This window comes from Rhizobium aethiopicum (genome assembly GCF_900094625.1).
Taxonomy (GTDB): Bacteria; Pseudomonadota; Alphaproteobacteria; order Rhizobiales; family Rhizobiaceae; genus Rhizobium; species Rhizobium aethiopicum.
Map to the genome: position 1 here is coordinate 225,266 of NZ_FMAJ01000005.1, position 112,628 is coordinate 337,893.

A 112,628-nucleotide genomic window follows, 5' to 3' on the forward strand; every position below is an offset into this window, starting at 1 on the left:
CGGAAAATGCGCCGCCGCGCCCATCCGCCCGCGCGGCCAGTTCGTCCGAAGGCGGAAGAAAGATCGGAAGATGCGTCCAGTGAAGATAATCGTCCGAGACCGCATGCCCCCAGTGCATGTTGTTCCACCGAAGACTGTGGGGATAGTGCTGGTAGAACAGGTGCGCCCTGCCGCCGAATCGTCCGAACCCGTTGGGATCGTTCATCCAGCCGAAAGGCGGGCGGAAGTGATAGCCGCCGGCAACCTCGGGCGCGGCATTCGAAGGCTTGACATGCAGCAGCCGGACGCCTTCTTCGAGAACGCCAGGCTGACGGAAGGCATAGAGGACCGAGACGTCTGTTGTCACGGGGTCGTAGGAGAAGGCGGCTTCTCCGCCGCTTGCCAGCGTCAGCAGCCGGAACTCGAATTCATGGGGATTTGACGTTTCGACAGCACCGGCCGGACCGCCGTCGACATGTGCGGTCAGCCTTCCCGGCGCGCCGCCATGAGAAGCCTTTATCCAGGCATGGATCGTGGTTCCCGCTGGCAGGATGGCGCTGATCGTCTCCAGCCCGCCGTCATCGGACGGAGACATCGCTTGACTTGTCATCAATTCAACCTTTCACGGCAGAGCCGATAAAGGAGCTCACGAACCAGCGCTGGAATGCAAGGTAGAGCCCCAGGATCGGGATCATCATCAAAACGGAGGCGGCCATCGCACGATCCCAATAGATGCTGTCCTGCCCGAAAAAGGTCGCGATGGCGACGGCGATCGGCCGGGCATAATCCGTCTGCGTCACGAGGATCGGCCAGAGATACTGGTTCCAGGTCTCGATGCCCATCAGGATCGATACGGTGGCAAGCGCCGGCAGGCTGAGCGGCAGGAAAATGGAGCGATACGCTCGGAAAAACGATGCGCCATCCATCTCGGCAGCTTCCAGCAGCTCCTTCGGCAGCTGCGTGAAGAACTGGTAGAACAGGAAGATGTAGAGAGGGCTCGCGACCCAGGGCACGATCTGCACCGCGAAGGTGTCGGACATTCCCGCCCTGGAAACCATGATCACGAGGGGCATGATGATGCTTTCCTGCGGGATCACATAAAGCGCGATCACGACCGACAGGATGACCGCGCGGCCCCGCAGCGATCCCCAGGCCAGGACGAAGCCGGCCATCGAATTCACGATCAGTCCGCAACAGACCGTGGTGATCAGAATGATCAGCGAGTTGATGAGGTAACGGCCGAAGGCGAGTTCGCCTGAGAGGTGGCCGACCTCCGCATAGTTTGAAAGCGTTGGATTCGAAACCCAGAAGGCGCGGAAGCTGCCCATGTCGGCCAGGATCTGGAACCGGTCGTCCTTGAGGCTCGCCACAAGGAGGAGCAGCAACGGGGAGACGATCACAAGGGCGATGACGAAGATGGAGACCGTCTGGACAATGCGCAGAACCCTTGTGGCGGAGCGAGGCCGCGCCGCGCGGGCCTGCGGGATCGAGAGAGCGATATCAGACATCGAAGCGCCTCAGGAGCTGGCGCTGGATCAGCGCGATGATGAGAACGATCACGAACAGGATGACGGAGACGGCGGAGGCATAACCCATCTTCTGCTCCTCGAAGCCGGCCCGGACCATGTAATGCACCACCGTCTCGGTGCTGCTCTTCGGTCCGCCCTGCGTGAGAATGGCGACCTGGGTATAGAGCTTGAACGCCTGGATGGTGGTGATCACGAGGACGAATACATGGGTCGGCCGCAGGCCGGGCATGGTGACGTGCCAGAAGCGCCGGAAAGCGTTCGCGCCGTCAATCTTGGCGGCATCGTAGAGTTCGTCCGGGATGCCCTGAAGGCCGGCGAGGTAGACGATCATCTGGAAGCCATAGGCCTGCCATGCCGAGAGCAGAACGAGCGAGAACATCGCCCATTCGGGATCGCCGAGCCAATCGATCGGCTGGATTGCACCGCCGGAGACAAAGCCGAGGATCTGGTTGAACGGTCCCGTCGGATATTGGAACAGGGTGCCATCAGATGACGCAGACAACGACCATCGACGTGATCGCCGGCAGGAAGAACATGCCGCGCAGCAGATTGCGGAAAGGCAGCTTCTGATGCAGCAGCAGGGCGGTTGCGAAAGCGAGGCCGCACTGGGCTGGGATGATCCAGAAGGTGAAGCGCGAGACGTTCCAGAGGGCGGTCCAGAAAAGGTCGTCCTGGAAGATGCGGATGAAATTGTTGAACCAGACGAACCGGACCGGCGTCGGCCGCGGCACCAGAGGCTGGTTGGTCATTGCCGTCCAGAAGGACAGCAGAAACGGCACGATCAGAAAGACGGTCAACAGGATCACGGCCGGCGCGAGCATGGCCGCTTCCTGCATCAGCCGTCCCTTGTCAGGCCGGCGCGTCTTTCCGATTGACGTCGACGATGTCGATTGTTGCATGACCATGCAGTTCCTCCTCTCCAAGCCTGCCGCTCCCGCCCTGCGATGTCTGGCGAAGACCTCGCAGGGCAGCGATAGCGGTTATTGTTCGTCGCCGAACGGCGGGTATCCGTCGTTGTCCTCGATATCCTGGTCGATCTTCTCGGCGGCGGATGTCAGCGCCTCCTTGGGATCGCCGCCATTGAACACCTCGTCGACCGCTTGCATGAAGGCGGAGGTGATGGTGGGATAGGCTGGATGCGGCGGACGGCCGACGGCTGTCTTCGATGCCTGTTCGAAGGCAATCGCCATTGGACCGCCATCGGCATAGAGCGGAGATTCGGCAGCGAAGCTCTTCAAGCCGGGATAGCCGGACTGGCTTGCGACGTAGGTCCGGAACTCCTTGTCCTTCAGCAGGAAGCTGATGAACTTGGCCGCGATATCAGGATGCTTCGACGTCTTGGTGATCGCCCAGATCCAGGTGCCGTCGGGGCTTGCGCCCTTGGCGCCGAACTTGGGAAGCGGCAGCACCACGATGTTGTCCTTCATGGTCGCTGCGGCTTCGGCATAGACCCAGTGTCCGCCGAGCGCCAGTGCGGCCGGATTGCCTTCGGCGAAGAACTGGTTGGTGCCGGCCGACTGCGGCACGACCCAGCCGTTCTTGACCCATTTCTGCATCATGGCGAGTGCATCGACGCAGGCGTCGCTGTCGAGCGTTCCTTCGGATTTCCAGGCCTTGCGGTCGATCAGGTCGCAGCCTGACGATTGCAGGATCGGCCCATAGGCATAGGTGATCCATTCCGTCTTGATGCCGTAGCCGCGAAAGGTGTCGATCGGCCATTTCACGCCATCGAGCTTCGAAAGCTTCTCAAGATAGGATTCGAATTCCTCCCGCGTCCAGGCATCGTCGACTGATTTCGGGATGCGGGCGCCGATCGCTTCGAGATACTTCTTGTTGCCGTAGAGAACGACTGAGGAATCGGTCAGGCCGATCGCATAGAGATCCTTGTCGATCGGGTATGTGCCCTGCGCGATGTTGGACTCCGTCATGTCGTCGAGGAGATCCTTGTCGATCAGCGGCTTGATGGGCTGAAGATAACCCGACCAGACATAATTGGCGAGGAACGGCGCATCGAGCTCCATGACGTCGGGCAGTTGTTTGGCCATGACAGCCGCGCTGAACTTCTCGTTATAGGCGTCGTGCGGCGCGTAGATGAATTGGACATCTATATCGGGATTTGCGGCCTCGAAGCGCTCGGCCACCTTGCCATAGGCGGCGACAAAACCGGGATCGCCCTGATGCATGACCTGGATCGCGGTCTTTTCGGCCGCATGCGCCCATGTGGTTGTCAGTGCCGACGACAAGATTAGAGACCAAAGTAAACGATTACCCATTTGAATTCCTCCTCAGATGAACGGGTATAGCTCAAATTACACGGATGCCCGCTCCACCATTTGGAACGGCAGTTTCTGCACCCCGACCGGCACCCGGTCTTCGGCAAGCAGGATTTGAGCCGCCTGGCGACCCATGGCGCGGTGCGGCAGCGCCATGGTGGTGAGCGGCGGATCGAGGCGGGACGCTATTTCAACCTGATTATCGAAACTCGCGACCGCGACGTCATCTGGGATGGTCGCCCCGCATCGCCGCAATGCGGCGTAGACCTCCATGGCCACACGATCATTGCCGCATAAAATGGCGTCGGGCGGCCGCGGGCTATTGATGAGATCATGTATATGCAGGGGCACCAGACTATGGGCGCGATCGCTGTAGATTGCCTTGCTGACTGCGGGCAATACGGCAGCCCCTGCCCCGTCGGCGCCGGAATGATCGAGCGCCTGCCGGAATCCGAGTTCCCGCAGTTCGCCGGCGAGCAGGCCCGGGAGGTTGATAAAGGCGATATTGCGGCGGCCCGCGTCAAGCAGGTAGCTGGTAATCTCCATCGCTGCGCCGGTTTCATCCGGCACCAGCGATGTCACCCGGTCATTGGCCTCCCGGCAGTTGATCATGACCCCGACCGAATCGGCAAATTCGCGCGGCAGGTCGACGCTCTTGTGGTACATGGCAGCATAGGCGATGGCGCGCGGGCGAAAACGGCGCATCTCGTCGAGGATCGACGCCACGCTGCGATGGCCGCCGAGCGTCATTGCGAAGACGGCCATGTCGGCGGAGCGCACGGCGCCGTCGAGCCCCCTGATAATCTCGGTTGCGAAAGGTGACGTGATCAGGTCGTCCGCGATGAGGCCGACGAGCGGCATCCAACCCTGCCGCATGCTGCGGGCGGCGAAGTTGGTGACATAGCCGAGTTCTTCGGCGATTTCCTTGATCCGCTGCCGGGTTTTCTCCGACATGCGCGCCGAGCCGCCATGCAGCGCGCCTGATACCGTCTTGACGGAAACGCCTGCGCGGGCGGCTATGTCGCTGAGTGAAGAGGTCATGGGTCTTGCTTGGGTTATCGATTACCCAAAGCTAGCAGTGACCTTTGGAGGAGTCAAGGAAGGCGCCGACAGCAAAAACCCCGCCGGAGCGGGGTGTTTGCTCAGAAAGCCGTTCAGTTGTTATGCGCGGCGCAGGCTTCGTCCATCGGGGTAGCATTGCTCCTGCCGCCCTGCGTCTGGAGATTGTCGGAATTGTTCACCGGATCGGGGCACTTGGTTTTGTCCATTTTCATCGTGCCGCCGGTCGTAGAGCCGGTCGTGGTGGTATCAGTAGCCATCGGCTTTTTGGCTTTCATGTCGCCGCTCGCGCCACCGCCCTGATCGGCCGCATTCTTGTCGATCGTGGCGCCGGCCGGAGCCGGATTGGACTCGGCGAAGGCTGACGTTGCCATGCCGAGTGCGAGAAGCGAGGCTGCTACGAGTTTCATACGCATCCTGATATCCTCCTTGGGATGTTGCGGGGTTGGCCCCTCCACAACCTCGCCAGGACGGCATTGTTCCGGACCTGCTGACGACAAATTTCGCCGCACGCCCGGCACTGATCACGGGTCTGCATGGGAGCAAATATGGACGACGGTCTGGTGCGGGCTATTTCGTGTAAAGTGCCCGCGACCTTTCGAGATGCTTCAGGAGCGCCATCTCCGATCCATCGACGTCGTTGGCTTCGAGACGATCGACGATTTCGTCGTGTTCGGCGAGGGTGAACTTTTCCTTGCCGGTCCAGATCAGCATCTCGGTGTGATATTCCTTCAACCAGGCGAGCATGGCCTCGCTGACGGCAACGTAGATCGGGTTGCCCGAGATCTGGGCGATGCGGGTGTGGAATTCCATATCGGCATCGATGAACTCTTCGGCCCGCCCGAGGGACATGCGCTGGCGCTCGATAATGTTCCTGAGGTCGGCGATGTCACTTGCCGAGGCTCGCTGTGCGGCCTCGCGGGCCATGCCGCGCTCGAAGAAGATGCGGGCGCTCTTCAGATGCTCCAGCGAATCCGCCGATTGCGACAGCATGATCTTGGCGGTGAGATCGACCTGGCGGAAGATCGATTTTGCCGTCAGCCTCAGCACCTTCGCCCGCTCGCCATGCGAGATGCTGACGAGGCCCTTGTTGGCCAGCGACTGCATGGCCTCGCGGATCGCAGGCCGGCCGACGCCGAAGCGTTCCATCAGCGCCCGCTCCGAGGGCATTTCATCGCCGGGCTGAAGCTCGCCCGAGGTGATCATCCGCTCGAGTCGATCAAACACTTCGTCGGAAAGCTTCCGGCGGACGATTTGTTCGATTGGCTGGGTCATGAGATCTCGCTGGCTCAAAATGGTTCCTCCTAACAGTTTTCCGGGCCGAGAACAAAGCTCGCACCAAAAATTTGCACAGCCGAAGATTCCGCTTTTCAAAGATTGGAATACTCATTATACCAGATCACGAGTTGACGCCATGACAATCTAGTGGCGAGAGGAGCAACCGTCCGTCTGATGATGATAACACTAACCTACCGCATCGAAACGCCCGGCAGCGTCGAGGCGATGGCGGACAAGATCGCGAGCGACCAGTCGACCGGAACCTTCGTGCCGGTTCCCGGCGAGACCGAAGAGCTGAAAGCGCGAGTTGCCGCCCGCGTGCTGGCGGTCCGCCCGCTTGAAGAGGCGGCTCATCCGACCTGGCCCGAGGCCGCACCCGGCACGCGGCTCCACCGCGCCGACGTCGACATCGCCTTCCCGCTGGAGGCGATCGGCACGGACCTTTCGGCGCTGATGACTATCGCGATCGGCGGCGTCTATTCGATCAAGGGCATGACCGGCATCCGCATCGTCGACATGAAGCTGCCGGAGGCTTTCAAAACCGCCCATCCCGGCCCGCAATTCGGCATTGCCGGAAGCCGGCAACTGACCGGTGTCGAGAGCCGCCCGATCATCGGCACCATCGTCAAGCCAGCGCTTGGGCTGCGTCCACACGAGACGGCGGAACTCGTCGGTGAGCTAATCCAATCCGGCGTCGATTTCATCAAGGACGACGAAAAGCTGATGAGCCCGACCTATTCGCCGCTCAAGGAGCGCGTCGCCGCGATCATGCCGCGCATTCTCGATCACGAGCAGAAGACCGGCAAGAAGGTCATGTATGCCTTCGGCATCTCGCATGCCGATCCGGACGAGATGATGCGCAACCACGATATCGTCGCGGCCGCCGGCGGCAATTGCGCCGTCGTCAACATCAATTCGATCGGCTTCGGCGGCATGAGCTTCCTGCGCAAGCGCTCCAGTCTGGTGCTGCATGCGCATCGCAACGGCTGGGACGTGCTGACGCGCGATCCGGGCGCTGGCATGGATTTCAAGGTCTATCAGCAATTCTGGCGGCTGCTCGGCGTCGACCAGTTTCAGATCAACGGCATCAGGGTGAAATATTGGGAGCCGGACGACAGCTTCGTCTCTTCCTTCAAGGCCGTCAGCGCGCCGCTGTTCGATGACGCCGATCGGCCGCTTCCGGTCGCCGGCTCCGGCCAATGGGGCGGGCAGGCGCCGGAGACCTATCAGCGCACCGGTCGTACCGTCGATCTTCTCTATCTCTGCGGCGGCGGCATCGTCAGCCACCCCGGCGGCCCGGCGGCCGGCGTTCGCGCCGTGCAGCAGGCCTGGCAGGCGGCGGTCGCCGACATACCGCTTGAGACTTACGCCAAAGATCATCCGGAACTTGCCGCCTCGATCGCAAAATTCAGCGACGGTAAGGGCGCGTGACCGTCATGAGTGACTTTCTCGTCAGCTATTACGGCGATGATTTTACCGGTTCGACAGACGTCATGGAGGCACTGGCCTCGAACGGCGTCGAGACCGCACTCTTCCTCGGCCTTCCGACGCCGGAATTGCTCGCCCGTTTCAAGCATTGCCGCGCGATCGGCATCGCCGGAACGAGCCGCAGCGAAACGCCGGCATGGATGGAGCTGCATCTGGTGCCCGCCTTCGACTGGCTGCGCTCGCTCGGAGCGGCCGTCTGCCATTACAAAGTCTGCTCGACCTTCGATTCCAGCCCCGGCATCGGCAATATCGGCAAGGCGATCGAAATCGGCGGCAAGATCTTCGGGCAAGCGATCGTGCCCGTCATCGTCGGCGCGCCGCAGCTGAAGCGCTACACGGCTTTCGGCAATCTCTTCGCCGCCTATCAGGGCCGAGTCTACCGCATCGACCGCCATCCGGTGATGAGCCGCCATCCCGTTACGCCGATGGACGAGGCGGATCTTGCTGTGCATTTGTCGAAACAGACCTCGCTCCCCGTTCTCCTCGCCGATCTCGTTTCGATCACGGCTGGAGACGCCGATCTGCGCATCGACGCGCTGGCGTCGAGCCCGGAAGGCATCCTGCTCATCGACGTCGATTCCGAGGCGACGCAGGCCGCCGCTGGCCGGCAGCTCCTGCGGGTGGCCGGTCGCTCCGGCAGCTTCGTCGCCGGTTCGTCGGGGATAGAATATGCCCTGCTCGACGCCTGGCGGCGGATCGGCGTCATCGGCGAAAGCAGCACCGAGTTTCCCGATCCGGGCCCTGTCGACCGTCTCGCCGTCGTCTCGGGCAGCGTCTCGCCGACAACCGAGCGGCAGATCCGCGCCGCCGTCGAGAACGGCTTCGAGGCCATTGCGCTGGATCCGCTGGCGCTGGTTTCGGAGACCGGCGAAAGCGCAGTGGGGGCGGCGGTGCAGGTCGGCCTCGGCAAGCTCAGGGAGGGCAGGAGCGTCATTTTCTATACCGCGCTCGGTCCATCCGCCGACCGCGGCGCCGATATCGACAGGCTGCCGGGTGCGCGTCATCGCCTCGGCAATGCGCTCGGCACGATCCTGCGCAGGCTGATCGAAGCGGAGGGGCTTTCGCGCGCGATCGTCGCCGGCGGCGACACCTCAAGCCACGCGCTGCGGCAATTGAAAATCGACGCGCTGACGACGTTGCTGCCGCTTCCCCAGACGCCGGGGTCGCCGCTTTGCCTCGCCCATGGTGACCATCCCGCGACGAACGGCTTGCAGATCGCGCTCAAGGGCGGCCAGGTCGGCACCGACGGCTATTTCACGCAGATCCGCGACGGAAGGAAGAATTGATGGTCGTCTGGGTCGGCACCAGCTTCAAGATGAACAAGACGCTGGAGGAAGCGCTCGCCTTCGCGCCCCGCCTCGCCGATGCGGATCGCGGCCGCGATACCCGCGTGCAGCGCTTCGTCATTCCCTCCTTCACAACGGTGCGGGAGGTCAAGCGCGTGCTTGATGAAACCTCGGTGAAAGTCGGCGCTCAGAACATGCATTGGGAGGATGCCGGCGCCTGGACCGGCGAAGTTTCTCCCGCGATGCTGAAGGATTGCCGGCTCGATCTCGTCGAGCTTGGCCATTCCGAACGACGCGAACATTTCAGCGAGACCGACGAAACCGTGGGCCTCAAGGTCTCGGCTGCGATCCGCCATGGGCTGACACCGCTTATCTGCATCGGCGAAACCTTGCAGGAGCGCCAGGAGGGCCAGGCCGATAGCGTGCTGCGGCGGCAGGTCGAGGCGGCCCTGGCGTCGACACCGAGGCCGGCAAGGCTCCGGTCCTGCTTGCCTACGAGCCCGTCTGGGCAATCGGCGTCAACGGTATTCCGGCGACAGCCGATTACGCCTCCGAGCGGCACGGCAGGATTGCCGAGGTGGCGAAGGCCGTTCTCGGCCGCCCGGTGCCTGTTCTCTACGGCGGCAGCGTCAATCCCGACAATTGCGAGGAACTGATCGCGCAGCCTGATATCGACGGGCTGTTCATCGGCCGCTCCGCCTGGTCCGTCGAAGGCTATCTCGACATCCTCGGCCGCGTCAGCGCGGCTATCGACCGCTTATCTCCATGCCAGACGGCGAGTGAAAGGAAAATGCCATGAAGATCGCAATTGGCGCCGACAGTGCCGGCAAGCCGCTCCTGGATGTCATCGCCGCCCATCTCGCCGGCAAGGCGGACCTCGAAGTTCATGATCTCAGCCAATCCGGCTTCTATGCCGATCTTTCCCACCGCTTGGCGCAAACGATCGTCGATGGCGAACATGAGCGCGGCATCCTCTTCTGCGGCACCGGCATCGGCGTGTGCATTTCCGCGAACAAGGTGCCGGGCATCCGCGCCGCGCTGACCCACGACACCTATTCCGCCGAGCGCGCGGTCAAATCGAACAACGCCCAGATCATTACGATGGGCGCGCGCGTCATCGGCCCGGAGCTGGCGAAGTCGATCGTCGACGCCTGGCTCGCCTCGGAATTCGACCCCGCCGGCCCTTCCGCCGGCAACGTCCAAGCGATCGACCGGCTCGATGCGGAAAAACATGGGTCTTAATTGCGTAATCAGTGATATGGTGATTGACTCATCATACCAGTATATGATCATATCGAGAACTGAAAAGGTGAGGAAAACATGACCAAGATTGCTCTCTTCGGGGCCGGCGGCAAAATGGGATACCGGCTTGCCAAAAACCTCAAAGGCTCGCGCTTCGATGTGCGCCATGTCGAGGTGAGCGACGCCGGCAAGGCCCGTTTGAAGAACGATCTTGGCCTCGATTGCGTGCCGGTCGATGCCGCTCTCGACGGCGCGGACGTCGTCATTCTCGCCGTGCCGGATACGGCGATCGGCAAGGTCGCGGCGGGCATCGTCGACAAGCTTGCGACCGGCACCATGGTGGTGGCGCTCGACGCTGCGGCACCCTTTGCCGGCCACCTGCCGAAGCGTAACGACCTCACCTATTTCGTCACCCATCCCTGCCATCCGCCGATCTTCAACGACGAGACCGACATGCAAGCCAAGAAGGATCATTTCGGCGGCCTCTTCGCCAAGCAGCACATCGTCTCGGCGCTGATGCAGGGCCCGGAAAGCGCTTATGCGCTCGGCGAGGAGATTGCGAAGATCATCTGGGCGCCGGTGATGCGCTCGCACCGCGTCACGGTCGACCAACTCGCCATGCTGGAGCCCGGCCTTTCTGAAACCGTCTGCGCGTCACTGCTCGTCATCATGCGCCAGGCGATGGACGAATGCGTGGCGCGCGGCGTGCCGGAACAGGCGGCCCGCGACTTCCTGCTCGGCCATATGAACGTGCTTGGAGCTGTCATCTTCAAGGAAGTCGACGGCGTGTTCTCGGATGCCTGCAACAAGGCGATCGAGTTCGGCATCCCCGCGCTGATGCGCGACGACTGGAAGAAAGTATTCGAACCGCAGGAGATCGCCGAAAGCATCCGGCGCATCACCTGAACCGGCCCGGGGAGGCAAAGCGCTCCCCCCGTAACCGCTCCGGGGAGAACGGGGCGTCATTCACCATAGGGAGGAAAGAATGAAACTGACGCGCAGACTGACACTTGCAGCTTTTGCCGGCGCACTGGCGCTCGGCACGGCCATGCCGGCTTTTGCAGCCGATCTCATCGCCATCATCACGCCGGCGCATGACAATCCCTTCTTCAAGGCCGAAGCCGTCGGCGCCGAGGCCAAGGCGAAGGAACTCGGCTACGAGACCCTTGTCATGACGCATGACGACGACGCCAACAAGCAGTCGGAAATGATCGATACGGCGATCGGGCGCGGCGCCAAGGCGATCATCCTCGACAATGCCGGCGCGGACGCTTCCGTCGCCGCCGTCAAGAAGGCCAAGGATGCCGGCATCCCCTCCTTCCTGATCGATCGAGAAATCAACGCCACAGGGGTTGCCGTCGCCCAGATCGTCTCGAACAACTATCAGGGCGCGCAGCTCGGGGCGCAGGAATTCGTCAAGCTGATGGGCGAGAAGGGCAATTATGTCGAGCTGGTCGGCAAGGAATCCGACACCAATGCCGGTATCCGATCGCAGGGCTATCATGACGTCATCGACGATTATCCGGAGATGAAACTGGTCGCCAAGCAGTCGGCCAACTGGAGCCAGACGGAAGCCTATTCGAAGATGGAAACCATCCTTCAGGCCAATCCCGATATCAAGGGCGTCATCTCGGGCAACGACACCATGGCCATGGGCGCGATCGCCGCGCTACAGGCCGCCGGCCGCAAGGACGTGATCGTCGTCGGCTTCGACGGCTCCAACGATGTGCGCGACTCCATCAAGTCGGGCGGCATCAAGGCGACCGTCCTGCAGCCGGCTTACGCCCAGGCGCAGCTCGCGGTGGAACAGGCGGACGCTTATATCAAGAACAAGACGACGCCGAAGGAAGAGAAGCAGCTGATGGACTGCGTTCTCATCAACGCCGATAACGCCGACAAACTCGAGACCTTCGCGCTGACGAACTGATCAGCCGCGATTGGCAGAGGGTGCGTGGACCGCGCCCTCTGCAATCTGTTTTGCAAGACGCCGAGGTTCACCGGATGTTGAGAATGAAGGGCGCTCTGCTTGCTGCCGTCGTGGCGGCGGCTTTGCCCGGCTGCAAGATCATCAAGACTCCGACCGCGGAGGAGAAGGCGGCGGCAGCGGCCAAGACCGCCTTTGACCCGAATGCGAAGGTCGAGGCGATCTGGCAGCCTCAGGTCGTTCCCTATTTCGAAAAGCGCGCCGGCGAGCTGAAGGACGTCATGCCGCTCGTGGCCACGAGCCCCGATGCCGCGGGCGAGAAATACGGCAATCCCGGCAAGCAGAGCAGCTCGCCCTGGACCTATGCGGTGAAGATCACCGGCAAGGTCGTCGCAGCCGACACGGCCTCGCGTGCGGCGACACTCGACGTCGACGCGGACGGCGACGGCAAGGCGGACGCGAAAGTGCAGATCGGGCCGGCGCTGCGGGGCACGGCCCTGCGCGACACGCTCGACTTCGTCAATTTCAACGAGTTCAAGAACCAGATCGAATGGGCGCAGTTCGGCAAGGCGTTCAACGAGAAGGCCAATACCGCTTTTCTCTCCGCCGTTCCGCGCGACGGCCTTGTCGGCAAGACGGTAACGGTGATCGGCGCCTTTCCGCTGCCGAAAAGCGGCGAGCTTCCGCTCGTGACGCCTTCGGAATTGAAGGTGGCGTCATGACGGCAGCAGAGATACACGAGGACGATGTCATCCTGCGCCTCGACGACGTGTCGAAGGTCTATTCCGGCATCGTCGCCGTCAAGCGCGCCAATCTGGAGCTGCGCCGCGGCGCGGTGAACGTGCTCGTCGGCGAAAACGGCGCTGGCAAATCGACGCTGATGAAGATCATCGCCGGCGTCGAGCGCCCGACGCTCGGCCGCATCATCCTGGATGGCGAGCCCGTCTCCTTCGACAGCCCGGCCCAGGCGCAAGCGCACGGCATCGGCATGATCTTCCAGGAACTCAATCTCTTCGCCAACATGTCGGTCGCCGAAAACATCTTCGCAAGGCGCGAGATCACTCGCGGCCTGCTCGGCATCGACCACAAGGCGCAGGTCGAGAAGGCCAACGAATTTCTACGCCGTCTCGACGCCGGCATCGAGGCCGATGCGATGGTCGAGGACCTTCCGATCGGCCAGCAGCAGCTCGTGGAGATCGCCAAGGCGATGTCGCTGAATGCCCGCATCCTGATCATGGACGAGCCGACATCGGCGCTCTCGGCGGCCGAAGTCGAGATCCTGTTCAAGGTGATCGCCGAGCTGAAGGCCCAGGGCGTGGCGATCGTCTATATCTCGCACCGGCTGGAAGAGCTGATGCGAATCGGCGATTACATCACCGTGCTGCGCGATGGCCAGGTCACCGGCCATGCCATGGTGCGCGACATCGACACGCGCTGGATCGTCCGCTCGATGATCGGCTCGGATGCCAAGGATTTTGCGAAATCCGTCACCCATTCCGTCGGTGAGGAGGTCTTTCGCGCTGAAAATATCAGCCTTCCCAGGCCGACCGGTGGGCTTGCGGTCAACGATGTCTCGCTGTCGGTCAGGGCGGGCGAGATCCTCGGCATCTACGGCCTGATGGGTGCAGGGCGCAGCGAATTCTTCGAATGTGTGATCGGCCGCCATACGCACTCGACCGGCAAGGTCTTCATCGACGGCAAGGAAGTGCGCGCCCGCGATACGACGCGGCGCATCCGTCGCGGCCTCGCCCTCATTCCGGAAGACCGGCAGCGCGAAGGCCTGGTGCAGGTGCTCTCCATCGCTTCCAACCTGACGCTTGCGAGCCTTTCGCGGTTCACCCGGCTCTTTCATATCGACAGCGGCGCGGAGAAGAACGCCATCCAGGAAGCGATCCGTGATCTCTCGATCAAGGCACCGAACCCGGATTTCGAGGTCACCTCGATGTCCGGCGGCAATCAGCAGAAGGTCGTCATCGGTAAGGCGCTGATGACCAATCCGAAGGTGCTGCTGATGGACGAGCCGAGCCGCGGCATCGATGTCGGCGCCAAGGCCGACGTCTTCCGCACCATGCGCCGGCTGGCGGCAAACGGGCTCGCCATTCTGTTTTCGACTTCCGACCTCGAGGAGGTCATGGCGCTTTCCGACCGCATCGCGGTCTTGAGCAACGGCCAGCTCGTCGCCGTATTCGACAGGGACGAGGCGACGGAAGACGCCATTATCGCGGCTTCGGCCAAGGGACACGGACATCAAGGGAAACTCGCGTCATGATGGCGGCTACCTCCACCACTCTTGCGCCGAAGGGCGCCAACGGCTCCGCGCTTCTGACGCTGATGAAGCTCAGGACCTTTATCGCGCTTTTCGCCGTCATCATCTTCTTTGCGATTTTCGCGCCGAACTTCACATCGACCGCGAACATGATCCTGATGTCGAAGCATGTGGCGTTGAACGCGTTCCTGGCCATGGGCATGACCTTCGTCATCATCACCGGCGGCATCGACCTGTCAGTCGGCTCGATCGTCGGGCTCTGCGGCATGGTCGCCGGCGGGCTAATCCTCTACGGCATCGAACTGCCGATCGGCTACACCATCTATTTCAATCTCTTCGAGATCGTGCTGATCACGCTGTCGATCGGTCTCATCATCGGTCTGATCAACGGCCTGTTGATCACCAAGCTCAACGTCGCGCCCTTCATCGCCACGCTCGGCACGCTCTACGTCGCCCGCGGCCTCGCGCTGCTGTCGTCGGATGGTCAGACCTTTCCGAACCTCGTCGGCCGGCCCGAATATGCCACGACCGGTTTTGATTTCTTCGGCGCGGGACGCATTCTCGGCCTTCCGGTATCGATCTGGATACTGATCGTGCTGGCGCTTGCGGCCGCCTATGTCGCCCGCTCGACGCCGATCGGCCGTCACATTTTCGCTGTCGGCGGCAATGAACGGGCGGCGCGCATGTCCGGCATCCGGGTCAATGTCGTGAAGATCTTCGTCTACATGTTCTCCGGCCTCTGCGCTGCGATCGTCGGCGTCGTCATCTCCTCCGAGCTGATGGCGGCGCATCCGGCGACCGGCGAAAGCTTCGAGCTCAATGCGATTGCCGCGGCCGTTCTCGGCGGCACCTCGATGTCGGGCGGGCGCGGCACAATCGGCGGCACGATCATCGGCGCCTTCGTCATCGGCATCCTCTCCGACGGGCTCGTCATGATGGGCGTCTCCTCTTTCTGGCAGATGGTCATCAAGGGCCTTGTCATCATCATCGCCGTGGTCGTCGACCAGGCGCAGCGCCGCCTGCAGCAGCGCGTAACGCTGATGCAGATGGCAAAGGCAGGTTGAGATGACGGAATTGAAAGGCGCCCTGATCGGCTGCGGCTTCTTCGCCATCAACCAGATGCACGCCTGGAAGAATGTCGAGGGCGCCAAGATCGTTGCGATCTGCGACCGCGATCCGGAACGGCTCGACGTCGTCGGCGACCAGTTCGGCATCGAACGGCGCTACAGCGACGCCGAGGCGATGTTTGCCGATGGCGGCTTCGATTTTGTCGATATTGCCACGACAGTCCAGAGCCATCGCGCATTGGTGGAGATGGCCGCCCGCAACACGGTGCCGGCCATCTGCCAGAAGCCCTTCGCCAAGACGCTGGCGGATGCGAAGGCGATGGTCGAGGCCTGTCGCAATGCAGGCGTTGCCCTGATGGTGCACGAGAATTTTCGCTGGCAGACGCCGATCCAGGCGGTCCGCAAGGCGCTCGAAACAGGCGCGATCGGCACGCCCTTCTGGGGCCGCTTCTCCTTCCGTTCGGGCTACGACGTCTTCTCCGGCCAGCCCTACCTCGCCGAAGGCGAGCGCTTCATCATCGAGGATCTCGGCATCCATACGCTCGATATCGCCCGCTTTATCCTCGGCGACGTCAGCTCGCTTACGGCGCGCACGAAGCGGGTCAACCCCCGGATCAAGGGCGAGGATGTCGCAACCATTCTGCTCGATCATGAAAACGGCGCCACATCTGTGGTCGACGTCAGCTACGCCACCAAGCTCTCGAAGGAGCCGTTCCCCGAGACGCTGATCGAACTCGACGGCTCCGAAGGCACGATCCGGCTGAGCCAGGGCTACGGCCTCGAAATCGCCAATGGCAAAGGCACCACAAGACTGGACGTTTCGCCGAAGCTGCTGCCCTGGGCCTCGCGGCCCTGGCACAACATACAGGAGAGCGTCTATGCGATAGAGCAGCATTGGGTCGATCAGCTCAGGCGCGGCGCGGAGCACTCGACCTCGGGGGCCGACAATCTGAAGACCTTCGCCCTCGTCGAGGCCGCCTATGACAGCGCCGCTCAGGGGACGACGATCGATGTGAGGGCGATGCTGCGATGACGACGGATGCGTTCCAGCTCTACGGCACCCGCGCTCAGGAGAAGCCGCCGGTTCGCCTGACGGCCGGAAAGCTGACGGCCGATCTCGCCGACGGCAACCTTCGCACGATCCGCTATGACGGGATCGAGGTGCTGCGGGCCGTTTCCTACCTCGTTCGCGACCGGGACTGGGGCACTTATAGCCCCGAGATTGCCGATCTCAACATCGAACAAAACGGCGACCGTTTCGAAGTCACCTATCAGTCCCGCTGCGACGGGCCTGGCGAAGCGAAGCTCATCATCGATGTCCATATTGCGGGAGCTCAGGACCGGCTCGACTTCGAGGCCGAAGCCGTCACCGAGACCGGCTTCGAAACCAATCGATGCGGCTTCTGCATCCTGCATCCGATCGTCGGCATCGCCGGTTCGCCGGCGACGGTAGAGCATGTCGACGGCCGCACCGTCGAAACGCGTTTTCCCGATGTAATCGAGCCCTGGCAGCCGTTCAAGGAGATGCGCGCCATCACCCATGAGGTCATGCCCGGGGTTGCGGCGGAATGCCGGATGGAGGGCGATACTTTCGAAATGGAGGACCAGAGGAACTGGTCCGATGCCTCCTACAAGACCTACGTCCGGCCGCTCGCCCTGCCCTGGCCCTATCAAATTCCGGGCAGCCAGCCTGTCCGGCAGAAAACCTCGCTCATCATCAGGGATGCCGGCTCTTCCGAAAAGCGCTCCTCGGTCTTTACGCCGGGCGCGACGATCAGCCTCAAACTGGGAACGCGGACCGGCACAATGCCCGGCGTCGGCGTGATCGTGGCGCCGGAGGAGGCCGATGCGACCCTCGCGGCTGCGTCCCTGCTGTCTAAGATCGCGCCTCGCGAGCTTCTCTTCCATTTCGATCCGGATGCCGGGCACGGCGCCGAAGCGCTGAAGAGTTTTGCCGCGATCGCCGCTGTCCACAACGGCCGCTCAACGCTGGAGATCGCGCTTCCCTGCAAAGCGTCGCCTGCAAGCGAGGCGGCGGAAATCGCGCGGCAGATGCAGATCGCGGGCTTCCGGCCGGATGCGATCCTGCTCTCTCCTTCGGTCGACAGGCAATCGACGCCGCCCGGCAGCAATTGGCCGGACTGCCCTCCCCTCGAAGAGGTTTATGCAGCGGCGCGTGTCGCCTTCCCAGGCATTCGCCTCGGCGGCGGCATGCTGAGCTATTTCACCGAACTCAATCGGAAACGCGTGCCGGCAGGCGATATCGATTTCGTCAGCCACTGCACCAATCCGATCGTGCATGCGGCCGACGATCTCAGCGTCATGCAGACATTGGAAGCGCTGCCCTTCATCACCCGCTCCGTGCGCGCGATTTACGGCGATAAGCCCTATCGCATCGGCCCCTCGACGATCCCGATGCGGCAGAATCCCTATGGCAGCCGCACGATGGACAATCCCTCCGGTGGCCGCATCCCGATGGCTAATCGCGACCCGCGCCATAACGGACGCTTCGCCGAGGCTTTCGCGCTCGGCTACGCAATCCGGGTGCTGGATGCCGGTCTCGAATGCCTGACGCTTTCGGCCCTGAGCGGTCCCTTCGGCCTGATCGCGGGCCCTGATGAGCCGACCGAACAGGGCGGGCGTCGGCCACTCTTCAACGCCGTGCGCACTTTGTCTGGCTTGGCGGGCGCCTCCTGGCAGGAATGCGTCTCGTCTTCGCCCTCCGACGTTCTCGCTTTTATTGCCCTGGATGCCGCAGGCGCTAAGCTGCATATCGTCAATCTGACGGGCGAAGAGCGAAAGGTCGACTGCGGCGCATTGGGCGGACATGTGCTGCTCGCGCCCTTCGCGATAGCGGTCTTGCCGCTGGCGCATTGACCTCCGGCGCGCCAGCCGCATCTATGCAGGTCGGAGCTCGTTCAGGGAGGATCGGCGTGAAGACGAAGAAGCTTATCAATGCAGGCGCGGATGCGGTCGACGAGATGCTGCAGGGCGTACTCGCGGCGCATCCCGAGCACCTCTATGCCGCCGAAGGCATGCCGCGCGCGATCATCGCCAGAAACGGCCCGCGCAAGGGCAAAGTCGGGCTGGTGATCGGCGGCGGCTCGGGACACGAGCCGACCTTTCTCGGCTATGTCGGCAAGGGACTGGCGGATGCGGCTGCGATCGGCAATGTCTTCGCCTCGCCGCCGCCCGATCCTATCATGGCCTGCGCGAGGGCGGTCGACGGCGGCGCCGGCGTGCTGTTCATGTACGGCAATTATGCCGGCGACGTGATGAACTTCGACATGGCTGCCGAAATGCTGGCGCTTGACGAAATCGAGGTCCGCACCGTGCTTACGACCGACGATGTGGCGTCGGCCCCTTCCGATCAGGGGGAGAAGCGGCGCGGCGTGGCCGGCAATGTCTTCATCTTCAAGATCGCTGGTGCTGCCTGCGACCTGCTTTATTCCTTCGACGAAGTCGAGCGCGCCGCCCGCCACGCCAATGCGCGAACCTATACAATGGGGGTTGCGCTCTCGCCCTGTTCGCTGCCCCAGACATTGAAACCGAACTTCCAGATCGGCGAGGACGAGATGGAGATCGGCATGGGCATCCATGGCGAGCCGGGCACGGCCCGCGGTCCGCTGAAGCCTGCCGACGTCGTGACCGACGAATTGATGGACAACATTCTCCGGGAAATGAAGGCAGATCGGGGCGACCGTGTCGCCGTGCTCGTCAATTCGCTCGGTTCCACGCCGATGATGGAGCTCTACATCATGATGCGGCGCGTGAAGGCGCGGCTCGATGATGCCGGGCTCATCATCCATACTTCGCTCGTCGGCAATTACTGCACGTCGCTCGAGATGGCCGGAGCGTCCGTCACGCTCATGCATCTCGACGACGAGCTTCGGCGGTTGATCGACCATCCCTGCGATTGCGCCATGTTCAAGAGGTGATCGATGGCAATCTCCACCAAAGACCTGCAGCGCCTGTTTGTCCTGATCGCCGATGATATTGCGGCGCAACGCGACCATCTTTGCGAACTGGACGGCGTCATCGGCGACGGCGATCACGGCCTTGCCATGGATGCGGGCTGCGAGGCGGCGGCCAAGGCAGTCGGCGCGCTCGACCCCGCGCAGACTGCGCCGACAGCCGCCTTCAACGCGGCGGCAAAAGCATTCCTGAATGCGGTCGGCGCATCGTCCGGCCCGCTCTATGCCACAGCCTTCATGCGCGCCGGCGCCGCCGTCAAGGACAAGTCCGACCTCAGCGACGACGACTTCCTGCGTGCTTTTGCGGCGATGGCGCAGGGCATCCAGGAACGCGGCAAGGCCGAGCCCGGCGAGAAAACCATGGTGGACACCTGGCGGCCCGCGGCCGACGCCGCCCTCGCTCCTGCGTCCGGGACGTCCCTCTCCGAAGCTCTCGACATGGCAGAGCGGGCAGCGCACCAAGGCTCAGAAGCGACCAGGAACATGACGGCGGCCAAGGGGCGGGCATCGCGGCTGGGGGAGCGGGTGATCGGGCATATCGATCCCGGCGCTGCTTCGGCTGCGATCATCATCGCTTCGATCGCAAAATTCGCGCGGCAGCATGATGGTTAGCTCATCATACCAGTTGACATGCTAATCATTACCTGCGACAAGGGGCCCGGCTTTACAAGAGGAGGACGTAATGCTGACCCTTTCCGCGAAATTGAAGACTGCGAGGATCATCGCGATCGCCATGGCGTCTTTCGCCGCCAGGCCGGTTCTCGCCGAAGACATCACCCTCTGGACCCTCAACTTCGACAACAATGCCGCCAACACGGCGCTGAAGAAGGCGGCTTCGGATTTCGAAGCAGCAAATCCCGGAACGCATGTCGAAATCGTCCAGCGCGCCGTCGACGAGCACAAGACGGCGCTGCGCGTCGCTGCCGGCTCCGACAAAGGCCCCGACATTTACTTCAGCTGGGCGGGTCTCGGCCTCGGCGGCGAATATGTGAAGGCCGGCCTCTCGCTGCCGCTCGACAAATATTACGCCGAATACAAGTGGACCGACGAATTGCTGCCGTCGGCAGCGGCTTTCGCCGACCTCTATCCGGGCGGCAAGCACGGCGTTCCCTTCACCTTCAAGGGCGAAGCGGTCTATTACAACAAGAAGCTTTTCGAGCAGGCCGGCATCACCGAAGAGCCGAAGACCTATGACGAGCTTCTCGCCGCGGCCGAGAAGCTGAAGGCCGCCGGCATTCCCGCCTTCACCTTCGGCGGTACTGTCAACTGGCACGTCATGCGCCTGATGGACGTCATTCTCGAGACCAAGTGCGGCGCTGAAAAGCACGATGCGCTGAAGGCGATGACGCTCGACTGGACCAAGGAGCCCTGCGCGGCGGATTCCTTCGCCGAATTCGCCAAGTGGACGAAGGACTATACGCTGCAGCCCTTCATGGGCATCGACAACAAGCAGTCCTACAGCCTCTTTACCGCCGGCCGCGCGGCGATGATGCTCGAAGGCGACTGGCTGGTCAGCCAGATGAACGGCTCGGGCGCCAATCTCGACGATTACGGCATCTTCCCCTTCCCCACCAATACCGAGCGCCTCTACGGCTTCGCCGAGTACAATTACATCAGCACCAAGAGCAAGAATCCCGACATCGCCGCCAAGTTCCTCGACTATTTCCTGTCGACCAAGGTGCAGCAGGACCTGCTCGGCCAGCTGAGCTCGACCTCGGTCAACAAGAACGTCCAATATGCCAACCAGAAGCCGCTCGAAGCGGAGTGGCTTGGCATCTTCCAGAAATACGGCAAGGTCTACATGAACGGCGACCAGGCCTTCCCGCTCGACGTGACGACGGAATATTTCCGCGTCATCAATGACGTTGCCTCCGGCAATATCGAGCCGGCCGAGGCGGCCAAGCAGCTGCAGAGCTTCATCGCCAGCAGAAGCTGATTCCTCCCAGCGCCGGACGATCGCCATGTTGATCGGCCGGCACATTCTTTCGTGAGCTGGCTGCAAAAGCCGCGCCAGGAGGAAAGCATGTCACTTCGACAATCGACCCATGATCCGCGCATGCAAGCGCTCATCCTGCTCGTGCCGGCGCTGGCGATCTATGCGGTCTTCGCGCTCTATCCGATGCTGAACGTCGTGATCCTCAGCTTCCAGAAATGGAACGGGCTCGATCCCAACCGGCAATTCGTCGGCATTGCCAATTATTCGACGATCTTCACAAAGGATCCGGTCTTCTGGGTGGCTTTTCGCAATACGGTGATCTGGACCGTGATGAGCCTGATCTTCCCGCCGATGGTCGGACTGCTCCTGGCGCTCAGCCTCAACCAGAAAATCTTCGGCCGCAACGGCCTGCGCGCCATCTTCTACCTGCCCGTCATCATAGCGCCAATTGCCGTCGCCACCATGTGGAAGTGGATGTACGACCCCTTCTTCGGCCTGTTCAGCCAGCTGCTGACCTCCTGGGGAATGCAGGGTTGGATCAAGGACTGGCTCGGCAATAGGGATATCGCTCTCTATTCCGTCTTCGTCGCCTATCTCTGGCAGACGGTCGGCTTCTCGATGGTGCTGTTCCTGGCGGGCCTGCAGAATGTCTCGCAGACGCTGGTCGAGGCCGCGCGCATAGACGGCGCCGGCCGCTGGGCCGTGTTCAAGCGTGTGACGCTGCCGGCGTTGCGCCCGACGATCACCATCGTACTCGTCCTTTCCACCATCTCGTCGCTGAAAGCCTTTGATATCGTCTACGGCCTGACCGGCGGCGGCCCGGCCCAGTCCACCCAGATGCTGGCGCTCTGGGCCTTCACGCAGGCCATGCAGATCTTCGATTTCGGCCGGGGTGCGGCGATCTCCGTCGTACTGCTGCTGATCACCATGGCCGTCGTCATTCCCTATTTGAGATGGACCCAGAAGCACGAGGAGGTCGAATCGTGACAGCAGTATCGAGCGACCACGCCGCCGTGAACCTGGAAGTCCGGCCGTCGTCGATGAAGCGGGACCCCGTCCTGATTGGTCTCTGGATCGCGCTCGTCCTCGTGGCGCTCGTCTGGGTCGCGCCCTTCGTCTTCATCGTCTTCACCTCGCTGAAGTCGCCGGCTGCAGTGACGAGCACGGGCGCCTTCATGCCGCCGGCCGAGCTCGCCTTAGAAAATTACAGCGCTGCCTGGAGCCGCGGTAATTTCGCCAACTCCTTCCTGAACAGCGTGATCATCACCGTCATCAAGGTGCCGCTCGGCCTCTTCCTGTCGGCCATGGCCGCCTATGCGCTTGCCAAGATCAGGCTGAAGATCACCAAGGCGCTGCTGCTCGTCGTCGTCTTCGGCACGATGATCCCTTTCCAGGTGATGCTGGCGCCGCTCTTCACGCTGGTCAATTCCTTTGGGCTGATCGACACTTATCCCGGCGTCATCCTTCCCTACATCGCCTTCGGCGTCCCTTATCAGGTCTTCATCCTGCATGGCTTCTTCAAGAGCATTCCTAAGGAGCTCTCGGAAGCGGCGCTCATCGACGGCGCAAGCCACTTCACGATCTTCCGCAGGATCTTCATGCCGGTCTGCCTGCCGGTGCTTGCAGCATTGCTCATTCTCGATTTCGTCTCCACCTGGAACGAATTCGCCATGGCGCTGGTGCTGCTGCAGGACCAGCACATGTGGACGCTGCCGCTCGGCCTGATGTCCTTCCAGGGGCAGTTTTCCAGCAATTACGGCCAGCTCAATGCCGCGATCGTCATGACCGTGCTTCCGGCGACGATCGTCTATCTCATGTTCCAGCGCTACTTCGTCTCCGGCCTCACCTCCGGCGCCGTCAAGGGCTGATCGCGAAACCATTTTACGAGGAGAGACAGAATGTCCGAGGCAACAGTCGAAAAATGGGGTGTGTTCGAGGCTTCCTTCGAGGGGCCTGCCGGCGGCAATCCCTATCTCGACGGGGCATTCGATGCCGTCTTCACGCATAAGAGCCGCGAAGTCCGCGTGCCGGGTTTCTATGACGGCAACGGCACCTACCGCATCCGCTTCATGCCCGATAGCGAAGGCGAGTGGTCGTTCAAGACGCGCTCCAGGACTTCGGCACTCGACGGCAGGACCGGCGCACTCACTGCAATCTCGCCTTCATCAGGCAATCACGGCCCGGTGCGGGTGCGCAACAAATTCCACTTCGCCTATGCCGACGGCACTCCGTTCCTCTCCTTCGGAACGACCTGCTATGCCTGGACGCACCAGCCGCTCGAGATGCAGAAGCAGACGCTGGAGACGCTCGAGAAGGCGCGCTTCAACAAGATGCGCATGGGCGTGTTTCCCAAGGATTACCCCTACAACGTCAACGAGCCGCTGCATGCCTGCTTCGAGCGCGCAGCCGACGGGAAAGAGGATTTCGACCGCCCGAACCCGGCTGCTTTCCAGCACTTCGAAAGGCAGGTCGCCGCACTCTGCGACCTCGGCATCGAGGCCGATATCATCATCTTCCATCCCTATGACCGCTGGGGTTATGCCGACATGTCGGCGGAACAGGATTTCCGCTATGTCGAATATCTGGCCGCCCGCCTTGCCGCCTACCGGAATGTCTGGTGGTCGCTCGCCAACGAATATGACTTCCTGATCGACACCAAGCCGATGGCGCAATGGGACCGCTACTTCCACGTCCTGGAGGAAAACGATCCCTACCAGCACCTGCGCTCCATCCATAATGGCGACGTGACGGCGAATTTCGATCACCGCAAACCGTGGGTCACCCATACCTGCATTCAGAACCCCGACGTCAAGCGCACCCAGGAATGGCGCAATGCCTATGGCAAGCCCGTCATCAACGACGAGCCGGAATATGAGGGCGACATCCTGCAGTCCTGGGGCAACCTTCATGCGCAGGAGCTCGTGCATCGTTTCTGGATCACCATGGCGCGCGGCGGCTATGCCGGCCACGGCGAGACCTATTCCCATCCCGAGGATCTGATCTGGTGGGCCAAGGGCGGCGAACTGCGCGGCGAGGCATGGAAGCGCATCGGCTTCCTGCGCGACCTGCTGGAGGCCGACGTCAAGCACGGGCTGGAACCGCTCGGCGTCATCGGCGAATGGCCGTGGTCGCGCGTGTCGGGCGCGCGTGACGGCGATGGCGATTTCCGCCTGATCTATTTCGGCGAGCATCAGCCGGTCGTCTGGTCCACTGGCCTGCCGGTCGATGGCGACGATTACGACGTCGATATCATCGACACCTGGGAGATGACGATCACGCCGGCCGAGAAGGTCGCGGCACCCGTTCCGCATCCGACCCGCCACGGTTCGGTCGTGCGCGGCGGCAAGCCGGACGCCGCCTTCGGCGTAAAAATCCCGCGCAAGCCGTATCAGGCGCTGCGCGTGCGCAGGAAGCGCTAAAACAGTTGGAAGGATCGCAAATGTCTGGTTTGAGCATCAGAAACGTCAAAAAGTCCTTCGGCGCTGTCGATATCATCCACGGCGTCGACGTCGAGATCGCCGATGGCGAATTCACCATCCTCGTCGGTCCCTCGGGCTGCGGCAAATCCACATTGCTGCGCATGATCGCCGGGCTCGAGGACATTTCAGGCGGTGAGATCAGGATCGACGGGCGGGTGGTGAACAATCTGCAGCCCAAGGATCGCGACATCGCGATGGTCTTCCAGAACTACGCCCTCTATCCGCAGATGACGGTCTCCCAGAACATGGGTTTCGCGCTGGAACTCGCCGGCGCCAAGCGGCCGGAGATCGATAAAAAAGTGGGCGAGGCCGCAGCCATCCTCGGCCTGCAGCCGCTGCTCGACCGCAAGCCGGCTCAACTTTCCGGCGGCCAGCGCCAGCGCGTCGCCATGGGCCGCGCCATCGTGCGCGATCCGAAGGTCTTCCTTTTCGACGAGCCGCTTTCCAACCTCGATGCCAAGCTGCGCGTCAAGATGCGCGCCGAGATCAAGGCGCTGCATCAGCGGCTGAAGACGACGATCGTCTACGTCACTCACGATCAGATCGAAGCCATGACCATGGCTGACAAGATCGTCGTGCTGCATGGTGGCCGCGTCGAGCAGATCGGCAGCCCGCTCGAACTCTACGACAAGCCGCGCAACATCTTCGTCGCCGGTTTCCTCGGCTCGCCCGCCATGAATTTTCTCGAAGGAAGCATCGCCGATGCCGGCAGCCCGGCGCTGGCGCTGAACGGAGGGCCGCGCGTGAAGCTTTCGCGGGCTCCGGCCAGTTCGGCAAACCGGCCGGTGACACTCGGCATCCGTCCCGAGGATATCGCCTTCGGCGGCGAGACCGGCATCGATGCCGTGGTCAAGGTGGTCGAGCCGACGGGATCGGAAACCCATGTCGCCGTCGAAGTCGACGGCAGGGAACTGACCTGGGTCGTGCGCGAGCGTGTCGAGCTCGCGCCGGAACAGCGGGTGAAGCTTTCCTTCGAAACATCGAAGGTGCATTTCTTCGACCAGCAGACGCAGCAGCGTCTGAGCGCCTAATCCCGCGCCCGGCAGCCTGTCAAATTCTTCGGTCGAAGAGCACCAGGGACTGAGCATCCTTCAGGCGAAACATCTGGGCGGGCCGATTGCTCGCCCGTCGCATTTCGCCTTCGACCGGCTCCAGGAAATCGGCTTCCGCAACGCGCTTTCGAAAGGCCGATTTGTCGAGCTTGCGACCGAGAAGGCTCTCATAGACCGATTGCAGCTCGCTCAATGTGAAACGGACAGGCAGAAGGTGACCCGGCAGGCTCGAATATTCGACCTTGCTCCGGATACGGCCGAGCGCCTCCTTGAGGAGCGCCGCATGGTCGAAGGCAAGGGACAAGCCGGCGCCCTCGCCCTCGATCGGCCGCCATGCGGCATCCTCAGCCATCGCATCCTGCCCTTCGGTGACATCATCGGCCGACAGCAGCGCGATATAGACGATGCTGATGCTCCAGCCTCTCGGGTCTCGATCGGCGCTCCCCGTCGTTTGCAGCTGTTCGAGATAGGGCGTTTCAACGCCCGTCTTTTCCTTCAGCACGCGCCGCGCCGCGCCTTCCAGATCCGCATCCTCGTCGATATGGATCCAGCCGCCGGGCAAGGCCCACTCGCCGGAAAAGGGCGCGTTTGCGCGGCGCACGAGAAGCACGGACAGGCCAGCCGGCGCCAGCGAGAAGATGGCGAGGTCGACCGTCGCGATCGGTTTCAAGGCGTCATTGTCGTATGTTGTCATGATGGGAAGATAGCATGCATCGGCCTTATTGTAAATCTTCAACTAAGTTAGTTGACATTTATCACTAAGTGATGTTCTCTCCTGTTCGACACGAGCGAGGGGCTCGCGCTAGGGATAGGAAAACGGACATGTTCGGACTGCGCTTTATCAAGACGGAACCCACGCAATACGTCATCCAGTATCAGAACGGCAAGGCCGTCCGCGAGGGCGCAGGTCTTGCCTTCTGGCATTTCTCGCCTTCGAGCTCTCTCGTGCTCGTGCCGACTGCCAGCGTCAACGATCCCTTCATCTTTCCTCTGGTGACATCGGACTTCCAGGAAGTGACGGTGCAGGGGCAGATCACCTACCGCATCGCCGACCCGCGCCGCACGGCCGCACTCCTGAATTTCACCCTCGACCGTAGGGGCCACTATGTCTCGGAAGATCCGCAGAAGCTTTCGACCCGGGTGATCGACCGCGTCCAGGTCGCGATGCGCGCCGAGGTTCAGACGCTGTCGCTGAAGGAGGTTCTGGCCTCGGGCGAGGCGCTCGTCGCCGGGGTGGCGGACGCACTCAAGGTGCATCCGACGATCGAGGCGCTCGGCCTCGAAATCCTCGGCCTGTCGCTGCTCGCCGTCATGCCGAAGGCCGAGACATCAAAGGCGCTGGAAGCGCATGCCCGCGAAGCGCTGCTGCGGCAGGCCGATGAAGCGATCTATAGCAGGCGCAACGCCGCGATCGAACAGGAGCGGACGATCAAGGAAAACGAGATCGCCACCGAGATCACCCTGGAGAACAAGAGGCGGCAGGTGCGCGAAGCCCAGATGGAAGCCGAACGCGCCGTGCAGGAACGGCAGCTGCAGATCCGCCGCGAAGAAATGGCCGGCAAGATCGCGCTCGAAGAGCAGAACCGCGACTTGGTGACACTGGCGGCGACCAATGCGCGGGCCGAGGCCGACGCCCAGGCCTATGCAATGACGGCGATGATGAAATCCTTCGAGCAGGCCGATCCGAAAGTGCTGCAGGCGCTTGCCTCGGTCGGCATGCAGCCGGGCCAGCTCATGGCGCTTGCCTTCCGCGACCTCGCCGATAATGCGACGAAGATCGGCCAGTTGAACGTCTCGCCCGATCTTCTCAGGGAGATCTTGCAGCCGCAGGAGGGCAAGGACCGTGCCGGCCTCTGACGAACGTAAGATCATCCTGGTCATCAGGCCGACCCGGCTCGACGAACTCATCGCCCGCTTCAACACGGTGCAGCAGGCGCAGTTCTATGTCGAACATCTCGGCGCTGACTTCAGCGACTATCTCGCCGAGAAGAAGCGCTACGAAGCGGCGATCGCCGAGGTCGAAGCGAGCCTGCGCGCCGTCGCCCGTGTCCAGCGTCTCGAGCGCCGCTACCTCGCGAGCTTCGTCTTCGGTCCCGATGATGTCATCGTCGTGCTCGGCCAGGACGGGCTGGTGGCCAACACACTCAAATATCTCAACGGGCAGCCGGTCCTCGGCGTCAACCCCGACCCCAAGCGCTGGGACGGCCCGCTGCTGCCATTCAACCCGAAGAGCCTTCCGAAAGTGATCAGCGAGGCGCTGAAAAACAAGCGGCCGATCAAGCACGTCAGCATGGCCAGGGCGACGCTCAATACAGGCGCCGTCATCCACGCGGTCAACGACCTCTTCATCGGCCCGAAAAGCCACGTCTCGGCCCGCTATATCCTGCATGCCGCGGAGCGCGAGGAACGCCAATCCTCCAGCGGCATCATCGTTTCCACGGGCATGGGCTCGACCGGTTGGCTGAAGAGCCTCTATTCCGGCTGGCTCGGAGCCGCGAGCGCGCTCGGGATCGAACCCGCCGACCGGAAGATCGACATGTCCTTCGCCTGGGACGCGGATTATCTCCGTTACTTCGTGCGCGAACCCTTTCCCAGCCGCACCACCGGCGCCAGCATCGTCGCCGGCATCGTCTCTGAGGACCAGCCGCTCACCATCGTCTCCGAAATGCCGGAACACGGCGTCATCTTCAGCGACGGTATCGAAGCGGATTTTCTGGAGTTCAACGCCGGGACGCGGGCGGAAGTGACGCTGGCCGATCGGCAGGGGATGTTGGTGGTGTGAGGGACGGGCTAGAGATCAGGGGTCGGATGCCGGCGCAGCGCTGACGAATGAATACATCGCGCCGGGGCTTTGTCTCCGCTCAGACAAGGAGGTTCCATGAGCGATATCGCGCACAGCATCGATGAGGTTATCAAGCTCGGATTTGCGGACCTGCTGCGAGCGCACGGTTTCAGGAAGTCCGGGCGGACGTGGCATAAAGCCGATGGAGAAAACTGGCTCATCGCGAATGTCCAAGCAAGTAGTTCGAATTTCGGCGATAGGGGGCGGTTCACGATAAATCTCGGAGCCTACATGACGTCCGTTGCTGTTCTCTCTGGACAGCACGCAATCGATGGCAAACCCAAAGAATACGATTCTACCGTTCGAGAACGGCTGGGAAATCTTGCGTATGGTCAAGACCATTGGTGGATCATTGAGCCAGGAGCAAACCTAAGTGCAATATCCGCTGATCTAGTGGAGAAAATGCAGTCGGTCGGCCTGCCGTGGCTCGACGCCCACCGTGACCTGTCGAATGTTGCTGCGGCTCTCCGGGATAGTCCGTCTTTGCAATCGTTTAGCGCGGCTTGGCTGGCGGGTGACAAGGCGGAAGCGACTAGGAGGTTAGAGGCGGCGATCGCATCCAGACCCGCCGCTAAAGAGCGCTTTACTGCTTGGGCGGTCAAGAATGGGATTGCGCTCTGAACGATCTGGGTGCGAGCTACCTGGCCTATGCAGGGATTGTGTCCGAGGCTCAGTCCTGACTCATCGTCTGCGCTATGCCCAAGATATGATCGTGAATGGCAGCCGCGCTTGCTTCTGCCGTTTTTGAGGTGACATCCAAATTCAGCGTAAGCGGGTGTGGGGGAGCGAGGACCTGGGCTCGTCTGCTTTTCTCCCTCGATGCCTGCGCATCAATCGATTTCAACCGCTCCCGACGCATCGGTGTGGTAACGCGACGCGCCAACTCGCCCTCGTCGCAGAGCAATCTCACAGGCACCAGCAGCGCCTCGCGTTGTTGCGCCGCGCCGGCAATCTGCTGAAAGGTGCGAAGACTGCGTTCATCACCTTCGACGCCGGCCTGGGTGAAGATGAAGTTCGACGAGGGAGGGCCATAGGCGACGATTGCATCGAGGACGGCTTGCCGGACCCTTCCGGTATATTCCCATATTCCATTCGGGAGGGGCGTCGTTCCGTCGTCGTCGAGCAGACGCAGTATGGGGTTGTTGAACCAATGATTGTCAATGACCTTCGCAGCCAGCAGCCGGCTCAACTCTCTCGCGATCGTCAGCTTTCCGACACCAGGAAAGCCCATGAGGAGAACGAATAGCTTCATGGTAGTTTCAAGCTCCGCTGGCGTCTCGAACCCCGCAGCCTCGCGCTCACGGTTTCTGACAGGATCGTTTCCCCGGTGCGGGAAATAATATCCGGCCGCGCGATTTCGGAAAGCCCATTCGGTGTCGTCTAAGACCAACTTCGCACGGTGGCCCAGCGTCTAATCGATTTGCGTCAAAAGAAACAAGCCTTTGATTTTGTTTGAGCAACGTACATTGCGGAAGCGATAGAGCGCGTTACTTCCGCTACTTGCTGGGAACGTCGATTATGGCTGGCGACGAGATTGGTGGATAAGTGAGGAATGCGCTTGAAGCGTGTACGTGTTTCGCGCCAAGCGAAGGGCCTGCCGCAGTTGAGGCGACGGTTAGGATGGCGATCTCTTGCATCGGTAATTCCGAGGCTCATTTGCAAGAACAACCGCCACGAGATGAAGCATCGACCGTTTTTCGCAAAGTAAGTGGACGCTTCTTCCGTTCTGTCCTTCTCGAGCGGCTCGACCGCGTACTCGATCCTCCGGATGAGACGAACGCCGGTCGTCATCACCGGCTCCGACAGCCCGCCCTCTCTGCGAGCCCTGCGGCAGAATGGGCGATCATGGCGATTTCGGTTATATGCACGAAGACGCACGGCGGCGTGCTGTCGTGCCCCTGTTGGTCAGCGATGCACATGTGCTCGATCACCACGATCAGCAGGCGTGTGAGTGGCTCGGCATCGACCGGATTGCTTCAAGTCTTTCCTGGCGCTCCGTGTTGGCTGCCGGGCAGTAGTCGCCCTCATGGCGCACGGCCGATGCCGCCAGAGCGGCGGGTGCCGATGGCCTCATCGAGCGGTCGAGATTGATCTCCGTTGGCTGGCATCTCAACCTATTTCGCTGGAGTGCGCTTGGCGGTCCACCCGTCGAGGTGAGCGGTGACCCGGTTAAGATTAGGTTATCGGAAGGTGGTCCGACGTGGGGCCTGTAATCAACGCCACTAGCCGTTGCTCTGCTCCTTGTCCGCAGCCGCTGCCGAAACCAGCCCGCGTTGCGCATGCTTCATCCCATCGGGAAGCTGAAACCAATCATGCCTGGACCCCTCGTAGAAGGAAATCAGGGGCGGCGGGAATGACAGGTCGGCGAATGCGCCGACAGCGACGATGCAGAGGCCGGGATTGAAATCTCCTTCCGAGTATAGGGACGTGCCGCAGTTCGGGCAGAAGTGGAAACGCACTTTGCGCCCTTGCGCGGCGTCCCGCTCGAAAATCCTGCGATCTCCCTCGATCGTCATTTCGCGAAGATCGCACCGCTTGCGGCCATAGCGCCGGTTCTGCGCAGACAAGCGCGGCAGTGGCAGATGCTCGCCATGAGCGGACCGCCCGATGTCCTTGCGGGGAGTGATCCGCAATGGCATTGCGCAAGCCTGTTCATCCGTCACCTCGGTTGTTCCTGCTGATCTTATTCGCTGCCTCTTAGGGCGTTGCATCCGGCGTGGAAGGTGCAGGATATCGCGCCGGCACTCAAGAGGCCTCTGAACGGCATGGATGCATCTTACGCTAGGTGGGTGAAAGGAGCAGCGTCGCAGCGCGTTCTTCGAGACTCGGCCTGCGGCTGCGCACCTACTACACGGAGCCTCGAAGGGCGAGGCGGATACGCGGCGTCAAAGTGAAAGAAGCCCGGCGCGGGAGAGGGCGCCGGGCTTCGATAGTGACCGACAGCATGGGAGGAGGAGTGCTGTCTATCGGGCCAAAGCAGCTAGCAGGGCAGCGCTTCGGCTCGTTACGAGGTAGTGCCGCAATGCGGCGGATTCAAGCCAGGGGCTGTGTCGATATCGTACAGATGTTGCTGCGGGGAAGCGCGGTGGTGCGGACGTGCCTTGCCGCAGCTCCAAGGTGGGGTCGGGCGTTGTCCGCGGACAACCGGAGTGGCGTCGCTTATGGTCAACCCGCCAGCGAGGGTCCGCCAAGCTTCTTTCTGGTGACGCCAGTTGACGTGGCGCCCTGTAGCGGTGGTTTGGCGTAGCGCTCGACAGTGTCGTGGGGCGGCTCCGTTTCTGTCGAGCGCCGGTGTTCTGCGGCATCCTTTGTCGGCATGATCGGCAGGTGTTCCGTGGATCCGTTGTCCGCGGACAACGGGGTGGAGCCAATGCTTCATCCCGCCCGCCGCCCGATGCCGGGGAAGCGCCCTAGGTGGCATTCCGCTTATATGTTAATGTTCGGCATCTCGTCGTGTGAGGGGCTGATGGACAGGAAGCTTGCGGCTATCCTAGCGGCCGACGTGGTTGGATACTCGGCGCTGATGGAGCGTGACGAGACGGGGACGTTCGAGCGTCTCACCGCCATGCGCAAGGCGCTGATCGAGCCGGAAATCGCCAAGCGGCGCGGCTTTATCTTCAAGCTCATGGGCGATGGTTTGCTTGCCGAATTCGGCAGTGCCGTGGATGCTGTCGAATGCGCGGTGTCGCTACAGCGCGCGCTAAAGGAACGCAATGCGGAGGTGCCGCAGAGAGAGCGGCTGGAACTGAGGATTGGGCTCAATCTCGGTGAAGTCATCGTCGATGGCGAGGATCGCTATGGCGAGGGCGTCAACGTGTCAGCGCGTTTGCAGCAGCTCGCCGATCCCGGCGGCATCTGTATCTCCGGCAAAGTCGTGCGCGAGGTAGAAAAGACGCTTGCCTTCGGTTTTGAATCGATGGGCGAGCAGCAGGTCAAGAACATTGCCGAGCCGATCGCGGTCCATCGCCTCGTGCAGGAAGGTACTTCTCCGGAGACGCGATTGGCGAGGCCGCCTGCACTGCCGAACAAACCGTCGATAGCTGTGCTGGCTTTCCAAAATTTGAGCGGGGACACCGAACAGGAGTATTTTGCCGATGGACTGGTCGAGGATGTCATCACCAACCTTTCGAAGATTCCGAGCCTGTTCGTCATCGCGCGAAACTCCACCTTCGCCTATAAATGCAAGGCCATGGACGTCAGGCAGATCGCCAGGGAACTAGGCGTTCGCTATGTGCTGGAAGGCAGTATCCGACGGTCGGCGAACCGGCTGCGCATCGCTGCGCAATTGATAGAAGGGCGGGACGCAACCCATATCTGGGCCGACAGGTTTGAGGGCGCGGCGGAGGACATTTTCGATCTGCAGGATCAACTGACCGAACGCATCGTTGGAACGCTTGAGCCGACGATCCGGCGCGCGGAGATCGAGCGCGCGCGCCGCAAACGGCCAGGCAGCCTGGATGCCTATGATTTTTTCCTCCGCGCCTTGCCATACAGCTATGCCAATACGCCTGCGGCTACCGGTGAAGCCCTGCGCTTGCTGAACGAGGCCCTGCGTCTCGATCCCGATTATGCCTGCGCACATGGCTATGCCGCCTGGGGATACGAGCAGCGTTTCCTGCGTGGCGGCTTCCATCCCGAGGATAGAGCCGCTGCGCTCAGGCACGCGCACGCGGCACTCGCAACCGGCGGGGAGGATCCTCAGGCGCTCTGCCTGGGAGCTTTCGTCCACGCCACGATGACCCATGGTTATGAGCGCTCGATCAATGCGCTTGACAGGGCGCTGATGCTGGACGGCAATTCGTCGCTCGCTTACGGGCTAAGCGCGATGGTGCACATGTTCAACGAAACCTATGACCAGTCGCGCGACCACGCATTCAAGGCCCTTCGGCTGAGCCCGCTCGATCCCATGAACTACCATTCCTATCTCGCATTGGCCTGGGTCAGCCTGTTTACCTCGCGGTTTGAGGACGCGGTAAAGTATTCAGCGCTCGGTATCCAGGTGAACCCCGGGTTCAGCATTCTCCATGCCAGCCTTGTGGCGAGCCACGCCAATCTCGGTCGGCTGGAGGCCGCTCGAGCCGCTGCCGGGCGACTTCTGGAGGTCGCGCCGGGATGGACGATCGGCGAGTTTGTACGAATGGATGTGGTGCGGCCTCAACTGATGGATGGGCTGGCGTCGGCATTGCGCAAGGCCGGACTTCCGGAATAGGATCGGCTTTCATCATCGCGCTCGCTCCGCTGTCGCCGGTGTCGGCTCGCGTTCGCCTATGGTTTCGACAGCCAATCGGTTCCAAAATCGCGATTTCAAAGCGATTTCGAGGCGCTAATTGCCGCTCTCGCGCCGCAGGGATGCCATGCGGCGCCAATACCTGAAATCGCATCGGCGCCGATGTAACGAAACCAAACGCCGCGTTCGCTTCCGTAAGTGGGCCGATAACCAATGAAATCAGCTATGTATAGTTTGACAAGCCGGGTCGAATTCCAGCACTCGCAGTGCTCGGAGCAGCAGCAGCTCCTCCCTCACCAGAAATCTCCGCAAGAAAGCAACAACTTGCATCCTTTAGCGGCACCCGGCGTTATCCACGAAGCAAATCGGAGGATAGGGTAATGGCTGATGGGCTCCACCTCAAGAGACATCCCCTCGCCGCGGCGATGATGGCCGCCGCGGTTGGAGCATTCGTGTTTATGCAGGCAAGACACCGTGGTTCGCTGGCTCCGCCTGCTGCAGTTGCCCAGGCCGGTGACGATCATGGGCGCAGCGCAGCCACGCCGGAAGCCATTCCGATGAGGGGCCTTCGCGATGTGTTCTGGCGCGTGTTCCATGAAGTATGGGATGACCGGGTTACGCTGATTGCCGCGGGCGTGACTTTCTATCTGCTCCTGGCACTATTTCCGGCGCTTGCGGCCCTTGTCTCGCTTTATGGCCTTGTTGCCGATCCCGTCACCATCTCCGAACATCTGCGCGAGCTGGCCGTCCTCCTGCCGCCCGGGGCCTTCGATCTTCTTGCCGACCAGATCAAGGCTCTCGTCGAAAACCGCGAGAGCACGCTTGGCATTACCTTTTTCGTCGGTCTCGCCATCGCGCTCTGGAGCACCCATAGCGGCACGCTGGCGATTTTCGATGCGATGAACGTCGCCTATGAGGAGAGGGAGAAGCGGAGCTTCGTGCGGCTCAATCTGATCGGCCTCTGCTTCACCCTATGCGCGATGGTCTTTGCGGTCCTCATGGTGGCGCTCGTCGGCGTGATGCCGGTCGTGCTCTCCTTTCTCTGGCTCGATCAGTTCAAGGAGCAGATGGCGCTTCTCCTGAGATGGCCTGTGCTTCTCTTCGTCGTCGCGGTGGCCGTGACCTTGGTCTATCGTTTCGGCCCGAGCCGCGAGCCCGCCAGGATCCGGTGGATGACATGGGGCGCGGGGCTGACTGCGGTCGCCTGGGCCGTCATGTCGCTCGGCTTCTCCTTCTATCTCGAGCATTTCGCCAATTACAACGCGACCTACGGCACGCTCGGCGCGCTGATCGGCTTCCTCATCTGGATCTGGCTTTCCGTCGTCATCCTCATCGTCGGTGCGGAGCTCAATGCCGAGCTGGAGCATCAGACCGCGCGGGACACGACGACGGGACACCCGCTGCCGATGGGCGCGCGCGGCGCCTATGTCGCCGACACTTTGGGCGAGACCGCGCACTGAGCGTCCGGGCATGGTGCCGAAAGCTGTGAGCGGTTTTCGGACGGCATCATGCTCCACTCTTCAATCGAGCAGTCTCGGTGACTGCTCCCCGATTTGATGTATCCTACCCTTCGGCAGGTTCGACAGAGGAGACGATCATGACCGCCCCGCATCCTTCCAAAACCCATATCGGCAATCATGCGCTGCATCCCGAAACGCAGATGCTGAATTACGGCTACGATCCCGAACTTTCGGAAGGGGCGGTCAAGCCGCCGGTGTTCCTGACCTCAACCTTCGTCTTCAATTCCGCCGAGGATGGCAGGGATTTCTTCGACTACGTCTCGGGCCGTCGTGAGCCGCCGGCGGGTAAGGGCGCCGGCCTCGTCTATTCGCGCTTCAATCATCCGAATAGCGAGATTGTCGAGGACAGGCTTGCCGTCTATGAGCGGACGGAAAGCGGCGCGCTGTTTTCCTCAGGCATGGCGGCGATCGCCACCACCCTGTTTGCCTTCGTCCGGCCGGGGGATGCGATCCTGCACTCGCAGCCGCTCTATGGCGGCACGGAAACCTTGCTGGCGAAGACATTCCTCAATTTCGGTGTCGCCGCGGTCGGCTTTGCCGATGGCGTCAGCGAGGCATCGGTGCAGAAGGCGGCGGATGAGGCGGTCGGCAAGGGCCGCGTTTCGGTCATCCTCATCGAGACACCCGCCAACCCGACCAACAGCCTGGTCGACGTCGCGATGATCCGGCGTGTGGCCGATGCGATCGGCGCAAGGCAGGGGCATGTGCCGATCGTCGTCTGCGACAATACGCTTCTCGGGCCGGTCTTCCAGCGGCCGATCGAGCATGGCGCCGATATCTCGCTCTACTCGCTGACCAAATATGTCGGCGGCCATTCCGATCTGATCGCCGGCGCCGTCCTCGGGCGTAAGGCTGTCATCAAGCAGGTCAAGGCGCTGCGCGGGGCGATCGGCACGCAGCTCGATCCGCATTCATGCTGGATGCTCGGCCGGTCGCTGGAAACGCTGCAGCTGCGCATGGAGCGGGCCAACAGCAATGCGCGCGCCGTCGCCGATTTCCTGCGCGATCACCCGAAGGTAGAGACGGTCCACTATCTCCCCTACCACGATCCGGACTCGCCGTCGGGCCGCACCTTCGCCGCGCAATGCACCGGCGCCGGTTCGACCTTTTCTTTCGATATCCGCGGCGGCCAGCCGGCCTCCTTCAAATTCCTGAACGCGCTGCAGGTCTTCAAGCTCGCCGTCAGCCTTGGCGGCACGGAGTCGCTCGCAAGCCATCCCGCCGCCATGACGCATTCCGGCGTGCCAGCCGATGTCAGGGAGCGCATCGGCGTGCTGGAATCAACAATCCGCCTGTCGATCGGCATCGAGCATCCGGATGATCTCATCGCCGATCTGGAACTGGCGCTGCAGGCGGTTTGACGCGGCAGCGCAACCGATGCCCGGCGGCGCCGGGCATCGGGCGTGAGGTCATTTGTCGTCGATCGTCAGTTCCGTCTCGGTCGTATCCAGCACGAAGACTGCCAGCAGGCGCGCCGGTTCGGTCGTGCTGGCGTTTGCGCTGACGCTGTGGTGATCGCCGGGGAATTCGGCGAAGCTTTCTCCGGCTTTGTAGGTCTTCACCGGGCCGTCGTTGACAGCGCTGCGGATCGAACCTTCGAGAACGGTGGCATAGATGAAGGCCGAATCCGGATGGGTATGGCCGGGTGACATGCCGCCGGGCTGATATTCCACCAGCACGCCCTTCATGCTCTTGCCGGGAACATTGGGAAGCTTCTGGTCGAAAACGACGGTTACCTTGGCTTTTTCGCCTCCGGCGTGAACCTGAGTGCCGGCGGCAAGGACGAAGGCGAAGGCCGCCGCCGAGATCAATTTCCTGAGCATATCTGGTCTCCTCGGATGATAAGAATGGTTCGACAGGTGCCTCGCTATCAGGCGCTCTTCTTCTGGGGCGGCTGCTGGCTCAGCCAGTCGTCGAAGCGGATCTTGCCAAGCCGCGCTTTGGCGCCGGCCACGAGCGAAGTGTCGTCGAGCTCGACGCCGAAGTAGCGGGCGTGCGGATCGGCGGTCACCTGGCGGGGATCGTGCGTCGCCTTGAAGAGGCGCGTGACGATATCGGTCAGGCGGATCTTCTCCGGGCCGCCGATCTCGATCGTGCCGTTCACAGGGGCTGCGAGCGCCACCTCCGCCATGACATCGGCGACGTCGTCCGAGGCGATTGGCTGCAGATAGGCCGGCGACAGACGCACGGTCTGGCCAACCGTATTCGACTGGGCGATACCGGCCATGAACTCATGAAACTGGGTGGAGTGGACGATGGTGTAGGGAATGCCGGAGCCCTTGATCAGCTGCTCCTGGGCCATCTTGGCGCGCATGTAGCCGCTGCCCTGCAGCCGCTCCATGCCGACGATCGACAGCGCGATGTGGTGCTTCACGCCGGCCCCCGCCTTGAGCAGGTTGCGGCCCGAGGTCTGGAAGAATTCGAGAACGGCCTTGTCTTCAAAGGAGGGCGAGTTGGCGAGGTCGATCACGACCTCAGCGCCGGCGAGCGCTTCTGCGACACCTTTGCCGGTGATCGTATCGACGCCCGAATTCGGCGAGGCCGCCAGAACGTCATGCCCTTTCTTGCGCAATCTCTCCACGGTCTTCGAGCCGATGAGCCCGGTGCCGCCGATGACGACGATCTTCATGGTAATCTCCCTTGTCCTTTACGAGGAATATCCTCTGTTGACTTGCCTGAATGAAGGCGAGCAGCAATTGCTCGGAGTGCCGAAACCGCGTGCCTCACGACGGTAAGCGGCTTCATCGGCCGGAACCGATCGACAGCAGAATGCGCCGGATCGCGGGCCCGAACCATTCTCTCTCGGTCGCTGTCGACCTATGCCAAGGCAGTAGGGCGGCTAGTCGTGTGATCGAAGGGTCTTGCGATATTGGAGGGGATTTTGCGCTGGTGTCGCCCCTCATCCGGCTGCCGCCACCTTCTCCCCGCAGGCGGGGCGAAGGGACATGCCGCGACCTCTCGGTTCCCACCGGCCCTTCGCATGGCACGTTCCTTCCCCGTTCAAACGGGGAGAGGGTTAGGGGAGAGGGCCAGCCAATGGCGCGAACCAGAACAACGTGCCTCAGGCGGAGAGTCTTTCAAGAAAGCCTGACCGCTTCGAACAGCGCCGTCAGTCCTATACCGCCGCCGATGCCGATCATGGCCAGGCCCGTCGCGCAGGGCGACCAGCCGTCCCCACGCACCAGTTGGCTATATAGCCGGCTAACGAGAATCGCGCCGGAGGCTCCAAACGGATGACCGAGGGCCAGTGCGCCGCCCTCCTTGTTGACCGCGTCGGCTGATATGTCCAGCTGATCGAGCGAAGCCAGGACCTGTGCGGCGAAAGCCTCGTTGAATTCGATGGCCTCGATCTTCGAAAGCGAGAGGCCTGGCTGGCGCTGCAGGAGCTTGCCGGTCGAGGCGACCGGGCCGATGCCGAGCAAGTTGGGGTCGACGCCGGCGGCAGCGCTGTCGATGAAGGCGAGGCCTTTTTCGATGCCAAGGCTTCTGGCCAAACCGCGGCTCATGACGAGCATCAAGCAGGCGCCGTCATTCACAGGGCAGGCATTACCTGCTGTCACCGAACCGTCGGCCAGGAAGACGGGCTTCAGGTTGGCGAGCGCCTCGAGCGAGGTGGTCGGGCGCGGGCATTCATCCCGCTCCACTAGCCCGTGGCCGTTGGTGATGTCGACGATCTCGGGCCGGAAGCGGCCGGCTTCGGCGGCTGCAACGGCGAGCCTGTGACTGCGCAGGGCAAATTCATCCTGCCGCTGGCGGGAGATGCCGAATTGGCGCGCGACGTTTTCGGCCGCAATGCCCATCTCGGGATCGCCGATCGCCTCAGGAGAAAACCGCGCGCGTCCATAAAAGCGCGGCACGGCGCCATTGGATATCGGCCTTTCCACACGCCATGGCGCGGTGCTGACGCTCTCGACGCCGCCGGCGAGGAAACAGACTCCCGCCTTCGCCTGGATAAATCGGGCGGCCATGATGATTGCTTCCAGGCCCGAGCCGCACTGCCGGTCGACGGCGACACCGGGAACCGCCATGGGCAGGCCCGCATGGAGCGCCGCCAGCCGGCCGATATTGCCGCCGCCGCCCGCGGCATTGCCGACCAGCACATCGTCGATGGTGTCAGGCGCAATTCCCGTTTCCGCGAGGATCCGGCGGATGATCGGGGTAAGCAGGTCTTCAGCCGCAACCGTCGAAAGCGAGCCGAAGGCCCGGCCGATCGGCGTGCGGTAGGCGGCGACCACGACCGGCTGCCAATCCTCGTCAGGCTGATAGGCGTAGGACAATACCATCTCCTGAAATCACCGATGCCTCTACCTGCCCGCGCGCAATCTTGCCGCTGCTCGTCAGCGGCCAGGGGCCGATGTGGTAGAACTGCCTGGGGATCTTGAACCTTGGAAGCCTGCCCGCGCAATGCTCTGCCAGCATTTTCGCGTCCATCGCCTCGCCCGAGACGACGGCGACGATCCTTTGGCCGTAATAGGCATCCGGCAGTCCGAAGACGACGGCGTCCTCGACGCCGGGGCAGGTTTTGAGGGTGCTCTCGACTTCGGCGGGATAGACGTTGTTGCCGCCCGATATCATCATGCCGCCCGCCCGGCCGATTACCCGCAGCATGCCGTTTTCATCGATCTCGCCGAGATCGCCGACCGTCGCACCCGCCGGGGTGGCCCTAAACGCCTGGCCATCGTCGCCCCAGAGATAGCCGTCGGCGATCAGGTCGCTGTTGACGAAGATGGTGCCGGGCACATCGGTGCCGACATCGTTTTCCTCGGGGTCGCGGATGGAAATCTCGACGCCGGGATAGGCTTGCCCGACCCGGTCGATCGGAAAATCGGTCGCACTGCCCACGAGCGTCGAGACCGTCATGAAACCCATCTCGGAGGCGCCGTAATATTCCCGGATGCGCGCCTTTGGGAAAAGGCGGCGCATGGATTCGACCTCGTTGAAGTTCAGCTTGGCGCCGGCGGTCAGCACGTCGCGCAAGGACGCCATCGGCTCGCCCGCCCATGCCCGGGCGATGCCCGCTATATGGGTCGGCACGGCAACCAGCCGTTCGATCCCGGAAGAGAGAATGCGCGCGACCGCGCCGGCATCCCATTTCCCAACTGAATGGAAGGTTGCCCCGGCATCGAGCGCCTCGACGAGTGCGTAAAGCGCAAGCCCATGCGCCAGCGCTCCCGGGCACAGGGTCGAGGGCGCGTCCTGGAGTTCGAAAACGAGACGTCCCCGGTCGAGGCTCCGGCGCCATTGCTCGCGCGAGCGATAATAGGCCTTCGGCTCGGCTGTTGTGCCCGAGGTGAAGCCGATCAGGAAGATGCCCTCGGCATCGACCGGCAAGTCGTCCGGTTCTGCCGCGAGGTCGAAGGACTCGGCGCCGGCAACGATGACGGGGATGCCAAGCCTGCGGCCGATTTCGGCACTCGGGCTCGAAACATCGTCAACGACGAGCACGTCAGGTGTCAGGCGCTCGACGATGCGCTCGATCCTCGTTTCCGGCATCATCGGGTCGATCACCGCTGAGGCATTCGGGAGCGCGGTGGCGGCGACGAAATATTCGGCAAAGCCGATGTGGTTGCCGAGGCTCAAGGCGACCAGCTTCTCGACGCCCGGCAGATCGAGCGAGCGGCGGTTCGAGCCCGGAAGCTCCTGGAGAAAGCGACAGATCGCGCTCGAGCGGGAATAAAGTTCGCCGTAGCTCAGGCAGTGGCCGTCGAGCACGACCGCCGGCCTTTCCGGTCTCTCCAAGGCATGTCTGAGAAGCTCCGCGTGGATCGGCATGGCTCAGCCCTGCGACAAGGCGGCTCTGGTCGCCTCGGGCATCGGCGTCGGGCGGCTGTCGGAAAGGCCGACGCAGATCCAGACGAGGCCGGCCGAGGCGCAATGGGCGCCGTCGCGCTGGCGATAGAGCTCGATCGTAAAGGAGAGGCTCGACCGCCCGATCTTCTCGACCTTGACCGTCGCCTCGATGATATCGTCGACATCGATCGGGTTGTGAAAGGTGATCTCCGCCTTCTTCACGTGATAGGCAACGCCTGAAGTGGTGTGGCGGAAGTGGCTGAGGATCTCCCGATGGCGCAGGAACTCGACGACCGCATCCTCGCAATAATCGAGATAAACCGAGTTGTGGACATGACCATAAATGTCGATGTCTCGCATCGAGACCCGGAACGATGCTAAAGGCCTGTCGTCAACGCTCATTCGATCACCGAAATTTCGACGGCGTGTTCTAACCGACTGTGTGGGGGATGCAAATGCAATATCAGGCGGTCGTGCGAAAATTCGGGCCGGCCGAGGAGGTCGTCGAGATTGAACGGGCCGAACTGGCACCGCTACGGCGCGACCAGGTTCGTGTCCGCCTGCTGGCGCGCTCGATCAATCCCTCCGACATCATCACCATTTCAGGCGCCTATGCCGGCCGTACGACGCTGCCCTTCATCCCCGGCTTCGAAGCTTTCGGAGTGGTCGAAGCGTGCGGCGAAGAGGTGCACGGACTTGTGCCGGGGACGCGCGTGCTGCCGGTGCGCAGCGCCGGCGGCTGGCAGGAATTCAAGGACACCGATCCGAGCTGGTGCCTTCGCGTGCCCGACGCGCTTTCCGACTTCGAAGCAGCGACCAGCTACGTCAACCCGATGACGGCCTGGCTGATGCTGCACAAGAAGATGGGGCTGAGACCCGGCATGCGCATTGCCATCAACGCCGCCGCCTCTTCGATCGGGTCCATCCTGATCGGCATGGCGAATGCCGCCGGCGTCGAACCGGTCGCAATCGTCCGCAGCGAAGAATCCCTCGCACGTCTCGGCGGTCGGCTCGAGGCCGTCATCGTAGACAAAGCGGACGGCGACCTCGCCACCGGCCTCGCCGGCCGGCACGGGCTCGACGCGGTGCTCGACTGCGTCGGTGGCGCACGCGCCTTGACCCTTGCCGACGCGCTGAGGCCAGGCGGGCATTTCCTGCATTACGGCCTGCTGTCGGGAGAGAGCATTCCGCCTTCATTCTGGGCCTCCCATCCCAACATTGCCTTTTCCTACTGCCACCTACGGGAATGGGTTCATTCCGAAACGATGGGCGAGGTCCAGCGCGCGTATGCCCAGGTCGCCGCGCAGATCGCTTCGAAGGTCATCGCGACCGAGGTGCGAGAGGTGTTTCCGCTGGAAAAAATCGGCGAGGCGCTACGCGCCGCCCTGCCCTTCCGGACGGGGGGCAAGGTGTTGCTGGCGTGAGGGGCAAGAGCGACATTCTCCAACACTCCTCATCCTGCGGCGCGCAAGCCGCGGGCCGAGTCTCGAAGGACGCCCTCCTTGCATTCATCAAGTGTCGGCGCACCCACCTCGTCCTTCGAGGGCCCTGGCGGGGCTCCTCAGTATGAGGCTCTTGAGGGCGAGATTTTTTCTTTGTCGCGGCCTGCCGTTTGGCACCTCCCGGGCTTGGCAGATCAGAGGGGTGCTGCACGGCATGCCTATCCACCTGCTTGAGGCGCGCTGGCAAGCCCCAATGGATAGGCATCTCGCAGCTAGCCGCTTTCATGCCGCTGCCGCGCACTCATGATTTCCGAATGGTTCCGCTCCGCCCAGCCGATCAGCGCTTTCATCGGGATCAGAAATGAGCGCCCCATCTCCGTCAGCTCATACTCCACCCGTGGCGGAACCTCGGGATAGACGGTGCGGCTGATGAAGCCGTCTTGCTCCAGATGGCGCAATGTCTTGGAGAGCATCTGTTTGGAGATGTCGCCGATCTCGCGCAGCAGCTCGTTGAAGCGCTTCTTCTCGTCTTCCAGAGCTTCGAGGGTGAGGAGGCTCCATTGATCGCCGATGCGATCGAGCACGCCTCTGATCGGGCAGCCGGCTCCCGGCTGTAGTTTCGGCTCGTCCGTTTCTTCAGGCATGCCCTCTCCTTGGTCATCGCAGACTGAACTTGCCACCAAAACCTGCCTTCTTGCCGGGGATGGCGAGGTTTCATAGACCAGCTCGTACAGTCTGTTTTCTAGACTAGATCGCTGATCCATACCAAGGAGCTTGATGCATGAGATTTCAATCGCTTTTCGCACTCGCCATTCTGGCAGGCATTGTCGCGCCGTCGGGCGCCTTTGCTGAACCGGCCACCCGCGACTTGAAGGTAGAGGAAGCTAACCGGAAGCTGGTGGTGGAATTCTACGACAAGTTCTTCAACAAGCACGATATTGCGGCGGCCTCGGTCATCGCGGAGGATTACCGGCAGCACAATCCGCAGGTTCCCGACGGCAAAAAGCCGCTTATTTCCTTCTTCACGGGCTTCTTCAAGGACAATGCCCAGTCGAAGGCGGAGATCGTCCGAAGCGCCGCCGATGGCGATCTCGTCTGGCTGCATGTGCACGCGACGAACGGCGCCGACGACCGCGGCCAAGCAATCGTCGATATTTTCCGCGTCAAGGACGGCAAGATCGTCGAGCATTGGGATGTCATCCAGGCCGTTCCGCAAGAGGCGGCCAACAAGAACACGATGTTCTGAATTCGACCGGGGCCGGCTTGCAACCGCGCGAATATGCGGTCTTGCACTGGAGATTTGTGGGAGCGCCGGCCCACCGCCATGGGTCGGAACGTGCCGCATCCTGCGGCCGTGCATAGTTGGCGCACTCGTCTGGTTATGTTATCGGGCACCTGAAAAATTGAAAAACAAGTGCACCCAAGCCAAGTCGGCCAAGCCGCCAAGTTGCTTCGGGAAACGGGACGACTTTCCATGATAGCCAGCAACCGCATCGTCCTCTCCAGCGACCACGCCGCCATTCAGCTCCGGCAGGCCATTGCCACTCATATTGCGGAGCGAGGCTGGGTGGCGGTCGATATCGGACCGACTGCGCCGGAGAGCACGCACTATCCCAAGCACGGCGAAGCGGCGGCGCGGCTCGTCGCCTCCGGGGATTGCCGGTTCGGCATCATTCTGTGCGGCACCGGCCAGGGCATCATGATGGCGGCGAACAAGGTCAAGGGCATCCGTTGCGGCGTCTGCGCCGACACCTTCTCAGCCCGCATGATCCGCGAGCACAATGATGCGAACATGCTGTCGATTGGCGTGCGCGTCGTGGGCGAAGGGCTGGCGTTCGATATCGTGGATGCGTTCCTGACCGCTCGTTTCGAAGGCGGTCGGCATGCAACGCGGGTTGAGATGATCGAGGCGCTGGAGGGGTAGCGGCGTTGTTTTCGTGCGGTACGCCTTAGGCAGCGGCAGCCGCGTCTTCCCATAAATTTTCTACAGTCTGGCAGCTTTCTTCTCGGGCGAAAGTGCAGCCGGCATCTGCCATAATGCTGCGCAAAATCAGCTATCGGAGGTTTCAATGTCTGAAGGAAAAGTAGCTCTCATCACCGCAGGCGGGTCCGGCATGGGGGCAGCGGCTGCCCGGAAGCTGGCTGCGGACGGCTACCGCATCGCCGTTCTTTCCTCCTCCGGCAAGGGAGAGGCGCTGGCAAAGGAGCTCGGCGGTGTTGGCGTCACCGGCTCGAACCAGTCGAACGACGACGTCAAGCGCCTCGTCGATCTTGCGATGGAGACATGGGGTCGGATCGATGCGCTGGTCAACTCCGCCGGCCACGGCCCGCGCGCGCCGATCCTCGAAATTTCGGACGAGGACTGGCACAAGGGCATGGAGGTCTATTTCCTGAGCGCGGTGCGGCCGATCCGCCTCGTGACGCCAATCATGGAAGCGCAGGGCGGCGGCGCGATCGTCAATATCTCGACGGCATGGGCCTTCGAACCGTCGCCGATGTTCCCAACCTCGGCGGTCTTCAGAGCAGGACTGGCGAGCTTCACCAAGATCTTCGCCGACACCTATGCGGCCAAGAACATCCGCCTGAACAACGTCCTGCCCGGCTGGATCGACAGCCTGCCCGCCACCGAAGAGCGGCGCGACACCGTTCCGATGCGCCGCTACGGCACGAGCGACGAAATCGCAGCCACCATCGCTTTTCTCTTGTCGGAGGGGGCCGGCTACATCACCGGCCAAAACATCCGCGTCGACGGCGGCATTGCCCGTTCGGTCTGAGACAGACTGCGGTGAAGCTGTCAGATATCGACGCCCCGGCTTGGACGGAACTCGAAAGGGCTGCGGTGAATCCGCAGTCGGGTTTCCGCTATGTGAACCTCTGCTCGGTCGACCCGCAGGGCAGGCCGCAAGCACGCACGGTCGTGTTGCGTACGGCCGACAGAGCGACGCGGAGCCTCGAATTTCACACCGATACACGAAGCCCGAAATGGAGAGAACTCTTGGCGAATCCTCAGGTCACAGTACTCTGCTTTAGCCCGATCGGCCGGCTCCAGCTTCGGCTTCGGGGAACGATCGAGCGTCATGGCCCCGAGAGCGAACGTGCCGATACCGCCTGGAACAGGCTGCCCAGCCGGACCCGGGTCACCTATGCGGGCGGTCCGCCCGGAGACGAGTGCGCTTTCGAAATTGTTGAGACGGAACCTCTCGACGAAACGAAAGGAAAGGCGCGCTTCGGCGTTCTGAGTTTTCGCGCCCGGACGCTGGACTGGTTTGAGTTGAGGCAGCAGGACAATCGAAGAGCCTTGTTCGGCTATGACGAGACCGGCTCTCTCTCCTCTTGCCGCTGGATCAATCCTTGAGGACAAGAGGTGACGCTAAGTCCATGACCTGGTGCGTCTGTTCTGAGAGTTCGCTCGCTTGTACGAAGACCCGAGAAGGGACGCCCAACATGGACAAGGGCTTTGACGGCCGAGCGAAATCGGGAGTAGCATCCGCTTGGCAGTGGCCGCCGACACGGCTACCCGGGAGACGCGATGACAAAGCACAGACCTTTTCGCCTGATGTTCGCGGCGCTGGCCTTTGGCTCCGCTTGGCCGATTTCCGGTGCCTTCGCCGCAGCGCAGCCCATCTTCTGGAGCGCGTTGCGGCCGGCTGATCAGGCCAAAGCGATTGTGCCCCCGTCGGGCACAACCGTCAGCGGCCTGCTGGGCGAAACGCTTGCCTGGCATGATGAAGCTCTTCCGGTCGAATTGACGGGTTTCGTTCTGCCGATCGACCGGGACGGCGATCTCGTCTACGAGTTCATGCTCGTCCCCTGGGCCGGAGCCTGCAGCCACATGCCCTCCCCGCCGCCCAACCAGTTGGTGCGTGTCGTTCCGCAAGAGCCTTTGCACCTCGCACGGATGTACGAGACCGTCACCGTGACCGGGACCCTGCGGCCTGGCCTGGACCAGGCGCAATTTTTTATGATCGACGGTGTGCGCGTCCTTACCTATGGCTACAGTATGAGCCACGCCAAAGTGGCGAAAGCGACGGCGACAGTCGATCCTGATCTGCTGTCGCTCTCGCCCTTCGGCGTTCTGCCCCGCTAGCGGGAGCGCCGAGACGCTTCGTCGCGGTGGGCGTCATTGCGGAAGGCTCTCGTCAGCGACGTTTTCGTCACACAAGCGCGAACCCAGCCTGAGCATTGTGAGCGGCCCTGAAGGGCGAGGTGGATGCGGCGCGTTGCGCGTCATGCCCGCGGGCTGCGCTCGTTAGGGTGATGCCGTCGTGCGGCACAGTGGTAGTGCTGGGGCCGTTCGATGATGTCGCCTGAGCTCTGGCGATGCACCCAAAAGAAAAAACCGGGCGCAGCTGTAACTGCGCCCGGCCAAAACTGCGGCCGATCAGACGAGGTCGAAGCGGTCGGCGTTCATGACCTTGTTCCAGGCGGCGATGAAGTCCTTGACGAACTTCTGCTTGGCGTCGGCCTGACCATAGACTTCGGCGAAGGCGCGCAGCTGCGAGTGCGAGCCGAAGATCAGGTCGACGCGGGTGCCGGTCCACTTGGCGGCGCCCGTCTTGCGGTCGCGGCCTTCATAGACGCCGTCCTTGCCGGCGGCGGGAACCCACTGCGTGGCCATGTCGAGCAGGTTGACGAAGAAGTCGTTCGTCAGCGTTTCCGGGCGCGACGTGAGGACGCCATGCTCGGGGTTGCCGGCCTTCAGCACGCGCAGCCCGCCGACGAGGACGGTCATTTCAGGCCCGGTCAGCGTCAAGAGCTGGGCGCGATCGACGAGCGCCTCTTCCGGCTTCATGAACTGCAGGCGCTTGCTGTTCACATAGTTGCGGAAGCCATCGATGCGCGGCTCGAGCGCCGCGAAGGAATGCGCATCCGTCTGGGCTTCGGAAGCATCCATGCGGCCGGGCGTGAAGGGCACGCTGACGGCGTTGCCGCCCGCTGCCGCCGCCTTCTCGACACCGGCGGCGCCGGCAAGCACGATCAGATCGGCGAGAGAGATCTTCTTGCCGCCGGTCTGGGCGCCGTTGAAGTCCTTCTGGATGCCCTCGAGAACACCGAGCACCTTGGCGAGCTGGGCCGGCTGGTTGGCTTCCCAGTCCTTTTGCGGAGCTAGGCGGATGCGCGCGCCATTGGCGCCGCCGCGCTTATCGGAGCCGCGGAAGGTCGAGGCCGATGCCCAGGCGGTCGAAACCAGTTCCTGCACGGTAAGGCCGGTCGCGAGAACCTTTGCCTTCAGATCGGCAATGTCCTTGTCGTCGACGAGGGGATGGTCGACGGCCGGAATGACGTCCTGCCAGATCAGGTCTTCGGCCGGAACTTCAGGGCCGAGGTAACGCACCTTCGGTCCCATGTCGCGGTGAGTCAGCTTGAACCAGGCGCGTGCGAAAGCGTCGGCGAACTGATCGGGATTTTCGAGGAAGCGACGCGAGATCTTTTCGTAGATCGGATCGAAGCGCAGCGAAAGATCGGTGGTCAGCATGGTCGGCACATGCTTCTTGCCCGCCTCATAGGCATCCGGGATGGATGCTTCGGCGTTCTTGGCCCGCCACTGATGCGCGCCCGCCGGGCTCTTCGTCAGCTCCCACTCGTAAGCGAAGAGGTTTTCGAAGAAGTAGTTGCTCCACTTGGTCGGCGTCTGCGACCAGGTGACTTCGAGGCCGGCGGTAATCGCGTCCTTGCCGACGCCGGTGCCGAACGAGCTCTTCCAACCGAGGCCCTGGTCCTCGATCGCGCCGCCTTCCGGCTCTGCGCCGATGAAGGACGGGTCGCCCGCGCCATGGGTCTTGCCGAAGGTGTGGCCGCCGGCGATCAACGCCACAGTTTCCTCGTCGTTCATCGCCATGCGGGCGAAGGTTTCGCGGATGTCTCGCGCCGCAGCGACCGGGTCGGGATTGCCGTTCGGGCCTTCCGGGTTGACGTAGATGAGGCCCATCTGTACGGCGCCGAGCGGTTCTGCGAGCTGCCGTTCGCCGCTGTAGCGCTCGTCGCCGAGCCAGGTGCCTTCGGGACCCCAGTAGAGCTCTTCCGGCTCCCAGACGTCGGCGCGGCCGCCGGCGAAACCGAAGGTCTTGAAGCCCATGGATTCGAGCGCGACGTTGCCGGTGAGGATCAGGAGGTCGGCCCAGGAGATGCGGTTGCCGTATTTCTGCTTGATCGGCCACAGCAGGCGGCGGGCCTTGTCGAGGTTGGCATTGTCAGGCCAGCTGTTCAGCGGCGCGAAACGCTGCTGGCCCTGACCGGCGCCACCGCGGCCGTCGGTGATGCGATAGGTGCCGGCGCTGTGCCAGGCCATACGGATGAAGAGACCGCCGTAATGGCCGAAGTCGGCCGGCCACCAATCCTGAGAATCGGTCATCAGCGCGTGAAGATCCTGCTTCAGCGCGTCGAGATCGAGCTTCTTGAACTCCTCGGCATAGTCGAACTCCTTGCCCAAAGGGTCGGCGCGGCCGGAATTGTGATGAAGAATCTGCACGTTCAGCTGGTTCGGCCACCAGTCACGGTTGGCTCGGCCGCGCGGCGTATTGCCATGGGCTACAGGACATTTGCCTGTGCTGTCAGTGGGGTTGTCCATGATCGTCTCCTTCATTGCTTGATCTGTCTGCGGTTCAAAAAGATGAGCCGAGCTGACGCCCCACTCTCTCCCTTGCAGTCTTCATATCGGAAGCGTTCAATAATTTTAAGTTGGATTTACTGATTGCTGCGATAAGCTGAGATTATGAAGAATCTTACCCTGAAACAGCTGCGTTATTTTGAAGCCCTGGCGCGGGATGGCCGCTTCCGCCGCGCCGCCGACGCCTGCGCCATCTCTCAGCCGGCGCTCTCCATGCAGATCAAAGAACTTGAGCAAGAGTTGGGCAGCGAGCTCTTCGAGCGAAGCTCGCGGGAGGTCAAGCTCACCCCCTTCGGCCAGACGTTTGCGCTCAGGGTCCGCGACATCCTGCGCGCCGTGGACGAGCTGGGGGAATTTGCCCGCGCCTCGCGCGACAGCTTCCTCACGCGGCTGCGCATCGGCATCATCCCGACCATCGCGCCCTATCTGTTGCCGGCCATTATAAACGATCTCAACAAAAGCTTCGCCGGGATTCAGATCGAGGTGCGGGAGACGCAGACGGGCAAGCTGGTTCAGGAACTGGCGCAGGGCCAGCTCGATATGGCGATCGTCGCGCTGCCGGTGTCGGAAGCCTCGCTCACCGAACTCGAGCTTTTCAGGGAGGAATTCGTGCTGGTCAGGCGGCAGGAGGATGGAAACAAGCCGGTGCCCGAGCGTGAGGCGCTGCGTGAAATGCGGCTGCTGCTGCTCGAAGAGGGCCACTGCTTCCGCGACCAGGCGCTGTCCTTCTGCAAGGTGGGCCCGGCCCGGCCGCGCGAGATCATGGAAGGCAGCTCGCTCTCCACACTCGTCCAGATGGTCGGCGCCGGCATCGGCGTCACTCTCATTCCGGAGATGGCCGTTCCCGTCGAAACACGCTCGGCCCATGTGTCGATCTCCCGCTTCCCTTACCCGCAGCCGTCGCGAACGATCGGCATGGTCTGGCGCAATTCGACGCCGATGGCCAAGCAGTTGCAGGAGGTCGCCGAGGCGGTGCGCCGCTCGGCGGAGACGATGCGCAAGCAGCATGCGGGCGGATGATAGGCGATGGCTGTCAGCTGAGTGCCAAAGACCCCTGCCCTCGCCTCAGCTGCGGCGCTTGAACGTATGTTCGGCTGCCGGAAATTTGCGCGCCCGCACCTCCTCGGCGTAGGCGGCGGCGGCGTCCACGACCCTCTTGCCGAGTTCGTCGTAGCGCTTGACAAAACGCGGCCTGAAATCGTTGAAGAGTCCGAGAATATCATCGGAAACCAGAACCTGGCCGTCGCAGGCCGATGATGCGCCGATCCCGATTGTGGGTACGTGAATGCTGGCCGTCACCTCGCGAGCGAGCGGTTCTACCGTGCCCTCGATGACGACGGCAAAGGCGCCCGAGCCGCCGACGGCATGCGCGTCGCGCCGGATCTTCGATGTCTCGTGTTCGGAATGGCCGACGGAACGATAGCCGCCTGCGGTCTGGACCTGCTGCGGCATCAGGCCGATATGGCCCATGACCGGAATTCCGCGCTTGGTCAGGAAGGCAATGGTCTCGGCCATCTCCTCGCCTCCTTCCAGCTTGACGGCATCGCAGCCGGTTTCCTGAAGAATGCGGACGGCGTTGCGGAAGGCGGTCTCCTTCGATTCCTGATAGCTGCCGAACGGCAAGTCGACGACGACGCACGCCTTGGAGACGCCGCGCATGACAGCCTTGCCATGTGCGATCATCATATCGACGGTGACGCCGATCGTGCTCTCCATGCCGTAGAGCACCATGCCGAGCGAATCTCCGACCAGCAGCAGGTCGCAATGCTCATCGAGCAGCCGCGCAATCGGCGTCGTATAGGCCGTCAGGCAGACGATCGGCACACCACCCTTCATGGCGGAGATGCGGGCTGGGGTCAGGCGCTTCTGAGATCCGGCAGCACTCATCTGGTCATTCCCTTTCCTGGCAAGCCCCGCTCGCCGATAAGCTTGTTACCTCCGAGAACCCTGTTGTCGAGAAGCCGTGTCGAACCGAGACTGACGAAGAGCGCGACGACGACAGGTGCTGCGATCGTCGTGACCGGCTCAAGCGTCGCAGCATCCCTCACGGCCACGACTTCGGGCTTTGCCAGTGGCTCGCGACCGAGAAAGGCCATCAGCTTTGCCTCCAGTTCCGCGGGATCCTTAAGGCCGCCGGCGACCAGACGCTCGGCTTCCTCAAGGGTCTGAGGGACGATCACGGCGGCACGCCGCTCTTCAGGGCTGAGATACACGTTGCGTGATGACAATGCGAGGCCGTCGCTGTCCCTGACCGTCGGCACGGATATCACGCGGACGGGCACGGCGAGATCCTCCACCATGCGCTTGATGATGACGACCTGCTGGTAATCCTTCTCCCCGAAATAGGCGGTCTGCGGCTGGACGATGTTGAAAAGTTTGGAGACGACGGTGGCGACGCCGGCAAAATGTCCGGGCCTGACCGCGCCTTCGAGTTCGCGGCCGAGATCGGGAACGTCGACCACCGTCTTCATCGGGCGGGGATACATGTCTTCCACGCCCGGCGCGAAGAGGAAATTCACGCCGGCCTGCTTGAGCATGGCGCCATCGCGTTCGAGATCACGCGGATATTTGCCGAGGTCTTCGGCCGGGCCGAATTGCAGCGGATTGACGAAGATCGAGACGACGACGATGTCGTTTTCGGCCCGGGCGCGCGTGACGAGCTTGATATGGCCGGCATGGAGATATCCCATCGTCGGCACGAGGCCGACCGTACGCCCCTGCCGCTTCAGCGCATCGAGCGTGTGGCGCAGCTCTTCAATATTCGAGAAAACCCGCATACATCCTCCCCGCGGCCGGTCACTCATCTTGGGCGCGGATAAGAAGTGTAATCGATGCCGAAGGTCAATGCACTTCCGTGACAAAAAACGATTAGATGCATGGCAAGCCGATCAGGCCGGCTATATCCGCCCGGAAAAGACGTCTCGAGCCGGCTTGTTGCGGGGCTAGCAATCTGCGATCTGCGCCTCTATCTACCCTCTCCGTCAAGATACCATCACAGTCGGCCGTTATGGAGGATGCATGGACAAACCCTGGAAGATCAGCCGCGGGCCGATTGCGGCGACCGAGCTCGACGTGGAGAAGGCAAACGCGATCAACACGCTGTTGATCCGGCCGGTCGGCGTGCTTCCGGCCAAGGCCGGTGATCCGGTCCTCCCTTTTGCCGTCGGCCTCTTCAACGAGCTGCGCCCGCTCCTGAAGCCCGATGCCGGCGTGACGACGCTGAGGCGCGCGACCGCTGCCTATGTCCATTGCCGGCGCTATTATTTCGCCAGCGCCCAACCCGATTCCATGCGCCATAACCTTGACGGCGAGCCCGTCGAAGCGCTGTCGGAGGAAGACCGCTTGGTCGCGCAGAAGCGTTTCCTGAGCCTCAAGCATAGCGCCGCCAGAGCCGAGGAGCCCGAACCGGCGCCCGTGGTTCCTCCTCCCGTCATCAGCAAGAACGAACAGATCCGCGCCGCCCTTCTGCGCGGCAGGAAGAACGCCGTCAGCTGACCCTGGCGACAGCCGAGCTTTTTGCCCGCAGCAGCGCCATCAGCATCGGACCCAACGCAAATTCATCTCGCTCAGCGCGCCGCGTGAGGTCCCGGAGATAGCCGCCGGCGGAATGGATGCACCCTCCCCTTTGCAGGATGCAGGCCATGACGGTGGCGGCGTTTTCCGGTCCCATCACTGAGCACGCCTGCTCATAGGCAGACGGGCTGACGTGAAGCATCGCGCGCACGACGATAACAGCCGTCATCAGATCCCGCCAACTGCGGATCGCGCCGCCCGGGCCGTAATCGGCAATGTCGGGGCAGGCCCGGAGAATCATGGCGAGCGGGAAGGATTTCGGTTTCCCGGCGCTCATTCGGATGGTAAGGCGCGGCCCATCCCCGCCATTCGCCTGCGCTTCCAGCCCCTCATCGTCAGGTTTCATCCCCTGCTGATCATCCGCCGCCCCCCGCCCGGTTTTCCCTGGTTCAAATTCAGATATGGATTCAGGGTTGGAATTCTGTATCTGGCGCTCAATCTGGGATTCACTGGCGCTCGGCAATTGCATTTTCTCGTGCGATTCCAGCAAGTTGACGATATCTGCGCGTGTTTTCTCCAGTTCTTCGAGGATCGGCGCAAGGTTTTCCACACTTGCCGCACTCGGAATGCGCTGCAGGATCGTCTGGAACATTGAAGACATGCGCTCCCAATCGCCTGGAACGGCTTCCTCGACGGCCGCGGAAATCAGCTTGGCGATGTCGCGCCGGCAGATCGTCAGCCGCTCCTTCATGGTGCGCAGCATCTGGCGGTCGGCGGCGATCCGCGCCGCTGTCGTTTCGATTTCACCGGCGCGGGCGAGAAGCGGGGCGAGGCTGAAGCCGTAGGCCTCGTCGATCCCGCCTTCCCGGCCGCGGCGCACATAACGCTTGCCGTTCGGGCTGTCCCTTCGGGAGATGAGACCGGCTTCGACCAGCACGGCAAGGTGCCGGCGCAAAGTGGCGGCGGCCATGCCGCGGGCTCGAAGCGAAAGCTGCACGTTCGATGGGAAGACCACCAGCGCCTTTTCGCTGGAGAGTTCATCTTCGGGATAAAAACTCAGCAGCGCATCGAGCACCGTCAACGCCCGGTCGGTCACGTCGAGCCCTGCCCGCGCCTCGCAGACCGATCGGAAGAGCTTCCATTTGTTGCGCGTCGTCCCGGCCGCGATCGCTTCGCCGCGCCGCTGTTTCAGCAGCATGGCAAGCGACATCGGCCGCCGCCCGAAGGGCGTCGTCACATATTCACTCTCCATTTCCTTTACCTCCATTCAGGCAAAAGAAATCCGCTCACCGAAACGATGCGAGGGAAAAAGTGCTACAGCGTCGTTTGCGCGTCTAAAGCGCGCCGCGATCTTCAGATTCGCTTTGCGCTTTAGGCTTTGTTTTCGCGCACGTCGTTGCCGCAAAACCGCGGCACACTTTTACGCGACATGCTTTGGAAAGACGCAAGGGTGCTGCAAGACTCTTGACTGGGATTCGTGAAAATGCGATTCTCTGTCTTGCTAAGGATGTGAGAAGGGCTTCCACGACTCGTTCGTTTGGGGGCCTTTTTCTTTTGCGGGTTCAGTCTCCTTTTTTGCTCTCCTCGGCGAGGAATTGCTCATAGAGCGCATCCAGCCTGTTGGAGAGAAATTCTCCGAAGCGGCCGGCATTCCTCGCCTTCATCGAGAGGGAGAACGCCCTGCCGTCATTCTTCATTTCCGCCTCGACCGCCTTGTCCCGCGGCTGCCATTTCACCTTCCTTGCGGTGACGGCTTTCTTCACCGGCCGCGCGTTTTTATTGAGTGCCGCATAGAGCGTCTCGAAACGTTTGTCGGAAGATAATCGCGGAAAGTTGGCGTCTTGCAGGACCTTGGCGACACTTGCCGCGTTGGCCGCCTTGCCGGCGAGCAGCGAAAGCTCCACCCAGCGCTCGCGGCCGACACCCGGCGCTGGGCCGATCGCCTGGACGACCGCCGGCGAGATGCGATCCATCACCGACAGCATTTTCGAGACTGAAGCCGCATTGGCGGCAAGGGCCGTCGAGACTACCTCCCTATCGTAACCGAGTTCTTCCAGCCGCCGGGCGAACAGCGCGCGCTCGATGAAGGTGAGGTCGGCTCGCGCCGAATTCTCCTGACCCTGGGCAATGACATGGGTGCGATCATCAATCGTTTTGACGACGGCGCGGATATTGCGGCCGAGTTCGCGGGCGGCGCGCAGCCGCCGGTGGCCGAAAACCACCTGATAGCGCCCGTCGATGCGTGCGTGCGGACGCACTAGGATCGGCGTATCCTGCCCGCGCGCCCGGATCGCTTCCACCAGTGCGTAGAAATCCTCGTCGTCCTCGGATAGGCGGTCCTTGACGAAGGAGGCTTCGACGAGATCGGGGTCGAGATCGACTACCGCCTCGCCCTCTAGGAATTTCTCCGCCTGCTTGGCAAGTTCATCCAGCGAGCGCACGAGGGACCGGCCTGCCCCGCGCATCGGATAATTCGGCGCGCCCGCGTTTTCGTCAGGCATATCGGCCAGCCCTTCAAGCAGATTCTTTCGTGCCATTGCTTCCTCCGATTGCGGTCATTGCATTGATTCGGTTCACGGAAACGACAAATTTGTCAGCCGACAAATTCACCGCCCCCATGCCTGGTGAATAAGGCTGGCGATCTCGGCGTTGACGGCGTCCATCGCCTCGATCGCGCGATCATAGGTTCCCCGGTTCATCGAGGCCCGCTCGACCTCGTAGAGCGTCTGTTTGGTGATCCCGGCGTCCGAGATCGCCGTCGATTTGACCATCTGGTTCTTCAGCATGAATTCGTGGAACATCGTCGACATGAAGCCGACCATCTGCGCCTGCGGCACATCGGTTGGCTCGTAGCGGGTGATGAGATAGCGGTACCAGGAGAGGTTCACCTCGGCGCCGGCGGCGCGGATGGGCTTCAGAATGCCACCGAGCATCAGCAGGAACTGGCCCATCGACATGACGTCGAGCATCTGCGGATGGATGGTGATCAAGACGCTTGATGCCGCCGTCAGCGCCGTCAGCGTGAGGTAGCCGAGCTGCGGCGGGCAATCGATGACGACGACGTCGTAGCGGTCGTCTACCTCGGCGAGCGCGCGCGAGATGCGGGTGAAGAAGGTCTTGCCGTCATTGCTCGATTTGTCGGCCATGGCCAGCGGCGTATCATATTCATATTCCTGCAGGTCGAGATTGGCCGGCACGATATCGAGGCCGGGAAAATTCGTCTTGTGGATGATCTCAGAGAGCGGCTTCCTGTCGCCGTCATAGCGGATCGCCTCATAGAGCGAGGAGGACTGGTCGAATTCCGGCTGGAAGCCGTGCAGCGAAGAGAGGGAGGCCTGCGGATCGAGGTCGACGGCAAGCACGCGATGTCCGGTCAGCGCCAGATGCTGGGCGAGATGGGCTGCGGTCGTTGTCTTGCCCGAGCCTCCCTTGAAGTTGACGACGGCGATCACCTGCAGTTTCTCATGGTCGCGGCGATGGGGCACATACATGCGGCTCTCGGAGCGGCCATGCTCATCGAGATAGCGCCTGAGCTCCAGCATCTGCTCGGCGCTGTAGGAGCGCCGGCCGGAGGCCGAGGTTAGGGGGCAGGGACCTCTGCCTTCAAGATGCAATTTCTTCAGCGTGCTCTGCGACGCCCCGACGTAATTGGCGACCTCGGCAAGAGAGAAGCTGCGCAGCGTCTTCTTCGCGTTCGGCGGGAAGCGCTGCACGCTGAGCAGATGCAGCTTCTTCGAAATCACGTCGCCGTGTTCGAGGATCTGATCCTCGAAATGCAGCGGCGCGGCCTTCAAGGCGTTTGAATTAGCGTTCATCGGCAGCAATCTCTCGGATAACGATTTTCGGGACCAAAAGCCCCTGTAACCGTTATTATCCGCGATTCTCCGATACCGGCCAAGAAATTAAAGGTTAACGCATATTAACCTTTTCGGCGCCCGTTCAAGCACTTGGCGGCTCTCTCACGATGCTTGAAAGGACCGGGAATTTTGGGCCGGGAGCGCGGCGAACGCGCCCCCGGCGGCGCCCGGCCGAAGGGGAGGGGGCATTCGGCGGGCTTAACTCAGTGGCGCTTCGCCTGCTGTAATGCGCTGCTCGTCTGCGCCGAACAAGTGAACGGTGTCGTGACCAGGGGCGATCCTCAAGACGTCACCGGGGGCGGCCCTGATCCGCTCGCGGAAGACGCAGGTCAGCGTCTGCCCTCCTAGCCGGACGATGACGAGGGTTTCCGACCCTGTGGGCTCAACGACGACAGTCGTCACCTCGATGCCGTCAGGGTCCATTCGGAGATGTTCGGGGCGAATGCCGTAGGTCACGGCGTCCCTGGGGTGGCGCTCGCTCGGCAGGAGCAGGCCGTCCTCGGTCCGGAAGCCGTTTTCCGTCATGCTGCCCTTGATGAAATTCATCGCCGGCGAGCCGATGAAGCCGGCGACGAAAAGATTGTTCGGACGGTCATAGAGTTCGAGCGGCGAGCCGGACTGTTCAATCAGCCCGTCCTTCATGACGACGATCTTGTCGGCCATCGTCATGGCCTCGATCTGGTCATGGGTGACGTAGATCGTCGTCGTCTGCAGCCGCTGATGCAGCTCCTTGATCTCCGAGCGCATCTGCACGCGGAGCTTGGCGTCGAGGTTCGATAAGGGCTCGTCAAAAAGGAAGACGGCCGGATCGCGCACGATCGCGCGGCCCATGGCGACGCGCTGCCGCTGGCCGCCCGAAAGCTGCTTCGGATAACGCTCCAGGAGGTTTTCCAGCCCGAGGATCTTCGCCGCATTGCCGACGCGTTGGTCGACCTCCGATCTCGGCATGCGTTTCAGCCGCAGCGAGAAACCCATGTTCTTGGCCACCGTCATGTGCGGATAGAGCGCGTAGTTCTGAAACACCATGGCGATGTCGCGATCCTTGGGCGCAAGCTCGTTGACGATGTGCCTGCCGATCTGGATCTTCCCCGAGGTGATGTCCTCCAGCCCGGCGATCATCCTCAGAAGCGTGGATTTGCCGCAGCCGGACGGGCCGACCAGCACGACGAATTCGCCGTCGCCGATATCAACCGACACGCCTTTAATTGCTTTGAACGCCCCGTAATCCTTGCGCGCATTGCTGACCGAAACATGGGCCATGGATTTCCTCCCGAATTCGCCGTCAAAGTCCGTTGAGGACACTTTTGAGATAATCGAGGCCGAGGCGCTCGCCCTCCTTGCGTGCAGAGAGATCCTTGCCCGGCCAGCCATAGGCGGCATCCTCGTGCTCGATCGACAACGTGCCGTCGAAACCGTAGCCGCGCGCCTGCCTGAGGAAACGCGGCCAGTCGAGCAGGCCGAGCCCTGGCAGCTTGTATTGCCACCAGCCCTTGCCGTGATAGCCGATCGCCTGCAGGGCCTCGGCATCGATCGCCGTATCCTTGGCGTGCAGGATGACGATGCGATCCTTTACCGCTTCCAGCGCCCGATAGGGATCGACACCGATGCGGATGAGGTGCGAGGGATCGAATTCGAGTCCGAAGCGGCGGTCCTCGATCCGGCGGAAAAGCTCCTGCCATCCCTTCGGCGTCGTCCCGACGAAATTGTCCTTTGGTCCCGGCCAGTTCTCGATCGCGAAGGTAAGGCCGCTTGCCTGTGTCTCTGCGATCAGCCCGTTCGCGAAGTCGGCGAAGTCGTCGTAATTGGCCTCGTCGCTCGCCGTGTCGTTCCGCCCGGGGAAGATCACGAAGATCGGGACGCCCGCTTGCCCAATGGCGCTTGCAAATTCTGAAGTTCTTACCCGAAGCTCCCGGCGTTTGTCGCGGTCGGCATCGAGCTGGTTGCCGAAAAGAGCGATCGACGAGACGAAGAGGCCGCGGCTTCTTGCCAGCGAGACGGCGTCGGCTACCCGCTCGGGCGTTTTGATATGGCCGCCGACATCGATCTCGATCGCTTCGAACCCCGCCGATGCGGCGAAATCCACCACTTCCTCCAGCGGGCGGTCGTTGAATGTCGAGGTATAGAAGCCGATCTTCATCATATCCTCCGATCTTCATCGAGATCCGGGGCCTTGCGGCCGTTTCAACTGTTCAGCCGATCCATGAATTTGAGCGGCGAGCGCGTGCGCTGCGCCACATCAGCCGATGCAAGCATGAGGGCCGCCGCCATCGGCATCGCGGCCGCGCCCATGGCCGAGGCGTCCTCGCCGATCGAGGCGCGATGCAGCGAGGGCAGGTTCGTGTCCTCCGCGTCGAGATGTTCGTGCACATAACGCAGCAATTCATCGACGATGCGGATCGGCAGCCGGCCGCCGACGAGCACGGCGTCGGGATCGACGATCATGGCGATATGTTTGACGGCGACGGCGAGATGCGCGCTCATTTCCTTCAGCCATTGCGAAACGAGGCGTTTGCCGCGCGCATCGAGCGCCAGCAGATCCTGGGGAACGCTCACCTTGATCCCGTGCCGGGCGAGGAAATCATAGAGGAAGAACAGCGAGAAGATCTCGCCGAGAAGCTGGACCTTCTGCGCTTCGCCGTCGCGGCCGTCGGCAATCGGAAGCCAGCCGATCTCGCCGCTGAGGCCCATGGCGCCGCGATGGCCGTTGCCGTCGAGCACGAGGCCGCCGCCCGGACAGGCATTGACGGCGATATAGAAGAAACTGCTGCTTTCCGCGCCGAGGCCGTAATCGAGTTCGGCAAGGGCCGCCGCATTGGCCTCGTTTTCGATGAAGACGGGATGCTGCGTCAGGTTTTCGATGGCTGCACGCACGTCGAAATCAGTCCATTCCTGATAGCTATCGGGCTTGCCGAGTAGCGAGATCTCGCCGAGCCAATCGGGCATTGCCAGCCCGATGCCGCAAAGACGCGCGTCATCGATCAGCCGGCTGCGCTGGAAATGTGAGATCGCATCAGCTGTCAGCTGCATGAATTCGGCCGGCAGGATGAAACGTTTCTCGTGATGCACGCGGGCGCGCACATTGCCGACGGCGTCGACGGCGAGGATCGTCAGGTGGTCGCGATCGATGTTGATGCCGATGGCGTAATAGGCATCCGGATTGATCTCGAGTTCGATCGCCGGCTGTCCTCTCAGCCCATGCCGCCGGCGCGCCTCCATGATCAGGCCCTCGTCGAGCAGGCGATCGACGATCCGGGCGATCGCCGGTTTGGTGAATCCTGTTCGCCTGGCGATTTCGGCGCGCGAAATCGGCGCCTGTCGGTGGATGCAGCGCAGAACGACAGCCCTGTTGTGCTCGCCGGCATCTTCGACATTGGCGCCCGTCAGATCGGGGGAGTGCCTGGCGCCGAGTGTCTGGTTCATGTGTTCAATCCTTCCTCACGCTAGAGAGTGAAGCAGCTCCCTTCATCCCTTCACCGCGCCGCTGGTCATCGCGCCGAGGATCAGCCTCTGGAGCGACAGGAAGGCGACGATCGCCGGTACGACCGAAATCAGGCAGGCGGCGGCAAGCAGCTGGATGGACGAGTCGGTCTGCATGCCGCGGAAGTTAAAGATTCCGACGCCGATCGGCATCAGGTCATTTTTGGTCAGCAGCAGGAAAGGCACCAGGAATTGCGACCAGCCGGCAATGACTGTGATGATGAAGACGGAAGCGATGCCTGGCGCCGACAGCGGCAGGATGATGCGCCAGAAGACCGAGAAGCGGTTGCAGCCGTCGATCATCGCCGCCTCGTCGAGGCTGCGCGGAATGCCATCGACGGTGCTTTTCAACAGCCAGGTCGCCAGGGGAACGCCGAGGGCGATATAGACCATGACGACGGCAAAATGCGTATCCAGCAGGCCGAGGCGGTTCATGTAGCGATAGAGCGGTACCATGATGACCAGCGGCGAAATCATCTGGAAGAGCAGCAGCCCCATCATCGAAAGGCCCTTGCCGCGGAAGTGGAAGCGGGAGAATGCGTAAGCGGCGGGCAGGGCAACGATCAACACGCCGAGCCCGCTCAGAGCCGCAAGCTTCAAGCCGTTCCAGAGATAGATCGGGAAATAGCTGTTGTTGAGAACCGTGATGAAATTCTGGATAGTGGGATTGTCGGGAATGTAACGCGCCGCGCCGCGATAGACCTCGCGCTTGTCACGCAGCGCCATCGAGAGGAGATAGGTGAGGGGGCCGGCGAAGAAGACGAACATCACCAGCATGAAAAGATAGCTCATGGCATCGCCGAGCCGGGTTCCGGTGCGTCCGCTCATTGCTCTTCCTCCTTCGGCAGGAACGACGCATAGACGAAGGCAAGCCCGAGGCTGATGATCAGCATCAGGACGGAGAGCACGCTGCCGCCGGAGAGATCGTAATTTCGGAAGACGATGTTGAAGACGTAGAGCGAGATCACCTCGGTCGCGCGCCCGGGGCCGCCGCCCGTCAGCGTGATGATCGCATCGAAGGTGTTCACCGTCTGGATGGTGATCAGGATCATGTTGACGAGAATGGCGGCGCGCAGCTGCGGCAGCGTCACGAACAAGAACTGCTGCGATGCGGTTGCGCCGTCGACCTCTGCCGCTTCATAGAGCGAGGGATCGATCGATTTCAGCGCCGCGTACATGACGACCATCGAGAAGGCCGTGCCGCGCCAGATGTTGGAGATCAGCGTCGACCACGGCGCCATCGCCGGGTCGGAAAGCCAGGCGACGGTCGGCATGTGCATCAGCCTGAGAATGCTGTTCAACGCGCCATAAGGCGCTTCGGAAAACAGCATCTGCCAGATGATGCCGCCGGCAATGCCGGGCACGACCCAGGCGACGAGCGCCGTCGTCCTCAGGATCGTGGTGCCGAACAGGCCGCGCTTTTCCCCGCGAATGACGGTGACGGCGACCGCAAGGCCCAGGATCTGCTGGCCGATGACGCTGCCGCCGACGAAGATCAGCGTCGCCCAGAGAATATCCGGCAGCTGCGGCGAACTCAGCGCATTGGCGATCGACCCCAGCGTATAGTCCTGGGTATCGCCGATCAGCGTCGCATTTGTGAAGGAAAGCCGGAAAACGTCGATGACGGGATAAAGGTAGAATATGCCGATGACGATGATCACGGGCATGATCCAGGGCAGCGGCGCGCCGGCGAACCGGCGCATGAACGTTCTGCTTTGAGGCGGGCTGTCGGCCTCGATGGCAATAGGGCTCATTGGTTTCTCTGTCCCAGTTCGTAAGGATGGCCGCCCTCACCCTAACCCTCTCCCGCTCGCGGGGAGAGGGGACGTGGCCCCGCGAGAGGTGGATGGGAACGAAGAGCTTGCGGCATATTCCCTTCTCCCCGCTTGCGGGGAGGTGGCGGCAGCCGGATGAGGGGCTGGCCGCCAGGGACGCCGTGGCATCACAGACGCTTGTAAGCCTCCATCGCCGCGCTGAATGCGGCATCCAGGGCTTCTTCCGGTTTCTTCGTTCCCGAGAGCACGTCACCCATCATGATCTGGATCTGGTTCGAGATCTCGGGATAGATCGGCACGCCCGGGCGCGCCTGGCCGTCGACAAGCGCATTGGCGAAGGTCTTGTTGGCTTCCGTCGAGAACACCTCGTACTTGTCGAACAGCGACTTGCGGGTGGGCAACTGCTGCTGCAGCGCATTTGCCGGCCCCATATAGACCTCGCGCGCCAGATTGGCGCACATTTCGATCTTCTCCTTGTCCTTGCTGAAGGAGGCGATCGTCCAGCCGCCGGTGCCGGTCGAGCGTTCATTGGCCGACGGGCCGGGGATCGGCGAGAAGGTCCAGTTCTTGAATTCCTCTTCGTCGAGCGTCGACTTCAGCTGCGCATACTGCCAGTTGCCACCGATAAAGAGGGCCGTCGTCGCCGCAGCTGCCGCGGCATTCATGTCGTCGTAGTTGGCGATCGTGGTGACGCGCTTCGGCGCTGCGCCGGAATCAACGAGATCCTTGAAGTAGTTCAGCGCCTTCAGGAATTTCTCCTTATTCTCGCCTTCGCCGAAGACCGGCTTGCCGGAATCATCGACGAGCTTGCCGCCGAGCGCCCAATAATTGGCGAGCCAGTCGAAGGTCGTGCCTTCCCAGCGTCCGCCGTTGAAGAGCACGCCTTCCATGCCTTCCTTGGTGGAGGCGAGCGCAGCCTTCTTCAGGTCGTCCCAGGTCGCAGGCGCATCTGCAACGACAGACTTGTTGCGGTAGAGCACGCGAAGGTCCGTATCCCACCACCAGGCGCGGATCGTCTGGTCCTTGTCGGTGATGCCGCTGCGGATGAAGGGGAAGAGATCGTCCACTTCTTCCTTGGAGAAATAGGGCGTGAAATCCGCCAGCACCTTGTTGACCATGAACTGCGACAGCACGAAGGAGTCGACGGCGGCGCAATCCGGAGCATTGCCGGCCTTGGCCTGCTCCAGCATCTTGGCCTGTTCGGTGCCGATATCCGAGGACATGAATTGCATCTGCAATTTCCAGTCCGGGTGCTTCTTGATGAAATCAACGAAGAGCTTCTGGTAGCCCTCGGCGATGGCGGGATCGGAATTGTTCGGGCTGTCGTTCGTCAGGCGGACGACGAGGGTTTTGGCCGCATCGGCAGTGCCGATCCGGTCTTTGCTGGCAAGTTCCTGGGCAAAAATCGTCGATGCTGAAAATAAGACAGTGCTCAGCGCCAATGCGCTGACGGTTGCGCTCTTCATGATGGGTCTCCTCCCCATTTTGAACGAATACAGCCTGGCGGTCGGTTGACCTCTCCTCATTTCCGTGCTGCATTAATTAGATTAAGTTACTTTGATTTGATGTCAAGCCAGAGCTTGGGAGGTTGAGATGCTGGCGACATTCAACAGCAGCTAGCGCGCGTCCCGGTTTTCGGAAGGGATGCGCGTTAAAATTTAGGTATCGAGTGTGCCTCACCGCCGCGCGGCGCATCCGCCCCACAATTTCCTGAAGAATCGCTAGAGCGATCGCGGATGGCCGCGATGGCGTCGGTTTGTTTTGGCTCGGCCGCAGCAGCAGCGGAAACTGAAACCCATGGAGGAGAAGATGCGTTTACTCATTCTCGGAACCGGCGGCATGGCCAATCAGCACGCCGCCCACTTCAAGGCGATCGAAGGCGTCAGCGTCGTCGGCGGCGTCGATGTCGTGCCGGAGCGGCTGGCCGCCTTCTGCACCGAACACGGCATCGCCAATCATTTCACCACACTCGAGGAGGCGCTCGCCTGGGGCGAGTTCGATGCGGTGGCGAACGTCACCCCTGACAGCATCCACCACCCGACGACGCTCCAGGCCGTCGCCGCCGGCAAACATGTCTTCTGCGAAAAGCCGCTCGCCACCGATGCCGTGAAAGCGATGGAAATGACCGAGGCGATCGAACGGGCCGGCAAGGTCGGCATGGTCAACCTCACCTATCGCAACTCGCCGGCGCTGCAGAAGGGCCGGCAGATGGTGCTCGCCGGCGATATCGGCGCGGTGCGCCATCTCGAGGCGTCGCATCTGCAAAGCTGGCTGGTCGGCCGCCACTGGGGCGATTGGAAGAGCGAAAGCAAATGGCTGTGGCGGCTCAGTAAAAAACACGGCTCTAACGGCGCTCTCGGCGATATCGGCATCCACATCGTCGATTTCGCCTCCTATGGCTCCGGCCTCGACATCGCCCATGTCTTCGCGCGGCTGAAGACCTTCGACAAGGCGCCGGATCATAGGATCGGCGAATATGATCTCGACGCCAATGACAGCTTCACGATGAATGTCGATTTCACCAATGGCGCGATCGGCACGATCCAGGCGACGCGCACCGCCGCCGGTCAGCTGGATCAGCTGCGCCTCAGGGTCTATGGCGAAACCGGATCGGTCGAGATGATCTATGATACCGGCAAATCGACGCTGCGCGCCTGTCTCGGAGAGGACGTGCACACGGCGACCTGGCGCGATGTGCCCTTCGATCCTGTGGAGACGAACTACCAGCGTTTCGTTCAGGCCGTGCGGGTGGGCAAGACCCAGGAGCCCTCCTTCCGTCGCGCCGCCAATATCCAGAAGGTACTCGACAAGGCGCTCGCCTCCGATCTCAGCCACGCCGACGAGGCGCTCGACTGAGCCGGATAAAGTGCGCTGCAGTTCTGGGTTCAGGCCGAAGCCGGCGGCAGCAGCAGCGTGTTGAGGAAGGGCAGGAGGGCGGCACCCAGCGCCACGCCGCCGCCGCTGAAGCTTGCCGGCCGCATCGGCGAAATCCAGGGCGTCAGCAAGGGTCTGGTCGAGGTGTCGCGCCGCTCGACGGAGAGCTGATGGATCAGGGCCTGGATCACGCCCTGCGGCAGGTCGCCGCCGATCATCACGACGCTCGGGGCGATGAAGCCAGCCATGGCGATGATCGGGTCGAGCAGGTGGCCCGCGGCCTCGCGTATCCATTGCGACAGCGACGGCGATGAGAACTCCTCGCCCTTCAGCAGGCGCGCGAAGTCCTGGTCGCCGATGCGTGAGCGCAGGGAGCTGAAACCGACGACGGTGTTGAGCTGGAGATTGTCTGGCCCGGTCAGCATTTCACCGATGCTGCCCGCCCGCCCGTGCACGCCGGAATAGGGAATGCCCCGGATGAGGAAGCCAGCCTGCACGTCATCGTCGATGATGATCATCGCCAGCCCACCTTCCGGCGTCGAACTGCCGATCGTGCGCTCGGCAAGCAGGCTCGCCGTGCATTCGTTCTCGACATAGAGAGGCGCGACCATCGACATCGCCGAGAGCTGCTCGCTCCGCGCATCGCTCCAATTATTGGCGGCGATCCCGAGCCCGACGATCGGCGATGTCGCATGCCGATCGACCATGTCCCGGGCCGCTGCATGCACCGCGCCGACGCCGTCTTCCTGTTCCACGTCGAAATAAACCCGGTCATGCACCTGGCCGCTCAAATCGATCAGCACGATCTCGCCACGCGTCCGGCGAAGCTTGACGCCGATCGAAAACGCCCCCTCCGGCCGCAGCGCAAACTCCGTGGCCGTCGCCCCACCGCCGAGCCCATTGCGCCGGTTCGACGTCACGAGCTTCTCTTCGGCGAGCCGCCGCAGGATATTTGTGATGCCAGGTCCGGTCAGCCCGCTATGGCGGCCAAGCTCGGTGCGCGTCAGCGGCCCATGCCGGCGGATGGCCTCCAGAATGACGCGAATATTCCGGTCGGCAATCTCACCTGACCTCAGCCCAACCGTTTTGGCGCGCGGGGCGCCCATCTCCTGAGTACGAAGCCGACGCGGCCCTGACCGAAGATACCGCATGACTGTCTTTCTTGAGAGCGCTATCCCGGTTGTGTAGCACGCTTGTCGATTTTCGTAACGATTTTCCGGGGCATCATCGCTTCCGACGGCGTATTTCCTGATCCTGTGGAGCAGCCATGCGATTTAATAGCTGCAAGGACGATCGTTGCCAAAGCCGTCGCGGCAGGCAGGTCTGAGTCCATAGTCGACGCTGCTATATCCAACCGAGCCGGTCTGCACGGAGTCGGTCGAGCTCGTCGTGCAGGAAGACGCCACGACAACCACAACTATGGCTGCCACGAATGCCAATGATTTTCGAATTTGAAACATCCTACCCTCCCTCGATGCTCGAAAGCCGGCGGTTTCCTATGACTGACGGAAATAGCGCTGATCCGAAACGTGATAACTGTCACTGCCAATCAAGATTTTGTTATTGCTTGACATGGATTCACGGTTTCAAACCGAGAACGTCTGCTGTGAATCCAGCCACCAAAGGTCGACGGGGAATATGTCGCCCGAATGGAAGCCCCAGACCCGCGAAGGCGGGTTGCTGAATATGGTCGAGATAGAGGTGGCATTCTAAGCAACACGTGCCTCGACCTCCAGATCATTTATAGGGGCTCTTTTGCTCGTTTTGAAAGAGGCGTCACTTGGTGCAGTTGCTCGAGACGCCTGTTCCAACATCGTTGAAATCATCTGTCTGACCATCCTCGGATCCCACGCGATTAAGCGGTCTTTGCCGACAGTAGTGATCCGGTTTGCTCTACAGACGTTCCGGGCCAAACCTCTGATTATTTCACTCGAGGCAATAAATTCTAAATAATTCTCGCAATTGTGGATGTGAGGATACGGCGGCAATATCACCCCTATCAGACGAACACGGCGTCGCCTGAAGTTTTCAATAACGAAATCACAGGACGGAGATCACCCAGCCTCCTTATTCCATAACCCGCCGAGACGCGCTGCTGTCCATAGGCGCCACAGCAGGGGCCATGGCATTTCACCCTTTCTCAGCCTCGCAGCCAATGCTGCTCCCAGCATGACCTAATCGAAGGAACCAAGACCATGGCCTATGTAACCACCAAAGACGGCGTTGAAATCTTCTACAAGGATTGGGGCCTTAAGGACGCCCAGCCGATCATGTTCCACCATGGATGGCCGCTGTCGTCCGACGACTGGGATGCGCAGATGCTGTTTTTCCTGTCGAAAGGTTTTCGCGTCGTCGCCCATGACCGTCGTGGCCATGGCCGATCCGCCCAGGTGGCCGATGGTCACGATATGGACCATTACGCAGCCGATGCCTTTGCCGTCGTCGAGGCGCTCGGCCTGAAGAATGTCGTCCATATCGGTCATTCCACCGGTGGCGGCGAGGTCGCCCGTTATGTGGCCAAGCATGGCGAGCCTGCCGGCCGCGTCGCCAAAGCGGTTCTCGTTTCGGCCGTGCCGCCGCTGATGCTCAAGACCGAGACCAATCCCGAAGGCCTACCGATGGAAGTGTTCGACGGATTCCGTTCGGCCCTTGCCGCCAACCGCGCGCAGTTCTTCCGCGACGTTCCAGCCGGGCCGTTCTACGGCTTCAACCGAGAAGGCACCAAGGTGCAGGAAGGGGTGATCCAGAACTGGTGGCGGCAGGGAATGATGGGCGGCGCTAAAGCCCACTACGACGGTATCAAGGCCTTCTCCGAAACCGACCAGACGGAGGACCTGAAGGCAATCACCGTTCCTGTGCTCGTGCTGCATGGCGAGGACGACCAGATCGTCCCGATTGCGGACTCGGCGCTGAAGTCGGTGAAGCTTCTGAAGAACGGTTCGCTAAAGACCTACCCCGGCTTCTCGCATGGCATGCTGACCGTCAATGCCGATGTGCTGAACGCCGACCTCCTCGCCTTCCTAAAGGCCTGAGCGGTCCTGGCGACGAGTGCGTGCCTCCCACGCACCCGTCGCCTCCCGAACCATCCACGAGCGCTCGGCGCGCTACCCTCTTTGGTAAGGAACCCACCATGACCAACAACTCCAACGCCAAAACGGTCGCCAATCATGGCGTCGCCTGGGAGCGCGCCTTCGGATACGTCCAGGCTGTCCAGGTCAAGGGCACGATCTATGTTTCCGGGCAGCTGAGCCACGATGACGACGGTAAGCTCATCGCTCCGGCAGAACTCGACGCCAATGGTCGACCTGTGGACTTCTCGCGGATGGAGGAGCAGATCCGCCAGACCTACGTCAATGCGAAAAAGCTCCTCGCCAAATTTGGCGCCACACTCGATGATGTCGTCGAAGAGACCCTGTACGTTCTTGATGTTCCGAGCGCATTCGCCGCAGGTTCGACGGTTCGCAAGGAAATGTACGCCACGGACATGCCGCAGTGCGCCAGCAATCTGATCGGCGTTTCCGCGCTGGCCTTTGCTGAACAGATCGTCGAAATCGCATTTCGTGCGGTGATAGACAAGCCCGTTGATTGATCAGGCGACAGCTACACCCAAGAACCGCCGGACGCGGATGGTCCTCCGGCGGTTATCTCCTTGAAACGGTTCCCACCATGCGAAAAACACTCGCCGCCAACACACGGGTACAGGTTGCCATGCAACTGACCCCCGATCTCGTAGCCAAAACCTTCAAGCCAGTCGAAGACGAGGGCCCGGAGCCCAACTGGACCCCGATCTCGTCTCAGCAACTCGATGAACTCGTCAGCAGAGTCGAGCAGGAGGCCGGCGACGAGGAGATATGGGTGTTCGCTTATGGATCCTTGATGTGGAACCCGGGCTTTGAAGTGGCCGCAAGGGAAGATGCGGTTGCGTACGGGTGGCATCGTGCGTTCTCGTTGAGGATAGAACGGCTGAGGGCCACCTCCGATGCGCCGGGTGTGATGCTGGCGCTTCGGCCGGGAGGCAGTTGTTCGGGCCTCGTCCTGAAGTTTTCCTGCGCGACGAAGAAGCAGAATCTGCGTACGCTTCTGGCGCGGGAAATTCGATATGCCGAGGTGTGCGACATGGTGCGATGGGTTTCAGTCAAGACGCCGACGGGTACACGTCGCGCAGTGACATTTTGGGCGAGCACGAAGCGATCGCGGCTCACGGAGAAGATACCGCTCGATGAAGCAGCAGTGTTGATCGCTCAGGCATGCGGACCGGCGGGGTCGTGCGCGGAATACCTGCATCGGACGGTCTTGGATCTGGCGGGCCGGAACATCTTAGATCGAAACCTGTGGCAGCTACAGCAAATGGTCGCCACAAGACTACGGGCACTTTAACAGGATGGTTCTATGTGAGAGAAGGTGCACATCTTCTCCAAATCCGTGATGATGCGCGGCGGTATCCGTCAATCCAACATGACCATCTGGGCCGCAACCTGCTCTTCGAAGAACTTCGAGAATGAAGCAATGCGTGGTGGAAGCGCTTGGTACGGCGGGTAAAACAGCGTCAGCCACAGGTCAGGCGGCGCCCATCCCTTGAAGACGTGAACGAGACGACCGCTCCTGATGTGATCGGCGATGTTGAATCCTGGAAGCAGCGCGACACCTGCACCGTCGGCGGCCATGTCCGCCAGTACCTCGCCACTGTTGGCGCTGAAGGCACGACCCGCCGAGATCGTGATACTTGAGCCGCCGTCGGACAATAGCCAGTTTTCTCGCCGGCTCTCGCCGCTATAGGCGAGGCAGTCGTCTGGCTTTAGTTCGTTGGGATGTTGCATATCGGCGAAACGGCTCCCCGGGGCCGCGACCAGGATGCGTGGCACTACTCTGATCTTTCTCCAGATCGTGTACTTGTCGGATGGCTGGGATGAGATGCGGATCGCCAGATCATAGTCGTCATCGACGATGTTCACCAAACCGTCGGACAAGGAGATCTCGAAGCTCATCTTCGGATAGCGTTCCTTGAAACCTGACAGGATCGGCGGCAGCACCGTCTTGCCGAACCAGGTGGGCGCGCTGATCCGGAGCCGCCCTTCGTCGGCCTTGTGTGCATTCATCACATCCCGGCGCGCTTCTTCCAGCGTCTTAACCGCTGGCTGGATCTGGGCAGCGAAGATTGCGCCGTCGGTCGTCAGCGAGACCTGCCTCGTCGTGCGCACGAAAAGCTGCACGCCAAGTTCCGCCTCGAGCGCTGCGATCGCGCGTGTGACGGCCGCAGGCGTCATGTCCAGCTCACGCGCGACCTGGGCGAAATTTCGTTTCTCGGCTGCGAGCAGGAAGGTTCTGAGGGCTTTATAATCGTTCATGTTATTGTTTCAAGATTTGCAATTCAATCGAGAGGAATATTGCAATACCCGATGGCGATCAACGTGCGTAGTTTTGAGATCAACAATTTCAACGCCCACTGAAAGGCATCTCCATGATCAAGGACATCAAGGGACTGCACCACGTGACTTCGATGGCATCGGACGCGCGGCAGAACAATCGCTTCTTCACCGATACTCTCGGCCTGCGCCGTGTCAAGCAAACGGTCAACTTCGACGACCCCCGCGTCTATCACCTCTACTACGGTGACGAGACAGGCTCCGCCGGGACTGTGATGACCTATTTCCCGTTCCCGAACATGGTGCTCGGCCGCTCCGGCGTCGGCGAGGTCGGCGAGACCCAGTTCTCGGTGCCGAAAGGCTCGCTGAAGTTCTGGCGGGATCGATTCACCGCTCAAGGTGTGGACGGCCTGGAAGTGGACACCGTCTTCGGTGCGAACCGACTTCGCTTCATGGGACCGGACGGCGACGGGTTTGCGCTGATCGAATCCCCCGACGACGCGCGGGCTCCGTGGGTTGTTGATGGAATCCCAGACGATGGGGCCATCCGCGGTTTCGCGGGTGCAAGGTTCAGCCTTCATGACACCGCTGCGACCGAAGAGCTGCTCGGCTTCATGGGCTATCAGCGCGCCGAGAAGGAAGGCGATGTGACCCGCTTCGTTATCCCCGATGGCAACGGGGCGGATACGATTGATCTCGCAGCATTGCCGAAGACGCCTTTTGCGCGTCCGGGCGCAGGTTCGGTTCACCACATCGCCTTCGCCGTCGACAACCGTGCGAAGCAGCTCGAGGTGCGCAAGTCCCTAATGGACACGGGCTATCAGGTCACGCCCGTCATAGACCGCGATTACTTCTGGGCCATCTACTTCCGTACACCTGGCGGAGTTCTGTTCGAGGTCGCCACGAACGAGCCGGGGTTCGATCTGGATGAGGACACGGCGCATCTCGGGGAGGCTCTCAAACTCCCGAGCAGATACGAGGACTACCGCGACGAGATCCAGGCCAATCTTGTGCCGCTGACGGCCTGAGCAGCAAACTCCCGACACAGCCGCGATAAGAGCGCCGCGTTCCGAAAGGGCCGCGGCGCTTTCCATTTCACCGCGCTAGCAGTCAATCTATTGTTACAAATATCGCAATTCAATAGAAATTCTTATTGCAATTCCGTACGCGTTAGCCGCGCGATACGTTTATTTTCAGCAGCCAAGACAACGAGTGAGCCGGCTCCGAGACGGACCCAGCAACACTTAAAGGATTGCAGAACGGGCGTCGCGCGGGCGTCCGATCAATCGCTGCTGCCCATGTCTAACACCGCAACAGGCGGTCCAAACAAACCGAAGAGGAATTGACCATGTCCAAGCTCGAAGTCCTGACCCCGGCAAACAGCCAGCTCATCTTCATCGACCAGCAGCCGCAGATGGCGTTCGGGGTCCAGTCGATCGATCGTCAGACGCTGAAGAACAATGTCGTCGGCCTCGCCAAGGCCGCCAAGATCTTCAACATCCCGACCACGATCACCACAGTTGAGACGCAATCCTTCTCGGGTAACACGTATCCGGAGCTGCTTGCCGTTTTCCCGGAGAACGACCTTCTCGAACGCACCTCGATGAACTCCTGGGACGACCAGAACGTCCGCGACGCGCTGGCGAAGAACGCCGCCGAGGGCCGGAAGAAGATCGTCGTCTCCGGTCTGTGGACCGAAGTCTGCAACACGACGTTCGCGCTCTCGGCTCTCCATGACGTTCCCGAATACGAGATTTACATGGTTGCCGATGCTTCCGGCGGCACTTCCTCCGACGCACACAAATACGCGATGGATCGCATGGTGCAGGCAGGCGTGATTCCGGTCACCTGGCAGCAGGTCCTGCTCGAGTGGCAGCGCGACTGGGCTCGCAAGGAGACCTACGATGCGGTCACGACCCTCGTAAAGGAACATTCGGGCGCTTACGGCATGGGCATCGACTATGCCTACACGATGGTTCACGGCGCAGAGGAGCGTGTCAAGCACGGTAAGCGCATCGGCCCGAACCCCGCGAAGTAACGGCCTGATCAGGCCGCTCCGATAACCCCTCGGAGCGGTCCTTCCGCAATTGGAGAACATCCCATGAAACTCTATCTCCTATCGCTTGGCGCTGGCCTGCTCGTCGGTATCGTCTACGGCCTGCTCAACGTCCGATCACCAGCGCCGCCTGTCATTGCTCTGATCGGCCTTCTCGGAATCCTTGTCGGCGAACAGATCATTCCGTTCGCAAAGACGCTTTGGAAAAGCGAGCCGGCGGCCATCTCATGGCTTCATCAGATCAAGCCGCACATGTTCGGTCACCTGCCGAAGGGTGGCGATGACATCAACATTGCTCGTCAGGCAGATGCGACTGTAGAGGAGAGGGGCTGATGACGACGCGTCGATCCTTTCTCGGAGGTGCATCGAGCCTGGCGTTTTCGAACCTCTTCTCACCAGCGAAAGCTGCCGATCCCAACCAGACCGGAGTAGACATCATGCATCCCGACCTGATCCTCCACAATGGCCGCGTGACGACCCTTGACCGGACCAATCCGAATGCGACTGCGATCGCAATAAAGGACGGGTTGTTTCTGGAGGTCGGATCCAACAGCGAGATCATGGCGCTGGCTGGTCCCAGCACTGAGATCATCGACCTCAAGGGCAAGCGCGTTCTTCCCGGCCTGATAGACAACCATACCCACGTCGTTCGCGGTGGTCTCAACTACAACATGGAACTGCGCTGGGACGGCGTGCGCTCGCTCGCCGACGCGATGGACATGCTGAAGCGCCAGGTGGCGATCACGCCCGCGCCGCAGTGGGTTCGCGTCGTCGGCGGGTTCACGGAACATCAGTTCGCCGAAAAGCGGCTGCCCACTCTCGATGAGATCAACGCTGTCGCGCCTGACACACCCGTGTTCCTTCTGCACCTCTATGATCGTGCGCTGCTCAACGGTGCGGCTCTCCGCGCTGTCGGCTACACCCGTGACACCGCGAACCCGCCCGGAGGCGAGATCACCCGCGATGCCAACGGCAATCCTACCGGTATGCTGCTGGCGAAGCCGAATGCAGGCATTCTCTATTCGACGCTTGCCAAGGGGCCCAAGCTTCCGCTGGACTACCAGGTCAATTCGACCCGCCACTTCATGCGCGAGTTGAACCGCCTTGGCGTGACAGGTGTGATCGACGCGGGTGGTGGTTTCCAGAACTATCCTGACGACTATGAGGTCATCCAGAAGCTGTCCGACGAGAACCAGATGACGGTTCGGCTGGCCTACAATCTCTTCACCCAGAAGCCGAAGGAAGAGAAGCAGGACTTCCTGAAATGGACCCAGTCGGTCAAATACAAGCAGGGTAACGACTACTTCCGGCACAATGGTGCGGGCGAGATGCTTGTGTTCTCGGCCGCCGACTTCGAGGATTTCCGCCAGCCCCGTCCGGAGATGGCTCCGGAAATGGAAGGTGAGTTGGAAGATGTCGTCCGCATCCTGGCGGAAAACCGTTGGCCGTGGCGTCTGCACGCCACCTATGACGAGACGATCTCCCGTGCCCTCGACGTGTTCGAGAAGGTTGACAAGGACATTCCACTCGAAGGTTTGAACTGGTTCTTCGACCATGCCGAGACTATCTCGGATCGCTCGATCGACCGTATCGCCGCCCTCGGCGGTGGCATCGCCACACAGCACCGTATGGCATATCAGGGCGAATACTTCGTTGAGCGCTACGGGCACGGCGTGGCGGAAGCGACACCGCCGATCAGGAAGATGCTCGACAAGGGCGTGAACGTCTCGGCCGGCACCGATGCCACCCGCGTCGCCTCATATAATCCGTGGGTCTCGATTTCGTGGATGGTAACTGGCAAGACCGTCGGCGGCATGCAGCTCTATCCGCGCACCAATTGCCTCGACCGCGAGACGGCGCTCAGGATGTGGACCGAGAAAGTGACCTGGTTCTCCAACGAGGAAGGCAAGAAAGGCCGCATCGAGCAGGGTCAGTTCGCTGATCTCGTGGTGCCGGACAAGGATTTCTTCTCCTGCGCCGAGGACGAGATCTCCTTCGTTGTTTCGGAACTGACAATGGTCGGCGGCAAGATCGTCTACGGCGCGGGCGACTTCAAAGCGCTCGATGAGAACGACATCCCGCCCGCGATGCCCGACTGGTCGCCTGTCCGCAAGTTCGGCGGTTACGCGGCATGGGGTGAAACGGAAGGGGCAGGCGCTCGTTCGCTGCGCCGCACCGCGATCTCTACCTGCGGATGTGCGAGCAATTGCGGCGTGCACGGCCATGACCATGCCGGAGCCTGGACATCCAAGCTCCCGATTGCCGACCTCAAGGGATTCTTCGGCGCTCTCGGCTGCTCCTGCTGGGCGGTCTGACGAAGACTTAGCTCGGGTGCCGACCGGCACCCGGGCGTCACTTCATAATTGCCGATTTTGCAATTAAATAGAAACTATTGCTGCAATTGTTGGCAATGCGGTAAGCAGCCAATATCGCTCCATCGAACGCAGCCGCTCGCGGCGAACATACAGGAGCAGATATGACCTACCAATCTCATCTATCCAACCCAATCCGGAGCGGCGTGGCACGCGTCGTCAGATCGCCTGTCGTGCGGACGGCGTCGCTGATGGGTCTTTGCGCGGCCTACATTCAAGGCCCACTCACCAAGATCTTCGACTTCAGCGGTGCCCTGAGCGAGATAGAACACTTCGGTCTTCACCCAGCCTCCTTCTTCGCAGTCGCCGTCATCGTATTCGAGCTGACGGCCTCCGCCATGGTTATCTCGGGCTTCCTGCGCTGGGCGGGCGCGCTGGCGCTGGCTGGCTTCACGCTTCTAGCGACCCTCATCGCCCTCCGCTTCTGGGAAATGGCGCCTGGGATGGACCGCATGATGGCCACCAATGCCTTCTTTGAGCACCTCGGCCTGTCGGGCGCATTCGTGTTCGTTGCAGCATTTGACCTCACAAAGGGAGCAGGCAAATGAGCGCCGCAAAGTCATCCGCGGGAGCCTTCGCGCCGCTTGCACAGCCCGTGTTCGCTGTCCTCTGGATCGCCACCGTTATCGGCAACACCGGAAGCTTCATGCGCGATGTCGCAAGCTCCTGGTTGATGACGGATCTGTCCGCATCGCCGGCCGCGGTCGCCATGGTCCAGGCTGCCGGAACCCTGCCGATCTTCCTGCTTGCCATCCCCGCAGGCGTTCTCACCGACATCCTCGACCGCCGCAAGTTCCTGATTGCCGTCCAGGTGCTACTCGCCTCTGTCAGCATCGCGCTGATGGTTCTCTCGCAGACAGGCATGCTTTCGGTCAGCGCGCTGATCGGCCTGACCTTTTTCGGCGGCATTGGCGCCGCATTGATGGGACCGACATGGCAGGCAATTGTGCCGGAACTGGTGAAGCGCGAGGACGTGAAGAGCGCGGTGGCGCTCAACTCGCTCGGCATCAACATCGCCCGCTCCATCGGGCCTGCTGCGGGTGGCCTCCTTCTCGCAGCCTTTGGAGCCGGGATCACCTATGGCGCGGACGTGGCCAGCTATATCGTCGTGATCGCAGCTCTTGTCTGGTGGCCGCGGACAAAGAACTCCAACGATGCGCTTCAGGAGAAATTCTTCGGTGCGTTCCGGGCCGGACTTCGCTACACCCGCTCGAGCGAGCCACTGCACGTCGTGCTTCTGCGGGCCGCGATCTTCTTTGCCTTCGCCAGCGCGGTCTGGGCTCTTCTTCCGCTCGTTGCCCGACAACTCCTCGGTGGTGATGCCAGCTTCTATGGCATCCTGCTTGGTGCGGTAGGTGCCGGTGCGATCGGGGGAGCCTTGGTGATGCCGAAGCTGCGTGAACGCTTGAGCTCCGACGGACTGCTTCTCGGCGCCGCGCTTGTCACAGCAGCCGTCATGGGAGTCCTGTCACTTGCGCCGCCGAAGATCATCGCCATCGTGGTCCTTCTTTTCCTCGGGGGAGCATGGATCACCGCCCTGACTACACTCAACGGGGCAGCGCAGGCCGTTCTTCCGAACTGGGTGCGTGGTCGTGGTCTTGCCGTCTATCTGACCGTCTTCAACGGTGCGATGACTGCCGGAAGTCTCGGCTGGGGTGCAGTCGGCGAAGCTGTCGGCCTCCAGTCCACCTTGCTCATTGGAGCGGCCGGCCTGCTCATCGCCGGGTTCATCATGCACCGCGTGAAGCTTCCCGCAGGCGATGCCGACCTTGTGCCGTCCAACCACTGGCCTGAGCCGCTCGTTGCCGAGCCAGTTGCTCATGATCGTGGCCCAGTTCTCATCCTGATCGAATACAAGGTCGAGAAGCAGCACCGCACAGCCTTCCTGCACGCTCTCGACCATCTTTCCATGGAACGTCGCCGCGACGGTGCCTACGGATGGGGTGTCACTGAGGACTCGGCGGACCCTGAGAAGATCGTCGAGTGGTTCATGGTGGAATCCTGGGCTGAACATCTTCGCCAGCACAAGCGGGTCTCGAACGCCGACGCCGATCTGCAGGGGAAGGTTCTGGCTTACCATGTCGGTCCTGAGAAGCCCGTCGTCCGGCACTTCCTGACAATCAACCGACCGGCAGCCGCGTGACACGGGAAATAGGGGTGGCAGCTACGGCTGCCGCCTCCAGATCCTCTGGCGCTAGGTAAGTCCTGCGGTAATTTGCCGATGCGAACGCCGCCAATCCTACCGCAGCAGGCCTTCGCTCCCGAACTCGTCCCAACCGCTCAGCCCGGTCGCGGGGTCGTCATTGTTCTCATCAGCTTGTTTGGCTTTTTCTTGTTTTTTCAGTGAACGCGACAGCTTCGCCTGATAGGCGGCGCGTCTCCTGTTTTCGGCTTTCACCACCGCGTCTTGCTCGCGCCATTCGTCCACGGCCCCGCGATCGAGCAGATCCTCTACGACCCGTGGATCAAATACATGGAAGGTGATCCGTCGCGCTCGGCCTTGAAGCCGGACGGTCCTCGTTCCAGCACTCGGAAGACGTCCATCCTCCAGCCAACGCTTCCTTTCAGAAGCCGTAATCCCCAGGATGTCCTCTATCTCACGAGGGATGATCGGAAGGTCCGAGATACCCCGCAGCGCTTCGGAGACAATCGACGAGGTCGCGCGAAACGCTGTCTTCGACGTCTCCGGCATGACGAGGGCAAGCTCGCCCGACTGCATATCCAGCGACTTTCTGACCGCCGGGGGCAGGCGGGACCGGATCTCCTGCAGAATTCCCTTCACCCTGACAGCCGATCCGAGCGTCGCCTGCACGGGGAGTGACCACTCCCTGATCAGCTCGGGATCATCGCTCTTCGTTGTCTTCTTCATCTTGGGCATACCGGAGCAGATGGGATCGGAAGGGGCAAGCGTCAACGGCTGCCTGTACGACGCCCCGTCTTTTGCCCTTTGCCCATCCGAGGCGAGTTCTCGAATGAAACTCTCTTCTCGTCACTGACCCAAGCTCGATCAGCGCTCTCAAACTGGCGCGGCGATTACAACGATCATCGACCGCACTCTGGACTCGGCTGGGTGATACCTGCCGAGTTCGCTCAGACAATCAACCCGCGACGTGATGCGGTGCTTCGCAGCCGAAATGGCTCCGCACCGCAACCCGCCGCTACCGCCCCGAATACAGCAATCCAACACCGCTGGAGCGAACTCAAAACTGGATAGAAGCTGAGGCAAGGTCACGTCTATCCGGAAGCTTTCCTCCCTTGACTGGAAATCAAAGTTACTTAATCTAAGGGGCGGCAGGACCCGTTGGGAGGAGGGCCGGCATTCGCGATATCTATCGCATTATCTTCATCTCCCAAAACCATGATTCCCGATCGCACGCTGCCGATTTTTCAACAGGATAAGCCATGCCGCTCACCATTGCTCAACGCCTCGACAGTCTGAAGGTCCGTATCGCCGAGCTCGCGCACTGGCGGGACCGGTATAGCAGCCAGATCGACGGCTGGACCTTCGAGGGCGAGCCGATCGCCCATCACCAGGACTGGCCGCATCGACAAGGCGTGGTGCATTTTGCCGCGAGCGCCGAAGCGCCTGCGAACTGGCCGCTCGAAGATATCCGCCTGCAGCTCGATCTCGGCGGCGAGAGCCTGATCACGCTGAGCTATCCCGCTGGCGGGAGCGAAACATTCGGTCTCGATCCCTATCATCAGGAATTCCCGGTGAAGGGCCGTCGCTTCTCGATTGCGACGGAAAGCGTCGCCCGCTTTCCCTTCGGCGAGCCGAACCGAGCGCCTCGGCTCAACAAGGCCCGGCTGATCTGGCTCGACGGTCCCGTCCATCGCCTGCATCTTCTCCTGAAGCAGATCGCCGAGGCGATCGGTGTGCTCGGCGAGCATGAGGTCGTGCCGCATCTGGTCGGCGCCGCCGAGCAGGCCTTGCGCAGCCTCGACTGGCCGTCGGATACGGCGGCTTACATCTCCCGCACCGCTGATGCCGTCATGCAGCAGAAGATCTGGGAGCTGCCGGAACTTGCAGCCGACCCCGCAGGTCTTTCCGACGAGCAGAGCGCTTCGGCCGCCGCCGCCTTCGAGGCCCTGGCGGAGCGGCTGAAGGAACTGCAGAAGCGCTTCCCACCAAATGGCGAACTGGTGCTGACCGGCCATGCCCATATCGATCTTGCCTGGCTTTGGCCCTATCGCGAGACGCGGCGCAAGATGCGGCGTACCTTCAACACGGCGCTGTCGCTGATGGAGCGCTCAGAGGATTTTCGCTTCAACCAATCGACCGCCCATTATTACGCGCAGATCGAAGAGGAAGATCCGGAGCTTCTCGATCGCATCAAGCGGAAGGTCGCGGAAGGAAAGTGGGAAACCGTGGGTGGCATGTGGGTCGAGCCCGACACCAACATGCCGACCGGCGAAAGCCTCGTCCGCCAGGTGCTTTATGGCCAGCGCTATTTCGAAAAGACTTTTGGCGCGCGCCATACCGTCTGCTGGCTGCCGGATTGCTTCGGCTTCTCCGGCGCGCTGCCGCAGATCCTGAAACAGGGCGGCATCGACAGCTTCTTTACCATCAAGGTCAACTGGAGCGAGACCAACCACATTCCTTCCGACCTTTTCTGGTGGAAGGGCCTCGACGGCAGCCAGGTGCTGACCCACACTTTCGACAATCCGATGCAGGGCTATAACGGCTTCGTGCAGCCCGATTGCTACCTGCCGACATGGAAGAATTTCCGCGGCAAAGTGCAACATCACGCCTCGCTTCTCGCCGTCGGTTACGGCGACGGCGGCGGCGGTGTCACACCGGAGATGGTCGAGCGCGAAGTGCAACTGCGCGATTTTCCCGCCATTCCGCAGGCGCGCTGGGGGACCGTCAAGGGCTTCTACGAGCAGGCGCATCGCAGCGCTGGGGAGAGGAAGCTTCCCGTCTGGGACGGCGAAATCTATCTCGAATTGCACCGTGCGACGCTAACGACGCAAAGCGGCGTCAAGCGCAAGCACCGCCAGGCAGAACGCGCGCTGATCACCGCCGAAACTCTCGCTTCGCTTGTTCATCTGCTCGGTGCCGAAAAGCCGCGGAGCCTCGAAGCGGATTGGCGCGTGGTGCTGAAGAACGAGTTCCACGACATCCTGCCGGGTTCCAGCATCCGCGAGGTTTATCAGGACGCGGAGCAGGAGCTCGGCGGCGTCATCGACCATGCCAAGGCCGAGCAGGCGAAGTCATTGCAGGCGCTGTCGGTCAATCTGCCGAAGGGCGGGGTCGCTGATGCCCTCATCGTCGTCAATCCGTCGCTTGCGTCTCGGCCGGTAAGCGCGACACTTGCCGACGGCACGGTGCTCGCGGCCGCCGATATCGTCGCTCCCTTGTCGGTCGCCGTCTTCGACAGGCGGGCGCTGAAACCAGCGGGCGGGCTGAAAGCCGGCTCCGATCGCCTCGAAAACGATCATCTCGCGGTCGTCATCGGCAAGGACGGAGCCGTCGCCAGCCTCATCCACAAGGCAAGCGGCCGCGAAGCGGTCGATGGCTCCGCCAACCAGCTCTGGGTCTATCCGGCCGACAAGCCGCGCAATTGGGATGCCTGGGACGTCGACGCCGATTACGCCGAAAAGGCCGTCCGCCTCGAAGCGCCCCAAAGCATCAGCCTCGTCGAAAGCGGCCCGCATCGCGCGGCGATCCGCGTCGTCCACCGCTACCGGCATTCGAGCGTCACGCAGACCTATGTGCTGACCGCTAACGGCAAGCGGCTCGACATCGAAACGACGATCGACTGGCACGACCGCCGCACCCTGCTGCGCACCGTCAGCCCGGTCGACGTGCAGGCACGCAAGGCGACCTTCGAATGCGCTTTCGGCGTGGTCGAGCGGGCGACGCATACGAACACCTCCTGGGAACAGGCGATGTTCGAAGCCGTCGCCCATCGCTTCGTCGATCTCAGCGAGCCGGGCTTCGGCGTGGCTCTGCTCAACAATGCCAAATACGGGCACAGCGCCCGCGGCAATGTGATCGGCATGAGCCTGGTGCGCGGACCGGTCTATCCGGATCCGCTGGCCGATGAGGGCGAACAGAGCTTCACCTATGCATTGATGCCGCATGACGGCGCCTGGCATGAAGGCGGCGTGCTCGACGAGGCGATCGATCTCAACCAGCCGCTTATCACGGCGGAAGCCAGCGGCCTCTCCGCCGGCACTTTCGCGCCGCTTGCCGTAGACGGCATTCCCGTCGCCTTCTCTGGCCTGAAGGCGGCGGAAGAGGGCGAGGGCCTGATCCTGCGCCTCTACGAGCCCGCCGGCCGCCGCGGCCGCCTTTCCATCGGCCTGCCTTCGGGATGGACGGCATCGGAGCCGCTGACCATTCTCGAAGAGCCGATGGACCGGAAGGGTCCCGCCGACATCATGCCGTTCGAGGTCCGGACCTGGAGGCTGGAAAAGGTCTGACGCCCGATTTACCAGATGACGCACCGCCGCTTCGATGCGGCGGGGCGTTCACCCGTGAAGCCTCGACGGCTCCGCATAACTGGTCCAGCAAATGTAAGGATCCATGAATGCGGCTATCACCGGCTCACGGCCTTTGGGCGCCGGTCGCGGCAACGTAGACGGAATAGAGCGAGCGCGTGGCGGCGATGAACAGACGGTTGCGTCCGGGGCCGCCGAAGGTGAGGTTGGCGACGGTCTGAGGGACGCGGATCTTGCCGATCAGCTTGCCGGCCGGATCGAAGCAGTGCACGCCATCACCGGCACTGGACCAAAGGTTGCCCTGCACGTCAGTCCGGATGCCGTCCGGGATGCCGTTGTCGATAAGACAGAAGACGCGACCGTTCGCAAGCCTGCCGCCGTCGACGACGTCGAAGGCGCGAATGTGACGCGGCAGGCTTTCATCGTGGCTTGCCGCCGAATCCGCGACATAGAGGATCGTCTCGTCAGGCGAGAAGGCAAGGCCGTTCGGCTGGATGAAATCCGTGACGACAGCGGTTAGCTCGCCGGTCGCCGGGTCGAGCCGGTAGACGTTGCGCGTCGCCTGCTCGGGCTCGGACTGGTATCCTTCGTAGTTCGACATGATGCCGTAGGTAGGATCGGTAAACCAGATCGTGCCGTCCGATTTCACCACGACGTCGTTCGGCGAGTTGAGCCGCGCGCCCTCGAAGCGGTCGGCGAGCACGGTGATCGAGCCGTCGATCTCGGTGCGTGTGACGCGGCGCCCGCCATGTTCGCAGGAGATGAGCCGGCCCTGCCGGTCTCGCGTGTGGCCGTTGGTGAAGTTGGAGGGCTGCCGGTAGACGGAGACGCCGTCCTCGGGCGTCCACCGCAGCATGCGCTGATTGGGAATGTCGCTCCACAGAAGCTGGTTGGCATCGTTGAACCAGACGGGACCTTCCGCCCAGCGGCAGTCGGAATGGAGTTCGTCAAGCCCGGCGCTGGTGACGATCAACTGCCGGAAGCGCGGGTCGTGAATTTCGTAGATGCTGGCCTCGGCCATGGCGGTCTTCCCGATTATCGCATGCCGGCCCGGCGACCGCCGGCAAGCATGATGACGCTGATGATGATGAGGCCGGTCATGATGAGGCGGATGCCCGCACCGAGCCCATAGGTATTGAGCATGGAAACGACCAGGAACATGAATAGCGACGCGCCCCAGATGCCCGGCACGTTGGAATCGCCGCCGGCCACGGCCGTGCCGCCGATCACGACGACGGCGATCGAGGTCAGCAGATATTCCGAGCCCATATTCAGCGCCGCGCCACCGGAGAAGCAGGCGAGCAGGTAGCCAGCGACGGATGCGAGCATGGCGCAGAACAGGTAGGTGACGAAACGCGTGCCGTCGACCGGGATGCCGGCCATGCGCGCGGCCGGCATGCTCTGGCCGATCGCCGAAATCCAGCGCCCGTAGATCGTCTTCTCGAGCAGGAACCAGGCCAGCAGCGAGATGAGGAACGCGACGATTGCGACGTTCGGCACACCGAGCGTGTTGGTGGTGGTGAACTCCGCAAGCATGCTCGGCGGCTTGATGCGCAAGCCGCGGTTCGTCCAGATCGCCGCGGACTGCACGATGAAGCTCACGGAAAGCGTGGCGATGATCGGCGGAATGCGTAGAGCCTTGATGAGCGCGTAGTTGCCGAGGCCAACGACGAGGCCGATGAGGACGGCGACAAGAAGCCCGGGGAGAATCATCCCGTTTTCGACGTTCATCAGCTTCAGCGCCACCGTACCGGCAAGCGTCATGGTGGCGGGAACCGACAGATCAATATTGCCGGGACCGAGGGTGATGACGAACATCTGGCCGATGCCGACGATCACAGAGAAGGCCGCGAAGGTGAGTGATGCCTGCGACAGGCCGACCGTGCTGGCGCCGAGCGTCACCATGATCGTCAGGAACCAGACGACGAAGGCGGCAAGCCATGACCAGATCCAGGGTTTGCCGAGGAGGCTGAGGAGGGGAGTCATCGGCGGCGTTTCTCCCGTTTCTCCAGGCGGTTCAGCATCAGGCGAAGCGCGAGCACGATGATCAGGATCGCGCCTTGGGCTCCGATCTGCCAATCGGGCGAGATGCGCAGGAAGGACAGGAACGAGCCGGCAAGCGTCAGCGTCAGCGCGCCGATGACGGCGCCGACAGGGGAAACGCGCCCGCCGATGAATTCGCCGCCGCCGAGGATCACGCCGGCGATCGACAGCAGCGTGTAGCGCAGCGCGATATTCGCATCCGCAGACGTCGTCAGACCGACGAGGGCGATGCCCGCAAGCACCGCGAAAAGGCCGGCCAGGCCATAGGCGGCGGCGCGGGCGGCGACGATCGACCACCCGGCCCGCTCGACCGAGCGCTGGTTGCCGCCGATTCCGCGGATCAGCACGCCGAGCGAGGAGCGCATGACGAGAAGATGAGCGACGGCGGCGATGACGATGCTGGCGACGATCGCCATCGGCGCCAGCGGCGGCTTGACGGTCATCAGAGAGCGCACCCAGTCCGGCGCCTGCCCGCCCGGCGCCGGCAGCAGCAGTACGGCAAGGCCGCCCCAGACGAAGCTCATGCCGAGAGTGACGACGATGGACGGCAGGTCTCGCAGATAGATGATGACGCCGAGGCCCGCATAGGCTGCAATCGCCCCCGCAAGGATCAGGACGCCGATTACGGGATCATCGCGCAGAAAGGTCGCGCTCACGCAGGCGACGAAGCTGACGAAGGTGCCCATCGACAGATCGAGATCGTTCACCGCCATGACAAGCATCTGGGCGACCGTCGCGAGCGCGATCGGCACAGCCAGGTTGAACAGCAGGTTGAGCCCGACATAGCTCATGGCGCGCGGCTGCAGCCAGAAGACGGCAGCGAGCAGCAGGGTCAACGACAAAGCGGGAATGGCAAGACGCATGGCGTCGGACGAGAGCCGGAACGTCATGCGGCCACCCCCTCGAAGGAGGCGGCGATGATATTGCTCTCGCTGACGGCGTCGCCGGCGAGTTCGGCCGTGATACGGCCTTCGCGGAAGACGTAGACACGGTCGCAGAGACGAACCTCGTCCATTTCCGTGGAATACCAGATGAAGGTGCGGCCGCGCGAAGCTTCGTCGCGGATGATGGCGTAGACCTCCTGCTTGGTCCCGACATCGACGCCGCGCATCGGATCATCCATCAGGACGACGGGCGCGCGCGTGGCAAGGGCGCGGGCGAAGAGCACTTTCTGCTGGTTGCCGCCGGAAAGCGACAAGATTTGGTTTGCCATGTCGGGCGTGCGGATTTCGATCCGCCGCTTCCAGTCGGCGCCCCTGGCCTCCTCTTTATCAGCGAGAATGAGGCCGCGCCGCGACAGGTCACCGAGCGAGGCGACCGAGAAGTTGCGCAGAATGCTCCAGAGTTCGAAGACGCCGTTGAGGCGGCGGTCGCCGGCGACGAAGGTGACGAGCGGGTCGCGCTCGGGCAGCCAGTTGCCAGACTGGGCCGCATGCAGCGCGAGCAGGAGTTCGGTCTGCCCGTGGCCGGCCAACCCCGCCAATCCGATGATCTCACCCTTGCGGGCGGAAAACGGACGGCCCGCCGTCTGATGGGACAGCACGAGAGGAGCGGTGGATTGCGCGCGCGCCGGCCGCTGGCCCTCCTCCTCCTTCGCAACGGTGCCCATCGCCTCAACCAGACCATGATGGTCGAATCCATCGGCCGGACGTTCGGCCACAACGCGGCCGTCCTTCATGACGACGATGCGGTCGGAGGTTTCGAGAATCTCGTGCAGGATATGCGAGATGAAGATGACGGAGCCGCCAGCGGCGACGAAGCGGCGGACATGGTCGAGCATCTGCCGGGCGAGGCTCGCATCGAGCGACGAGGTCGGTTCGTCGAGAATCACCAGCCGCGGCGTTATGCCGGCGTCGGAAAAGGCCATGGCGATTTCGACCATCTGCCGCTCGGCGATCGAGAGATCGCCGACGGCCCGGCCGCTGTCGATGCCGTGGCCGGGAAAGACAGCATCTAGGCTCTTTTCGATGATTCTTGCGGCGCGCCTGCGCCAGCCGAAGCCGCCGAGATCGCGGTGCATGATGCGGGTGTTCTCGACGATGGAGAGATTGGGGCAGAGCGAAAGCTCCTGGAAGACGCAACGCACGCCGCGGGCCCGCGCCGCATTGATGCCGTAGCGCTCCAGCCGCTCGCCGTCGCTGGCGACACTTCCTTCATGGGGTGTGAGGCCGCCATTGATGACGCCGACGATGGTGGATTTGCCGGCTCCATTGTGTCCTACGAGCCCGACGCATTCGCCCGGCATGACGCGCAGGGTGACGCCGTCAAGCGCCCTGACCGCCCCGAAGCTCACCTTGGCGCTGTCGACGGCGATCACCGCCTCGAAAACCTCGTTCATGCTGCCCGCCACACCTGCTCGAAAGGACTGCCGCGCGGCCATTTGCGGCCCGCGCGGCAGTCGCCGGGAGAGTTATTTTGCCGACTCGATGACCTTGATCGCATCCGCCTGCGTGTATTCCACATTGGCCACGCCGCCGGCCTGGGTGTTGGCGAGGTTCGTTTCGAGATTGTCCTGGTCGATGCGCAGGAAGGGCACGACGAGGTCCTTCTTGACCTGCTTGCCGTCAAGGATCTGCTGGGCGACCCAGAAGGCGAGCGTCGAGACACCGGGCGCGATCGATACGGACATGGTCTCGTAGCCCTTTGCGTCCTTCTGCTCCTTCCACCACTTCAACTCGTCTTCGCGGTTGCCCATGATGATGATCGGCATCTTCCGGTTGGTCGCGGCGATCGCCTGTGCGGCGCCGTAACCATCGCCGCCCTGCGTCACTACGCCGACGATCTCGGGCAGGCTCGGCAGGATGCCGGCGACCGCCTTCTGCGCGACGTCCTGCGCCCAGTCGCCGTGAACGGAGCCGACGATCTTGAACTGCGGGAACTGCTTGACGCCTTCGTGGATGCCCGCCGAGATCTCGTCGTCGACGAAGACGCCGGCGAGGCCGCGGATCTCGAGCAGATTGCCGCCCTGCGGGATTTTCTTCGACAGATACTCGACCTCGCTGCGGCCCATTTCCTTGAAATTGACGGCGATGCGCCAGGCGCAGGGTTCGGTCACGATGCCGTCGAAGGAAACGACGGTAATGCCGGCGTCGCAGGCTTCCTTGACCGCGCCGTTCAGCGCCGTTGGCGAGGCGGCGTTCAGCACGATCGCGTCATAGCCCTGCAGGATCATGTTCTGAATCTGCGCAGCCTGTTCGGTCGCCTGGTTCTCGGCGGTGGTGAAAGGGTCGGCGGCGGCAACGACACCTGATTTCACGGCTTCGCCCGTCACCTTGCCCCAGCTCGTCAGCATGGCCTGGCGCCAGGAGTTTCCGGCATAGTTGTTGGAAAGGGCGATCTTCTTGGCCGACGTGTCGGCAAAGGCGGAAATGGGCATGGCGGCGCAAGCAATGGCGGCCGATGCCAGAAACATCTTACGGATTGTCATGTCTTCCTCCCTCATGATCGCGCCGGTCGGCGGATCGCTTCACTCCTGCCGGCTGAACCGGGCCCGAGTGAAAATTGTTCTTGCACTGAGCTTCCTCCTCTCAGTATGGGCAGGATGCGGGAGATCGGCCGGCCTGTACAGGGGCAAGGCGGCAACTCGTTTGCGGGTTTTGCGCAACAAGCTGCGGGTTTACGCAAGACGGCGGCCCATCCGTGGGCGCTTACTGGGAAACGATCACGCCGGGTTGAGGAGCCTGTCGTGACGGGGAGGAACTGACAATGCTGCATCTCGCACCGGCAGCCCTGTTCGACCACTATCTCGGCATTTCCCGGCTGCTCGCGGGCCAGCTCGATTTCCGCTCGGCCATCCGTTCGGTCGCGGCCGAAGTCGCCCACATCATCCCGCACGACCATCTCGATGTCTGCGTGCTGCTCGAGGGCGGCAACTATCACACGGCCTACGAGACCGGCATCGAGACCGCCTGGGGCGAGATCGCCGGCGCGCCTGTCGTCAACAGTCCCATCCGTTCGCTCTTGAGGGGTGAAGTCGAATTTTTGCTCTCGGACGACGCCATGAAAGATCCGCGCTTCCATTTCGAGGGTGCGTTCAAGCGGCCGATCGTCGAACAATCGCTGAGGAGCCGGCTGCATGTGCCGATGAAGGTGCAGGGGACGATCATCGCAGCACTTTCCTGTTCGTCTCACAAGGCGGGCGTCTATACGATGGAGGACGTCGAGCGCGCTCGTATCATCGCCGATCTTCTGACGCCCTATTTCTTTGCGCTGCAGGCAGCCGAGCAGGCTCAACGCTCGGCGATCGTCGAGGCGGAGGCGCGCGCTCGCGAGGAGGGGCTGCGTCAGGGTGCGCTGAAGCTTACAGAAGCCCTGGAGCAGGAGCGCCAGCGGATCGGCATGGACCTTCACGACCAGACGCTCGCCGACTTGACTCGGCTTGCCCGCCGGATCGATCGGCTGTCGCGCAACGGCGAGGTGACGCCTGAGACGCTCGAACCCGTCTCTCGGTCGCTGCAGCATTGCATGCAGGATCTGCGGCAGATCATCGAGCAGGCAAAACCTTCCGTGCTCCAGCTGTTCGGCCTCGCACAGGCTATCGAGCATCATCTCGACCGATCGACGCGCGACACCGGGTCGGGCATCGAATGGGGACTCGTCGACGAAACGAACGGCGCGTTGGAAAGGCTGGAACCGACCGTCAGCGTCGCCTTGTTCCGCATAGCGCAGGAGGCGATCAACAATGCTGTGCGCCATGCCGCCCCGCTGGCAATCATGGTGCGGCTCGAAGCCGACGACGAACAGCTGTCGATCGAAATCTCCGACGACGGGACAGGGCTTGCCAAGACGCGCGGACGGATCGGCGGCGGCATCGACAATATGAAGACCCGCGCGAGGCTGATCTCGGCGCGCTTCACGATCGGCGCCGGCCAAAATAATCGCGGCACTGCGGTGCGCGTCGTGCTGCCGCTGGCGCCGAGCGGCCCGGCGGCTGAGCCAGATTGAGGAGAAAGGCAGGATGAAGGTTCTAATCGTCGAGGACGACCCGCTGCACCGCTCCTACTTGCACGAGGCTGTTAACGCCGCCTTGCCGGAATGCGATACGGTGATCGAGGCGGAGAACGGAACGGCCGGCGAGAAGCTCGCCCGCGATCATAAGTCAGCGCACATCGTCATGGATCTGCAGATGGCGAGCCGCAACGGCATCGAGGCGGCGCGCACGATCTGGAAGGAGCGGCCGGAGACCCGCATCCTGTTCTGGTCAAATTATTCGGACGAGGCTTACGTGCGCGGCGTCTCGCGCATCGTGCCGGATGGCGCCGCCTATGGCTATGTGCTGAAATCCGCTTCCGACGAGCGGCTGAAGCTCGCGCTACGCTCGATCTTCATCGAGAGCCAGTGCGTCATCGACCGCGAGGTGCGCGGCCTGCAACAGAAAAGCCTGGGCCAGACCAATGGCTTCACCGATTCCGAATACGAGATCCTTGTCGATATCGCCCTCGGCCTGACCGATCGGGCCATCGCCAAACGCCGGAGCCTGTCACTGCGCAGCGTGCAAAACCGCCTGCAGCAGCTCTACGACAAGCTCGACGTCTACCAGACGGCCGGCGACGACCACGAGGACGGCCGCTTCAATCTGCGCGCCCGCGCCGTCACGATCGCTTTCCTACGCAAACTCCTGAACTACAGCGCTTTGGAACGGGCGGAGGCGGAATTGCAGGAATGGCTCGATGGAAAATAGTTTGAAACGCTGCCTCGAACACGGCTTTCGTCCAGACGCTGCAGTCTGAATCGTGGGTTTGCCAGCGTTGGCTATGCCCTCAACCCGGCCAGTGATCTCGCCTCAGGATAGGCAGCCGTCACCACCGGCAGGATCAGACGGCTCGGATAGGCCGCGCCGGAGAAGACTCGCTGCCTGGCCGGCACGAAATCCGATGCCCGGGCGAGGGTAGAAGGGACCCCTGACTGCGGATTCCGGTCGAAGCGCGGGAAGTTGGACGAGGCGATCTGAAGTCGCAGCCGATGTCCTTTCTTGAACAGCCGGCTGGCATGTCCGAGGCGGATGGTGAGCTCGGCGGGATCATCGCCCGCTTCGCTGCCGCGCTTCCATCTGATGATTCCATCGACGATAGCGAGACTCCGGTCGTCCGGGGCCACGTCGCAGAGCTTGGCCGTCCAGTCGCAGGTCGTGGCGGAGGAGGCGACCCACAGGCATGCCGTCACAAGCCCGGTCACCTCGATATCGTCCCGCAGGGGCTGGCCGGTGAAAACCAGAACGTCGTCTCGGATCTCGATCGGCGCCTGATCGAGCGGACCGGAATTGCGGCCGAGAAGAAGGCCGGGCAGGAATGTCGCACCGCCGATGGTCGGAACCGGCATGGATGGGTCGGAAACATAGCTGGCGCTCGCTTTTGCGCCCGGACTTGAACCCAGCGTAGCTCGGCTGCAATCGAGGAAATGCGGCACGGCAACCATGTCAGGCAGAGGCCAATCCGGAGCGGCGTGCCAACTATTCGATCCTGAACGGAAATAACGCACCGTCGGAGAATCCTGCTGCCGATCCCGAAGAGCGCTGTCGAAGAAAGCCAGGTTCTCCTCCGGAAGATCGACGGCCGATGCCCCGTAACCCAACCATTCCCCGCCCTGCCAATCGCTGGGATTGCCATGCGACCATGGGCCGATGATGAGCCGATCGGGCATGTCGCTTTGCCCCGTCCATCGGGACTTTGCCTTCTCGAAGAGCTCGATCGAGCCCTCGAGAAAGATATCGTTCCAGCCGGCGACGACCAGCATCGCGGTTTCGTTCGCCTCGACCCAATCGGGTGAAAACAACTCGGACTCGCCCCAGATCGCCCGGGGATCGAACCAGTCCCGGACATAGGGTGCGAGTTCGGCAATCGCTTCATTCAGGATTGGCAATCGGGCAAAGGCTGCGAAAGGATCCTGTTGCAAGCGCTCCAGAAACGCTTGCGAGCGCTCCCGCACATCGGGCGGCATCACCGCTGTCCGATGCAGGATGTGGTCGGCGCCCAGCGCCTCAATCACCCATAACAGCAGGAATGCGAGTTCGAGTGCACCGCCGCGATACATCCAGGTTTCCCCATGGCGCGCCGTCGTCAATTGCGGAGCAATCGCTTTCAGACCCGCCGGATTTTCCGACAGCGCCAGCACCTGCGTGGCGCCGACGTAGGAAGCACCGAACATCCCGACTTTGCCGTTGCAGAACGGCTGGCGTCTCAGCCATTCGATCGTATCGGCGCCGTCACGCCCCTCGAATTCAAAGGGAACGAACTCGCCGTCCGACTGATAGCGTCCGCGGGTATCCTGGATGGCGATCGCATAACCTCGGCGCAGTGCCGTCTGAAACTCCAAGGCGGAGATATATTGTGAGCCGAACGGCGCATCCTTGCGATAGGGCGTGCGCTGCAGAAGCACCGGCCAGGCGCCTTCCGTCGCCGGGAGCCAGAGATCGGTCTTTAGGATCACACCATCGCGCATCACTACATCGACATTGTCGATGAGCCTGAACGTTGTTTGCTTCGTCATGGCCTGTTCTCAGCGCCCGCCGACAAGCCGCTGCCGCAATTGGTCGAAGGAGACCGCAAGGATGAGCAGAAAACCGGTGGCGGCCTGCTGCCAGGAAGAGTTGATGTTCATCAGCGTCAGACCATTGTTCAGCACCCCGACGATCAGCAGCCCAATCACCGTGCCGAACATCGTGCCGGTGCCGCCCTTCAGCGACGTTCCGCCGAGGATGACGGCGGTGACGACGGCAAGCTCCAGGCCGAGGCCGGTGGTGCCCGACGTGGAGCCCAGCTGCGAGGCGCTCATCAGCCCGCCGAGCCCGATAAAGGCACCGGAGAGCGAGAAGCCCAAAAACACTACGCGCTTGGTCTTGATCCCGACCAGACGCGCGGCATTCTCATTGGCGCCGATCGCGTAGATCGACCGGCCGAAAACCGTGCGTTTGAGGACGATGCCGACGACGATGGCCACGAGAACGAAGACCAGCGCAGACAGCGGGATGTTGAGGAAAGGGCGCCAGATTGCCCAGTCGAAATTTGCAATCAACATGTTCTTGCCGCCGCCGATCGACTGGGTCAGGCCGCGGAAGATCGCCAGGGTTCCAAGGGTGGTGATCAAGGCGTTGACGCCGATCTTGGTAACCAGGAAGCCGTTGATCACGCCGATCGCCATGCCCACAAGCATTGCGAGGGCGCTTGCCGGAACGATGCCGATGCTGTTGACGGTGAGGGCCATGATGAGGGCGACGAAGGCGACGCCACTGCCGACCGACAGGTCGAACTGGCCGGCAATCAGCAGCATGGTTCCGCCTGCCGCAAGCACGCCGGTAATCGACAATGCCGTGATCACGTTGACCCAGTTGCCCCAGGTCAGGAAGTAGGGCGAACTCAATGAAAAGAACACGATCTCAGCGAGCAGGAAGGCGAGCAGCGCGGCCGATTCCGGCGTTTTGCGCCAGAAGCTGGTTTTGTCGCTACTCGTGTCGATATCCGCCATAGCTGTCATGGCCTCGGATTGAAGCTTGTCATGCATGGACACCGCCTCCCGCGGCTTCGGTCAGGGTTTCAGTGGAAATGCGATCGTGCGGGATCTCCGCGATCAACCGCCCGCGGACCAGGACGAGAGCGCGGCTGGCGACCGCGTTGATGTCCTCATAGTCCGAGGTCGCGATGATGATGGCATGGCCGTCGGCAGCCAGTTCGGCGAGGATGCGATAAATCTCCTGGCGGGCGCCGACATCCACACCGCGTGTCGGTTCCGTCAGCACCAGGATCCTGGAGCCCGCCTCCAGCCAGCGGCCGAGCAAAACCTTTTGCTGATTGCCGCCGGACAATTCGGTGATGATCTGGTTGCCGGCGGTGTCCGCCTTGACGCGTAGCTTCCGATGCCAACGGGAATAGGCCGCCCGCAGTCGCTCGCCGCTCAGCATGCCGGAGCGCGACAGTCGCGGCCAGCTCGGTGCGGACAGGTTTTCTGCGAGCGTCATGGTGCGCAGCAGTCCCTCGCTTGCCCGGTCCGCCGGCAGATGGCCGATCGAAGCGGCGATCGCCTCGGCGGGATGGCGAAAATGGGCGGGCCTGCCGTCGATGAGAAGCTCGCCTCTGTCGAATGTTCGCGCACCCACCAGCGACGCCGCGAGCTCCTGGACGCCGGAACCGACCTTGCCGTACATGCCGAGGATCTCCCCCGGTCCGAGAGCGAAGGAGATATCCGCGAAGGCGTCCGATCCAAGGCGTTCCGCTCGAAGAACCGGTTTGGCGCTGGAGGACGACGGGCCAAGCGAGTGGCGCGCATGCGCAACCGCCCGGCCGACCATTGCCTCAATGACCTGTTCCTGGGTGACTTCATCCGTCGGCCGGTCCAGGGAAACGCGGCCGTCCCGCAGCACGCAGACCCGGTCGGCCAAGGTGAAGACTTCGTCGAGCCGGTGGGTGATGTAGAGAACGGCCGTGCCGCGTTCGGCCAGGCGCCGGATCAGCTGAAAGAGTTTGCGCGCCTCGGCGTCCGACAATGCGGCGGTCGCCTCGTCGAAGATGATGCACTTCGACGTGCCGATCGTCGCCCGGGCGATCTCGATGATCTGCCGCTCGCCGAGCCGAAGATTTGCCACCTTCGCCGTCAGCGGCAGATCGGCGCCGAGCAGATCCAGCGCCTCTTTTGCCATCCGCTGCATGGCCCCGCGATCGAGAAGGCCAGCTCTCGTCGGCCAGGCACCAAGGACGATATTTTCGGCAACCGTCAGGGTCGGAGCGTCGGCGATTTCCTGGGTGATCAGCCTGATGCCGGCATCGCGCGCATCGCCGACGCCGTGGAAGGATGCGACCTTGCCGTCCACCGAAATCGTGCCGTCGTCCGGCCGGTGATCACCCGCCAGAATGCGTACGAATGTGGACTTGCCGGCACCGTTTTCCCCGAGAAGGGCGGTGATCGTTCCGGCGGCGAGATCGAGGTCCACACCATGGAGCACCTCGACCGGGCCGAACGATTTCCGGATGCCGCGGACGGCAAGGAAGTCCGTCGTCATTTGCAGGCATACTCCGGATAGATCTGGGCGACATTCGCCGGCGTGATCAGCTCATGCGGAACCAGGATCTGGCTGTTGATCTTCTCGCCTTTGATCGCCTTGACCAGATTGGGCACGATCAGATCCGCATAACGTTCGGGAAAATAAGCCGCCGTGGCGATGAAATGCGGGGCAGTCCAGATCTGGCAGTTGTCGGGATCGAAATTCTGAACGCCGAGATAGAGATCCTGGTTTCGCCCCTGCGTGCGTGCCGCCGCAAGCGCTGCGGTGATGACATCTTCGTTGATGCCGACGGTGATGATCTTGCCGGCGCCGGGCAGGGCGGTCAGCGTATCGGTAAATTGGCGCTGAGCGGCATCGGCCTGGCCGCCGGCGCCCGTGTCGATGATGCGCAGGTTCTTGACCGGCCCGCAGACGGCTTCGAAGGCTTTGCGGATGCCGCCCATGCGCTGGTCGTTGACGACGCCGACTGCAGTCGATTCCAGCGAGACGAAGGCATCATATTCGCAGTTGAAATTCTTGGCGAAATACATCCCGAGTTCGTGGCCGACGATTTCGCCTGCATAGGAATTGGCGGCACCGACAAAGGCCGTTTCGCACGGCTTCTGTTCGATATCGATCGCAATGACCGGAACCTGCGGGCCTTCGGCGCAGATATTGGCGGCAGCTGCCGCATCCGCCTGGAAGGTGATCAGGCCGTTGACGTTCTGCGTCTTGAATTGACGCACGCAGGCAAGAGCGGTGGCGGCGTCCATTTTGGAGTCGCAGGTGACCAGCTTGAAGCCGGCCGTCTCGGAGGCCTTCTCCATGCCGCGCTGCAGCGCGTCCGTGAAGGGAACGCCGAGGATGAGCTGCGTAAAGCCGAGCGTCAGTCCCTTGGCACTGCCGGGTGCGATCGGCTCGAATTTTGCCACTTCCGCAGGCGGGGTCGGCGCCGGGGCATCAAGATGAATTTCGGCAGCACCAGCCGGCTGGCCTCCCAGCGCCAGAACGGCCGCGACGAGCAGCCCCGCCAAGCGGCGGCTGCGGGCCGGCTCTTTCGAATTCCCTATGGGCATGTCAGGTCCTCCTCACCTGTTGATTGTTTGACCGGAGCGCCAGGCCACGGTCCATGCATGCGAGTTTTCAGCAGATCTGGATCACCTCGAGATCCAGAAGCTTGCCGAGTTTTTCGATTTTTCCGGCTATATGTCCGACGCCGACGGCACAGTGATGCGCCGGCCCTTCCGCATTCCAGTTCTCGACGAAGCGGCGGGCGCCGATCTCGAACTTGTAGCGGCTGTTGGTATTGCCGATTTCCAGAATTGGCCCGGGCACGGACTCTCCCTCTGCGCAGAGCAGGACGATGCGCCCCTCGCGCTCGATGACCGAAAGAAGGGTCACCGGCCCATGTTTGACGGACATCTCAACACTTACACCGGATCCGACCTTGCCATGATAGACCTTCAGCGGGCGGATCTTGGTCCTGTCTTCGGCAGCCTTGATATGCCCTGGTCCGTCATGACCCATGAGCACCACGTCTTCGCGGAAATCCATCGCGTAATATTCGGTGAAGGATCCGCCGACGCCGAAACTATCCATGATCTTCATTGCCTGGACGTTCTTGACCTCGTATTCCCCGGCCACCGGGACGCCCTGTGCCGTCAGGAGCGAGCAGCCAATGATGACCGAAGTGATCACGTCCTCATATTCATGGCCGGGTGACGATTCATAATAATAGGCAAGCGAACCTAGCTTTTTGGCGTCGACGAACTTGCGTAAGGCAACGGCCGTGCCGGCCGCCCTTCGAAGCTCTGTCGGATCGCAGTCCGGATCGATGTCGAATTCGCGCCGGATGGTTGCCAGAGTCGCGGTGATTTCCTCGTCCGTCGCCTCGCGCCGCAGCCGCGCCAATTCGTCGATCTCGACAATTTCGACATGCGTACCGAAGGCTGCCGTATGAGCCGTCAGGTCGGAATAGATGTCGAGCATGCCGTTGTAATAGCGGCCCATGACGCCCAGCCTGTTATGCGCCATCACATGGGCGACGCGCGCCGCGTCGATCCAGTCGGCAATCTCATGGTCGACGACCGGGTCGTCGTGCAGCATGCCGGTGATTTGATGAAAGGCGACGCCCGACCGGCGGAACACATTGGCGATCTCGGGCACAGGACAAGCGCCGCAGTGGGCAAGCCATTCGCCAGTCATCTTTGTCCGGTCGCCCAGCGCGTTGAAGCTGCGATAGTCGATCGATGCTTGCGGCTGCAGGTTCAGGATGACGACGGGGACGCGCGCGCGCCGCACGACCGGCAGGACCGTGGACGACAAGGCGTACGTCGTCACATGCAGGAAGATGATGTCAACATCGGCCTCGCGGAAACGATGACCCGCGTCGATGGCCTTTTCGGGCGTGTCGATCAGGCCGAGGTTGACGACCTCGATATCGGGACGGGCCAGTTTCTCGGCCATTTGGCCGACATAAGCCGTCAGCCTTTCCTCCAGACCCTCGAACTGCGGCCAATATGTCGCGAGACCTATGCCGAAGAGGCCGACTTTGAGCTTGCGATCCGTCATGCGCGCTCTGGCCTCGAGCAGCAATGCGCAGGGTATTGCAGCAGGCGAGAGCCGGCCGCACTCAGCAATGATGACACTGACTTTTCTCCTCCAGGGCCGCAACCGGGTTGCGGTTGGCTATCTGCCTCCGGCGGCAACTCCTGATGCCGGCTCCATCCTCTGGTAAACCGTAACACCACGAATGCGAGTTGACATCACGGTCTTTTCTCCAAAAATGATCTGAAGCATACAAAAAATGATCCTCGGCGGATGCGCATGACCCAGAATTATTTCCTGTATTTGCCCGATAATCGGCTGTGTTCTGCCTGGGGATGCACGGCGGTTTCGACCGGGCATACGAAAATCCTGCCTCATTCCGTCTATCCTCCGATGCGCCACCCGGATGATCATCATTTCGATTGGAAAAGAGGCCGCATCCTGCAGGCCTATCAGGTGATCCTCATCGCCGAAGGGCGCGGTCTGTTTGAATTCGGACGCCGCGGCAAGACGCAACGCGTCGAAGCAGGCTCCATCGTGCTCCTGTTTCCCGGTGTCTGGCATCGCTTTGCGCCCGATCCAGAACTTGGCTGGACGGAAAACTGGATCGAATGCCGCAGCACGGCTTTCGATTTCGCCCGCACTGCGGGCCTGATCGACCCGACGCGATCCGTCCTGCCGTCGACGCCGGAAGTCGGCGCTGTTTTTGAGAGGATCCATGGCCTTGCGGTCGACGACGGGCTTGCCAATCAGCCGCTGCTTTCGACACTTGGCCTTCAGCTTTTGGCGCTGCTGTCGCAGCAGAAAGAACTGACGTCGGCTGCTCCCGCAGACCGGCTGGTGGAGAGGGCTCGCATGCTGCTGATGGAACGGTGCACCCAGCGGATATCGGTAGAGGACGTGGCGGGAGAACTCGGTGTCAGCTATTCCTATTTCCGACGCGTCTTTCGCGACAAAACCGGTGTTTCACCGAAACAGCATCTTGTGTCGCTGAGGATAAGGCGGGCGCAGGATATTTTCGCCAATACCGACAAACCCATAAAAGAAGTCGCCGGTCTTCTAGGCTTCAGTTCGGCTTTCCATCTCTCATCGCAATTTCAGCATCTGGTCGGCTGCAGCCCATCCGAATACAAACGCCGGTCAATCGGCGCGGAATAGGGGGTTGCCAGTTTCCCGGCAGGAGAATCTTGGAAGGAAGCGTAGCCCATGGCGCCCGAAATAATCGGGACTGCCGCACACAACGAAAAGCTGATCACCGAGATGGCGGGCGATCAGCCGTGCATCGGCAAGCTCGCCGCTGCGCACGACAACATCCAGACCCTCTTGAACCAGGTCTATGACCCTGTCTTCGGCGAGTATCTCGGTCTCTGGGGCACGACGCATACGGGCTTGCTGGTCGGGCAAAGATACCACGAAGCCGTCAGCCGCATCATGATCTGGCTGACGCGTTTCGATGAAGAGAATGTTCAGCCCTCCAGGCCGAGGCTCGCCAGCAGCCGGCCGACATAGGCTTCCAGGCCGCCGACCATGTCGAAGCGATCGGGATCGCGCAGCCACAGCATCTGCAGGCCGTCCATCACGGCGATCAGTTCGGCGGCCATCGCCTTGCTGTCGATCCGCTTGTCGATCGCGCCACCGGCGATCGCCCGCTCGAAGGTCGCGGCGATATCCTTCTGCATCTCAGTGGCGCGATCCAGAAACCACGCTTTGGCGGGGTGGTCCTTCATCAGGCTTTCGGCATTCAGGATGGCGAAGGCCCTGATGACCTCGATCATTCCGGCGTTGCGGCGGAAGATTTCGACCATGCCCTTGAGCAGACCGCTGACATCGGAGCGATAGTGCCCGATGAAATCGGCGCTATCGAGATCTCGCTTGGCGAGGATGGCGAGCAGCAGATCGACCTTGGTCGGGAAGTGGTGCAGCAGGCCGGGCAGCGACAGGCCGACGTCCCGGGCGATATCGCCTATCGCGGCATTCTGGTAGCCGTCGTCGGCAAAGCGCCGCATCGCCGCCGCCAGGATCTCGGTGCGGCGCTCTTGTCCCTTGCGGGAACGGCGCCGGCGCACTTCCGCCTGTCCGGTCTCTTCTTTTGAAAACTCTGCCATGTCTCCCGTCTGCCTCTTCCCGCTGCGGTCGGCAAGCCTTCCGCCGATTTCTCCAGTGCCGATTGATACAACACGCCTGCCCAGTTGACATCTTAAAAATACCGAGTAATCGGTAGGTTTAACGGCTGCTGAAGGCGACCATAAGCCAGAGGGATGTCTTCCGGTCCTCACAATGCCTTTAAACGGGAGGTTTGCATGATCGATGCCATTCTCGACAAGATGACGCTCGAGGAGCAGGTCTCCCTGCTCTCCGGCGCCGATTTCTGGACGACCGTGCCCGTCGAGCGCCTCGGTGTGCCGAAGATCAAGGTGACGGACGGGCCGAATGGCGCGCGCGGTGCGGGCTCGCTGGTTGCCGGGGTAAAGGCGACCTGCTTTCCCGTCGCCATTGCGCTCGGCGCCAGCTGGAATCCAGATCTCGTCAGGCAGATGGGGGTTGCTCTTGCGCGCCAGGCCAAGAGCAAGGGAGCGGCCGTGCTGCTCGCGCCGACGGTCAATATCCACCGCTCCGGTCTCAACGGCCGCAATTTCGAATGTTATTCCGAAGATCCGATGCTGACATCGGAACTCGCCGTCGCCTATATCGAGGGCGTTCAGGGGGAGGGGATCGCGGCCACCATAAAACACTTCGCCGGCAATGAATCCGAGATCGAGCGGCAGACCATGTCGTCCGATATTGACGAGCGGACGCTGCGCGAAATCTACCTCCCGCCCTTCGAGCAGGCGGTGCGCCGCGCCGGCGTCATGGCCGTCATGTCTTCCTATAACCGGCTCAACGGCACCTATACGAGCGAGCATCATTGGCTGTTGACCAAGGTGCTGCGCGAGGAATGGGGCTTCGACGGTATCGTCATGTCGGACTGGTTCGGCTCGCATTCGACGGCCGAGACGATCAATGCTGGCCTCGATCTCGAAATGCCAGGCCCGGCGCGCGACCGCGGCGAGAAGCTGGTTGCGGCCGTGCGTGAAGGGGAGGTGGAGGCTGCGACCGTGCGCGCGGCGGCGAGGCGCATGCTGCTCTTGCTCGAGCGGGTCGGCGCATTCAAGAGCAAACCCGACCTCACCGAACGGGCGATCGACCTGCCGGAAGACCGCGCGCTGATCCGGCGCCTCGGCGCTGAAGGCGCGGTGCTGCTCAAGAATGACGGCATCCTGCCGCTGACCAAGACCTCGCTTGACCGGATTGCAGTCATCGGGCCGAATGCCGGGAGCGCTCGTGTCATGGGCGGCGGCAGCGCGCAGATTGCGGCGCATTATACGGTTAGCCCGCTCGAAGGCATTCGCGCCGCTCTTTCGAATGCCAACAGCATCAGCCATGCCGTCGGCTGCCGCCACAACCGCCTGATCGATGTATTCAAGGGAAAGATCGCGGTCGAATATTTCAAGGGGCGCGGCTGCAAGGGCGATCCGCTTCATGTCGAGACCGTCGACAAGGGCGAGTTCTTCTGGTTCGAGCTGCCGTCGGGCGAACTCGACCCCGCCGATTTCTCTGCCCGGATGGTGATGCATTATGCCCCGGAGGAGAGCGGCGAACATGTCTTCGGCATGACCAATGCCGGGCTGGCGCGGCTCTTCGTCGATGGCGCGCTCACCGTCGACGGCCATGAGGGCTGGACGCGCGGCGAGAATTACTTCGGCACCGCCAATGACGAACAGCGTGGCACCGTGAGGCTCGAAGCGGGCCAGTCCTACGAAATCGCCGTTCAATACGAGCCTTCCCCGGCGAGCGAGGAGGGGATCAACCTCATCGCCGTCCGTTTCGGCGTCGAAAAGCCGCTCGGCGAGGCCGATATCGAGGCCGCCGTCGAAATCGCCCGCAATGCCGATGTGGCACTGCTCTTCGTCGGCCGCGACGGCGAGTGGGATACGGAAGGACTTGATCTGCCCGACATGCGGCTGCCGGGCCGGCAGGAAGAACTGATCGAGAAGGTCGCCGCCGCCAATGCCAACACCGTCGTCGTGCTGCAGACCGGCGGCCCCATCGAGATGCCCTGGCTTGGCAAGGTCGGCGCCGTGCTGCAAATGTGGTATCCCGGCCAGGAACTCGGCAATGCCGTCGCGGACGTGTTGTTCGGCGATGTCGAGCCAGGCGGGCGCCTGCCGCAGACCTTCCCGAAGGCGCTGACCGACAATTCCGCCATCACGGGCGATCCCGCCGTCTATCCCGGCAGGGACGGGCATGTGCATTATGCCGAAGGCGTCTTCGTCGGCTACCGCTATCACGATACGCGCGGGGTCGACCCGCTCTTCCCCTTCGGATTCGGCCTCGGTTATACCCGCTTCCGCTGGAGCGAGCCGCGGCTTTCGATGAGTGAAATGGGGCCGGACGGCGTAACCGTCAGCGTCGAGGTCACCAACATCGGCGACCGTGCCGGCTCCGAGCTGGTCCAGCTCTATGTGCGCTCGCCGAAAGCGAAAGTGGAACGGCCGGACAAGGAGCTGCGCGCCTTCGCAAAGCTCTCGCTACAACCCGGCGAAACCGGCACGGCCGTCATGAAGATTCTCCCGCGGGATCTGGCCTATTTCGATATCGAGGCCGGCGCCTTCCGGGCGGAGCCGGGTGGTTACCAGCTGGTTCTGGCGGCGAATGCCGCCGACATTAGATCCGTGATCGACGTGCCGTCACCAGCCGGCCACGTGCTGCTGCCGTCGACCGCATGATTCCCTATGTCGGAACGGCCCGGCGCCTATCGATTTAGATGAATGAAAAACAGTGCTGAAGAGGCTTCCCGGCGTCGGATAAAGCAGGCTGAAAATTTTTCGATTCTCCTCTTGAATCGAAAATCGCGCGAAACCAGATCATTTTCGTCGGCAGCGCAGTAGCGGGCCGATGATCAGAGCGGAGGCGCAGTTTCCGACGCGTCTCCACCCCATGTTGCTTTACGGAGGATATGGCTATGAGAAACGAACTTGACTTCGCCCCCCTTTATCGGTCCAGCATCGGCTTCGACCGTGTCTTCAATCTCCTGAACAATGCGCAGCGCCTCCAGGCGATCGATGCCTGGCCGCCCTATGATATCGTCAAGACGGGCGAAGACGACTATCGCATTCGGATGGCGGTTGCCGGTTTCGCCGACGGCGACCTCGACATCACCCAGGAGCGGAATGTTCTGGTGGTGAAGGGGCAAAAGGACGAAGGGAAGGACGGCGAATATCTGCACCGCGGCATCGCCGGGCGCGCATTTGAGCGCCGCTTCGAACTCGCCGATCACGTCAGGGTCGAGAACGCGTCGCTGACGAATGGTATTCTTGCGATTGCCCTGAAGCGTGAAGTGCCGGAAGCCATGAAGCCGCGCAAGATCGCCATCGGAGACAGTCCCTTTCAGCCGGCGCCTCTTCAGATCGAAGGCGAGCGTCAGGTGGCTTAAGGAGATCTTCTCCATGAAGTCCAGGATAAAGCCGTTTATCGTGGAGATCAGGAAACGTCGCGGAAGCAGTGCGAAGCTTGCCGGGAAGCCCCTTTTTTCGAAATCGGCAGGCAAGGACCGTACCGCAGCGGCGGGTTTCGAAGCGCGATCTTGATGCCGCTTCTACGTCAACTGGGGCCGGCGTCGCGTGGCCGGCCCGCCCTTCGAATGATCGGGGATTCGGTTAGTCGCCCTGGAGCTCTCGCGGCGCGACCCATGGGTAAAGTACCGGGCCTTCGTCGAGCGCTCGCCTGAACCAGGGCAAGCTACAATCAAACCGCATCCGGCTGTGTGCGCAGATTGGTGACGACGCGCCGGTTCTGCACCTTGCAGGAGCGCTCTGTGCAGTCGCGGACTTCGCGGTCGTTGCCGTAGCCCTTGGCCCACATGCGCTTGGGATCGACGCCCTTCGAGGCAAGATAGGCCATCGCTGCATCGGCGCGCTTCTGCGACAGCGTCTGCATATTGGAGGCGGAGCCGGAATCGTCGGCAAATCCCTGCAGCTTGAGCAGCCAGGTCGGGTTCCTGTTGAGCCAGGCGGCCTGATTGTCCAGGGTTGCCATGGCGACGGAATCGAGCGCGGCGGAGTCCTGCTTGAAGTAGATCCGTCGGCCGACATTGAGAATGAAATCCTCTTCGCTCCCCTGCGCAACATTCTCGAAACCGGGGGCGGGGTCGTTGGTCTGACCGGTCAGCGGCGCCGCCGCCGGTTCTTCCAAGGAGGCGACCTCAGTGGTGGAGCAGGCGGCGAGCGCCAGGAGCATGGCTGCGCCGGCAAGGCGCTTCGTGTATCCGATCATCGCAGACATCAGGGTGATATTCCTCATTCGACCGGAGTTGTTTCGCTAACCTGGGTGGCGCCGCCAGCTTGGTCGGCGATATGGGGCAGAACCTGCACGGCGGTGCCAATGGGGCAGCGCTGGTAAAGATCGATAGCGTCTTCGTTGAACATGCGAATACAGCCGCTGGAGGCGTCCTTGCCGATGCTCCATGGCTCGAGCGTGCCGTGGAACCGATAGCCCGTGTCGACGCCGTCGCGATGCAGATACATGGCGCGGGGGCCGAGTGGATTCTTCGGCGAGCCACCCGAGACGAACTCCGGTAGCTCGGGATGGCGCTTGCGCATCTCCGGCGGTGGCGTCCAGCGCGGCCATAGCGATTTAGCGTCGATGGTGGCGCGACCGAACCATTTGAAGCCCTCCCGGCCGACCCCGACGCCATAGCGGATGGCGGTCTTGTTCTCCATGATTACGTAAAGGAAATGGTGCCTTGTATCGACGACAACGGTGCCGATCGGCTCGCTGCTGAAATATTTGACCACCTGCCGGTGCCATCGCTTGTCGATCTTGGCGAAATTGGTGCTGCGAAATGTCACGCCGTTGTCGACGGCCGTGCCGCCGAAATAAGAAGATGCCGCCGCGATTGCCGGTTTCCGAACGGCGCCGGTCCCAAGCAACGCCAATCCACCGAGCACAATACTCCTGCGGGTCCACACCATCGGCCAATTCCCCCCTGAAAGCCAACAAGCGAAGCGGCAGTAAAGCAGATTTTTCATTTGCCTCAACAGAAAACTCCCTTCCCTGCCAAGATCGATAACGAATTGGGCCTCTCCTGAGGCTGTATTGCCGCGGTCGTTACTCCAAGCGCGATAATGTTATGCCGACTGTTTGGGGGACCTGGAATGGACAGGAGGCGCGGCCGGAGCCTGCATCGCAGATATTCCGTGCGATCGTTCCAGCGTCGGTGATGCGTGCAACCTGTTCGCGAATGGCCGTCACGGCCAGATCATCAAATAAAAGGTGACAAAAACAATCATCTTATGTTGACAAGCTCCATTTCGCTCCATAGGTTCCGCCCGCATCCGTGACGTAGGGACCAAGCAATGGCGCGTGTTTTTTTGAGTGTTTCTAATAATGTATCGCGAATTTATAGAGATACCCTATTTGCGACGACCGCGATCGTCCTGACCGGTTTTGCAGCATCGCCGGCTGCCGCTCAAAGCCCTTCCTCAGACGACACCGCGACAACGTTGGAACCGATTGTCATTCAAGGTGCAGCCTCTGATAGCAAGGCCGACCGAACGTCGGTTGCTGCCAAGAACAGTGCGGCCGCGACCAAGATCAGCACGCCGCTGGTCGAGACGCCGCGTTCGGTCTCGGTCACCACTGAGAAGGAAATCGAGCAGCGCGGCGCGCAAAGCATTATCGAGGCCGTGCGCTATACGGCCGGCGTTACGACCGGGCCGAACGGTTTCGATCCGCGTTTCGACCAGATTTACATTCGCGGCTTCAACGTCACGACGGTCGGGGATTTTCGTGACGGATTGCGCCAGCCCTACATTAATTACGGCATGTTCCGCACCGATCCGTATCAGCTGCAGCGCGTTGAGGTGATCAAGGGCCCGGTTTCCGTTCTCTACGGTGCGGGATCGCCGGGCGGTCTCGTCAACAAGATATCGAAGCTTCCGACCGAGGAGCCGATCCGCGAAGTTGGAATCAGCTACGGCACCGAGGATCGGTTGCAGGGGATGTTCGATTTCGGCGGGCCGATCAGCGAGGGCAACGACGATTTCCTTTATCGCATCGTTGGCCTCGCCCGCCGCGGCGATACCAATTTCGACATTGCCGACGACCGCTATTTCCTGGCGCCGTCCTTCACCTGGAAGCCTGACGAGGGCACTTCCTTTACGATTTACGGTCTTGCGCAAGCCGACGAGACCGACTCCAACGTCGGAGCAATTACGACATCCGACAACAGGATTCTCAAGCTTAGGGCGAGCGATCCCGACTACGACTACCAGAAAGTCAAGCAGCAGCAGGCCGGTTATCAGTTTGAGCATGAATTCGACAATGGTCTGACCTTCCGGCAGAACCTGCGTTACTCGCATCTCGATCTGGAGGCCCGCTATCTCGGCGTTACCGGGTGGAGCGGAACCGTCGCGCATCGTGGCACGAATGCGATCCGGGATGAAATGAACCTTTTCCAGATCGATAATCAGCTCGAGGCGAAATTCGATACAGGCCCGCTTGCCCATACGATGCTGTTCGGGCTCGACTACACCAATCTTCAGTCGAGCTTTGGATATGGCGCCGGAGCCGCCGATCCGGCGTTCGACTTCGATATCGCCAATCCGACCTATGGTGTTTCGGGCGCCACGCCGGACTATAGTATCTTGGCTTCCGAGGCCGATATGCGGCAGGTCGGCATTTACGCCATGGACCAGGTCGAGGTCGGGAACTGGCGCTTCAACCTCGGCGGCCGCCAGACCTGGGTGAACCAGACGCGTGATGCGACCTTGCCCGCGATCAGCTCGGAGGAGGTCGACAAGAGCGCCTTCTCCTGGCAAGCCGGTGCACTCTACCTCTTCGATAACGGCATCGCCCCCTTCGTCTCCTATGCCACCTCGTTCGATCCGGTGAACAATCGGTCGCAATCCGGCAAAATCCTAGCACCGACAGAGGGTGAACAGTATGAGCTCGGCGTGAAATACCAGCCGCCCGGCTCCGACATCCTCCTGTCGGCCGTTGCTTATCACATCGTCGAAAAGAACAAGCCAGTACTGGTCGATCCGGTGATGTTTGCCTATGGTTCGATCGGTGAAGTAACCGGTAAGGGCATCGAACTTGAAGCCCGTGCGGCAGTGGCCGATGGCTGGGATCTTATTGCTGCCTACACTTACAACCAGTCGGAAGTCACGGGAGGCGGTGTAAACGAAGGCAATACGCCAGCCCTGACACCCTCGCATGTCGCCAGCCTCTGGGCCAACTATACGTTCCAGGAAACCAACCCCTTCCATGGGCTGTCTGTGGGCGCGGGGGTCCGTTATACCAGCGATAATTGGACGGACACGGCCAATACGTCTAAGAATCCCTCGAGCTTCTACATCGACGCCTCCGCCGCTTATGATTTCGGCGCGATCGACAAGAAATACGAAGGCCTGACGGCAGCCTTCAATATCCGCAACATTGCCGATGAGCGCGACACCGTCTGCAACGAGGGCTTCTGCTACCTCGGTCAGGGTCGCAACATGACGGCAACTCTGAAGTACCGGTGGTAGCATCATGGCGGCAGAGATGAACGGGGTGGTCTCGCGCCCTTCGATCGCCGATCATCCTGTCGCTCACCAGTCCGTCGACCTTGACGGCCTGGTGGGTGATGGCCCGTTCGCCTATTGCCGCGGCAAGCTGCTTGCCTCTCCACCGCCGACCGGGATTGTCATTCCCTGCAGGGACCTAGGCGATCGGGACGTGTTTGACGGCATCATCACCCGCTATGCCGAAAAATTTCCGGGCAGCGATCGCCGCGCGATCGTCTCCATGTGGACTCTCTATTATTTCAGCATGCTGACGATCGCTCCGAGCGTCCATATGTTCGTGAACCGCATTGCGCTGCCGCTGGAGATCGACCGGCTTTCACTCGTGTATAATGCTGAGACGGGCGAGCCGGAAGCCTTCGTGATGTCCGAAAGCCCGGAGCTTGCCACCGATCCGGCCGGCGAGCTTCACCGCCTGATGCTCGGCCATGCCGAGCCTGTCATTGCGGCGATTGCTGCCAATGCCGGCGTCGCGCCGAAGCTGCTCTGGAATAATGCCGCGGCCTATCTTTCCTGGATCCTCAAAGAGATCGCGCACCGCCACGAGCCCAGCCTTGTCGAAGGTGGTCTGGCGCTGCTGAACGATGCTGAGTGGCCGGGCGGCGGGCGCAACCCGATGTTCGGCATGATCCGCATGGCGCGCCAGCAATGCGGGCTGGAGTTCGCCCGCCGCAAGGTCTGCTGCCTGCGCTATAATCTGCCAGGCGTCGGCGGCTGCGGCGAAGCCTGTCCGCTGCCGGACGGGCGGCATTGAATCAGACGGTTCTTGCCTGCTCGGCATATCGAGACGGCGGCAATCCGGCAAAGCGCGTAAATGCCGTGCTGAACGCACTTGCGGAGCCATAGCCGACGCGCTCGGCGATTTCCTGAATTCCGATATCGTCCTGCCTGAGCAGATTTTTGGCGAGCGCCATGCGCCACGATATCAGATATTCCATCGGCGCCATGCCCACGGCGCGGCGGAAGCGGTTGAAAAATGCGGACCGGGACAGGGCCGCCTCGCCGGCAAGCTGCTCCACCGTCCATTCCCTGGCGGGGCTTTCATGCAGCCGACGAATGGCCAGGGCAAGGCGTGCATCGCTCAAGCCCCGCAGGATTCCGAGCGGCGCCTTCTCCCCGGCATTCGAGCGCAGCGCCTCCACAAGCAAGACTTCCAACAACCGCGCCAGGATCATGTTCTTTCCCGGCCGTTCGGCGCGAGCTTCGTTGGTGACGAGCTGAACGATCGTCGACAGTCTGCTGTCGCCGCGGATATGGATGATCCGCGGCAGCAGGGAAACCAGCAGGGCCGCATCAGGCGAGCCGAAAGCGAAGTGGCCGACCAGCAATCGTGCATTCGGAGCCCCTTCGGGATCGCCGTGACGCGTTTCTTCAGGAAGCATGGTGACGGTGAGGGGATCGATGCCGGGCGATAATCCGTCGTCGAGGCTCGACATCGTGAAGGCATGGGCCGCCGGGATCAGGATGAAGTCGCCTTCGCGCAGCGTGATCTGCTCGTCCTCCGCGCTCAGCCGCGCAGAACCCTCCAGCACGACGCAGTAGAAAGGCTGGCCCGTTTCCTGGCGCTCAACGCGCCACGTCCCCGCGCCGCTGACGAACTTCGAATAGCGCGCCGCCGGCTGCAGCAGTGTGACCATTTCAGCCAGAGGGTCGCTCATCGATACTCCTGATAATGAAACAAGGACTACGCATGATATTCAGTAGCGGTATCGCCGTCTACATCTATAGCCGTCAGCATAGATAGGAGACAGATATGAAGACCGTTCTCGTTACAGGATGCTCATCAGGCTTTGGATTGGAAATTGCCAGGTTCTTTCTCGCGCAGGGCTGGAAGGTGATCGCCACCATGCGCACGCCTCGCCAAGACCTTCTGCCGCCTTCGGACAATCTTGCGATCGTTGCGTTGGATGTCACCAGCCCTGGAAGCATCCGCGCTGCGGTTGACGCCGCAGGTCCTGTCGATGTGCTGGTAAACAATGCCGGCATCGGCTGGCTCAACGCGGTTGAGGGAACGCCGATGGAGATCGCTCGCGATATTTTTGAGACGAACACGCTTGGAACGATCGCGATGACGCAGGCGGTTCTGCCGCAGATGCGGGAGCGCCAGGAAGGGGTCGTCGTCAACGTCACATCAAGCGTGACGCTCAAGCCGCTTCCGCTCCTCTCGGTCTATACGGCCAGCAAAGCCGCGGTGAACGCTTTTACCGAATCTGCCGCGCTCGAGCTCGAGCCCTTCAATGTGCGTGTGAGAATCGTTCTCCCGGGGCGGGCGCCGGAGACGCGGTTCGGCGATACGGCGCGCTCACGGATTCGACAACAGGGCGGTTTCCCGGAAGCCTATTCGTCGGTCGTCGCTGATGTGTTCGCGTCCTGGGAGCAGCAGTCGGAAACTGCCTTGACACAGGCCGTCGACGTGGTCGAGGCGGTATGGCGTGCGGCGACCGACCCTTCCGCTCCGTTGCGCATCGCGGCAGGAGCAGATGCCGTGGCATTGGCGGGATAGGAGGCGGCGGCTTCTTAAGGCCGCCGGCGCAAAACGATCAGCAGCATCGGGGCTCCGACCAGAGCCGAGATCAAGCCGGCTGGCACCTGATAGGGGAAGGCGAGCATGCGGCCGGCCCAGTCGGCGATGACCAGCATGGTTGCGCCGATGAGGGCGGCGGCGAGGAGCTGGGTGGAGGGCCGGCGAAGGCCGAGGCCGTGGGCGAGGTGCGGCGCCATCAGGCCGATGAAGCTCAAGGGGCCGACGACCAGTGTCGCGGCTGCCGTCATGATCGCAGAGAGCCCGAACAGCGCCGCGCGGGTGGGGACGATCCTGAGGCCGAGTTCGCTCGCTGCCTCCGGCCCGAGTTGCAACAGCGCAAGCCACCGGCTGGCGAGAAAGGCCGCGATGAGGCACGCAAGCGCAATCGAGAGGGCGCTTGCGGCAACGGCATTGTCGACGAAATAGGTCGAGCCCGCCATCCAGCGGATGAGCGCGAGGCCACGGGGATCACCGGTCGCGGCAAGGACGCCAATCCCGGCATCGAGCATCGCGCCGAAGCCGATGCCTGCGAGCAGGACTCGGTTCGGGCCGAAGCCGGAACGGACGCTCAACAGGAAGATCAGCAGCAGCACGGCAAGCGCTCCGCCGCCGGCAAAGGCAAGCTGGACGGGGAGTCCCGGCGCGGCAAAGGCGAACATGGCAGCCGCGACACCGAGCGTTGCTCCGGCCGATACGCCGAGCACCTCGGGGCTTGCCATTTCGTTTCCGGTCAGCCGCTGCAGAATGAGGCCCGTCACCCCGAGCACAGTTCCGGCGCCGAACGCCGCGACGACGCGCGGCAGGCGAAGGGGAAGGATTTCGTCCCACGAGGCGGCCGGCAGCCATGCCCAGGCGCCGTCGGGTGCGCGGCCGAAGAAGATCGCGGCCACCGCCAATGCGACGACCGAGACGAGCAGCAAGGCAAGCGATGCCGTTCGATTGCTGATCGCGAGCCGTGGCGAGGCCATGGCGGGCAGCGTGCGCGAGGCTGTCGCAAGGCGTGGCAGAAGCGCAATCAGAATCGGCCCGCCGAGCAGTGCCGTCACCGCGCCCGTCGGCACGAAATCCCCGGGAGCAAGAAGCTTGATGGCCTCGTCGGTCAGGAGGAGAAGGCCGGCGCCGGCAACGGGCGACCAGATCAATTGGCTGAGGATGCGTCTGGCGCCGGCCAGCCGGACGATCTGCGGAGCGACCAGCCCGATGAAGCCGATGACGCCGACGGCGCTGGTAACGAGCGCACTAAGCGCAATCGCGATCGCCAGGATGAAGCCCCGCGTCCATTTGACGGGCAAGCCGAGGCTGGTCGCGCCGGCATCGCCGAGTTGGCTCAGCGCCAGCGGCCGCGTAGCGAAAAGGGCAAGGGCGGCAAGCAGCGCGACCTTCGGCAGTAGCGATAGCGGGATCACCCAGCTTTGCTGCGACAGTGATCCGGCGCCCCAAATGAAGATCCCGGAGAGATATTGATCGTTCATGAGAATGAGGATGGCCGCCGCCGCCCCGCACCAGAGGCCGATGATCATGCCCGACAGGATGAGGGAAAAGGGCGAGAAGCCGTGCCGGGCGCTGATCGAAAAAATCGCCAAGGCGGCAGCGGCACTTCCGCCGAGCGCGACCGCGTCGCGGCCCCATCCGGTCAGTGAGGGAAAGGCTAGCATGACGGATACCAGCGCCAGATTGGCGCCGGCCGAAACGCCGAGCGTCGTCGGCGAGGCCAGCGGATTGCGCAGCACCTGCTGCAGGATCGTTCCCGACAGCGCAAGCGCGGCTCCCGTGATCAGCGCCGTCGCCATGCGCGGCAGCGTGGAATAGAGAAGCAGAAGGTGCTGGGCGTCGTAACCGCCTGTTGCCTCCAGATGCGGCAGCGCCGGCAGGAGATCGAGGACCGCGAGGCTGAGGCCTGAAAACAGCAATAGCGCCGCAAGTGCGGGCGCGCCGAAGCAGGAATTTTGAGGCTTCATCAGGCGGCAGTCTCCAGAACATCGACCATCAAGGTCGAAAAGCGCAACGCTTCCTGAACCATTCCAAACATCAGGACGCCTGGAACGACCGAGATCCGCTGCCGCCGGACGAAGGGAAGGCTGGTCCAGAGCGGGCTTTCTGAAAGCCGGGTCAGGACATCGGGCGGAAGCAGCGGCGACACGACGACGAGGTGCGCTTCTTCACTGAGCTCGGCGAGCTGTTCCAGACCGACTGTCTGAAATCCCCAATAGCTGGCCTCGCCCTTCCAGGCATTCTCCAGGCCGATGCGTCTCATCGCGCCGCCGTAAAGCCCGGGGCCGCCATAGATGCGCGCATGCCTCTGATCGATGAAGTTGATCACGGCGACAGGCGGCGCGGACAGGCTCTTCACCCGCTCGCGCTGCTGGGAGAATGTGGCATCGGCGCGGGACAGAAATGCCGATGCTTCCTGCCGTCGCCCGATCACAGCGCCGAGACGCAGCGTTTCGGCATAGGAGCGGTCGAGCGCATCGCCGTTCTCGGCATAGACGGTGAAGGTCTCCACGGAGGCGATGCGGGAGAGTTTTTCATCGAGCGCGGCCAGGAATGGCGTACTGAGGATGAGCGATGGCCGGAGGCTGGTGAGGACTTCGAGATTGATCTCCGACGTGGTGCCGATATCGACGACGCCTTTCGGCATGGCCGGCTCGACAACCCATTCCTGCCAGTTCCGCAGCGACGCGATCGCACGCGGCACGCTGCCGAGCGCCAGCATCGTCGATGCCAATCCGTAATCGAGCGACACGACGCCGCCATCACCAGCGTGCACGATGGCGGGTGCGCCGGTCATTGCCAATGCGCCCAGAAGAAAGTCTCGTCGTCTCAAAGCGCGGTCTCGCTCGGCTGTTCGCCAGTGAGCGGCTTTACCATGAAGAGGCACGGATGATCCTCATGCCAGAGCCTGGGAAAAACCTCGGCCCTGACAAAGCCGGTTCGGTCGTAGAAGCGCCGCGTCGCCTCGAATTGCGGTTCGTCGCGGCCGCGCGGCGCGAGCGTCTTGACCGTCAGCAGCCGGGCGCCCGATTCATAGGCGAAGCGTTCGGCCGCATCGACGAGATGTCGTCCGCCGCCGCGGCCGTGATATTCGGGCCGCGTCGCGATCAGCGCGATCTCGACGGCGCCAGGAAGGTGCGGCTTCAGCGCAATCATGGCGGTGACGACATCCGCCTCGATATAGCCGAACACCGGCAGATCTTCGACCGCCTCTGCACTCGCTTCGATGACCTCGGGTTCCGAAAACCAGTCGGGCAGGGCTCCCATGATCGATCGGCAGAGCTCCGCCTTGCCCGTCAGGATCTCAACTGTTCGTCCCATTTTTTCTCGTCTCCGGTCGGTCGATTTAAACTTGACTCCTGTTATCACCTTAAATTAGACACTGCAATCACATCGTGTACCTTTGTTCAAAAGGCAACACCGAGGCCGAACCGACCAGCAACGACAGAGCCTGATTTTCCATTTGTAAAAAGGGTACAGGGCAATGCGAGCATCGCATCGTGATGTGAACGGAAATGCGGTTGTCAACGCGATGATCGAAAACAAGGAAAAACTCCTTAAAACGATTGAAAGCGTTGTTAAATCAAGGTCATATTCTGAGGATATATTTCAGGATGGTGTCATCAAAGCTTACGGGGTGAACGTCGAAGGCATTCGTTGCCCCATCGGTTACGCATTCCGCATGGTCTACAACCTCGCCCTCGACGAGAGCCGCCGCCGGCGCCAGCAGATGAACAACTATAGGTCGATAGACCAGGTGCAGGAGATCACGGCGCCGATCCCGACCGTGCTCGACCAGCTCGTTGCTGCAGAAACCCTGCGCGACGTGCTCGCCTCGCTGGAAGCGCTGCCAAAGCGGACCAACGACGCCTTCATCCGCCATCGCCTGAACGGCGTGCCGCAGAAAGATATCGCGGCCGAACTCGGCGTCTCGAGGACGCTCGTCAATTTCATGATCAAGGCGGCGGAGCAGCATTGCCATTTGGCGATCACTGAACCCGCCGGCCCCGATCATGAACCTCGCCGGGATCCTACCGCCGTGCGGCGTGCAGCGCCTGCTGCAGGTCGCTCCACAGCAGTTCCGGTTCTTCCAGTCCAACGGCGAAGCGAATTGTCTGCTCGCTCACGCCGAACCGGATGAAGGTGGTGATCCGGTCGGGGATCTGCAGCGCGACCTTGGCGGGGACCACGAGCGTTTCCGGTCCTCCCCAGCTGACGCCAAGGCGGATTTCGCGGAGCGCATTGACGAAGCGCGCGACGTCGATGTCGGGTGTGAGGTCGAAGGCGAAGAGCCCGGCATAGCCCGACAGCGTCGCCCGGCCGGGATGATCCTGAAAGGCCGGGTGGCGAACGCGGGCGATGTCGGGATGCTGTTTCAGCCGGTCGGCGAGCAGAAGCCCGCTGCGCTCATGCTCCTTCAGCCGGACGCGCAGCGTGCGCATGCCGCGCAGCAGGAGCCAGGCCTCGAAGGGCGAAAGCTTGGCGCCGACATAGGGGTAGGAGGTCGAGTTGATCCTGGCGATCGCCTCCTTCGTGCCGACGACGACGCCGGCAACCGTATCGCTGTGGCCGCCGAGATATTTCGAGGCGGCGTGAATGACGATGTCGACGCCGTGCTGGATTGGCTTCTGGAAGAGCGGCGTCGCCCAGGAGTTGTCGATGACGGTCGTCACTCCGGCCTCTTTCGCCATGGCCGCCAGAGCTACGATGTCCTGAAGTTCGAAGACGAAGGAAGACGGGTTTTCGAGATAAAGCAGCTTGGCGCCCGGCAGCGCCTTGCGCACCTCGTCATGGTCGGCGGGATCGACGAAATCCACCGTGACACCGAGCCTGTCGAGCAGCTTCACCAGAAGGCGGTAGACGTCATTATAGAGGTGGCGGACGGCGACGACCCGGTCGCCCGCTTCCACGAGGCTGAGAATGGTCGAGGTGATGGCGGCCGTTCCGCTCGAAA

Annotated in this window: 102 protein-coding genes and 5 pseudogenes (2 of these 107 running past the window's edge); 55 read left to right on the forward strand and 52 right to left on the reverse strand. The window is 62.1% G+C overall.

Annotation, left to right across the window (positions count from 1 at the left end; all coding sequences use genetic code 11):
* From GA0061105_RS13220 to GA0061105_RS13250, 7 genes and pseudogenes are all read right to left on the reverse strand, one after another.
* Positions 1-589, reverse strand: partial view of a GH32 C-terminal domain-containing protein gene (locus GA0061105_RS13220; protein WP_092750913.1) — the beginning only. 1,124 nt of this gene lie to the left of the window's left edge; the window shows 589 of its 1,713 coding nt (coding positions 1-589); it begins with the start codon at positions 587-589; its stop codon lies beyond the left edge, outside the window.
* 4 nt (positions 590-593) lie between these two features.
* On the reverse strand, positions 594-1,487 hold the full coding sequence (locus tag GA0061105_RS13225) for a carbohydrate ABC transporter permease (RefSeq protein WP_092750567.1): 894 nt from the start codon (positions 1,485-1,487) through the stop codon (positions 594-596).
* Positions 1,480-2,413 (reverse strand): annotated as a pseudogene (locus tag GA0061105_RS13230) (carbohydrate ABC transporter permease). Before GA0061105_RS13230 ends, GA0061105_RS13225 begins: the two are co-directional and overlap by 8 nt.
* 75 nt (positions 2,414-2,488) lie before the next feature.
* Positions 2,489-3,781 carry an ABC transporter substrate-binding protein gene (locus GA0061105_RS13235; protein WP_092750569.1) on the reverse strand — a complete coding sequence of 431 codons (1,293 nt, stop codon included), beginning with the start codon at positions 3,779-3,781 and terminating at the stop codon, positions 2,489-2,491.
* Positions 3,782-3,817: 36 nt separating this feature from the next.
* Positions 3,818-4,822 carry a LacI family DNA-binding transcriptional regulator gene (locus GA0061105_RS13240; protein ID WP_092750571.1) on the reverse strand — a complete coding sequence of 335 codons (1,005 nt, stop codon included), beginning with the start codon at positions 4,820-4,822 and terminating at the stop codon, positions 3,818-3,820.
* Positions 4,823-4,935: 113 nt separating this feature from the next.
* Positions 4,936-5,256 carry a hypothetical protein gene (locus GA0061105_RS13245; protein WP_064692784.1) on the reverse strand — a complete coding sequence of 107 codons (321 nt, stop codon included), beginning with the start codon at positions 5,254-5,256 and terminating at the stop codon, positions 4,936-4,938.
* A 154-nt stretch (positions 5,257-5,410) separates the two neighbouring features.
* On the reverse strand, positions 5,411-6,115 hold the full coding sequence (locus GA0061105_RS13250; RefSeq protein WP_092750573.1) for a transcriptional regulator NanR: 705 nt from the start codon (positions 6,113-6,115) through the stop codon (positions 5,411-5,413).
* A gap of 177 nt (positions 6,116-6,292) precedes the next feature.
* Here GA0061105_RS13250 and oiaX point away from each other — a divergent pair, with 177 nt between their 5' ends.
* From oiaX to GA0061105_RS13340, 18 genes and pseudogenes are all read left to right on the forward strand, one after another.
* Positions 6,293-7,549 carry a 3-oxo-isoapionate-4-phosphate decarboxylase OiaX gene (oiaX, locus tag GA0061105_RS13255; RefSeq protein WP_092750575.1) on the forward strand — a complete coding sequence of 419 codons (1,257 nt, stop codon included), beginning with the start codon at positions 6,293-6,295 and terminating at the stop codon, positions 7,547-7,549.
* Positions 7,550-7,554: 5 nt separating this feature from the next.
* The gene (locus GA0061105_RS13260) at positions 7,555-8,892 is read left to right on the forward strand and encodes a four-carbon acid sugar kinase family protein (protein WP_092750577.1); all 1,338 of its coding nucleotides are present in this window, start codon (positions 7,555-7,557) and stop codon (positions 8,890-8,892) included.
* Positions 8,892-9,691 (forward strand): annotated as a pseudogene (locus tag GA0061105_RS13265) (triose-phosphate isomerase). Before GA0061105_RS13260 ends, GA0061105_RS13265 begins: the two are co-directional and overlap by 1 nt.
* The gene (gene derI / locus GA0061105_RS13270; protein ID WP_092750579.1) at positions 9,688-10,134 is read left to right on the forward strand and encodes a D-erythrulose-4-phosphate isomerase; all 447 of its coding nucleotides are present in this window, start codon (positions 9,688-9,690) and stop codon (positions 10,132-10,134) included. Before GA0061105_RS13265 ends, derI begins: the two are co-directional and overlap by 4 nt.
* Positions 10,135-10,212: 78 nt before the next feature.
* On the forward strand, positions 10,213-11,040 hold the full coding sequence (locus GA0061105_RS13275) for a phosphogluconate dehydrogenase C-terminal domain-containing protein (protein ID WP_092750581.1): 828 nt from the start codon (positions 10,213-10,215) through the stop codon (positions 11,038-11,040).
* A 79-nt stretch (positions 11,041-11,119) separates the two neighbouring features.
* A complete protein-coding gene (locus tag GA0061105_RS13280; protein WP_092750583.1) occupies positions 11,120-12,061 on the forward strand; it encodes a D-ribose ABC transporter substrate-binding protein in 942 nt (313 codons plus the stop codon).
* A 74-nt stretch (positions 12,062-12,135) separates the two neighbouring features.
* A complete protein-coding gene (locus GA0061105_RS13285) occupies positions 12,136-12,780 on the forward strand; it encodes a DUF2291 family protein (protein WP_092750585.1) in 645 nt (214 codons plus the stop codon).
* On the forward strand, positions 12,777-14,327 hold the full coding sequence (locus GA0061105_RS13290) for a sugar ABC transporter ATP-binding protein (RefSeq protein WP_092750587.1): 1,551 nt from the start codon (positions 12,777-12,779) through the stop codon (positions 14,325-14,327). Before GA0061105_RS13285 ends, GA0061105_RS13290 begins: the two co-directional genes overlap by 4 nt.
* The gene (locus GA0061105_RS13295; RefSeq protein ID WP_092750589.1) at positions 14,324-15,388 is read left to right on the forward strand and encodes an ABC transporter permease; all 1,065 of its coding nucleotides are present in this window, start codon (positions 14,324-14,326) and stop codon (positions 15,386-15,388) included. Before GA0061105_RS13290 ends, GA0061105_RS13295 begins: the two co-directional genes overlap by 4 nt.
* Before the next feature lies 1 nt (position 15,389).
* On the forward strand, positions 15,390-16,424 hold the full coding sequence (locus tag GA0061105_RS13300) for a Gfo/Idh/MocA family protein (RefSeq protein ID WP_064692774.1): 1,035 nt from the start codon (positions 15,390-15,392) through the stop codon (positions 16,422-16,424).
* Positions 16,421-18,268 (forward strand): D-apionate lactonase, encoded by a 1,848-nt coding sequence (gene apnL / locus GA0061105_RS13305; protein ID WP_092750591.1) that lies wholly within the window; start codon positions 16,421-16,423, stop codon positions 18,266-18,268. Before GA0061105_RS13300 ends, apnL begins: the two co-directional genes overlap by 4 nt.
* A gap of 56 nt (positions 18,269-18,324) precedes the next feature.
* Positions 18,325-19,329: a dihydroxyacetone kinase subunit DhaK gene (locus GA0061105_RS13310; RefSeq protein ID WP_092750593.1), complete on the forward strand. Its 1,005-nt coding sequence runs from the start codon at positions 18,325-18,327 to the stop codon at positions 19,327-19,329.
* A gap of 3 nt (positions 19,330-19,332) precedes the next feature.
* Positions 19,333-19,977, forward strand: coding sequence for a dihydroxyacetone kinase subunit DhaL (gene dhaL / locus GA0061105_RS13315; protein WP_064692771.1), 645 nt, complete (start codon positions 19,333-19,335; stop codon positions 19,975-19,977).
* Positions 19,978-20,047: 70 nt separating this feature from the next.
* On the forward strand, positions 20,048-21,301 hold the full coding sequence (locus GA0061105_RS13320; RefSeq protein WP_092750595.1) for an extracellular solute-binding protein: 1,254 nt from the start codon (positions 20,048-20,050) through the stop codon (positions 21,299-21,301).
* An 87-nt stretch (positions 21,302-21,388) separates the two neighbouring features.
* Positions 21,389-22,288, forward strand: a complete 900-nt coding sequence (locus GA0061105_RS13325) for a carbohydrate ABC transporter permease (protein ID WP_092750597.1) — start codon at positions 21,389-21,391, stop codon at positions 22,286-22,288.
* Between the two features lie 53 nt (positions 22,289-22,341).
* Positions 22,342-23,169 (forward strand): carbohydrate ABC transporter permease, encoded by an 828-nt coding sequence (locus GA0061105_RS13330; RefSeq protein ID WP_425348766.1) that lies wholly within the window; start codon positions 22,342-22,344, stop codon positions 23,167-23,169.
* 30 nt (positions 23,170-23,199) lie between these two features.
* Positions 23,200-24,720, forward strand: a complete 1,521-nt coding sequence (locus GA0061105_RS13335) for a DUF5060 domain-containing protein (RefSeq protein ID WP_092750601.1) — start codon at positions 23,200-23,202, stop codon at positions 24,718-24,720.
* Between the two features lie 20 nt (positions 24,721-24,740).
* Positions 24,741-25,811 (forward strand): ABC transporter ATP-binding protein, encoded by a 1,071-nt coding sequence (locus GA0061105_RS13340; protein WP_092750603.1) that lies wholly within the window; start codon positions 24,741-24,743, stop codon positions 25,809-25,811.
* 19 nt (positions 25,812-25,830) lie between these two features.
* Here GA0061105_RS13340 and GA0061105_RS13345 read toward each other — a convergent pair whose 3' ends face one another.
* Positions 25,831-26,526: an NUDIX hydrolase gene (locus tag GA0061105_RS13345; protein WP_092750915.1), complete on the reverse strand. Its 696-nt coding sequence runs from the start codon at positions 26,524-26,526 to the stop codon at positions 25,831-25,833.
* A 128-nt stretch (positions 26,527-26,654) separates the two neighbouring features.
* On the opposite strand from GA0061105_RS13345, the gene GA0061105_RS13350 reads away from it, so the two are divergent.
* From GA0061105_RS13350 to GA0061105_RS13360, 3 genes are all read left to right on the forward strand, one after another.
* Positions 26,655-27,689 (forward strand): SPFH domain-containing protein, encoded by a 1,035-nt coding sequence (locus GA0061105_RS13350; protein WP_092750605.1) that lies wholly within the window; start codon positions 26,655-26,657, stop codon positions 27,687-27,689.
* Positions 27,676-28,614 carry a diacylglycerol kinase catalytic domain-containing protein gene (locus GA0061105_RS13355; RefSeq protein ID WP_092750607.1) on the forward strand — a complete coding sequence of 313 codons (939 nt, stop codon included), beginning with the start codon at positions 27,676-27,678 and terminating at the stop codon, positions 28,612-28,614. Before GA0061105_RS13350 ends, GA0061105_RS13355 begins: the two co-directional genes overlap by 14 nt.
* 96 nt (positions 28,615-28,710) lie before the next feature.
* On the forward strand, positions 28,711-29,295 hold the full coding sequence (locus tag GA0061105_RS13360; protein ID WP_092750609.1) for a DUF4304 domain-containing protein: 585 nt from the start codon (positions 28,711-28,713) through the stop codon (positions 29,293-29,295).
* A 49-nt stretch (positions 29,296-29,344) separates the two neighbouring features.
* Here GA0061105_RS13360 and GA0061105_RS13365 read toward each other — a convergent pair whose 3' ends face one another.
* Entirely contained in the window at positions 29,345-29,926 is a 582-nt protein-coding gene (locus GA0061105_RS13365; RefSeq protein WP_064693197.1) for a DEAD/DEAH box helicase family protein, read from the reverse strand.
* A gap of 173 nt (positions 29,927-30,099) precedes the next feature.
* On the reverse strand, positions 30,100-30,465 hold the full coding sequence (locus GA0061105_RS33370; protein WP_245304320.1) for a hypothetical protein: 366 nt from the start codon (positions 30,463-30,465) through the stop codon (positions 30,100-30,102).
* A gap of 44 nt (positions 30,466-30,509) precedes the next feature.
* Here GA0061105_RS33370 and GA0061105_RS33375 point away from each other — a divergent pair, with 44 nt between their 5' ends.
* Complete coding sequence (locus GA0061105_RS33375) at positions 30,510-30,692, forward strand: hypothetical protein (RefSeq protein WP_245294312.1); 183 nt, start codon at positions 30,510-30,512, stop codon at positions 30,690-30,692.
* A gap of 204 nt (positions 30,693-30,896) precedes the next feature.
* Here the strand turns inward: GA0061105_RS33375 and GA0061105_RS13375 are convergent, their stop codons facing one another.
* Positions 30,897-31,337, reverse strand: coding sequence for a GFA family protein (locus GA0061105_RS13375; protein WP_245294311.1), 441 nt, complete (start codon positions 31,335-31,337; stop codon positions 30,897-30,899).
* Between the two features lie 803 nt (positions 31,338-32,140).
* Between GA0061105_RS13375 and GA0061105_RS13380 the strand changes: the two genes are divergently transcribed.
* The 3 genes from GA0061105_RS13380 (at position 32,141) to GA0061105_RS13390 (ending at position 36,782) form a co-directional block, all read left to right on the forward strand.
* Entirely contained in the window at positions 32,141-33,883 is a 1,743-nt protein-coding gene (locus tag GA0061105_RS13380; RefSeq protein WP_167358551.1) for an adenylate/guanylate cyclase domain-containing protein, read from the forward strand.
* Positions 33,884-34,281: 398 nt separating this feature from the next.
* The gene (locus tag GA0061105_RS13385; RefSeq protein WP_092750613.1) at positions 34,282-35,361 is read left to right on the forward strand and encodes a YihY/virulence factor BrkB family protein; all 1,080 of its coding nucleotides are present in this window, start codon (positions 34,282-34,284) and stop codon (positions 35,359-35,361) included.
* A gap of 137 nt (positions 35,362-35,498) precedes the next feature.
* Positions 35,499-36,782, forward strand: a complete 1,284-nt coding sequence (locus GA0061105_RS13390; protein ID WP_064692760.1) for a cystathionine gamma-synthase family protein — start codon at positions 35,499-35,501, stop codon at positions 36,780-36,782.
* A 48-nt stretch (positions 36,783-36,830) separates the two neighbouring features.
* On the opposite strand, the gene GA0061105_RS13395 is transcribed toward GA0061105_RS13390, so the two are convergent.
* The 5 genes from GA0061105_RS13395 to GA0061105_RS13415 all read right to left on the reverse strand — a co-directional run bounded on the left by GA0061105_RS13395 (position 36,831) and on the right by GA0061105_RS13415 (position 41,613).
* A complete protein-coding gene (locus GA0061105_RS13395) occupies positions 36,831-37,244 on the reverse strand; it encodes a cupin domain-containing protein (protein WP_064692759.1) in 414 nt (137 codons plus the stop codon).
* 47 nt (positions 37,245-37,291) lie between these two features.
* Positions 37,292-38,050, reverse strand: coding sequence for an SDR family oxidoreductase (locus tag GA0061105_RS13400; protein ID WP_092750615.1), 759 nt, complete (start codon positions 38,048-38,050; stop codon positions 37,292-37,294).
* 448 nt (positions 38,051-38,498) lie between these two features.
* The gene (locus GA0061105_RS13405) at positions 38,499-39,698 is read right to left on the reverse strand and encodes a thiolase family protein (RefSeq protein ID WP_092750617.1); all 1,200 of its coding nucleotides are present in this window, start codon (positions 39,696-39,698) and stop codon (positions 38,499-38,501) included.
* Entirely contained in the window at positions 39,676-41,193 is a 1,518-nt protein-coding gene (locus GA0061105_RS13410) for a class I adenylate-forming enzyme family protein (protein ID WP_092750619.1), read from the reverse strand. The genes GA0061105_RS13405 and GA0061105_RS13410 overlap by 23 nt, the downstream gene beginning before the upstream one ends.
* Positions 41,194-41,196: 3 nt before the next feature.
* Entirely contained in the window at positions 41,197-41,613 is a 417-nt protein-coding gene (locus GA0061105_RS13415; RefSeq protein WP_092750621.1) for an acyl-CoA thioesterase, read from the reverse strand.
* Between the two features lie 53 nt (positions 41,614-41,666).
* Between GA0061105_RS13415 and GA0061105_RS13420 the strand changes: the two genes are divergently transcribed.
* Positions 41,667-42,635, forward strand: coding sequence for a zinc-dependent alcohol dehydrogenase family protein (locus GA0061105_RS13420; RefSeq protein ID WP_092750917.1), 969 nt, complete (start codon positions 41,667-41,669; stop codon positions 42,633-42,635).
* 290 nt (positions 42,636-42,925) lie between these two features.
* Here the strand turns inward: GA0061105_RS13420 and GA0061105_RS13425 are convergent, their stop codons facing one another.
* Positions 42,926-43,297 (reverse strand): winged helix-turn-helix transcriptional regulator, encoded by a 372-nt coding sequence (locus tag GA0061105_RS13425; RefSeq protein ID WP_092750623.1) that lies wholly within the window; start codon positions 43,295-43,297, stop codon positions 42,926-42,928.
* A gap of 137 nt (positions 43,298-43,434) precedes the next feature.
* On the opposite strand from GA0061105_RS13425, the gene GA0061105_RS13430 reads away from it, so the two are divergent.
* The 5 genes from GA0061105_RS13430 (at position 43,435) to GA0061105_RS13450 (ending at position 46,740) form a co-directional block, all read left to right on the forward strand.
* Entirely contained in the window at positions 43,435-43,899 is a 465-nt protein-coding gene (locus GA0061105_RS13430) for a nuclear transport factor 2 family protein (protein ID WP_064692753.1), read from the forward strand.
* A gap of 228 nt (positions 43,900-44,127) precedes the next feature.
* Entirely contained in the window at positions 44,128-44,577 is a 450-nt protein-coding gene (gene rpiB / locus GA0061105_RS13435; protein ID WP_092750625.1) for a ribose 5-phosphate isomerase B, read from the forward strand.
* Positions 44,578-44,722: 145 nt separating this feature from the next.
* A complete protein-coding gene (locus GA0061105_RS13440; RefSeq protein WP_092750627.1) occupies positions 44,723-45,427 on the forward strand; it encodes an SDR family oxidoreductase in 705 nt (234 codons plus the stop codon).
* An 11-nt stretch (positions 45,428-45,438) separates the two neighbouring features.
* Positions 45,439-46,008, forward strand: coding sequence for a pyridoxamine 5'-phosphate oxidase family protein (locus GA0061105_RS13445; RefSeq protein WP_092750629.1), 570 nt, complete (start codon positions 45,439-45,441; stop codon positions 46,006-46,008).
* A gap of 174 nt (positions 46,009-46,182) precedes the next feature.
* Positions 46,183-46,740, forward strand: coding sequence for a DUF3299 domain-containing protein (locus GA0061105_RS13450; RefSeq protein WP_064692749.1), 558 nt, complete (start codon positions 46,183-46,185; stop codon positions 46,738-46,740).
* Positions 46,741-47,034: 294 nt separating this feature from the next.
* On the opposite strand, the gene katG is transcribed toward GA0061105_RS13450, so the two are convergent.
* Positions 47,035-49,221, reverse strand: coding sequence for a catalase/peroxidase HPI (gene katG / locus GA0061105_RS13455; protein WP_092750919.1), 2,187 nt, complete (start codon positions 49,219-49,221; stop codon positions 47,035-47,037).
* A 144-nt stretch (positions 49,222-49,365) separates the two neighbouring features.
* Between katG and GA0061105_RS13460 the strand changes: the two genes are divergently transcribed.
* The gene (locus GA0061105_RS13460) at positions 49,366-50,280 is read left to right on the forward strand and encodes a hydrogen peroxide-inducible genes activator (protein WP_092750631.1); all 915 of its coding nucleotides are present in this window, start codon (positions 49,366-49,368) and stop codon (positions 50,278-50,280) included.
* Between the two features lie 45 nt (positions 50,281-50,325).
* Here the strand turns inward: GA0061105_RS13460 and panB are convergent, their stop codons facing one another.
* Positions 50,326-51,147, reverse strand: a complete 822-nt coding sequence (panB, locus tag GA0061105_RS13465; protein ID WP_092750632.1) for a 3-methyl-2-oxobutanoate hydroxymethyltransferase — start codon at positions 51,145-51,147, stop codon at positions 50,326-50,328.
* Positions 51,144-52,037, reverse strand: a complete 894-nt coding sequence (gene panC / locus GA0061105_RS13470; RefSeq protein ID WP_092750634.1) for a pantoate--beta-alanine ligase — start codon at positions 52,035-52,037, stop codon at positions 51,144-51,146. Before panC ends, panB begins: the two co-directional genes overlap by 4 nt.
* A gap of 241 nt (positions 52,038-52,278) precedes the next feature.
* On the opposite strand from panC, the gene GA0061105_RS13475 reads away from it, so the two are divergent.
* Entirely contained in the window at positions 52,279-52,755 is a 477-nt protein-coding gene (locus tag GA0061105_RS13475) for a ProQ/FINO family protein (protein ID WP_064692745.1), read from the forward strand.
* Here the strand turns inward: GA0061105_RS13475 and repC are convergent.
* The 9 genes from repC to GA0061105_RS13520 form a co-directional block, all read right to left on the reverse strand.
* The gene (gene repC / locus GA0061105_RS13480; RefSeq protein WP_092750636.1) at positions 52,748-54,025 is read right to left on the reverse strand and encodes a plasmid replication protein RepC; all 1,278 of its coding nucleotides are present in this window, start codon (positions 54,023-54,025) and stop codon (positions 52,748-52,750) included. The two genes, GA0061105_RS13475 and repC, sit on opposite strands and share 8 nt — an antisense overlap.
* Before the next feature lie 310 nt (positions 54,026-54,335).
* A complete protein-coding gene (repB, locus tag GA0061105_RS13485; RefSeq protein ID WP_092750638.1) occupies positions 54,336-55,310 on the reverse strand; it encodes a plasmid partitioning protein RepB in 975 nt (324 codons plus the stop codon).
* Between the two features lie 69 nt (positions 55,311-55,379).
* Positions 55,380-56,588 carry a plasmid partitioning protein RepA gene (gene repA / locus GA0061105_RS13490; protein WP_092750640.1) on the reverse strand — a complete coding sequence of 403 codons (1,209 nt, stop codon included), beginning with the start codon at positions 56,586-56,588 and terminating at the stop codon, positions 55,380-55,382.
* A 240-nt stretch (positions 56,589-56,828) separates the two neighbouring features.
* Positions 56,829-57,890: an ABC transporter ATP-binding protein gene (locus GA0061105_RS13495; RefSeq protein WP_064692742.1), complete on the reverse strand. Its 1,062-nt coding sequence runs from the start codon at positions 57,888-57,890 to the stop codon at positions 56,829-56,831.
* Positions 57,891-57,912: 22 nt separating this feature from the next.
* Positions 57,913-58,767 carry a sugar phosphate isomerase/epimerase family protein gene (locus GA0061105_RS13500; RefSeq protein ID WP_092750642.1) on the reverse strand — a complete coding sequence of 285 codons (855 nt, stop codon included), beginning with the start codon at positions 58,765-58,767 and terminating at the stop codon, positions 57,913-57,915.
* A gap of 44 nt (positions 58,768-58,811) precedes the next feature.
* Positions 58,812-60,050, reverse strand: a complete 1,239-nt coding sequence (locus GA0061105_RS13505; protein ID WP_092750644.1) for an ROK family transcriptional regulator — start codon at positions 60,048-60,050, stop codon at positions 58,812-58,814.
* A gap of 42 nt (positions 60,051-60,092) precedes the next feature.
* The gene (locus GA0061105_RS13510; protein ID WP_092750646.1) at positions 60,093-60,935 is read right to left on the reverse strand and encodes a carbohydrate ABC transporter permease; all 843 of its coding nucleotides are present in this window, start codon (positions 60,933-60,935) and stop codon (positions 60,093-60,095) included.
* Positions 60,932-61,861, reverse strand: coding sequence for a carbohydrate ABC transporter permease (locus tag GA0061105_RS13515; protein WP_064692738.1), 930 nt, complete (start codon positions 61,859-61,861; stop codon positions 60,932-60,934). The genes GA0061105_RS13510 and GA0061105_RS13515 overlap by 4 nt, the downstream gene beginning before the upstream one ends.
* 188 nt (positions 61,862-62,049) lie before the next feature.
* Positions 62,050-63,348, reverse strand: a complete 1,299-nt coding sequence (locus tag GA0061105_RS13520) for a type 2 periplasmic-binding domain-containing protein (protein WP_092750648.1) — start codon at positions 63,346-63,348, stop codon at positions 62,050-62,052.
* Between the two features lie 343 nt (positions 63,349-63,691).
* Here GA0061105_RS13520 and GA0061105_RS13525 point away from each other — a divergent pair, with 343 nt between their 5' ends.
* Positions 63,692-64,738 (forward strand): Gfo/Idh/MocA family protein, encoded by a 1,047-nt coding sequence (locus GA0061105_RS13525; protein WP_092750921.1) that lies wholly within the window; start codon positions 63,692-63,694, stop codon positions 64,736-64,738.
* A gap of 29 nt (positions 64,739-64,767) precedes the next feature.
* Here GA0061105_RS13525 and GA0061105_RS13530 read toward each other — a convergent pair whose 3' ends face one another.
* The gene (locus GA0061105_RS13530; RefSeq protein ID WP_092750650.1) at positions 64,768-65,907 is read right to left on the reverse strand and encodes an ROK family transcriptional regulator; all 1,140 of its coding nucleotides are present in this window, start codon (positions 65,905-65,907) and stop codon (positions 64,768-64,770) included.
* 123 nt (positions 65,908-66,030) lie between these two features.
* The gene (locus GA0061105_RS33380) at positions 66,031-66,216 is read right to left on the reverse strand and encodes a hypothetical protein (protein WP_092750652.1); all 186 of its coding nucleotides are present in this window, start codon (positions 66,214-66,216) and stop codon (positions 66,031-66,033) included.
* Positions 66,217-66,951: 735 nt separating this feature from the next.
* On the opposite strand from GA0061105_RS33380, the gene GA0061105_RS13540 reads away from it, so the two are divergent.
* The 3 genes from GA0061105_RS13540 to GA0061105_RS13550 all read left to right on the forward strand — a co-directional run bounded on the left by GA0061105_RS13540 (position 66,952) and on the right by GA0061105_RS13550 (position 69,133).
* A complete protein-coding gene (locus GA0061105_RS13540; protein ID WP_092750654.1) occupies positions 66,952-67,788 on the forward strand; it encodes an alpha/beta fold hydrolase in 837 nt (278 codons plus the stop codon).
* A 98-nt stretch (positions 67,789-67,886) separates the two neighbouring features.
* Positions 67,887-68,345 (forward strand): Rid family hydrolase, encoded by a 459-nt coding sequence (locus GA0061105_RS13545; protein WP_092750656.1) that lies wholly within the window; start codon positions 67,887-67,889, stop codon positions 68,343-68,345.
* A 77-nt stretch (positions 68,346-68,422) separates the two neighbouring features.
* The gene (locus GA0061105_RS13550; protein ID WP_092750658.1) at positions 68,423-69,133 is read left to right on the forward strand and encodes a gamma-glutamylcyclotransferase; all 711 of its coding nucleotides are present in this window, start codon (positions 68,423-68,425) and stop codon (positions 69,131-69,133) included.
* Between the two features lie 68 nt (positions 69,134-69,201).
* On the opposite strand, the gene GA0061105_RS13555 is transcribed toward GA0061105_RS13550, so the two are convergent.
* Positions 69,202-70,101, reverse strand: coding sequence for a LysR family transcriptional regulator (locus tag GA0061105_RS13555; protein WP_092750660.1), 900 nt, complete (start codon positions 70,099-70,101; stop codon positions 69,202-69,204).
* 113 nt (positions 70,102-70,214) lie between these two features.
* On the opposite strand from GA0061105_RS13555, the gene GA0061105_RS13560 reads away from it, so the two are divergent.
* From GA0061105_RS13560 to GA0061105_RS13585, 6 genes are all read left to right on the forward strand, one after another.
* Positions 70,215-71,147 (forward strand): VOC family protein, encoded by a 933-nt coding sequence (locus GA0061105_RS13560; protein ID WP_092750662.1) that lies wholly within the window; start codon positions 70,215-70,217, stop codon positions 71,145-71,147.
* Between the two features lie 320 nt (positions 71,148-71,467).
* Positions 71,468-72,157: a hydrolase gene (locus GA0061105_RS13565; RefSeq protein ID WP_092750664.1), complete on the forward strand. Its 690-nt coding sequence runs from the start codon at positions 71,468-71,470 to the stop codon at positions 72,155-72,157.
* A gap of 63 nt (positions 72,158-72,220) precedes the next feature.
* On the forward strand, positions 72,221-72,508 hold the full coding sequence (locus GA0061105_RS13570) for a XapX domain-containing protein (protein WP_092750666.1): 288 nt from the start codon (positions 72,221-72,223) through the stop codon (positions 72,506-72,508).
* Positions 72,508-74,490 carry an amidohydrolase gene (locus GA0061105_RS13575; protein WP_092750668.1) on the forward strand — a complete coding sequence of 661 codons (1,983 nt, stop codon included), beginning with the start codon at positions 72,508-72,510 and terminating at the stop codon, positions 74,488-74,490. The genes GA0061105_RS13570 and GA0061105_RS13575 overlap by 1 nt, the downstream gene beginning before the upstream one ends.
* A gap of 161 nt (positions 74,491-74,651) precedes the next feature.
* Entirely contained in the window at positions 74,652-75,095 is a 444-nt protein-coding gene (locus GA0061105_RS13580) for a DoxX family protein (RefSeq protein WP_092750670.1), read from the forward strand.
* On the forward strand, positions 75,092-76,690 hold the full coding sequence (locus tag GA0061105_RS13585; RefSeq protein ID WP_092750672.1) for an MFS transporter: 1,599 nt from the start codon (positions 75,092-75,094) through the stop codon (positions 76,688-76,690). Before GA0061105_RS13580 ends, GA0061105_RS13585 begins: the two co-directional genes overlap by 4 nt.
* A 96-nt stretch (positions 76,691-76,786) precedes the next feature.
* Here the strand turns inward: GA0061105_RS13585 and GA0061105_RS13590 are convergent, their stop codons facing one another.
* Positions 76,787-77,425 (reverse strand): hypothetical protein, encoded by a 639-nt coding sequence (locus GA0061105_RS13590; RefSeq protein ID WP_208601649.1) that lies wholly within the window; start codon positions 77,423-77,425, stop codon positions 76,787-76,789.
* 75 nt (positions 77,426-77,500) lie between these two features.
* Between GA0061105_RS13590 and GA0061105_RS13595 the strand changes: the two are divergent.
* A pseudogene (locus tag GA0061105_RS13595) lies at positions 77,501-77,761 on the forward strand (integrase core domain-containing protein); the annotation flags it as partial.
* A 188-nt stretch (positions 77,762-77,949) separates the two neighbouring features.
* Positions 77,950-80,976 (forward strand): alpha-mannosidase, encoded by a 3,027-nt coding sequence (locus GA0061105_RS13600; protein WP_092750674.1) that lies wholly within the window; start codon positions 77,950-77,952, stop codon positions 80,974-80,976.
* Positions 80,977-81,100: 124 nt separating this feature from the next.
* Here GA0061105_RS13600 and GA0061105_RS13605 read toward each other — a convergent pair whose 3' ends face one another.
* The 5 genes from GA0061105_RS13605 to GA0061105_RS13625 form a co-directional block, all read right to left on the reverse strand.
* Positions 81,101-82,015 carry an SMP-30/gluconolactonase/LRE family protein gene (locus GA0061105_RS13605; protein WP_092750676.1) on the reverse strand — a complete coding sequence of 305 codons (915 nt, stop codon included), beginning with the start codon at positions 82,013-82,015 and terminating at the stop codon, positions 81,101-81,103.
* A gap of 14 nt (positions 82,016-82,029) precedes the next feature.
* Positions 82,030-82,980 carry an ABC transporter permease gene (locus tag GA0061105_RS13610; RefSeq protein ID WP_092750677.1) on the reverse strand — a complete coding sequence of 317 codons (951 nt, stop codon included), beginning with the start codon at positions 82,978-82,980 and terminating at the stop codon, positions 82,030-82,032.
* A complete protein-coding gene (locus GA0061105_RS13615) occupies positions 82,977-83,927 on the reverse strand; it encodes an ABC transporter permease (protein WP_092750678.1) in 951 nt (316 codons plus the stop codon). Before GA0061105_RS13615 ends, GA0061105_RS13610 begins: the two co-directional genes overlap by 4 nt.
* Positions 83,924-85,375 (reverse strand): sugar ABC transporter ATP-binding protein, encoded by a 1,452-nt coding sequence (locus GA0061105_RS13620; RefSeq protein ID WP_092750680.1) that lies wholly within the window; start codon positions 85,373-85,375, stop codon positions 83,924-83,926. The genes GA0061105_RS13615 and GA0061105_RS13620 overlap by 4 nt, the downstream gene beginning before the upstream one ends.
* Positions 85,376-85,447: 72 nt before the next feature.
* Positions 85,448-86,464 carry an ABC transporter substrate-binding protein gene (locus GA0061105_RS13625; RefSeq protein WP_092750682.1) on the reverse strand — a complete coding sequence of 339 codons (1,017 nt, stop codon included), beginning with the start codon at positions 86,462-86,464 and terminating at the stop codon, positions 85,448-85,450.
* 278 nt (positions 86,465-86,742) lie between these two features.
* Between GA0061105_RS13625 and GA0061105_RS13630 the strand changes: the two genes are divergently transcribed.
* Together GA0061105_RS13630 and GA0061105_RS13635 are read left to right on the forward strand one after the other, a co-directional pair.
* Positions 86,743-87,981: a GAF domain-containing sensor histidine kinase gene (locus GA0061105_RS13630; RefSeq protein WP_064696927.1), complete on the forward strand. Its 1,239-nt coding sequence runs from the start codon at positions 86,743-86,745 to the stop codon at positions 87,979-87,981.
* 13 nt (positions 87,982-87,994) lie between these two features.
* A complete protein-coding gene (locus GA0061105_RS13635) occupies positions 87,995-88,717 on the forward strand; it encodes a response regulator transcription factor (RefSeq protein ID WP_011428784.1) in 723 nt (240 codons plus the stop codon).
* A gap of 71 nt (positions 88,718-88,788) precedes the next feature.
* Here the strand turns inward: GA0061105_RS13635 and GA0061105_RS13640 are convergent, their stop codons facing one another.
* From GA0061105_RS13640 to GA0061105_RS13660, 5 genes are all read right to left on the reverse strand, one after another.
* Positions 88,789-90,522, reverse strand: coding sequence for a CocE/NonD family hydrolase (locus GA0061105_RS13640; protein WP_092750684.1), 1,734 nt, complete (start codon positions 90,520-90,522; stop codon positions 88,789-88,791).
* 9 nt (positions 90,523-90,531) lie between these two features.
* Positions 90,532-91,533 (reverse strand): ABC transporter permease, encoded by a 1,002-nt coding sequence (locus GA0061105_RS13645; protein WP_092750686.1) that lies wholly within the window; start codon positions 91,531-91,533, stop codon positions 90,532-90,534.
* Positions 91,526-93,025 (reverse strand): sugar ABC transporter ATP-binding protein, encoded by a 1,500-nt coding sequence (locus GA0061105_RS13650; protein WP_092750688.1) that lies wholly within the window; start codon positions 93,023-93,025, stop codon positions 91,526-91,528. Before GA0061105_RS13650 ends, GA0061105_RS13645 begins: the two co-directional genes overlap by 8 nt.
* Entirely contained in the window at positions 93,022-94,083 is a 1,062-nt protein-coding gene (locus GA0061105_RS13655; RefSeq protein WP_064696923.1) for a sugar ABC transporter substrate-binding protein, read from the reverse strand. The genes GA0061105_RS13650 and GA0061105_RS13655 overlap by 4 nt, the downstream gene beginning before the upstream one ends.
* A 67-nt stretch (positions 94,084-94,150) precedes the next feature.
* Complete coding sequence (locus GA0061105_RS13660) at positions 94,151-95,578, reverse strand: arabinose isomerase (RefSeq protein ID WP_092750690.1); 1,428 nt, start codon at positions 95,576-95,578, stop codon at positions 94,151-94,153.
* Positions 95,579-95,827: 249 nt separating this feature from the next.
* Here GA0061105_RS13660 and GA0061105_RS13665 point away from each other — a divergent pair, with 249 nt between their 5' ends.
* Positions 95,828-96,712 (forward strand): helix-turn-helix domain-containing protein, encoded by an 885-nt coding sequence (locus GA0061105_RS13665; protein ID WP_064696921.1) that lies wholly within the window; start codon positions 95,828-95,830, stop codon positions 96,710-96,712.
* Between the two features lie 45 nt (positions 96,713-96,757).
* Here the strand turns inward: GA0061105_RS13665 and GA0061105_RS13670 are convergent.
* A pseudogene (locus GA0061105_RS13670) lies at positions 96,758-96,922 on the reverse strand (LysR substrate-binding domain-containing protein); the annotation flags it as partial.
* Here GA0061105_RS13670 and GA0061105_RS32155 point away from each other — a divergent pair.
* Positions 96,908-97,063 (forward strand): annotated as a pseudogene (locus GA0061105_RS32155) (alpha/beta hydrolase); the annotation flags it as partial. The pseudogenes GA0061105_RS13670 and GA0061105_RS32155 overlap by 15 nt on opposite strands.
* Here the strand turns inward: GA0061105_RS32155 and GA0061105_RS13675 are convergent.
* On the reverse strand, positions 97,021-97,659 hold the full coding sequence (locus tag GA0061105_RS13675) for a TetR/AcrR family transcriptional regulator (RefSeq protein WP_092750692.1): 639 nt from the start codon (positions 97,657-97,659) through the stop codon (positions 97,021-97,023). The pseudogene GA0061105_RS32155 and the gene GA0061105_RS13675 overlap by 43 nt on opposite strands.
* 195 nt (positions 97,660-97,854) lie before the next feature.
* Between GA0061105_RS13675 and GA0061105_RS13680 the strand changes: the two genes are divergently transcribed.
* On the forward strand, positions 97,855-100,320 hold the full coding sequence (locus GA0061105_RS13680) for a glycoside hydrolase family 3 C-terminal domain-containing protein (protein WP_092750694.1): 2,466 nt from the start codon (positions 97,855-97,857) through the stop codon (positions 100,318-100,320).
* 236 nt (positions 100,321-100,556) lie between these two features.
* Entirely contained in the window at positions 100,557-101,027 is a 471-nt protein-coding gene (locus tag GA0061105_RS13685; RefSeq protein WP_064696917.1) for an Hsp20 family protein, read from the forward strand.
* A 311-nt stretch (positions 101,028-101,338) separates the two neighbouring features.
* Here the strand turns inward: GA0061105_RS13685 and GA0061105_RS13690 are convergent, their stop codons facing one another.
* Both GA0061105_RS13690 and GA0061105_RS13695 read right to left on the reverse strand, forming a co-directional pair.
* The gene (locus tag GA0061105_RS13690) at positions 101,339-101,875 is read right to left on the reverse strand and encodes an OmpA family protein (RefSeq protein WP_092750926.1); all 537 of its coding nucleotides are present in this window, start codon (positions 101,873-101,875) and stop codon (positions 101,339-101,341) included.
* Between the two features lie 14 nt (positions 101,876-101,889).
* On the reverse strand, positions 101,890-102,564 hold the full coding sequence (locus GA0061105_RS13695) for a L,D-transpeptidase (RefSeq protein WP_092750696.1): 675 nt from the start codon (positions 102,562-102,564) through the stop codon (positions 101,890-101,892).
* 384 nt (positions 102,565-102,948) lie between these two features.
* On the opposite strand from GA0061105_RS13695, the gene GA0061105_RS13700 reads away from it, so the two are divergent.
* Positions 102,949-105,123: a TonB-dependent siderophore receptor gene (locus tag GA0061105_RS13700; RefSeq protein ID WP_092750698.1), complete on the forward strand. Its 2,175-nt coding sequence runs from the start codon at positions 102,949-102,951 to the stop codon at positions 105,121-105,123.
* 4 nt (positions 105,124-105,127) lie between these two features.
* Positions 105,128-105,913, forward strand: coding sequence for a siderophore-iron reductase FhuF (fhuF, locus tag GA0061105_RS13705; RefSeq protein ID WP_092750700.1), 786 nt, complete (start codon positions 105,128-105,130; stop codon positions 105,911-105,913).
* Between the two features lies 1 nt (position 105,914).
* Here fhuF and GA0061105_RS13710 read toward each other — a convergent pair whose 3' ends face one another.
* The gene (locus tag GA0061105_RS13710; protein WP_092750702.1) at positions 105,915-106,817 is read right to left on the reverse strand and encodes an AraC family transcriptional regulator; all 903 of its coding nucleotides are present in this window, start codon (positions 106,815-106,817) and stop codon (positions 105,915-105,917) included.
* 95 nt (positions 106,818-106,912) lie between these two features.
* Here GA0061105_RS13710 and GA0061105_RS13715 point away from each other — a divergent pair, with 95 nt between their 5' ends.
* The gene (locus tag GA0061105_RS13715) at positions 106,913-107,662 is read left to right on the forward strand and encodes an SDR family oxidoreductase (protein ID WP_092750704.1); all 750 of its coding nucleotides are present in this window, start codon (positions 106,913-106,915) and stop codon (positions 107,660-107,662) included.
* A 14-nt stretch (positions 107,663-107,676) separates the two neighbouring features.
* On the opposite strand, the gene fhuB is transcribed toward GA0061105_RS13715, so the two are convergent.
* Genes fhuB through GA0061105_RS13730 form a run of 3 tightly spaced genes read right to left on the reverse strand, consistent with a single transcriptional unit; the run spans position 107,677 to position 110,995 of the window.
* A complete protein-coding gene (gene fhuB / locus GA0061105_RS13720; RefSeq protein ID WP_092750706.1) occupies positions 107,677-109,641 on the reverse strand; it encodes a Fe(3+)-hydroxamate ABC transporter permease FhuB in 1,965 nt (654 codons plus the stop codon).
* Positions 109,641-110,471 carry an iron-siderophore ABC transporter substrate-binding protein gene (locus GA0061105_RS13725; protein ID WP_064696909.1) on the reverse strand — a complete coding sequence of 277 codons (831 nt, stop codon included), beginning with the start codon at positions 110,469-110,471 and terminating at the stop codon, positions 109,641-109,643. Before GA0061105_RS13725 ends, fhuB begins: the two co-directional genes overlap by 1 nt.
* 32 nt (positions 110,472-110,503) lie before the next feature.
* The gene (locus tag GA0061105_RS13730; RefSeq protein WP_064696908.1) at positions 110,504-110,995 is read right to left on the reverse strand and encodes a GNAT family N-acetyltransferase; all 492 of its coding nucleotides are present in this window, start codon (positions 110,993-110,995) and stop codon (positions 110,504-110,506) included.
* A 163-nt stretch (positions 110,996-111,158) separates the two neighbouring features.
* On the opposite strand from GA0061105_RS13730, the gene GA0061105_RS13735 reads away from it, so the two are divergent.
* Positions 111,159-111,815 carry a sigma-70 family RNA polymerase sigma factor gene (locus GA0061105_RS13735; RefSeq protein WP_092750708.1) on the forward strand — a complete coding sequence of 219 codons (657 nt, stop codon included), beginning with the start codon at positions 111,159-111,161 and terminating at the stop codon, positions 111,813-111,815.
* Here the strand turns inward: GA0061105_RS13735 and GA0061105_RS13740 are convergent.
* A protein-coding gene (locus GA0061105_RS13740; protein WP_092750710.1) for a PLP-dependent transferase crosses the window boundary here: on the reverse strand, positions 111,706-112,628 show its 3' portion. The gene runs 262 nt beyond the window's last position; only the last 923 of its 1,185 coding nucleotides appear in the window; the start codon falls outside the window, past its right edge — the gene reads right to left on this strand; it ends in the stop codon at positions 111,706-111,708. The genes GA0061105_RS13735 and GA0061105_RS13740 overlap by 110 nt on opposite strands.

Bases quoted from the DNA above. Each gene is read 5' to 3' on its own strand.
- GA0061105_RS13280 (WP_092750583.1), top strand. From the start codon at position 11,120: ATGAAACTGACGCGCAGACTGACACTTGCAGCTTTTGCCGGCGCACTG.
- GA0061105_RS13570 (WP_092750666.1), top strand. From the start codon at position 72,221: ATGAAACTCTATCTCCTATCGCTTGGCGCTGGCCTGCTCGTCGGTATC.
- GA0061105_RS13440 (WP_092750627.1), top strand. From the start codon at position 44,723: ATGTCTGAAGGAAAAGTAGCTCTCATCACCGCAGGCGGGTCCGGCATG.
- GA0061105_RS13630 (WP_064696927.1), top strand. From the start codon at position 86,743: ATGCTGCATCTCGCACCGGCAGCCCTGTTCGACCACTATCTCGGCATT.
- fhuB (WP_092750706.1), bottom strand. From the start codon at position 109,641: ATGAAGCCTCAAAATTCCTGCTTCGGCGCGCCCGCACTTGCGGCGCTA.
- GA0061105_RS13690 (WP_092750926.1), bottom strand. From the start codon at position 101,875: ATGTCTGCGATGATCGGATACACGAAGCGCCTTGCCGGCGCAGCCATG.
- GA0061105_RS13500 (WP_092750642.1), bottom strand. From the start codon at position 58,767: ATGAAGATCGGCTTCTATACCTCGACATTCAACGACCGCCCGCTGGAG.
- GA0061105_RS13600 (WP_092750674.1), top strand. From the start codon at position 77,950: ATGCCGCTCACCATTGCTCAACGCCTCGACAGTCTGAAGGTCCGTATC.
- katG (WP_092750919.1), bottom strand. From the start codon at position 49,221: ATGGACAACCCCACTGACAGCACAGGCAAATGTCCTGTAGCCCATGGC.
- GA0061105_RS13575 (WP_092750668.1), top strand. From the start codon at position 72,508: ATGACGACGCGTCGATCCTTTCTCGGAGGTGCATCGAGCCTGGCGTTT.
- GA0061105_RS13530 (WP_092750650.1), bottom strand. From the start codon at position 65,907: ATGCGGTATCTTCGGTCAGGGCCGCGTCGGCTTCGTACTCAGGAGATG.
- GA0061105_RS13275 (WP_092750581.1), top strand. From the start codon at position 10,213: ATGACCAAGATTGCTCTCTTCGGGGCCGGCGGCAAAATGGGATACCGG.
- oiaX (WP_092750575.1), top strand. From the start codon at position 6,293: ATGATGATAACACTAACCTACCGCATCGAAACGCCCGGCAGCGTCGAG.
- GA0061105_RS13675 (WP_092750692.1), bottom strand. From the start codon at position 97,659: ATGGCAGAGTTTTCAAAAGAAGAGACCGGACAGGCGGAAGTGCGCCGG.
- GA0061105_RS13250 (WP_092750573.1), bottom strand. From the start codon at position 6,115: ATGACCCAGCCAATCGAACAAATCGTCCGCCGGAAGCTTTCCGACGAA.
- GA0061105_RS13345 (WP_092750915.1), bottom strand. From the start codon at position 26,526: ATGACAACATACGACAATGACGCCTTGAAACCGATCGCGACGGTCGAC.
- GA0061105_RS33370 (WP_245304320.1), bottom strand. From the start codon at position 30,465: ATGACGACCGGCGTTCGTCTCATCCGGAGGATCGAGTACGCGGTCGAG.
- GA0061105_RS13590 (WP_208601649.1), bottom strand. From the start codon at position 77,425: ATGCCCAAGATGAAGAAGACAACGAAGAGCGATGATCCCGAGCTGATC.
- GA0061105_RS13605 (WP_092750676.1), bottom strand. From the start codon at position 82,015: ATGGCCGAGGCCAGCATCTACGAAATTCACGACCCGCGCTTCCGGCAG.
- GA0061105_RS13545 (WP_092750656.1), top strand. From the start codon at position 67,887: ATGACCAACAACTCCAACGCCAAAACGGTCGCCAATCATGGCGTCGCC.
- GA0061105_RS13645 (WP_092750686.1), bottom strand. From the start codon at position 91,533: ATGCATGACAAGCTTCAATCCGAGGCCATGACAGCTATGGCGGATATC.
- repA (WP_092750640.1), bottom strand. From the start codon at position 56,588: ATGAACGCTAATTCAAACGCCTTGAAGGCCGCGCCGCTGCATTTCGAG.
- GA0061105_RS33380 (WP_092750652.1), bottom strand. From the start codon at position 66,216: ATGTTTCAAATTCGAAAATCATTGGCATTCGTGGCAGCCATAGTTGTG.
- GA0061105_RS13360 (WP_092750609.1), top strand. From the start codon at position 28,711: ATGAGCGATATCGCGCACAGCATCGATGAGGTTATCAAGCTCGGATTT.
- GA0061105_RS13735 (WP_092750708.1), top strand. From the start codon at position 111,159: ATGCGAGCATCGCATCGTGATGTGAACGGAAATGCGGTTGTCAACGCG.
- GA0061105_RS13460 (WP_092750631.1), top strand. From the start codon at position 49,366: ATGAAGAATCTTACCCTGAAACAGCTGCGTTATTTTGAAGCCCTGGCG.
- GA0061105_RS13225 (WP_092750567.1), bottom strand. From the start codon at position 1,487: ATGTCTGATATCGCTCTCTCGATCCCGCAGGCCCGCGCGGCGCGGCCT.
- GA0061105_RS13505 (WP_092750644.1), bottom strand. From the start codon at position 60,050: ATGAACCAGACACTCGGCGCCAGGCACTCCCCCGATCTGACGGGCGCC.
- GA0061105_RS13640 (WP_092750684.1), bottom strand. From the start codon at position 90,522: ATGACGAAGCAAACAACGTTCAGGCTCATCGACAATGTCGATGTAGTG.
- GA0061105_RS13290 (WP_092750587.1), top strand. From the start codon at position 12,777: ATGACGGCAGCAGAGATACACGAGGACGATGTCATCCTGCGCCTCGAC.
- GA0061105_RS13620 (WP_092750680.1), bottom strand. From the start codon at position 85,375: ATGAACGAGGTTTTCGAGGCGGTGATCGCCGTCGACAGCGCCAAGGTG.
- GA0061105_RS13725 (WP_064696909.1), bottom strand. From the start codon at position 110,471: ATGACCGGCGCACCCGCCATCGTGCACGCTGGTGATGGCGGCGTCGTG.
- GA0061105_RS13295 (WP_092750589.1), top strand. From the start codon at position 14,324: ATGATGGCGGCTACCTCCACCACTCTTGCGCCGAAGGGCGCCAACGGC.
- GA0061105_RS13390 (WP_064692760.1), top strand. From the start codon at position 35,499: ATGACCGCCCCGCATCCTTCCAAAACCCATATCGGCAATCATGCGCTG.
- GA0061105_RS13550 (WP_092750658.1), top strand. From the start codon at position 68,423: ATGCGAAAAACACTCGCCGCCAACACACGGGTACAGGTTGCCATGCAA.
- GA0061105_RS13245 (WP_064692784.1), bottom strand. From the start codon at position 5,256: ATGCGTATGAAACTCGTAGCAGCCTCGCTTCTCGCACTCGGCATGGCA.
- panC (WP_092750634.1), bottom strand. From the start codon at position 52,037: ATGCGGGTTTTCTCGAATATTGAAGAGCTGCGCCACACGCTCGATGCG.
- GA0061105_RS13730 (WP_064696908.1), bottom strand. From the start codon at position 110,995: ATGGGACGAACAGTTGAGATCCTGACGGGCAAGGCGGAGCTCTGCCGA.
- GA0061105_RS13615 (WP_092750678.1), bottom strand. From the start codon at position 83,927: ATGACGTTCCGGCTCTCGTCCGACGCCATGCGTCTTGCCATTCCCGCT.
- GA0061105_RS13560 (WP_092750662.1), top strand. From the start codon at position 70,215: ATGATCAAGGACATCAAGGGACTGCACCACGTGACTTCGATGGCATCG.
- GA0061105_RS13655 (WP_064696923.1), bottom strand. From the start codon at position 94,083: ATGCCCATAGGGAATTCGAAAGAGCCGGCCCGCAGCCGCCGCTTGGCG.
- GA0061105_RS13680 (WP_092750694.1), top strand. From the start codon at position 97,855: ATGATCGATGCCATTCTCGACAAGATGACGCTCGAGGAGCAGGTCTCC.
- GA0061105_RS13610 (WP_092750677.1), bottom strand. From the start codon at position 82,980: ATGACTCCCCTCCTCAGCCTCCTCGGCAAACCCTGGATCTGGTCATGG.
- GA0061105_RS13685 (WP_064696917.1), top strand. From the start codon at position 100,557: ATGAGAAACGAACTTGACTTCGCCCCCCTTTATCGGTCCAGCATCGGC.
- GA0061105_RS13665 (WP_064696921.1), top strand. From the start codon at position 95,828: ATGCGCATGACCCAGAATTATTTCCTGTATTTGCCCGATAATCGGCTG.
- GA0061105_RS13330 (WP_425348766.1), top strand. From the start codon at position 22,342: ATGAAGCGGGACCCCGTCCTGATTGGTCTCTGGATCGCGCTCGTCCTC.
- apnL (WP_092750591.1), top strand. From the start codon at position 16,421: ATGACGACGGATGCGTTCCAGCTCTACGGCACCCGCGCTCAGGAGAAG.
- derI (WP_092750579.1), top strand. From the start codon at position 9,688: ATGAAGATCGCAATTGGCGCCGACAGTGCCGGCAAGCCGCTCCTGGAT.
- panB (WP_092750632.1), bottom strand. From the start codon at position 51,147: ATGAGTGCTGCCGGATCTCAGAAGCGCCTGACCCCAGCCCGCATCTCC.
- GA0061105_RS13695 (WP_092750696.1), bottom strand. From the start codon at position 102,564: ATGGTGTGGACCCGCAGGAGTATTGTGCTCGGTGGATTGGCGTTGCTT.
- GA0061105_RS13395 (WP_064692759.1), bottom strand. From the start codon at position 37,244: ATGCTCAGGAAATTGATCTCGGCGGCGGCCTTCGCCTTCGTCCTTGCC.
- GA0061105_RS13320 (WP_092750595.1), top strand. From the start codon at position 20,048: ATGCTGACCCTTTCCGCGAAATTGAAGACTGCGAGGATCATCGCGATC.
- GA0061105_RS13660 (WP_092750690.1), bottom strand. From the start codon at position 95,578: ATGACGGATCGCAAGCTCAAAGTCGGCCTCTTCGGCATAGGTCTCGCG.
- GA0061105_RS13415 (WP_092750621.1), bottom strand. From the start codon at position 41,613: ATGAGCGTTGACGACAGGCCTTTAGCATCGTTCCGGGTCTCGATGCGA.
- GA0061105_RS13420 (WP_092750917.1), top strand. From the start codon at position 41,667: ATGCAATATCAGGCGGTCGTGCGAAAATTCGGGCCGGCCGAGGAGGTC.
- fhuF (WP_092750700.1), top strand. From the start codon at position 105,128: ATGGCGGCAGAGATGAACGGGGTGGTCTCGCGCCCTTCGATCGCCGAT.
- rpiB (WP_092750625.1), top strand. From the start codon at position 44,128: ATGATAGCCAGCAACCGCATCGTCCTCTCCAGCGACCACGCCGCCATT.
- GA0061105_RS13625 (WP_092750682.1), bottom strand. From the start codon at position 86,464: ATGACAATCCGTAAGATGTTTCTGGCATCGGCCGCCATTGCTTGCGCC.
- repC (WP_092750636.1), bottom strand. From the start codon at position 54,025: ATGGAGAGTGAATATGTGACGACGCCCTTCGGGCGGCGGCCGATGTCG.
- GA0061105_RS13350 (WP_092750605.1), top strand. From the start codon at position 26,655: ATGTTCGGACTGCGCTTTATCAAGACGGAACCCACGCAATACGTCATC.
- GA0061105_RS13325 (WP_092750597.1), top strand. From the start codon at position 21,389: ATGTCACTTCGACAATCGACCCATGATCCGCGCATGCAAGCGCTCATC.
- GA0061105_RS13525 (WP_092750921.1), top strand. From the start codon at position 63,692: ATGCGTTTACTCATTCTCGGAACCGGCGGCATGGCCAATCAGCACGCC.
- GA0061105_RS13700 (WP_092750698.1), top strand. From the start codon at position 102,949: ATGGCGCGTGTTTTTTTGAGTGTTTCTAATAATGTATCGCGAATTTAT.
- GA0061105_RS13340 (WP_092750603.1), top strand. From the start codon at position 24,741: ATGTCTGGTTTGAGCATCAGAAACGTCAAAAAGTCCTTCGGCGCTGTC.
- GA0061105_RS33375 (WP_245294312.1), top strand. From the start codon at position 30,510: ATGGGCGATCATGGCGATTTCGGTTATATGCACGAAGACGCACGGCGG.
- GA0061105_RS13510 (WP_092750646.1), bottom strand. From the start codon at position 60,935: ATGAGCGGACGCACCGGAACCCGGCTCGGCGATGCCATGAGCTATCTT.
- GA0061105_RS13385 (WP_092750613.1), top strand. From the start codon at position 34,282: ATGGCTGATGGGCTCCACCTCAAGAGACATCCCCTCGCCGCGGCGATG.
- GA0061105_RS13365 (WP_064693197.1), bottom strand. From the start codon at position 29,926: ATGAAGCTATTCGTTCTCCTCATGGGCTTTCCTGGTGTCGGAAAGCTG.
- GA0061105_RS13300 (WP_064692774.1), top strand. From the start codon at position 15,390: ATGACGGAATTGAAAGGCGCCCTGATCGGCTGCGGCTTCTTCGCCATC.
- GA0061105_RS13650 (WP_092750688.1), bottom strand. From the start codon at position 93,025: ATGACGACGGACTTCCTTGCCGTCCGCGGCATCCGGAAATCGTTCGGC.
- GA0061105_RS13410 (WP_092750619.1), bottom strand. From the start codon at position 41,193: ATGCCGATCCACGCGGAGCTTCTCAGACATGCCTTGGAGAGACCGGAA.
- GA0061105_RS13555 (WP_092750660.1), bottom strand. From the start codon at position 70,101: ATGAACGATTATAAAGCCCTCAGAACCTTCCTGCTCGCAGCCGAGAAA.
- GA0061105_RS13430 (WP_064692753.1), top strand. From the start codon at position 43,435: ATGAGATTTCAATCGCTTTTCGCACTCGCCATTCTGGCAGGCATTGTC.
- GA0061105_RS13425 (WP_092750623.1), bottom strand. From the start codon at position 43,297: ATGCCTGAAGAAACGGACGAGCCGAAACTACAGCCGGGAGCCGGCTGC.
- GA0061105_RS13580 (WP_092750670.1), top strand. From the start codon at position 74,652: ATGACCTACCAATCTCATCTATCCAACCCAATCCGGAGCGGCGTGGCA.
- repB (WP_092750638.1), bottom strand. From the start codon at position 55,310: ATGGCACGAAAGAATCTGCTTGAAGGGCTGGCCGATATGCCTGACGAA.
- GA0061105_RS13475 (WP_064692745.1), top strand. From the start codon at position 52,279: ATGGACAAACCCTGGAAGATCAGCCGCGGGCCGATTGCGGCGACCGAG.
- GA0061105_RS13285 (WP_092750585.1), top strand. From the start codon at position 12,136: ATGTTGAGAATGAAGGGCGCTCTGCTTGCTGCCGTCGTGGCGGCGGCT.
- dhaL (WP_064692771.1), top strand. From the start codon at position 19,333: ATGGCAATCTCCACCAAAGACCTGCAGCGCCTGTTTGTCCTGATCGCC.
- GA0061105_RS13235 (WP_092750569.1), bottom strand. From the start codon at position 3,781: ATGGGTAATCGTTTACTTTGGTCTCTAATCTTGTCGTCGGCACTGACA.
- GA0061105_RS13710 (WP_092750702.1), bottom strand. From the start codon at position 106,817: ATGAGCGACCCTCTGGCTGAAATGGTCACACTGCTGCAGCCGGCGGCG.
- GA0061105_RS13585 (WP_092750672.1), top strand. From the start codon at position 75,092: ATGAGCGCCGCAAAGTCATCCGCGGGAGCCTTCGCGCCGCTTGCACAG.
- GA0061105_RS13335 (WP_092750601.1), top strand. From the start codon at position 23,200: ATGTCCGAGGCAACAGTCGAAAAATGGGGTGTGTTCGAGGCTTCCTTC.
- GA0061105_RS13520 (WP_092750648.1), bottom strand. From the start codon at position 63,348: ATGAAGAGCGCAACCGTCAGCGCATTGGCGCTGAGCACTGTCTTATTT.
- GA0061105_RS13540 (WP_092750654.1), top strand. From the start codon at position 66,952: ATGGCCTATGTAACCACCAAAGACGGCGTTGAAATCTTCTACAAGGAT.
- GA0061105_RS13565 (WP_092750664.1), top strand. From the start codon at position 71,468: ATGTCCAAGCTCGAAGTCCTGACCCCGGCAAACAGCCAGCTCATCTTC.
- GA0061105_RS13240 (WP_092750571.1), bottom strand. From the start codon at position 4,822: ATGACCTCTTCACTCAGCGACATAGCCGCCCGCGCAGGCGTTTCCGTC.
- GA0061105_RS13635 (WP_011428784.1), top strand. From the start codon at position 87,995: ATGAAGGTTCTAATCGTCGAGGACGACCCGCTGCACCGCTCCTACTTG.
- GA0061105_RS13400 (WP_092750615.1), bottom strand. From the start codon at position 38,050: ATGAAGATCGTCGTCATCGGCGGCACCGGGCTCATCGGCTCGAAGACC.
- GA0061105_RS13450 (WP_064692749.1), top strand. From the start codon at position 46,183: ATGACAAAGCACAGACCTTTTCGCCTGATGTTCGCGGCGCTGGCCTTT.
- GA0061105_RS13495 (WP_064692742.1), bottom strand. From the start codon at position 57,890: ATGGCCCATGTTTCGGTCAGCAATGCGCGCAAGGATTACGGGGCGTTC.
- GA0061105_RS13380 (WP_167358551.1), top strand. From the start codon at position 32,141: ATGGACAGGAAGCTTGCGGCTATCCTAGCGGCCGACGTGGTTGGATAC.
- GA0061105_RS13715 (WP_092750704.1), top strand. From the start codon at position 106,913: ATGAAGACCGTTCTCGTTACAGGATGCTCATCAGGCTTTGGATTGGAA.
- GA0061105_RS13515 (WP_064692738.1), bottom strand. From the start codon at position 61,861: ATGAGCCCTATTGCCATCGAGGCCGACAGCCCGCCTCAAAGCAGAACG.
- GA0061105_RS13260 (WP_092750577.1), top strand. From the start codon at position 7,555: ATGAGTGACTTTCTCGTCAGCTATTACGGCGATGATTTTACCGGTTCG.